The organism is Nonomuraea typhae, assembly GCF_009760925.1.
GTDB lineage: Bacteria > Actinomycetota > Actinomycetes > Streptosporangiales > Streptosporangiaceae > Nonomuraea > Nonomuraea typhae.
Genome location: NZ_VRLV01000008.1, coordinates 56,538 through 169,047 on the forward strand (window position 1 = coordinate 56,538; position 112,510 = coordinate 169,047).

Genomic DNA, 112,510 nt, shown 5'->3' on the forward strand with positions numbered 1-112,510 from the left:
CGCTGGGCGCCGCGTGCGCCGCCGACAGCACGCGCATCAGCACGTCCTCCGGCACCGGCGCTCCGGTGAACTGGCCGCGCACGTCGCGGCGGCGGTGGACGACGTCGTAGAACTGGCTGCTCACAGATCCCCCGGGGGCTAGGTCACTCGTAGCGGGTGACGAAGGCGATCATGTCGCCTCGGCACCGCCGTACGATATGGCACAGGGGCCGCCCCGCCTCGTCCGCGACGAGGCCCTCGCGCACCAGCATGGCGGTGCCCGGCTCGGCGGCCAGCAGTTCCTGGTCGTCCAGGTCGGCGAGCTCGGCCGAGATGGCGTGCCAGGCGTAGTGGAAGTCCTTGAGCGCGCCCAGCACCCCGGCGCGGGGGTCGAAGGGCAGCGCGTCGCGCAGATGGTAGCGGCTGAGGATGGCCGGCACGCCGCCCGTGCGCAGCAGCGTCGTGATCTCGTGAACCTCGGCCACGCCCAGGTGCCGCTCGGCCACCGGGTGCCGCACGGAGGCGGTGGCCACGAGTTCCTCGCCGTCGCCGAACGCCTCGGCCAGTTCCAGCAGGTCGGCGGGGCGGTGGCGGCGGGTGGCCGGGTCGATGCCGACCTCCACCCGGCGGGCCTGGCGACGCACGAAGCTGCCGAGCCCGTGCCGGGTCTCCACCAGGCCGGCCCGCCGCAGCTCGACCATCGCCTGCCGGGCGGTGAGCCGGTGCACGCCGTGTTCGGCGGCCAGGGCGTCCTCTGTCGGCAGCCGCTCGCCCGGCGGCAGCTCGCCGGACTCGATGAGACGGCTGAGCTCGCGGGCGATGGCGCGGTATCGGGCTTCACGGGGCACGCGGACACTGTACGGCGGGCGTTCACGCACCAGCCACGCGCCACTTGTATATATGACCTGTGCCCCTACTCAACCTGCGCCACGTCCTGCGCCCCGGCGTGCTCCTCCGCTCCGCCCAGCCCACCGGCCTGACCCAGGAAGAGGCCGCCCACCTCGGCGGCTTCCTCCGCCTCGTCGTCGACCTGCGCTCCGAGCGCGAATGCTCGCCCGGCGACTGGGCCCTGCTCGACGTCCCCGTCAAGCGCATGGGCGGCAAGGGCTCGCCCAGCGACCTCTACCGGCTGCCCGACGACTTCACCCTCGGCGCCCTCTATGTGACGATGCTGGAGCACCAGGCCGCCTGGTTCGCCGAAGTGATCATCGAGATCGCCGGCAACCTGCCCGCGCTCGTGCACTGCGCCGCGGGCAAGGACCGGACCGGGATCGTGGTGGCGCTCATCCTCGATCTGGTCGGCGCCGACGAGGAGACGATCGTCCGCGACTACGCCCTGACGCAGAAGGACCTGCCCCGGATCCTGGAGATGCTGGAGGTGCCCGGCATTCCCCACGCCCTGCTCGAGGCGCCCGAGGAGGCCATGCGCACCTTCCTGGCCGAGCTGGCCGCCCGCGGCGGCGCCCAGGTCGTCCTCGCCCCGCACGGCCTCACCCCCGCCCACGTCGAACTCCTGCGCGCGGGCCTGCTGACTGCCGTGAGTTAGCATCGGGCCATGCCCTTGACCGAGGCGGACATCGACCGGTTCGAGGCGTTCCGGCCGAGGCTGGACGCCCTCGCCTATCGCCTCCTCGGCTCCGCCGGGGAGGCCGAGGACGCCGTGCAGGAGGCGTTCCTGCGCTGGCAGGCCGCCGACGTCGGCCGCATCGAGGTGCCCGAGGCGTGGCTGACCAAGGTCCTCACCAACCTGTGCCTCAACCAGCTCACCTCCGCGCGGGCCCGCCGCGAGACCTACGTGGGCGAATGGCTGCCCGAGCCCCTGCTCGCCGGGGACCCCATGCTCGGCCCCGCCGACACCGCCGAGCAGCGCGAATCGGTCTCCTACGCGGTCCTCACCCTGATGGAGCGCCTCACCCCCAACGAGCGGGCGGTGTACGTGCTGCGGGAGGCATTCGACTACCCGCACCGGGAGATCGCCGAGATCCTCGACATCACCGAAGCCTCCAGCCAGCAGATCTTCCACCGCGCCGGAAAGCACCTCGCGAACGGCAGGGCCCGCACCGAGATCGACGCCGCCGCGGCCCGGCGCATCGTCGAGGAGTTCCTGGCCGCCGCCACCGGCGGCGAGATCGGGCCGCTCGTGCGCCTGCTCACCGACGACGCCACCACGATCGGCGACGGCGGCGGCAAGATCCCGGCGCGTACCACGGCGGTCGAGGGCGCCGTCAAGGTCGCGCGGTTCCTGCGCGGCCTGCTCAAGCCGAGCCAGGCCAAGCGCGACCTGGTCGGCGGCAGCGCCCAGGTCTACGCGTGGACCGCCAACGGCGACCCCGCCGTGGTGGCCGTCGTGGACGGCCGGGTCATCGGGATCATGTGCCTGGAGATGACCGCCGAGGGCATCACCGCGTTCCGCACCCAGGTCAACCCCGACAAGCTCGAACGCGCGACCGCGCTCTGGGCCACCACCGACCACGGGGAGCCCCTGGGCCACGCCTTCTGACAACGATGTGAGCCACTTCACAGCACACTCCTGTCAGGGTACGGCGGGCCGCCCGGTTCAAAGGGCGAGCCCGCACCCGACAAGGAGCCCGCCATGAAGCACCGCATCATCGTTCTCGGCGCCGGATACAGCGGAGCCTTCGCCGCCGGCCGTCTCGCCCGGCGGCTGCGCCGCGAAGACGTGGCCATCACCCTGGTCAACGTCGCCCCCGACTTCGTGGAACGCGTCCGCAACCACCAGCTGGCGACGGGCCAGAACCTGAGGCGCCGGCCGTTCGCCGAGATGTTCGCCGGCACCGGCGTCGAGCTCAGGCTTGCGAAGGTCACCGGCGTCGACGTGGACCGCAAGACCGTCACCGTCGCCGACGTGAACGGCTCCGGCTCCGCGGAACTGGCCTACGACACGCTGGTGTACGCCCTGGGCAGCGCCTGGAACACCCAGGGGGTCCCGGGGACCGCCGAGCACGCCCACGAGATCGCCGGCCGTACCGGAGCGCTGCGGTTGCGCAAGCGGCTTGCCTCCCTCGAAGCGGGGCAGCGCGTGGTCGTCGTCGGCGGCGGCCTCACCGGCCTGGAGGCGGCGACCGAGATCGCCGAGGCGCGCCCGGACCTCGGCGTCGCCCTCGTGGCCCGCGGCGGTCTCGGCGACTGGCTCTCGCCCAAGGGGCGCGCGCAGCTGCGCAAGGTCTTCGCCAAGCTCGGCATCACCGCGCACGAGCACACCGCCGTCACCGAGGTCGCGGCCGATCACGTCACCACCGCCGAGGGCGCGGACATCCCGGCCGCGGTCACCTTGTGGACCGCCGGCTTCGCCGCCGACCGGATCGCGGGAGCGACCACGCTGGAGATCGCCGGCACCGGGCAGATCGTGGTGGACAGGACCATGCGGTCGGTCTCGCACCCGGACGTGTACGCCGTGGGCGACGCGGCCATGGCGATGGGGCCGGGAAACAAGCCGCTGCGGATGTCCTGCGCCACGGGCATTCCGGTCGCCTGGCAGGCCGCCGACTCGATCGTCGCGCGCCTGACCGGGGGGAAGCTGCCGAACGCTCCCATCCGCTATGTCAACCAGTGCATATCGCTGGGCCGTACGGAGGGCCTGATCCAGGTCGTGACCGCCGACGACCGCGCCAAGCCCGCGGCCCTGACCGGCCGGCCGGCCGCCCTCTACAAGGAGCTGGTCTGCAAGGCCGCCGCCTGGGGCGTGGCCAACCCGATGTTCGGCCTGCCGGCCCGGCGCCGCCCGGTCGTCCGCCGGCGGGCCGAGGCGCTGGTGTAGCACCCTTCAGCAGTGACGCATCACGCGGGCGAGATCCTCCTCGCTCAGCGGTGGCCGGGGCAGCGGATGCGCCGCGGGGGCGCGCAGGCCGTCCAGGATGAGGGCGAGGTGGCGGCGCCAGGCGTCGGGGCTGACCTCGGCCGTCGCCTCGATCGTGCGCGTGATGGCCCAGGTGACGAAGGCCATGTCGGCCAGGACGAAGTCGGGCCGCAGCGCGCCGGCGGCCTGGGCCCTGGCCACGATCTCGGTCATGAGCCGGTGGCCACGTGCGTAGTCCTGGGGCGGCCGCCGGGCGGCGAGGTCGTTGAAGCCCCGGTCGGCGGCCTGGAGGATGCAGCCCTGCTCGACGAAGTGCGTGAATCCCGCCCACGGGTCGTCCATGGCCAGCGCGACCTCGCAGATGGCGGCAACGGCCTCGACCCGGTCGGCGAAGGCGGCCTCGACCAGGTCGGCACGGCTGGGGAAGCGGTTGTAGAGGGTCCCGATGCTGACTCCGGCCGCTCGGGCGATCTCCTCCAGCGGCACGTCCAGCCCGCGCCGCGCGAACAGCCCGCGGGCCGCCTGGACCAGGAGCTCGCGGTTGCGTTGGGCGTCTTTGCGCATGCGTCCATGGTAGCTAAGTTGACGGCACCCTCAACTTCTGTCTAACTTGAGACCACTCTCAAGTTAGGGGTTTCGTTCATGAAGATCATCATTCTCGGCGCAGGCCCGGGACTGGGCATGTCGATGGCCCACCGGTTCGGCCGCGAGGGCTTCGCGGTCGCGCTGGTCTCCCGCACCGGCGTACGGCACGGCGCCTACCGGGCCGAGCTGTCCCGGGCCGGCATCGAGGCCGGCGCCCACGTGGCCGACGTCACCGACAGGAAGGCCCTCGAAACGGCGCTGGCCGAGATCGGCGACGCCGACGTCGTCTACTACGGCCCGGCCGCCGAAGTCCGCATGGCGCCGCTGGTGGGCGCGGAACCCGGCGAGCTGACCCGCGTGCTGGAGGCGACGATCGAGCCCGCGGCCACCGTGGCCGCGGCCGTGCTCCCCCGGATGCTCGAACGCCGCCACGGCACCCTGCTGTTCGCCGGCGGCCTGAGCGGCCGCTACCCGATGCCCATGCTGGGCACCCTGGCCCCCGCCTCGGCCGCCCTCCGGATGTACGTGCTGACCCTGGCCGAGTCCCTCAAGGAACACGGCATCCACGCCGCGACCCTCACGATCGGCGGCCTCATCGAACGCGGCGACATCCACACGGCCAACCCCCACCTGGTCATGGAGGGCGGCACCCTGAACCCGGACGACATCGCGGACACGGCCTGGGACCTCTACCGTGCCCGCGAAAGCCACGAAGCCGAGTTCATCGCCCCGGCCATCCGCGAGATGCTGCGCCAGCCGAACCTGCCGGCCTCGTAGCACCCGCCCTGGTTGCGCAGGATCACTCGGGCCTCTACGCGGTGCGCAACCCCAGGAAGCCGTCCCGCCTGGAGCGGGAGATCGTCCTGCGCCGCTGAGCCGTCGTCTAGGGTGAGCGTCAAACGATCATAAAACCGGACGGGTGAGGCTTTCATGGACAGGTTGAAAGGCCAGCGGGCCATCGTCACCGGCGGCGCCAACGGCATCGGGCGGGCCATCGCCGTGGCCTTCGCACGTGAGGGCTGTGCGGTGTTCTTCACCGCCCTGCGCGACGAGGAAGCGGCCCTGTCCACCCTCGCCGAGCTGCGCGGCCACGGGGTGCAGGCGGACTACCTGCTGCTGGACGGCGCGGACCCGGACGGCGTCCCCAGGCTGATGGAGGCGGCCACGCGGGCGCTGGGCACGGCCGACGTCCTGGTGAACAACGCCGCCACGATAACCAGGAGCAGGTACTTCGACATCACCCCGGAGGAGTACGAGCGGGTGATGGCGGTGAACCTGCGCTTCCCGTTCTTCGCCACCCAGTCCTTCGCCGCCCGGCTGAGGGCCGAGAACCTCCCGGGAAGCGTCATCAACGTCAGCTCGATCAGCGCCTTCAAGGCCGTCAGCGCCATGGCCCACTACCAGAGCAGCAAGGCCGGGCTGTCGATGCTGACCAAGAGCGCGGCCTACGAGCTGGCGCCCTACGGCATCCGGGTCAACACGATCTCCCCCGGGCTGACGGCCACCAAGGCCAACGCCGCGCAGTGGCGCGACGACCCCGAGCTGTGGCGGGAGCGCGGCAAGGACATCCCGCTGGGCCGCCCGGGCACGCCGGACGACTTCACGGGGGCCGCGGTCTTCCTGGCCTCGCCCGAGTCGTCCTGGATGACCGGCGGCGACCTGGTCGTCGACGGCGGCGACTCGGCGGTCTAGGATCTCCCCCTCGCCCTCGGGCCAGCCCAACGCCAGCCCCGCCACCGGGAACACGTAGTGCGGCAGGCCGAGCAGATCGCTGACCTCCTGGGCCCGGTCCCGGATCCCGCTGACCGGGCGGCAGCCCAGCCCCGCCGTCTCGGCCGCCGTCACCAGCGTGGCCAGGGTCACCGCGGCGTCGACCCACTCCTGCTCGGCCACCAGCGCGTTCAGCTCCGCCCTGACCGCTCCGGGCCAGGTGCTCCGCGCCGGTCATCCCCGTCGGCGCGGCGGGGACGTCGCCGAACCGCACCGCCAGGGCGTCGTCGAGTCGCGTCACGTGATCATTCTGACCCATGCGTGAAGTAGGCGGCGCTCTCGGCGTCCGCCGGGTAGTACGACTCGATCGCGATCTCGTCCAGGGTGATGTCCAGCGGTGTGCCGAAGGTCGTGATGGTCGAGAACAGCCGCAGCTCCCGCCCGCCGAAGCGGAAGATCATCGGTATCACGACCTCGGCGGCGACCGAGCGCCCGGCGTCGCCGGAGCCAGGGCCTGAGCCGGAGCCGGAACCGGGGCCGGGGGCCAGCAGTTCCTCGTACAGTGCGCCTAGCTCGGCGTCGGGCGCGGTGTCGAGCTGACGGGCGATCCGGGTGCGCAGCACCGTGCGCACGTCGGCCAGATTGACGATGCGCGGCGCGAGCCCACGCGGGTCCAGCCCCAGCCGCACCATGTTGACCGGCGGGCGCAGCAGCTCGGGGGCGACCTCGGCGAGGAACGGATCGAGGGCGCGGTTGTGCATCACGATGTTCCAGCGGCGGTCGAGGACCACCGCCGGATACGGCTCGTGCGCGCGCAGCACCCTCTCGACCGCCTCCCAGGCCGCCGACAGCCCGTCCCCGTGGAGCGGGCGCTCGGTGTAGCGGGGTGCGAACCCGGCGGCCAGCAGCAGCCGGTTGCGCTCACGCAGCGGCACGTCGAGCTGACGGGCGAGCCGCAGCACCATGTCGGCGCTCGGGTTGGACTTGCCGGTCTCCACCAGGCTGACGTGCCGCGCCGAGACGTCGGCGGCGATCGCGAGGTCGAGCTGGCTGAGCCGCCGGCGCTGCCGCCACTGCCGCAACTGCTCCCCGACCGTGCTCACGATCCCCGATGCTACCCGTCTGCCGGAAAAGCGCTATGAAATGCCATTTCATCGACAATGCGCACCGGCCCCGGCAACACTGCCCGCATGACTACCGACAACATGAGCATCGTCCAGCAGGCAATGGCGGCACTGGTTCAGACGGGCGACGTCGACGCGCTCGCGCCGCTGCTGACGGAGGACTTCGTCCATCACCGGCCGGACGCCTCCGCGACCAAGGCGGAGTGGCTCGACGCCGTGCGCGCCGCGCTCAAGCACATCGACGGCATGCAGGTCGAGGTCCAGCACGTGCTGGCCAGCGGCGACCACGTCGTGATGCACTCGCGCCGCCGGCTGCCCGGCGCCGAGCCGGGGATCGTCGTCGTGGACGTCTGGCGGTTCGACAACGGGCGGATCGCCGAGGCGTGGGAGATCATCGAGCCGGTGTCCCGGGCGGCCGAGCACCTGTCGTGGTGGGACATCCCCTGACATATCCGGGCTCGTCTCCCAGCTCGCATCCCGGCTCATTTCCCGGCTCATTTCCCGGCCCGTATCCCGGCTCATTTCCCGGCATCGTCGATCGGCCATGACGTGCGCCTGCTCGATCCGGGCCGGGATCTCCGGTCCGGTCAGCCGGCAGCGCGCCCGAGGTTGTCCAGGCACTCGGTGACGAGCTCCTCGGCGGTGCCGAGCGTCGTGCCCAGCTCCTCCCGCGACTCCCCCAGCGCCCCGAACAGCCCATGGACCCGGGCCGCGAAGTCGCGCGGAGCGGCGGGCAGCGACGCGGACTCCGCGACCGCGTTCTTCTCGTTGATCAACCAGCGCCCGGCGTGCGCGTGCAGCGCGTGGGCCAGCACGCCGAAAGCCTGGAACAGGCAGCCCGCGACGTAGGCGGCGTCCTGCCGGGTGACGCTCTTGCGGGCGATGGCCAGGGCGAACGGCGCGTGCCCGCGAGCCCGTTCGATCAGCGCGGCACGCAGCGCCGGAGGGTAGCCCAGGTCCGCCCGCAAGGCGGTCAGCTCGCCCGAGGGGTCGGCCAGCACCCGTCCCAGCGCCAGTTCCCCGGCATAGATGTGCGAGTAGAACCCCAGCGGATGCCCGTTCTGGTAGCCGACCTCGACCCGCCCGCGCGTGCAGTCGGCCCAGATCTCCCGCACCCGCCCCAGGTCGCGGTAGATCCAGTCGACCGCGAGCCCCTCGACGGTGAGCCAGGCGCCGCCGTCCACCCACGGCCCCCACGCGCCGGGCTCGGTCACCGGGGTCTCCCGGCCGGCGATCCTGGTGGCCAGTTCGGCGAGTGCGCGCGTGTCCAGCGGCGGCCGGTAGTACACCCCGAGGTCCACGTCCGAACCCGGCAGCGCCGTACCCCGGGCACGGCTGCCACCGAGCGTGACCCCCACGACGCCGTCCACCTGAACGAGCTGCTCGGCAAGATCCTCGATCATGCGTACCGAGCTTACTAGGACCGGACAAAAGGTATCCTCCTACCGGTGATCTTGCTTCGCCCCTCGGCCGCCGCCGACGTGGCGGCCCTCAAGGGCCGTCGCGTGATCGCGGCCATGGTGTGCGTGCAACTGGCCGCCGCGCTGGGCTACTACGCGGTGATGGCTCACCTGGTCACCCATCTGCGCGACGACGTCGGCCTGCTGGCGGGCACGATCGCGCTGGTGCTCGGGCTGCGGGTGGCGGTGCAGTACGGGTTGTTCCTGCCGTTCGGCTGGCTGGTGGACCGGATCGGGCCCGGCCTGGCCGGGTCCGCGGCCTGCGTGCTCAGGGTGGCCGCGTTCACGCTGCTCGGGCTGGCCGACGGGCTGGGCGGGTTCGTGACGGGCGCCGTGCTGCTCGCGGTCGGCGGGGCGTTGTTCCATCCGGCGGCCCAGTCCCTGCTCGCCGCGCTGCCGGATCGGGCGCGGCCCGGCGGGTTCGGCACGTACGTGGTGGCCGGGCAGGTCGCCGCCGTGGCGGGTCCCCCGGTCGGGCTGATGCTGCTGTCGGGCGGGTTCGTGCTGGTGGCGTCCGCGTCGGCGGCGGCGTGGGCGGTGTCGGCGGTGTTGTTCTGGCTCCTGCGCCGCCTGGGCGGCGCCCGTCCCGAGGGCCCGAGGCTCCTGCCGGGGGTGGCCGAGGTGCTGCGCGACCGGGCGTTCCTGCGCTTCGCCGTCGTCACCGCGCCGGGCACCTTGCTGGCCGGCCAGGTCGTGTCCGTGGTGCCGCTGACCGTCGGCGACGCCGCTCTGATCACGGTGTTCTTCTGTACGGTGGCCGTCGCGACGGCCGGTGTGCAGCCGCTGGTGGCCAGGCGGGCAACCCGGCCCTGGGTGATGCGGGCCGGGATGCTCTGCTTCGCCGCCGGCTACCTCCTTCTGGCCGCCGTCCCGGCCGCCCCCGGGGTGCTGGTGGCGGCGGCGGTGCTGAACGGGCTCGGCAACGGGCTGACGACGCCGGCGGCCTTCCAGACGATCGTGCGGTACGCCCCCGAAGGGCGGATCGGCGTCTACAACGGCTTGTACGCCTTCATGTCAGGGCTTGCCGCCTTCTTCGCCGGCCTGGCCGTCGGGCAGCTGTTCGACGCGGGCGCGGTGCCCGCCGCGCTGCTGGGGCTGGCCGCGCTGGGGGCGCTGTCGGCCGCCGCTACTCCGGGCGGACCCAGATGTCGCGCTCGTGCATCAGCTCGATCTGCCGGTTGATGACCTCCTTGCGGTACTCCGTATGGTTGTACGGCTTGCGCGAAAGGTAGAGGTTCTTCGGGTAGATCGGCCGGTCGTAGATGACCCGGTACTGCTCGGTCTTGAGATCCTTGATCCAGTTGTCCCACTGGGCGTTGGCCCGGAAGTGGCGCAGGGCGGCGACGTCGATGGTGCCCGCCACCCACGAGGAGCCGCCGCTGTAGTCATGGCGCCCGACGATCTGCCCCTTGTAGTCGACGATCATCGACTGGCCGCCGAAGGTGTCGATCGGGATCTCGGAGTGCTCGTCGAGGAAGTAGGTGCCGACGTTGCAGGCGATGAGGTAGGCGTTGTTGTCCAGCGCCCTGGCCCGGTTCTGGACCTCGTACAGGCCGTTGCCCACGTGCGGGTGCGGGTACGGCCCGCGGTAGATGATCTCGGCGCCGTTCATCGCCAGGCCGCGGGCGTTCTCCGGGTAGGATGCCTCGTTGGCCATCAGGATGCCGATCCGGCCGATCTCGGTGTCGGCCACCGGATAGAAGGCGTCGAGGCATTCGCCGTACAGCTCGATCCAGCGGTCCCAGACGTCGTGCGGGGTGACTGAGTGCTCGACCGGCAGCAGCGGGACCGTCTTGTAGTGCTTGAGGATGATCTCGCCCCGCCGGTCGATGACGAAGCCGATGTTGAAGAACCGGCCGGGGAACTCGGGGTGGCGGGCCTTGGCCTGCGCGATCAGGAAGCTGTCCCATGTCACGGCCAGTTCGGCGAGCTTCTCGGTCTCCGGTCCCGGCACGTCGATCGCGCAGGTGGCGGCGAAGTCCTCATGGTCGAGGTCGAGGACCTCGTCGTTGAAGCCCTGCAGCGCGCCCTCGGGGATGGCGATCAGCCGGACCGGCAGGTCGAGGCTGGACAGCCAGGACGCCGCCTTGATCAGGTGTCCGATGTGGTCAATGTTGTGCTGGATGTCGGCGCGGCGGGTGATCCCGCGCATGGTCGGGATCAGCCCGACTGCTTGGTACGGCTCGATCACTGGGGTCCTCCGTGATAGATGGAGCCGGCAGCGTCAGCGTACGCCCGAAGGCGGGCGGCGCCGCGGGGACGGCGCCGCCCGTGGATCTCAGCTCCCGAAGGCCCAGGCGAAGACGTGCGCCGTGGCCGCGCCCGTGGGTCTGGCCAAGGTCAGGCTCTTGACCTGCTTGGCCGCGTCCAGCGGGATCGGCGTGGCGGCGAAGACGTAGACGTTGATGTTCTGCCGCCCGCCGCCCCCGTCCAGCCGGTACGGCGTGCGGAGCACGATCTCGTTGCCGAAGCGCGGCGGGTAGGCGTCGCGGGCCAGCGCCCAGTCGCTGAAGCCGACCGTTTCCTCCTGTGTCGTCCCGTCGGTGTAGGTGACGGTGACCTTGGTCTGGATGTCACCCGAGGCGCCCGAGCCGAGCAGGGCGAGGGCCTTGGCGCCCGCGGGGGCCGTCAGGTCCACGGTCTGCCCGCCGGCCAGGACGTTGTCCCACTCGCCGGGTTTGCGGTTGGGCCAGGCGAAGCCGTACCCCTTCCAGGTCACGGTGGCGCCGGGCCGCGCGCCCGCGGTGGCGAGCGCCTGGGCGGAGTAGCTCCAGCCGCCGCCGTCGAAGTTGGCCAGGCCGGCCTCGTTGTCGTCGCCGATGCCGGAGTTGTTCTGGTGCCACTCGATGGTGCCGCGCTTGGCCACGTTCAGCCTGACGGCCGCCGGCACGCCCGCGACCTCGACGGGCACGGTGACGAACCCGGTCGGCAGGCCGGCCCCTGCTGTGACGGTGATCTGGACCTTCGCCTGGCCGTTCGCCGGCACCTCGAGCGTGCCGCTCGAAGGGGTGACCGTGACGCCCGCGGGGGGCTTGGCGGTCCAGGACGCGCTGCCGCCCTTGCCGACCGCTTGGACGGTGAGCGTGGTGGTGATCGTGTCGCCCGGTTCGACGGAGACGCCGCCGGGTTCGAGTCCGGCCAGGTACGGCTTCATGCCCGCCTGGAAGCTCGGCGGCACGTCGGTGGCGCCGAATTCGGGGTTGGGCTGGGCGCCGAGGGTGAAGTCGAGCCGGCCGGCGAACCCCTCGGGCAGCCACGCCTTGGCCGAGGCGGCGCCGTTGACCTTCAGCGCCTGCACGTAGCGGTTGGTTTCCGAGGCGCCGGGGGCGTTGATGGTGATCGTCTTGCCGTTGGCGCGGGTGACGACGATCTTCTCGAAGGCGGGGCTGTTGAGGATCAGCTCCGACCGACCCGGTATCGCCGGATAAATCCCCATCGAGGCCCAGACGTACCAGGCGCCCATCGCACCCAGGTCGTCGTTGCCGGTCAGGCCGTCCGGCGTGGGCTTGAACAACTCCTTGCGGGTCCGCGCCACCAGATCCTGCGTCTTGTCCGGCCGGCCGGCGAACACGTACAGCCACGGGCTCAGCAGCGACGGCTCGTTGCCCAGGTAGGCGTAGGGCTTGTTGGGCCCGGCGTTGAGCTCGGTGAAGAAGGTGTCCAGGCGTGCGAGGGCCTTGTCGTCGCCGCCCATCGCGTCGAACAGGCCGCGCGGGTTGTGCGGCACCATCCAGTGGTACTGGGCGCCGTTCCCCTCGACGTACATCGAGGAACTGGCCGGGTTGAAGTTCGGGGTGAACGAGCCGTCGCCGAAGCGCGGCTGGATCCAGCCGTTGGCCGGGTTGTAGGTGTTCTGCCACGACTGCGCGCGAGTCATGAAGTCGTCGCGGGTCGCGGTGTCGCCCAGGCGCCCGGCGAGCTGGGCGATGCCGAAGTCGGCCGTCGCGTACTCCAGCGTCGTCGAGGGATCGACCGGGACGTAGCCGTTCTTCAGGTACGAGGCGTTGCCCGGCCGTTCGGTGTAGCCGGTGCCCGGGTCCTCGCCGATCCGCTTGGCGCCCTTGACCATCGAGGCCAGCGCGCCTCTGGCGTCGAAGTCCCGTGCCCCCATGGCGTACATGCTGGCGATGATCGAGTGGTACGGGTCGCCGTTCATCACGCCGGTGATCGTGTTCTGGTGCGACCAGCGGTCCCACACGTCGCCGACGGAGCGGGCGTCGTCGTACATCGACTGGGCGATGTCACTGGCCACGTCGGGCGCCACCAGCGCGATGAGCTGCATCTGGCCGCGGTAGACGTCCCATCCCGAGAAGGTCGCGTAGTGGTGGCGGCCGCGTTTGACCTGGTGGGTCCGGTAGTCGAAGCCCGTGTAGACGCCGTCCACGTCGTCGAAGACGTACGGCTGGAGCAGTGCGTGATACAGGTTGCTGTAGAACGTGCGTTTCTGGGTGTCGTCGCCGCCGGTCACCTTGATCTGGCCGAGACGGTCGTTCCACGTCTTCCTGGCGTTCGCGGCGATCCGGTCGAAGCCCTGGGAACCTACCTCGGCCCGCAGGTTCTTCTTGGCGCCGTCCACGCTCACGTACGACAGGCCCACGCGCATCTGCACGGGGGTCTGCGGGTCGAACTGCAGGTAGGCCCCGATGCCCGGGCCCTTGACGATCACGTCCTGGGGTACGGCTCGCGCCTGCCGGTCCGGTGCCGGGGTCGGGGCCGGGCTCGGGGCGCCCTTCGACGGATTTATCGCGACATTTGCTAACCCGTGGGGCTTGATGCTGGGCGGGATCTTCGCATCCGATCGGCCCTTCACCTGGACGTCACCGGGCACCACCGAGTCGTCGCGCCAGGTGCCGTACGCGCGGATCGGCCGGTCGAAGGTGGCGTGGAAGTAGACGTAATACCGGCTCTCCGCCCCGCAGAACCCGCCGGTCTTGGCCCACCCGCTGACGGTGTTCCCGCTGATCTTCGCCTCCGCGTCGTCGACGCCGTTGACGGACCCGGTGACGTTGAGCAGCAGGGTCAGCGGCTTGCCCGCCGGGCCGGTGAACCGGCCCACGCCCGCCCTGGTGGTGGCGGTGGTCTCGGCCTTGACCCCGGTGTCGAGGGTGACGCCGTAGGAGCCGGGCGCGGCGCTCTCGTTCTCGTGCTTGAAGGTCTGGACGTAGTCGTCGAAGTGGGTGGCGGGCGAGCGGCCGATGGCGCCGGAGATCGGGATCACCGGGAAGTCCTGCGCGCCGGTGCAGCCCGGCCCCGAGATGTGGGTGAGGGACAGGCCGCGCAGGCGGTTGTCCTCGTACTTGTAGCCGCCGCCGGAGCGGCGGACGGTGTCGGGACTCCACTGGATCATGCCGAACGGCAGCGCCGCGCCGGGGAAGTTCATCCCGGCGCCGCCGCCGTGTCCGAAGTCGGGGCCGCCATCCTGTGTGCCCATGAACGGGTTGACGTAGGAGGCCAGGTCAGGCGGGGCGGCGTAGGCGGGGGTCGTGGGGAGTAAGAGGGCGGCGGATAAGGCCACCGCCCATGCTGAACGGGACAAGGCTCCTCCAGGAGGGGCTCGCGTTGACCGCGGACCCACCCGTGCCGGCGGTGGCGGGTCCGCCCGTAGACAACGTTGTCATCCTGGGACCAGGAAACGTTCCGAAGCTGAGCCTGTCAAGACGTCTGACTGTCAATGTGGCGATATTTGGCGCGATATGGTCACGTCGGGGGTAAACGAATCACCACCCGCGCAATCGGAAGGCAGAATCCGGCTATGCCAGACACCCCTCACGTGGACCTCCAGACCAACCGTCCACACTCGGCCCGGGTCTACGACTACATCATGGGCGGCAAGGACAACTTCGCCGCCGACCGCGAGACCGCGGCCAAGGTGCTGGCCGACTGGCCGGGCCTGCGCACCTCGATGCTGGCCAACCGCGGTTGCATGCATCGCATGGCCCGCTACCTCACCGGCCTGGGGGTGAAGCAGTTCATCGACGTCGGCACCGGCATCCCCTCCTCGCCGAACCTCCACGAGGTGGTCCAGGAGAGCGTGCCCGAGGCGCGGATCGTCTACATCGACAACGACCTCATCGTGCTGACCCACGCGCGCGCCCTGCTGACCGGCACGCCCGCCGGGCGCATCGCCTACATCCAGGCCGACATGCGCACCCCGGAAGTCCTCCTCGGCGACCCCTCACTGCACGAGGTCATCGACCTCTCGCAGCCCGTCGCGCTGACCGTGATCGCGATGCTCCAGTTCGTGGAGGACGCCCAGGGCCTGGTGGAGTCGCTGCTCGAACCCCTCGCCCCCGGCAGCTACCTCGCCATCACCATCCCGACGAACGAACTCGCCCCCGAATCCGAGCAACTGGCCCGCGAGTACACCAACCGCGGCATCCCCATGTACCTGCGCACCCGCGCCGAGGTGGAACGCCTGTTCACCGGGCTGGAACTCCTGGACCCGGGCGTCGTCCCGATGCCCCGCTGGCACCCCGCCCCCGGCGACCAGCCGCTTCCCGACAGCGCCACCAACATGTACGCCGCGGTCGGCCGGAAACCATGAGCTTCGCCGTCGGCGACGGTTACGCGTACTACCGGGGCCCGTCGGCGGACACGGCCCCGCATGCGCACGCCGCCTTCCAGGTGGCCATCGCCGAACACGGCGAGGTCACCATGGAGGACGCCGGCGGGACCCGGCACCGGGCCGCCGCCCTGATCGTGGCCCCCATGGTCCGCCATCGCCTGCTGGCCGCGCCGTACCTGGTCACGTACTACATCGAGCCGCACTGCGTGTTCGCCGACAGGTTGCGGACGTACACAGGGGGCATCCACGCGGCCACGGAACTGCGGGGGCTGCGGCAGGAGGACCTCCGCCCGGCCGGCGCCCGCCCCTCAGGCGAGCTCGACGAGCGCCTGGTCGCGGCGATGCGCCTGCTGACCGGCGAGAACGTCCCGATGCCCGCGCTCGCCGCCCGGGTCGGGCTGTCGCCGCAGCGCCTGCGCGCGCTGGCCCGGCACGAGCTGGGCATGCCGCTCACCCGCTGGCGCATCTGGCAGCGCCTGTCCCGCGCGACCGGCGCGCTGCGTGACGGGAGGTCTCCCGCCGACGCGGCGATCGCCGGCGGTTTCGCCGACCAGGCGCACTTCCACCGGCAGATGCGCGAGATGATCGGGCTCACGCCCTCGGCCGTGCTGCGGATCGTGCGCCCGTCAGCCGCGCCGGGCGACGTAGATCGAGATCGAGCCGTTGACCGTTGAGACGGCCTCCGCCTCCCGCACGCCCTCGAACCCGGCCTCGTGGATCAGCGTGGGCAGCACCCCGTCGGCGTTGGGCTGGGTGTCGGCCTTGCCGTCCGCCCACTGCACGATCCGGAACGCCAGCCGCATGAGCGGGGTCCGCTGCCGCCCGAAGTCGGCGATGACCAGCTTCCCGCCGGGCCGCAACACCTCGGCCATCGAGGCCAGCACCGCCCGCTTCATCGCCATCGAGCACTGGTGCAGCACCAGGCTGGACACGACCGTGTCCACAGAACCGGGTTCCACGACGTCCGTCAGCGCATCCCCCAGGCCCATCCGGAACTCCGGCCACACCCCGGCCGCCCCCGCCTTGCGCCGCGCCACCGCCAGCACGTCGGGGTCGGGGTCCACGCCGATGACGCGCGCCCGCGGTTCGGTACGGCGCAGCAGCACGGCCATCGTGCCGGTGCCACAGCCGACGTCGAGGATCACGTCACCGGGGCGTGCCGCCACGTGCATGGCGGCCAGGCTCCGCCACAGGCGCTCGCGGGTCAGGGCGATCAAGGGGTCGTAGAACCGGGTGAGGGAAGCGCGTCCCGCCGCGGGAGTGAACGTTGTCTGGGTCACGCGGGCAGTCTCGCCGCGGCCGCGCCGTACCGTCTTGAACGAAGCGCTCGTCCTTCAACGGAGCGCTCGCCCTCGGACGGAGCGCTCGTCACGACGGGGAGAAGTGCGCGGCGTTCTCGCGCGCCCACTGCGCGAAGGTTCGGGCGGGGCGGCCGAGCAGGCTCTGGGTGGTCTCCCCGATCGCAGCGGGTCCTTGAGAGGCGGCCGCCCAGAGGGAGAGCAGGGAGCCGGCCACGGTGGCGGGCATGTATCGGCTCATCTGCCGCTCGGCTTCGGCGTGGGTGATGGCGCCGACATGGATGTCGCGGCCGATCGCGCGCGACAGGACCGCGAGCTGCTCGCGGAAGGTGAGCGCCTCAGGGCCGGTGAGCGTGACGGCGCGGCCCTTGAGCCGGGTGCCGGTCAGCGCGTCGAACGCGAGGTCGGCGAGGTCGTCGGAGTGGATGGGCGCGATGGAGGCGTCGGGGTAGGCGAGCTCGATCGGCAGGTTCCGCCCGATGAGGTACGCCCAGCCGAGCGCGTTGGTGGCGAAGGCGTCAGGACGCAGGAACGTGCAGGTCAGGTCACTGTCCATAAGAGCGCGCTCAACGAGCAGGCTTTGGGCGGCCAGCGGGTCGGTCTCCGCGCCGGGGGCGAGCACCGAGGAGGACGACAGCAGGACGACGTGCTCGACGCCGGCGTGCTGGGCGGCCTTGACGAAGGCGTCGATGCCTTCGGGCTCGGGATAGAGGAACACCTGGCGGACGCCGTCGAGCGCGGCTTCGGATGGCCGATGAAGGTCCAGCTCGGTGACGGCGACTCCGTCGGGAACGGTCAGCTGGGCGGGGTCGGCGCTGGCTGCGCGGACGGGCAGGCCGGCGGCGTGCAGGCGATGGATGACGGCCTGGCCGACCTTGCCGCGGGCTCCGGTGATGAGGTTGAACATATATGCATGCTGTCATGCATATATTTGCCCGTCAACACATGTGTTCATGGGAGTACACTTCAGGGGTGACCATGAGCGATGACGAGTTGCTGGACGCCGTCGGACCCGCCTTCTCCAAGCTGCGCCGCACCGCGCTGCTGGAGGTGGAGAACCCCATCTCGGCCAAGGACCTCAGCCGGACCCTCGTACTCAACCTCGTGGTGGAGCACAGCTCGCAGGCCGAGGTCACCGTGGGGATGGTGGCCGAGGTCATGGGCGTGGACCCCTCGGTGGCCAGCCGGATGGTCTCCGACAACATCAAGGCCGGATACCTGCGCCGCGCCGCGTCCCAGGAGGACGGCCGGCGCACCGTCCTGGAGCTCACCGCCGAGGGCGGCGACCTCATGCGCCGCTTCCGGCGCCATCAGCGGGAGGCGTTCGAGTACATCACCGCCGACTGGACCCGGCAGGAACGGCTGGAGTTCGCCCGCCTCATGCTCAAGTACGTGAGCTCGCTGGCCGCACTGCGCGATTAGTCTGCCTCGGGTGGACGAGAACCTCCTGAAGGCCGCGCGGGCCGGCGACGGCGACGCCTTCGCCCGGCTGGTCGGGCCCCTGCGCGCGGAGCTGCGGGCGCACTGCTATCGCATGCTCGGCTCCCTGCACGACGCCGAGGACGCCGTCCAGGAGACCTTCGACCGGGCCTGGCGCAACCTCGGCCGCTTCGAGGACCGCGGTTCCCTCCGGCCCTGGCTGTACAAGATCGCGACGAACCGGTCGCTGACGCTCATCGAGCGGCGGGGGCGGCGCGAACTGCCCACCGATCTGGGGGCCGCGGAGAAGGCGTGGCTCGAGCCGTACCCCGACGCCTGGATGAGCCCCGAGGCCAGCGCGGTGGAACGCGAGAGCGTGGAGCTGGCCTTCGTCGCCGCCCTGCAGCACCTGTCCGCGTTGCAGCGGGCCGTCCTGCTCATGCGTGAGGTGTACGGCTTCGCCGCCGGCGAGACCGCCGACCTGCTGGAGACCACGGTGCCGGCGGTCAACAGCGCACTCCAGCGAGCCAGGAAGACGATGACCCGCATCGGGCCACGCCCGGCATCGGGGCCCGAGCACAGAGAACTGGCCCAGCGCTACCTCGCCGCCTGGGAGGCCGGTGACGTCGAGGCGATCGTGGCCATGCTGGCCGAGGACGCGAAGTTCTCCATGCCGCCGCTCCCCACCTGGTACCAGGGCCGCGACGCCATCCGCGCTTTCCTGGCGGACGGGCCCCTCAGGAGGCGCTGGCGGTTCCTGCCCGCGGCGGCCAACGGGCAGATCGCGTTCGGCACCTACGTGTGGGACGACGAGCGCGCCCGGTTCGTCTTCGGCGGCCTGGACCTGCTGGCCGTACACGACGGGCAGATCTCCGAGGTGGTCTCCTTCCTCCAAGCCGATCCGAAAATCTTCGCCCTGCCCGATGAGCTGACGCCCGGCACGGGGTTGTAGAGACATGAACACCAACGAAGAGCAGATCCGCACCCTGATCGAGCGCTGGGCCGAGGCCGTGCACGCCGGCGACCTGGAAGGCGTGCTGGCCGCCCATGCGCAGGACATCGTGATGTTCGACGTCCCGCCGCCCTACGAGGGGGTGCGTGGCCTCGACGCCTACCGGGCGACCTGGCCCGGCTTCTTCGAGTGGCAGGCCCAGGGAGCCTTGTTCGCCATCGAGTCGCTGGACGTCACCGCCGGCCAGGACGTCGCCTTCGCCCACGCCCTCCTGCGCTGCGGCACCGAGGCCGACTTCGCCACCCAACCGGACAACCGCCTGCGCCTCACCCTCGGCCTGCGCCGGGAGCACGGCCACTGGGTCATCACCCACGAACACCACTCCTTCCCCCACGTCCCCTCGTGAGACACACCCACGAGATCGAGGTGCACTCCGACGTCGTGGTCAAGCGCTACCGGCAGTGGGACCACGACCAGCCCGCGCGGGAGTGGCGCTGGCAGAGACGCTGGCGCGGCCCGGCACGCCGGTGTTCGGCACCGGTGACGGGAACCTGGCCAACTACCTGTGGGACGGGACCCGCGTCGGCGTCGTGGACTGTAGGGCCCGATTCGGCTGATGTCGTCCGTCACCGCCCAAGGTAATGATCAGAAGAGGGCTTGGAAAGGCGTGGTCATCCCAGCAGTGCCCGCCAGACTCCCCGCACGCTCGCGGCCATGTCGATGCGCGGATCGCTGAGCCACTGAAGCTGCACCCCGTCGGCGGCGGCCAGAAGTGCGGTGGCCAGGAGGGCGGGGTCCCGTCCGGGGTGGACCCGCCCGGCGCGCTGCTCGGCCTCGACGTAGTCCACGATCACCCGCCGGATCCAGGCGAACCGCGTCTTGAAGTACGCGTGCGCCGGGTGCCCCGGATCGGTGGAGGCGGCGGCGAGCGTCACGTAGAGCCGCACGCGCGGGGCGTCGGCCGCGTTGGCCGCCATGGCCAGGGCCAGGAACTCCCCCGGGTCGCGAACCGCGTCCGGCGCGTTGAACCGCTGCTCGGCCGCGTTGTCGTTGGCCCGCAGGACCTCGGTGAGCAGGTGGTCCTTCGACTCGAAGTAGTGCATCAATCCGGTGAGGCTGATGTTGCTCTCCTCGGCGATGGCCCGGAGCGTGGTGTTGCGCTCACCCTCACGTCCGAAGATCTCCAGCGTGACCCGGAGGATCTCCTCCCGCTTGGCCACTCCCTTCGGATAGCTGCCTTTCACGCCGTCACCCTACTCTTGCCAGTAAAAACCGAACACCGTACTGTTTCCGTCGTGACCGAGAACCTGAGCCTGGACGACAAGGCGGCCCTGACCTCCGGCGCGAGCTGGTGGCACACGGTGGCGCTGCCGGAAGCCGGCATCCCCGCGATCCACATGTCCGACGGCCCCCACGGCCTGCGCACCCAGGACGATCAGGCGGCCGACCACCTCGGGCTCAACCAGAGCGCCCCCGCCACCTGCTTCCCGCCCGCCGTCACCCTGGCCTCCACCTGGGACACCGCGCTGGCCGAGCGCGTCGGCGCCGCGCTGGGCCGCGAGGCCAGGGCCCACGGCGTGCACGTGCTGCTCGGCCCCGGCGTCAACATCAAGCGCAGCCCGCTGTGCGGCCGCAACTTCGAGTACTTCTCCGAAGACCCCCTGCTCAGCGGCGTCCTCGGCGTCTCCTGGGTCAACGGCCTGCAGGGGCAGGGCGTCGGCGCCTCGGTCAAGCACTACGCCGCCAACAACCAGGAGACCCGGCGCATGACGGTCAGCGCCGACGTCGACCTCCGCACTCTGCGCGAGATCTACCTCCCGGCGTTCCGCCGCGTGATCACCCAGGCCGACCCGTGGACCGTCATGTGCTCCTACAACCGCCTCAACGGCGTCCACGCCTCGCAGAACCACTGGCTGCTGACCGAGGTGCTGCGCGGCGAGTGGGGATACACCGGCCTGGTGGTCTCCGACTGGGGCGCCGTCGTCGATCGGGTGAAGGCCCTGGCGGCGGGCCTGGACCTGGAAATGCCCTCCTCCCAGGGAGCCGGCCCGGCGCGCGTCGCCGCCGCGGTCCGCGCCGGGGACCTCGACGAGCAGGCCCTGGAGCGCAGCGTGGCCCGCATCGTCGGCCTCGCCCGCAAGGCCACCACGGACCCCGCCGCCACCTACGACCGGGACGAGCATCACGCGCTGGCCCGCGAGGTCGCCGCCCGCGGCGCCGTCCTGCTCAAGAACGACGGCGACCTGCTCCCGCTCGACGCGACCGCGCCCCAGCGCATCGCGGTGCTCGGCGAGTTCGCCCGTACCCCCCGCTACCAGGGCGCCGGCAGCTCCACCGTGAACCCCACCCGCCTGGACGACGCGCTGTCGGCCATCGTCGCCGCCGCGCCGTCCGCGACCGTGACGTTCGCGCCCGGCTTCGGCGTGGACGACCCGCACGCCGACGCCGCCGCCCTGCGCGAGGAGGCGGTACGGCAGGCGGTCGCGGCCGACGTGGTCCTGCTCTTCCTCGGCCTGCCGCCGAGCTACGAGTCGGAAGGCTACGACCGCGAGCACCTGGAACTGCCCGCCGAGCAGACCGCCCTGCTGGCCGAGGTGCTGGCCGCCAACCCCCGCGTCGCGGTGATCCTGGCCAACGGCGGCGTGGTCCGCCTGTCCGGCTGGATCCACGAGGCGCCCGCCGTACTGGAAGGCTGGCTCGGCGGCCAGGCGGGCGGATCGGCCACCGCCGACCTGCTGTTCGGCGTGGCCAACCCCTCCGGCAAGCTCACCGAGACGATCCCGGTACGGCTGGCCGACACCCCCGCCCACCTCACCTGGCCGGGCGACAACGACCACGCCGTCTACGGCGAGGGCCTGTTCGTGGGCTACCGCTACTACGACGCGCGCGAGATGGACGTCACGTTCCCCTTCGGCCACGGCCTGTCCTACACCCGCTTCGCCTACTCCGGCCTCCGCACGGCCGCCGGCCCCGACGGCGTGGACGTCACCGTCACGATCGCCAACACCGGCTCCCGGACCGGCCACGAGGTCGTCCAGGTCTATCTCGGCGCCCCCGGCTCACGCGTACGGCGGGCCGTACGCGAACTCAAGGGCTTCGCCGCCGTCCGGCTCGAGCCCGGCCAGAGCCGCGCCGTCACCATCCGCATCCCCCGCGACGACCTCGCCTACTTCGACCTGGCCACCGGCTCGTGGCTGGTCGAAGAGCTCGACTACCACGTCGAGGCCGGCGCCTCCAGCCGTGACATCCGCCTGTCCGCCACCGTGCGCGTCACCGGCGACCCCCGCGAGCCCGCGCTGAGCGCCGATGCCACCTTGGCCGAATGGCTCGACCATCCCGTCGGCGGCCCCCTCATCACCGACCTGCTCGCCCGGGTCCGCGACCTCGTCGGAGACGTCTATCCCGAGCCGGGCAGCGCCCGCGAGCGCGGAATCACCTCGATGCGGCTCAGCCAGCTCGTGCAGCTACCCGGCGTGCCCGTCAGCCAGCAGGACCTGGAGGAGCTGATGGCACGCCTGGACGCCCGTGCCTAGCCCAGAGCCGAGGCGGCGCCTTCTCCAGCGGGGGCGGCCGGGGCCCTGCCGGAGCGGAGCATGAACGCCAGCGCGACGCCGAGGGCGGTCACGACGGCGACGATGATGAACTGCTGGTCCAGGGCGGAGACGAAGCTCTGCGACTGCACCCGCTGGTAGGTCGCGAACTGGGCGGCGAGCTCGGGCGTCCCGGGCGGGCCGAACTCCGGGAGCGGGGTGCCGACGGGCATCAGTCCGATGCGGTCGGCCACGGTCTGGGCCTGCATGTTGGTCAGGAGCGCGGTGAGGGCGGCGACGCCCAAGGCGCCTGCCGTCCGCTGAACGACGTTGTTGAAGGCGCTGGCGGCGCCGACCTTGTCGGGGGGCACGGCCGAGGTGCCGCCGGTCATCACGGGCATCATCGCCAGGCCCAGCCCGACCGATCTGAGCGCCAGGAGCCACATGATGGTTTCGCGAGGGGTGTCGAGGGTGATCTGGTCCAGCAAGTAGGTGCCGTAGGCCAGGATGGTCAGGCCGATGACGGCCGGCCAGCGGGGGCCGATGCGGTCATAGAGACGTCCGGCGATGGGCATCATGATGGCCAGCGCGATGGCTTCCGGCAGCAGGACGAGGCCCGATTCGAAGGCGCCCAGGCCCTGGTGGTCCTGCAGAAGCTGCGGGATGTAGAAGAGCACGGAGAAAAGGCCGATCGACAGCACCGCCATCAGGAGCAGCGAATTGGTGAACGGCCAATAGCGGAAGATGCGCAGATCGAGCATGGGATGGTCGATTTCCAGCTCGATCACGATGAACAGGGCCAGGCTGATGCCGCTGACGATGAACAGCATGCGGATCGTGTAGGAGTCCCAGCCCCAGTCCGGGCCCTCCGTCACGGCCAGCAACAGGGTGAACAGACAGGTGCCGATGGTGAGGAAGCCGAACACGTCGAATGGGCCGGCCTCCCGGCCGGGCAGGCGGGGCAGGGTGCCGATGGCGGCGAAGACGCCCAGGATGCCCACGGGCACGTTGACGTAGAAGATCAGCCGCCAGTCGACGTATTCGACCAGATAGCCGCCCAACGTCGGGCCGACGCCGGGGGCGAAGACGACGCCGAGGCCGTACATGCCCATCGCCATGCCGATCTTCTCGCGGGGCACGATCATGTACAGGATCGAGACCGTGACCACGGGCAGGATGCCGCCCGCCACGGCCTGGAGAATTCTGAAGGCGACCAGGACGTTCAGGTTTCCCGCCAGGCCGCACAGCGCCGAGCCGATGGCGAACCCGATCAGGCACAGAATGTAGAGGCGTTTCGCGCCGATCTTGTCCGACAGCCAACTGCTGGCCGGGGTCACCACGCCCAGCGTCAGCGTGTAGGCGGTGGCCACCCACTGGACGTCGTCGAGGGTGACGCCGAATTCCTTCTGAATGGTCGGGATCGCCACGTTGACAATGGTCGTGTCGAGTACCGACATGAACATGCCGACGATCAGAACCGCCAGCGGCACCGCCCAATTCTGTTGCGGCTGCGTGGGGACCATGCGGAATCAGGGCCTTCTGATCTTGACCTCGACGTTCATTCCCGGTACCAGGTGCAGGCCCTTCTGATCGGCGACGCTGATTTTGACCGGGACCACCTGGGTGACTTTCTGGAAATTGCCGGTGGTGTTGTCCTGTGGAAACAGCGAGAATTGGCCGGCCGTACCGCCTTGAATCTCTTTCACCGTGCCGTTGAGCGGGGTGTCCGAGTAGGCGTCCACGGTGATTTCCACCTGCGCGCCCATGGTGACGCCGGCGATGTCCGTCTCCTCGACGCGGGCGGTGACGTAAACGGCGGACAGGTCGTAGGCGATGGCCAATTGGGCCCCGGTGGCGACGAAGACGCCGTTGCGGCCGTTGTTCACCGCGACGGTTCCGTTGGCGGGGGCCGGGATGGCCATCTGGGGCTGGGCGAACGCGCCCTGGATCTGGATGCGGCCCAGCGACTGCCCCTTCACCATCTTGGTGCCCTCGGTGACCTGCCAGCCGATCACGGTGCCGGTGGCCGGGGCGTTGACGGACAGGCTGTCGCCGTCGATCTGGGCGTTGTCCGTGGAGACCCACTTCCTGCTCTCCAGCCACATGGTCACGGACACGATGCCGACGGCCAGGACGGCGACCACGCCGATGATGATCAAGGCGATCCGGGTGGAGCGTTTGATGCGGCGTTTGCGCGGAATGACGGGTTCGGCCTCGACCACTGCCGTCGAAGCTTCCGTCATGGCGCCCCCTTCCTCAAATCCCTCCCGGCCGCTGGATTCGGACGATACTACGTATCCCCCCAATAGGATCTGCGGCCTGCATCTTTTTCCGAAAACTGATCAACTTCAAACAGAACCATGAAAACGACTCACCACTCGGACCGGGTTAATCGGGCATAATCCGAACTGTTCGCAGTCGACTGGGGGTTGTCCCGACTCATGACCAGGGTGAGATTTCGTGCGGTCTCCCTCCGTGAGGTGTGGCCGCCGCGAATGTCCAAAGCCGCCGCATCGATAACCGTTCTGGCTGTGGTGGCGGCAGCCGGGAACACGACGTTCGTCATGACGCTGGACGCCGCGGCCAGCACGGTCTCCGCGGTCGGCGCGCTGTCGGCGAACCGGGAAGGCAGCCTCGGATTCCTCAAGGGCGGCAAGCTCATCCGGGTGAACGTCAAGGTGGGCGAGGAGGTCAGCGCGGGTCAGGTGCTCGCCGTCCTCGACAGTTACGACCTGCGCCGGACGCTGGGCGAGCAGCGGGCCGACCTGGCCGGGGCGCGGGCCGACTGGGCGCAGACCAAGTTCGGCACGACGGTGCCGGGGGCCCGCCGTACCCTGGCCCAGGCCCGCAGGATCCTGGCGGCGACCGAGAGCCAGGGCGGCGCGCTGCTGACCGCCGACAACGTGGCGATCCGCAACACCCTGCGCGAGTACACCGTCGACGAAGAGGAACTGTGGAAGGCCCGGGACCGCCTCGCCCACGTGATAAGCGACTGCGAACTGGCCAGGGAACAGGCTCTGAAGCAGGCCGAGCAGCAGAGCACCGACCCGGAGAAGCCCGACCAGGACGACCAGGACGACCAGGACGACCAGAACGGCCAGGACAGCCAGGGAAGCCAGGCGAACCAGGCGTGCGCCCAGATCCCCACCTACCAGACGCAGGTCTCCCAAGCCCGGCAGAAGGTGTCCGTGGACCGGTCGGCGGTCAACAACGCGCTGGCCAAGCACTACGCCGACCGGGCGGCCAACCAGACCGCGAACGAGAACGTACGGCAGAGCGTGGTGAGCGCCTTCAACACCCTGGACGCCGCCACGGCGGATCGCCCATGGCTGCTGCGCCAGCTCAAGGCCACGATCCGCGCCACCCGCCAGGCCGTGCGCTCGGCCAGGCACGACGTCAGGGACGCCACGCTGCGGGCGCCGTTCTCCGGGACCGTCTCGGCCGTCAACGGGACCGTGGGCGAGATCCTTGCGCCCAGCAACGACACCACGGTGCTCGCGCCGGGCACCGACGCGCCGATCCCCGGCGTCGAGCTGACGACGACGCCGTTCATCGTGCTCAGCGACACCGAGACGCTCCGGCTCGTCCTGTCCTACCAGGAGTCCGACGCCGTCAAGATCGCGCCGGGGCAGACGGCGGACGTCACCTTCCCGGCCTTTCCCGGGCTGGTCGTGCCCGGCACCGTCCTGGCGGTCGGGCCCAACGCCAACGCCAGCGCCGACGTCAGCAACTACTACGTCACCGTCGTGCTCCAGCGCACCGATCCCAGGCTCAGGCCCGGGATCACCGCCGAGGCCGCCATCAAGACCGGTTAGGGGCGGCCCGGCCGCGCGCTCTGTAGGGTCTCAGGCGTGACTGATCGTCGGTTTGAGCTGATCTGTGAAGTTGAGCCGCCCACCCGGCCGGACCTGAAGCGGGTGCGCCACCAGATCGGCGTCATGAGCCCGATAGCCGACTCGTTCCTGATCCCCGACAACCACATCGGCCGCGCGACGGTCTCCTCCGTCGCGGTCGCCCACGAGGTCCAGGCGATGGGCGCCTCCGGCATCGCGTGCCTGAACTCCCGCGACCGCAACCTGCTGGGATTCCGCCGCGACCTGCTCACGGCCGCTGCCTACGGCGTGGACAGATTCCTGTTCGTCTACGGCGACAAGCCCAGCGCGGGCGGCAGGACCAGCGAGCTGACCGTCCGCGCCATGATCGAGCAGGCGCGCGGCGCCGCCGACGACCCGGCCTTCGCCGGCAGCCCGCCGTTCCGGGTCGGGGTGACGTCCGGGCTGCGGTCCCTTCCCGCCTGGAAGCGGGCGGCCGACTTCGTGTTCCTCCAGGTGAGCTACGACCTGGAGAGCCTGCTGCGGTGGCGGGAGACGATCGACGTGGACGTCCCGGTGTACGCCGGGGTGATGGTGCTGGCCAGCGCGGGCATGGCCAGGAACCTGGCGGCCGCGATCCCCGACATCGCCATCCCGGACGACCTCGTGGCCGCGGTGGAGCGGGATCGGGACGCGGGTGTGGAGGCGGCCTGCGCCCAGGTTCTGGCCCTTCGCGACAGCGGCGCCTTCGACGGCGTGCACCTGGTGCCGGTCAGCCGCTATCGGCAGGTCGCCGCCAGGCTCGAACAGCAGCTCTGACGTGCGGCATAATACCTCAATTCGGTAGCACTATCGAACACGTGTTCATATAATAGAAGACATGGAACTGAACCCGAGGGGTTTGCCCGATCTTTGGCGTCCGCCGGTCGTGGAGTACGCGGAGAAGCTGGTCCCGGAGGCGTGTTACCTGCTCGCCTGGGGTGACGACCTCGACGGCGAGCGATGGGGTTACCTGCTGCGCCGCCCGCGGCATCACGATGGCCAGGCGCGATGGGTGCGCTGGGAGGCGATCCGCCCCGTGGCGGGCGAGGACTACGACGGCGTCCCGCTGTGCGATCCCGTCCTGGTGTGAACACTTAAATCGGCATCGGCGAAGAAAGGGCGTGTACCCAAGGACCGAGAGGCAGGCGCAGACCGCGGACGCCGTGCTCATCGAACAGTCCCGCCACGAGCCCGAGCGGTTCGGCGCCATTTTCGACCGCTACTACCGCGCCGAGGTCCGGCAGTACCGGGCGCCGGCGAGGGCGGGCGCCGGCGGCCTCATGGGGGACTACGCCGACCGGGTCGCCGGGGCCGTGGACGCGGGGGCCCGCGTGTCCCGGCTCGCCGCGGCGCTCGCCGAGATCGCCGACGGCGACCGGGACCATGGCCGCGGCCAGGGAGGCCCTTCTGTCCCGGGCCGCCCGCCGCAGGAGAAGGTGGGCGGGCCGGGCGCTGGCCGTGGCGGCCGCCGCCGTGGTCATCACCGTCGCGGCCGCCGTGACCCAGGGAGAACGCCCCGCCGGCGCCCAGGCGACGCTGGAAAGGATCGCGGCAGCCGTACAGGACAGGGAGTTCACCGCGCCCCGCCCCGACCAGTGGATCTACACCGACGTCCGCGCCGAGGACCGGTCCGAGTACATCGGCGAGGGCACGCGGATCACCCGCCAGACGCCGCTGACGGAGCCGGCCCAGCCCTTCTGGACCCGGGCCGACGGCAAGCGGGTGGGCTACCTCGTGGGGGGCAAGCTGCAGACCAACGACCCCGGTGGGCGGACGCCGGAGAACACCTACGCCCTGCTGGCCGCGCTGCCCACCGATCCCGAGCGGCTGCTGGCCCGCTACCGCGAGATCTACCGGGCCGAGGGCGGCGACGACTGGCTCTTCCAGCGCATCGCGGTGACCCTGGGCCAGAACCTCGTGCCGCCGGAGCACGAAGCCGCGATCTTCCGTGCGCTGGCCAAGATCTCAGGGGTGAGGGTGGACGAGAGCGCGACCGGTCCCGACGGCTGGCGTTGTCGGTCTCCCTGGTGGTCGAGGGCTGGCGCAACGTCGAGATCCTGTCGTCGACCGGGCCGGGCAGCGGCCGTGATCACTCCTCCCAGCGGTGCACCCGCACCCAGCCCGAGGCGTGACCGGTGGCCAGCAGGCCGTCCGGGCTCATGACCAGGCGGCGGTAACCGCCGCCGCCCGGCAGGAAGGGGGCGTCGTCGCGGCTGTTCAGGTTGAGCTGCAGGACCTGGCCCTTGCGCATGTGCAGCAGCCGCCCGCCCGGCGTGCACACCAGGCTCATCGCCTCGGGGAAGATCTGGCTCCACACGTCGCCGCCGCCCGAGCGCGGCATGATCGGCACCCCCCGCTCGACGTCGAAGACGCCGGCCCAGCGGGCGGTCATGCAGCCGAGCATGGCTCCGTCGGGTGACAGGGCGATCTGCAGGGCCATCCCGGCCACCTGGTGCAGCTCGATCGGCCGCCCCCTGGGCGCCGGGGGCTCGCCGGGGCGCAGGTGGTAGATCTGCACGTGGCGACCGCCGCTCACCGGCCCGCGGGCGGCGGCCAGCGTGCTCTCGTCGGCCGAGATCGAGGCGGCGACGGCCTTGAAGGACAGCAGGTCCGCGCCCGTGGCGGCCGAGCGGAGCGTGAAGGACGTGGCCCACGACAGCAGCGCGTAGGAGCCGGTGCTGGCGAAGTAGAGGTCGCCCGGGTAGGTGATGCCGCCCAGGTCGACGGACCGGTCCGGGTACTCGGCGCGCAGCCGGAACCCGTCGCGCACCACGACCGGGCCGCCGCCGGGCGAGGCCGCCACGCGCACGCCGTAGCGCGGGGGCATCCAGGTGGCCGCCGCGATCGGCGGCAGTTCCGCGCCGTCGTCCAGCCGCCAGCGGCGGATGGGACCGTCCGCCGCGGCGGCCAGCAGGGTACGGCGGGGCCCGAAACACAGGCTGCCGACCGGCCCGCCGAGCCTGGCGGCCAGCACCTCCGCCCCCAGCCGCCCGGGCGCCGGCGGCGACGCGGACCGGCGCACCGCCGCGTAGGCGCCGATCAGGGCGGCGGCGAACGCGGCGGCGTTGGCGGCGGCGGTCTCCTGCGAGCCGCCCGCGTCGGCCACCTGCTTGTGCTCGTCGGCCCGGTCGCTGATGCCCCGGATGACGAGCGCGTTCGTCTCGCCCAGATGCGCGCCCAACGCGACGCCCGCGCCCTCCATCTCGACCGCCACCGCGTCCTCGAACCGCTCGTCCAGCAGGGCCGCGAGCGGGCCGCGGCGACTGGCCAGCAGCGTGTCACCGGAGGCGATCGGCTTGTGGTGCACCCGGGGCGCCGCGCCCGGCCACTCGACCTCGAGGTCGTAGGTGAGCGACAGCAGCCGGTGCGCCGCGTCCCAGGTGCGGGGCCGGGACTTGAACGCCTCGGCGGTCTCCTTGCCGCCGCCGTAGGCGTGGACCCGGGTGGCCACGACGACGTCACCCAGCCCGATGCTCTCCTTCAGCGCCCCGGCCACGCCCACCAGCAGGACCAGGCCGGGGCGGAACTCCGCGATCGCCCGCTCGGTGATGACCGCGGCCTCCCGGGTGCCCTCGCCGGTGACGCCGAGCGCCACCGTGACACCCGGTGGGGCACCCGGCAACTCGCCGACGCTGAAGACCGTGCCGGATGCGGGCACGTGCCGGCGCACGTCGCGCAGCCTGCGGCGGACCGCGTCGGCCTCCAGGGGCAGCGCCGTCAGCACGACGACCAGGTCGTTACGGCCGCCGTCCGCATCCTGCCACCACGCTTGCCGCGACACGACCCCAGTATCAGCGAGCCGGGGTCTCGTCGTCGTACAAACGGGTGACGATCGTCCCGTCGCGGGTCACGTAGCCGTTGATGATGCCGGGCGTGCTGTGCGGCGTGGCCAGCGTGCCCTTGGGATCCAGCGCGATCGCCCCGCCGGTGGCGCCCAGCGCCGGAATCTTCTCGTTGACCACCGTGGACGCGGCCCGCTCGACCGGCATGCGGGCGTAGTCGACGAGCGCCGAGACGTCGTGGGCGGCGACGCCGCGGATGAACACCTCGCCGGTGCCGGTGCAGGAGATCGCCACGGTCTTGCTGTTGGCGTAGGTGCCCGCGCCGATGATCGGGGAGTCGCCGACCCGGCCCACGAGCTTGTTCGTCAGCCCGCCGGTGGAGGTGGCCGCGGCGAGCTGCCGGTCCCGGTCCACGGCGACCGCGCCCACGGTGCCGCCGGTGTCGGCCGCCTGCCCGCCCTTGGCCCGGATGAGGGCGTCCCACCGGCGCTGGGTGAAGAAGTAGTCCTGGGTGGTGTACGGCACGCCGTTCTGTAAGGCGAAGGTGTCGGCGCCCCGGCCGGCCATGAGCACGTGCTTCGAGCGCTCCATCACGAGCCTGGCCAGCGAGATCGGGTTGCGCGTGTTGTGCACGCCCGCGACCGCGCCGGAGCGCAGGTCGCGGCCGTCCATGATGCTCGCGTCGAGCTCGTGTTCCGCGTCGGTGTTGAAGACGGCGCCCTTGCCGGCGTTGAAGTTCGGGTCGTCCTCCAGGACGCGGACGGCCTGCTCGACCGCGTCCAGGCTGGACCCGCCGCCGCGGATGACCGTGTAGCCGGCCCGCAGCGCCTTCTCCAGCGCGGCGCGGTACGCCTTCTCCTGTTCGGGGGTGATGCTGCCGCGGGGCAGGGATCCTGCGCCGCCGTGCACGGCCAGCACCACCTCGCGCACCGCTCCCGAGCCGGTCGGAGCGCTGGGTACGGCGAAGCCGGTGATGGCGCCGAGCAGCGCGGTCAGCGCCACCAGGCGCAGGGCGTGGGGTCGTGAGACTGCCATGGAATGCGACCTCCCTAGGTTTACTGACCCACCGAGCATGCGGGGTCAGGGAAGTTGTCGAAAGAGCACCGCCCGGACCGGGGCCCCGTTCTACGCTCGGTACGAAGGCGCACACGGCGGGTCCGGGAGGCAGGCAGTGGCGAAGGCTCGACCGCCGGCCCGCGCCGGGCGCCCCTGGGGCGGCCTGCCGCCGGACTGCCCGCCCCCGCTCGAGGATCTGATCGTCTGGCTGCGCGCGCTCATGCGCGACAACGGGGTCGTGCTCGCCGACCTGAGGGGCTACTCCGCCTCGTTCGTCTCCAGGCAGCTGAACGGCGGGCAACTGCCCGACCTGCTTCTGGCCGAGGCGATCGTGCGCCGGTGCTGCGCGGTGCGGGACGTCGATCGGATGCTGCACGCGGTGCGGGAACTCCATGCCGAAGCCGGGGCCGCGGTCGCGAAGCGGCAGCGGCAGCGGCAGCGGCAGCGGCAGCGGCGCAGGATCGGCGACGAGGACGTGCCGGCCGTCGCCCAGCGGCAGCTGGCGATCCTGCGGGAGCAGAACGACGGCCTGCGCTTCATGCAGGATCTGCTGACCCGGATGAGCGGCCTCATCGCGCAGCGGCTGGCCCAGGTCACCCTGGAGCGCGACCGGCTGGCCGAGGCGCAGGCGCGGATCTCCCGGCGGGCGGCTCGCATCAGGAAGGAGATCCGGCTGGTCGGGCGGCTGGCCGGGCGCTGGCGCCTGGTCCTGGTCGTGCTGGGCGAGGAGCCGCTCGAGAGCCCCTCTCCGCCGCCGCGGCACTGGCCGGAGGAGGCTCTGCTCGCCGACACCGGGCGGGTGCTGGAGCGGGTCGACGCCCAGCTGGGAACGTTCCATCTCGAGCGGGCTCCCGCCGGGGCGCTGCCCGGCCTGCTGGTCAGGGCCCTGCTGTGGCGGGCACGGGTCGGCGTGCTGGGGGTGTTGCTGCTGGCCACCGCGTCGGCCGTGGTGCCCGCCGGACCCGCCGATGCCGACGCGGAGCTGGCCAGGGTGTTCGGCCGGGACGCGCTGCCGTTCGTGCTGGTGGGCGACCGGGACGGCGGCCGAGTCGCGCTCGAGCGGGACGTGTCCGACGACGGCGTCGCGGTGGTCACCTCGGCGGGCCGGACGGGCGTCTGGGAGCTGGTGCGCGGGGGGCGGGACCCGGCCGGTGGGGAGATCCGGGCGGCGGGCAAGGTGTTTCGCTGCCTGGGCGTGCGAGGCGGTGACAAGACGGCCGCGGGCGCGGTGGTGGAACAAGGCGACTGCGACGGGCATCCGCACCAGCAGTGGCGGCTGTCGGCGCTGCACGGGGCGGTGCGGGTGGTCAACGCGCACAGCGGCCTGTGCCTGGCGGACGGCGGGGCCGTGGTGCAGGCGCCGTGCGACGAGGCCGACGCGGCGCAGCGGTGGCGGGTGGCCGCGGCGGGCCGGGTCCGGCCCGTGGACATCAGCGGGCAGTCGTACTCGCTGGACGGCCCGCAGCCGCTGCCGGAGGAGTTCGCCGCGGGCGGCCGGGACAAGCCGTGCGAACCGGGGCCCGGCGGCCGTCCCTACGAACTGCCGCCGGGGGTGGAGTGGAAGCCACGCGCCTCCACCGAGCCGTGGAAGGGGGAATGGCTGCCCCAGGAGGCGGGGCAGGCATTCGGCCCGGCGCTGTTCAAGGGAACGGGCGAACAAGTGGGCCGGGCGTCGCTGGTGCAGGTTCTCCATCCTGACGGCGAGAGCCTGTACTACTTCGCCCGGGCCACCGCCAAGGTGAGCGTGGACCGGCTCCGGCTGGCGCTGCAGTGGACGCCCCGCTACGAAGGCGGCCCGGGCGGCTGGCACACCTGCGCCCTGGACATCGCGGGCCGCCCGCTGGCCCAGACGCTCGCGCTGCCCCGGACCCCGCCCGGCTTCACGAAGGGCGCCGGCCAGGTGATCAAGTTCCGGGTGTGCCTCACCTACACGCCGGAGATGAAGTCGCTCACCGGGCGCTACACGGTGTGCACGGGCCGCTGGTGACCCGGGCTCAGGTGCAGGTGCGCTTGATGACCTCGGTCTTCTCGTTGGGGCCCGTCTGCTCGCTGTTGGCGGCCTTCTCGTAGTCGCCCGCGACGGAGAGGGCGGCCTCCTTCAGCTCTCCGTCCGGCAGCTTGGCCGCCGCGGCGGTGAGCCCGGCCGCGGCCGTGCTGTACGCCTTCTTGGCCTCCTCCGCGTCGACGGATTCCGGGTCGCTCTGGATCTTCAGCATCGTCTCCGTGGCGCCGGCGATGGCGGTGTTGATCTCGGTGCACGCGGCCTTGACGTCGGCCCCGGCGTCCCCTCCGGAGGAGCAGGCGCCGAGCGTGGCGATGGCCGCCGCAGCGGTCAGGGCGAGTGCGAAGCGGCGAAGAAGCGGTGCGGCCGTCATGGTGAAACCTTCCGAACGAGCGTTGTTGCCCGCTCAGGCTTGCTCGCCGGGATTGACAGCGCGTTGACAGGCCGCAAACGTCCTCAGCGCGACAGGCAAGTGCATCCCCGGGGGTCTGGACGCGAGCGCCGGCCCGATCTAGCGTCCGTGTCATGTGCGATTTGAACACCCACGAAACGCACGATCTCCTGGCGTCTCTTCGCGAGCTCGACAGCTTGGCCGAGCAGGTGGCCACGCACGCCTCGAGCGTCGAGAAGACGGCGTACATGGACCACGAGGGGCTGGCCGCCCTGCTCACCACACTGCGGGACCGTGCGGAGAGCACCCGCGCATGGGTGACGGCCAAGCCCGCCGAACACGCCGCCCACCATCACTCCTGATCGGCTCGCCTGCCGAGCTCCTCGATCAGGGCGCGCTGCTCGGGGATCAGTCCCCGGGCAAGCGTCGCCGTGGGCACGTGCTCCCCTTCCGCGGTGACCGACTCGGCCATGCGCACGCCGCTGCCCAGGTGCCTGGCCAGCAGCGAGGCCCACATGGTGTCGAAGGCGGCGCCCGATCGGCGCCGCAGCTCGGTGATCTGCACCGATGACAGCATGCCCGCCATCGCGTGCCCGGATCGGGGTGGCGTGGACGGTACGGCGGCGCCCCAGGAACGCAGCCAGGAGCTCATCAGCTCGACGTCCGCCCGCTCTTTCTTGATCAGATCCCGGGCCACCCGCCGGACATAGGCGTCGCCGGACTTCTTCTCCGCCAGTTCGGCGACCTCGATGGTCTGCAGGTGATGCGGGATCATCTGCTGGGAGAAGGCGAGATCGGCGGGGTTGTACCCGGCGCCCGCGGCCACGGGTGCGCCTGCCGCCTGCCCGCACGCGGCGGTGAAGGCCAGGCACAGGGCGACGATCGGGAGTTTCGCCGTCATGATCGATCCCTTCGGAGCAGTCACGATCGGATACGCAGCCGCTCCGGGCCGGGTTCAGGCGGCGGTGTGCGCGAGGAGGGCGGGGACGACCAGATCCCACTGGGCCTCCGGGAAGACCTCGTGGCCGGTGGCCGGCATCGCGACGAAACGGGCGCCGGGGATCTCGGCGGCCAGCGCCTGACCGTGCTCGACGGGGAAGAGCGGGTCCTCGGCGCCGTGGAAGACGAGGGCGGGCACGGCGATCCGGCCGAGGCGGTGCCGCCACGGCTGCCCGGGGTCGATGAGGAACGGGTTGGAGAGCTGGGCGGCGATGTCGGCGGCCCGGTCGACGACGCGTCCGGCGTTGGCTCGCCGTACCTCTTCCGCGAAGGGGCGGGAGGCCGCGGCGAAGGGCCGCTCACTGGCGACCAGGTAGGCGATGACCGCGTCCCGGTCGGTCCAGTCGGGCGCGGGCGCCTCCTCGGTGAAGAAGTCCTGCAGCGCGGGGCTCATGCCGGGCAGGTCCGGGTTCTCGTGGCCGGGGCCGCCGGGGCTGGAGGAGGCCAGGGTGAGGGAGGCCGTCCGCTCGGGGTGGTCGAGCGCGACGAGCTGGGCGACGGCGGAGCCCTGGGACATGCCGACGAGGTGGGCGGTGCGCACGCCCAGGGCGTCGAGGACGCCGACGGCGTCGGCGACCAGGTCGCGCAGGGTGTAGCCGGGCGAGCCGGCGGGGTAGGTCGTCGAACGGCCGGCGTCGCGGCTGTCGTAGCGGATGACGCGGCGGCCACCGGCCACCAGGCGGCGGACGAACGCGTCGTCCCAGGCCAGCAAGGATTCTCCGGCGCCGTGGATGAGCAGGATCGCGGGGTCGGCGGGGTCGCCGAAGTCCTCCACCCACAGGCTGACGCCGTTGACTTCCATCTCGGACCTCCAAGGTTCGTTACATGTAACGCATAACCTAGCAGAGGTTTTCGTTACATGTCACCAACCCGGCTCTGGGTATCCTCGGAACGTGACGCAGGACGAGGTTGACGGGCTGGTGCCCCGCTGGCAGGAGGCCGGCATGCCGGCGGCCCTCATCGCCAGCCTGGAGATCAGCAAGCGCATGTCCCGCGTGCACATGGTGTTCGACCAGGCGATGAAGGCGGAGCTGGCCGAGCTCGGCCTCACCACCGCCGAGTTCGACGTCCTGGCCGCGCTGGCCCGCAGCGCTCCCCCGCACCGGCTGAAGCCGAGCGAGCTGTCCCGCTCGCTGTTCCTGACCTCCGGCGGCACGAGCAACGTCCTGCAGCGGCTGGCCGCGGCGGGTTATGTCGAGCGGGCGGACAACCCCGGCGACGCCCGCAGCCGATGGGTCCAGCTCACTGCCGAGGGACTCCGCGTGGCGAACCTGGCACTCGACGGGGCCGGCCGGGCGCATGCCGAGGCGATGGCCGGCGTCCCCGAGCCGACTCTGCGCCGGGCCGCCGACGCCCTGCGCGAGCTCACGCTGGCGCTCGGCCGCCGGGGCCGCTGATCTCCCGAGGGATTAGGCTAGGCTTGCCTAACTCAATCCCTCTGGAGGAGCCCATGACGTCCCCGCGCATCGTCGACCGCGACCACTACCAGGAGCGGATCGCCGAGGTGAGAGCGGGGACGACCGCCCGCAAGGTGGCCTACCCGATCACGATCAGGGAGGTCGAGGTCCTGCGCACCTCGATGGTCGGCAGCGGCCTGCTCAGGGTGACCTTCGGCGGCCCGGGCACCGCGGGCTTCGCCGCCCACTCCCCCGACGAGCACGTCAGGGTCGTCCTGCCCGGCCCGGACGGGATCCTGCGCCTGCCCGAGCAGGACGGGCTCATGCTGCGCTGGCCCCGTCCGTTCCCCACCACGCGCAAGTACACGGTCCGCCGCTACGACCCGGCCACCGGCGAGCTCGACCTCGACTTCGCGCTGCACGGCAAGGGCGTCGCGGCCGACTGGGCCAGGGCGGCGGCGCCCGGCATGACCCTGCACGTCGCGGGACCGCCCGGCGGGCTGATCGTGCCGCCCGCCTACGACCGGTACCTGCTGGCCGGCGACCTCACCGCGCTGCCCGCGATCGCCCGCTGGCTCGAGGAACTGCCCAGGACCGCCGCCGGCTGGGCGTTCGTCGAGGTGGCCGACGCCACGCAGAGGATCGAGCTGGCGGCGCCGGAGAACGTCGTGGTCCGGTGGCCGGCGCCGGGCGAGCTGGCGGGAGCCGTACAGGAGGTGGCGGTGCCCGAGGGTGAGCGGGTGTACGTCTGGCTGGCCGGGGAGGCGGGGGACCTGAAGCCGCTGCGCCGGTGGGTGCGGGACGAGCTGAAGCTGGATCCGGACGACTACGACATCACGGGCTACTGGAAGCGCGGCGTCGCGGACTTCGACGACGACCACTAAGGTAAGGCTAACCTAATTAGCCTAGCCTTGAGGGAACACCCATGTCTGCTGGCCGGAAACTCGGCACCGCCCTGTTGCTCGCGCTCACCGTTGCCGCCACCGGATGCGCCTCGACCACCGGGAAGCAGGCGCCCGTCGCCACCCGGGCCTTCAAGACGGCCGACGGCGAGGTCACCATTCCGGCCAAGCCGCAGCGGGTGGTCGCGACCGGCTACGCCGTACCCGCCTTGATCGAGGCCGGGGCGCCGCTCGCGGGCATCTCCTCGTGGAAGCGCGGGCTGCCGATGATGGACGCCAAGGCCCGCGCCGCCTACGACAAGCTGCCGAAGGTGGCCGGTGAGACGGCGGCCGAGACCAACTACGAGGCGATCGCCAAGGCCAAGCCCGACCTCATCGTCATCGGCGTGCCCGCGCCGGTGCTGGCCGACATCGACCTCAAGCGGCTGCGCTCCATCGCGCCGGTCGTGACGATCGGGCCGACGCTGCCGTCGGCCTGGCGCGAGCTGTCCCAGCGGCAGGCCGACGCCGCCGGCGCGCTGGCGGGCTTCGACACCGTCAAGGCCGCCTACGACGCCAAGGCGACGGAGCTGAAGAAGAAGTACGAGAAGGCGCTGCCGCCGCTCAAGCTCGCCCATGTCGGCGCATACGGGCAGGTGGACAAGGGCTCCTTCCACCGCGAGTTCAACGGCTCGTGGGGCACCAACATCGCCAACGACATCGGCGCCAACTACTACGGCCAGGTCAAGGAGAAGGGCGGCGGCAGCAAGGACGTCAGCGAGTACCCCTCCATCGAGGAACTGCCCGCCGCGCTGACCGAGGCCGACGCCGTCACCTACTCCGTCGCCGCCGACGGCAAGCCGCTGCCCGCCGTCCAGTACGTCCTCGACTCCCCGCTGTGGAAGCAGCTTCCGGCGGTGAAGGCGGGCAAGACCTACCCGATCCGCTACACCGAGGCCGCGACCTACGGGCAGGCGCTGCTCGCCCTCGACGCGCTCGACACCTCGCTGGCGCCGCTGGTCAAGCCGTGACGCGGGCCGCCCGGAGCCTCGTGCTCGCCGCCGGGCTGGCCGTACTCGCCGTCGTGACCGTCGTCAGCGTCGGCGTCGGCGCGCGCGGCGTCGCGCCCGCCGAGGTGGTGCGCGCGCTCGTCGCCTTCGACGGCTCCGGCGACCACACGATCGTCCGGGACATCCGCCTTCCCCGCGCCGTGCTCGGGGTGGGCGTCGGCGCCGCGCTCGGGGTGGCCGGCGCGCTGATCCAGACGCTGTCGCGCAACCCGCTGGCCGAACCGGGCATCCTCGGCGTCACCGCGGGCGCCGGGTTCGCGATGACCATCGGCGCCACGCTCGGCCTGGCCGTCGCGCCCGGCGCCGAACTCGTGCTCGCCGCGCTCGGCGCGGCCCTGGCCGCGTTGCTGGTGTACTCGGTGGGGCGCTCCTCGCCGCTGCGCCTCGTGCTCACCGGCGTCGCGCTGAGCGCGGTGCTCGCGGGCCTCTCGCTGGGCCTGCGGCTCATGATGCCGGACGTCTTCGACCGCTTCCGCTTCTGGGCGATCGGTTCGCTGGCCGGTCGCGAAAAGGACCCGCTCGTGCTGCCCCTGGTGCTGATCGGCCTCGCGGTCGCCGCCGCGCTGCTGCTGAGCCGCTCGCTCAACGCGGTCGCGCTCGGCGACAACGTTGCCCGCGCGCTCGGCGCCAACGTCCATCGGGTACGGCTGGCCGCGCTGGCCTGCATCACCGTGCTGGCCGGCGCCGCCACCGCCGTGGCCGGGCCCATCCTGTTCGCCGGGCTGATCGTGCCGCATGTCGCGCGCCCCTTGGCCAGGAGCTCGGTTCCCTGGCTCACGGCCTACGCGGCGGTGTTCGGGCCGATCCTGCTGCTCGTCTCCGACATGGGCTCGCGGGTGCTGCTGCCGACGGGCGAGGTGCCGGTGGCGATCGTCACCGCCTTCCTCGGCGGGCCGGTGCTCATCTGGGCCGTGCGGCGGTATGGCGCGGGGTCGTTGTGATCCGGTCGATGCGCGTGGAGCGGCGGACGCTGCTGCTGTCCGCGGCGCTGGCCGCCGCGATCCTCGCGCTCGGGCTGCTCGGGCTGAGCTTCGGGGCCTCGTGGGCGACGCCGGGCGAGGTCGTGGCGGCGCTCGGCGGCTGGGGCGAGTCCGTCGTCGTGGTGCGCGACTGGCGGCTGCCGCGGGTGCTGGCGGGCCTGGTCTTCGGCCTGGCCCTCGGCGTGGCCGGGGCGATCTTCCAGAACCTCACCCGCAACCCCATGGGCAGCCCGGACGTGATCGGGCTCGACGCCGGCGCCTACACCGGCGCGCTGGTCGCGATCACCCTGCTGTCCGGCAGCTCGGTGCAGCTCGCCACCGGCTCGGTGCTCGGCGGGCTGGCCGTGGCCGCCCTCATCTACCTGCTGTCGGCGGGCGGCGGCCGGACCGGGCTGCGGCTCGTGGTGATCGGCATCGCGGTCAGCGCGATCGTGACCGCGCTGAACTCGTGGATCGTGCTGCGCGCCGAACTCGAGGTCGCGATGGCGGCGGCGGGCTGGCACGCCGGCTCGCTCAACGGCGTCGACTGGGAGGACCTGCCCCTTCCCTTCGCGATCATCGCGGTGCTGCTGGTCGTGATGGCGGGCTCGGCGCACGCCATGCACCAGGCCGCGCTGGGCGAGGCCGTGGCCGCCACCACCGGGGTGTCACTGCGCCGGCTGCGGCTGGTGATGGTCTTGGTCGGCGTCGGGTGCACGGCGACCGTGACCTCGGTGGCCGGGCCGATCGCGTTCATCGCGCTGGCCGCCCCGCAGATCGGGCGCCGCCTGGCCGGCGCCCCCGGCGTCCCGCTGCTGCCCGCCGCGCTCACCGGGGCGCTGCTGCTGCAGGGCGCGGACCTGGTCGCGCAGATGCTGCTCGCACCCGAATCCCTGCCGGTCGGTGTCGTCACCACCGCGATCGGCGGCTGCTATCTGATCTGGCTGCTGGCCAAGGAGGTGAGGCGACGGTGACCGAGATCCGGCTGCGCGCCCAGGACCTGGAGTTGCGCTACGCCGACCGGGTGGTCTCCACCCGGCTGAGCCTGGACGTCCCCGACGGCGCGTTCACCGCGATCGTGGGGGCCAACGCGTGCGGGAAGTCGACCCTGCTGCGCGCGCTCGTGCGGCTGCTGCGGCCGGCCGAGGGCCGGGTGCTTCTCGACGAGAAGGACGTCGGCGCCTACGCGGCCAAGGCCCTCGCCCGCTCGCTGGGGTTCCTGCCGCAGGATCCGCTGGCGCCGGAGGACATCCGGGTCCGGCAGCTCGTCGCCCGCGGCCGGTTTCCGCACCAGCCGCTGCTGTCGCTCTGGTCGGCGGAGGACGAGAGCGCGGTGGCCTCGGCGATGGAGATCGCCGGGGTCGGCGAACTCGCCGATCGGCCGGTCAACCAGCTGTCCGGAGGGCAGCGGCAGCGGGTGTGGGTGGCCATGGTGCTCGCCCAGCGGACACCGTACCTGCTGCTGGACGAGCCGACCTCGTTCCTGGACCTCGCCCACCAGTACCGGCTGCTGGCGCTGCTCGCGCGGCTGCGGGACGAAGGGCGCACCGTCATCGCCGTGCTGCACGACATCAACCAGGCGTGCCGGTTCGCCGACCACCTGATCGCGATGAAGGACGGCAGGATCGTGGCCGAGGGCGCGGCGGCGGACGTCGTGGACGCCGCGCTGGTCAAGGAGGTCTTCGACCTGCCGTCCCTGGTGGTGCCGGATCCGGTGACCGGGACGCCTATGGTCGTGCCGACACTTTCATGAGGCGGGCGCACTCCCGGGCGTAGCGGGTGGACCTACGGCCGGTGGCGGCCGCCGTCACCTGGGGGATGTCGGCCTTCCCTCCCGTCCACGCGGCCACTTCGGCGGCGAAGGCGACCGCGTCGGAGTGGGTGGCGTTCGGGCGCTCGCCGGGGCCGGGCAGCAGGAGGGGGAGCATGCCGGTCAGGATGCGCCAGACCTCCAGGTGCGCCCCCTCACGGGCGGCCCTTTCCAGTACGGCCAGCACCGGGCGGACCGGGAACCCCGCGCGCCGGACCAGCAGGGCGAGCTGGCGGCCTACCGCCTCGGCAGGGAGGTCGCCGCCGGCCGCCATGCGCAGCAGCGGGAGCGCGCCGGAGTCCTCCACGGTCAGTTGGTAGGCCAGGAGCAGCGCGCTCGCCTCACCGGCGGGGCCGTCGGTCAGACCGAGGGCCTCGATGGCGGACGGGCGGACATACGAGTAGAGCCGCCGCGGAAGGTAGCTGACGGCGACGACCTCGCGATGCGAGGGCAGCATGGCGGGCCACCAGCTCATGGACGTGTCCGATCCGTCCGTGTGCCACGGCGGCTCGCGGAACGCCTCGTCGATGTACCTGTCGCCCGTCGGCCCGGCCCGGAGCACCGGGCGCAGGACGATCTGGCTGACGTGCTCGGGCTCGCGCTCCTCGAAGGAGTATTCCGCGGCGCCCTCCGCATAGGCCCACGTGACGCCGGTCTCGGGGTCGGGCGGTCCGCCGCCGGTCAGCCAGGCCGCCGTCCGGGCGGCGGCCGGCGTCCCCAGGCGGGACACCCGCTCGGCCACGTCGGGGCGCGCGCCGCGGGGCAGGCGGAGCAGCGCCTGGCTCAGGTCGGCCGGGAGCGGCTCCACTCCGGCGGCCGCGCAGGTGCCCAGGCGCTCGGCCAGGGTCTCCGGGGCGAGGTGGCCGCTGGTCAGCGTCGGGGTCGCCAGCAGCACCGGCGGCAGCCGATCCCGGCGTAACGCGTTGTAGATCTCGCTGTACCTGCTCCGCAGGAGGTCGTCCAAGGGAGAGCTGGCGCGACGCTGCGGGAGCAAGACGCCGCAGCCCGGAGTCGTCACCTCCTTGGCCATGGCCGTCCGCCACAGGCGGGGGATGCCCCATATGTCGTACATGCGCAGGTGCTCGGCGGTGACGGCGTCGGTCAGCCCGGCCACGGCGGCGGGCAGCGACGCCCGATCCGTCCAGGCCGTCTGGACGAAGGCGGCCAGCCACTGCTCGTACTCGATCCAGCCCTGGGGATCCGGCACCAGTTCCGGGGCGGGGAACGGCTCGGGCCGCGGCGGAGCGGGCAACGTGCCCGGGACGAACGCCTCCTGCTCGGCGGCCTCCCCGCCGACGGCCGCGGCCACCCGGATGCCCAGGTCGGCCGGCAGCCAGGGCACGGCGTCGGCGATCGGGCCGGGGTCGAGGACGCCGGCGTGCTTGAGCACGATGTCGCTCGCGCGCCGCTGGATGTCGTAGGAGGTGTGGGCGAACGCCGTGACCAGCGCGGGGACCAGGTCGCCCGCCTGCGGCGGCGCCTGCCGTACCTCCTCCTCGAGCCAGGTCAGGCCCGCGCGGGCCAGTTTGGCCTCGGCGCAGAAGGTGAGCGCGCCGATGGCCTCCACGGCGTCGGCGCGATCGTGCGGTCCGGTACGGCGGAGCTGTGTCAGCGCCGCCTCGGCCACGGCGCCGGGGGCGGCGGGCAGCAGGCGCAGGTAGTCGCGGGCGCGGGCGGCCGACTCGGCGGGCTCAGGGTCCAGCATGTCGTGCAGGCGGACGAAGAAGCGCAGGTCGGTGGCGTCGCCCCCGCGCAGGAACCGGCTCACGCACCCGTTCAGGAGCATCTCGCGCGAGGAACGGCTGCCGGCGGCCAGCTTGGTGAGCGCCCCGATCCAGCGGGTCGGCCGGGAGGTCATCTCCTCGTCGCGCAGGAGGCGGCCCGCGCCCTGGGCCACGAAGATCCGGGGCGCCAGATGGCCGAGGAGTGGGTCGTCCTTCATCACCCCGGCCGCGAGCCAGGCGAGCACCAGCGGGTCGTGCTCGGGCGGCGTGGCGCCGGTGTCGCGGAGCAGGGCGAGGGCCAGGGGCACGCCGGGGTCCTCGGCGCCGCGGATCCTCCCGGCCAGCCGTACGGCCAGCTCGGCCTGCCATGCGGCGGGGCGGCCGGTGATCACGCGGGTGATGGCGTCGGGGCTCTGCGGGTGGGCCCGGCGGGGGTTGAGCTCGCGCCTGGCCAGCCACGCGGCCACGCCCGCCGGGCCGGGGATGGTGGCGGCGCCGGCGATGCGGAGCGGCGCGGCGAAGTCGGTGAACGGGCCGCCGGTCGTGACCACGCCGGTGCTGCCGCGCGTCCAGGCGGGCAGGTCGCCGGCCAGGTTCCGGGAGGCGGCCCGTATCTCCTTGAGCAGCCCGGGCAGCCGCTCCGCCACCTCGGCCCGCTCGGCGTCCGTCAGCGTGCGCAGGCGGCCGGTCAGCGCCCTGGGCCTGAGGCCGAGGACATGGTCACGTATCTCGTGCCACGCGTCTGTCGTCATGGCCGGGAACATAGCGATCATGCCCGACAAATCCCCCCGCACGGGCGTTGAAGGGCCTGCCCCGCGGGGCATTTTTTCGCGGGTACGGCACGCCGCCCGGCCAACTGGCATACGATTCACGGCATTTGCCGGATCAATGACGGGGAGTCGGCAATGCGGTTAGTTCTGGTCATGATGATGCTCGCCGCCTTATGGACGGGCGGGGACGACGAGAAACGGGAAGCCGCAGTGGGCCGCGTGGCCCTGATCGGCGTTCCCGGCCTGCACTGGGAGGACGTCGACGCCCGGCGCACCCCGAACCTGTGGCAGCTGGCCCGCAGGAGCGGGCTCGGATCCCTGTCGGTCAAGGCCGTCGGCACCACCGCCTGCCCCTTCGACGGCTGGCTGACCGTCTCCTCTGGCGTCCGGTCGGCCTACCCGGGCCGTTGCGGGCTGGCTCCGGAGCCCGTGACGTCCGGGGACGGGGCGACGATCGACCTGGCCGCCGTCCACGCCCTGCGCGACGGCAAACGCGCCGGCACGCTGGGCGGCGCCGTACGGGATGCGGGCATGTGCACGACGGCGGTCGGCCGGGGCGCGGCGCTCGCGCTCGCCGACCGCACCGGCCGGGTGGACGTCTACGCCGACACGCCCGCGCGGCTCGGCGACTGGTCACGCTGCCCGGTGCTGGCCGTGGACGTGGACGCGCTGATCCGCCCCTACCTGGGCCCCGACGGGACCATGGCCAGAGTGCCCGAGGCGATCACCCCGGAGCGGCGGCGGGCCGCGGTGCGCGAGGCCGACGCCCAGGTGGGCGCCGCCCTGGCCAAGCTGCCCGCGGGCACCCAGGTGCTGCTGGCCGGAATCGGCGACCACGGCAGCGTGCCCCACCTGCGGGTGCTCATGTGGACCGGATCACCGGGCACGGTCCTCGGCTCCAACTCGACCAGGCGCGACAACATCGCGATCCTGCCCGACCTCACGCCCCAGGTGCTGACCGCCGCCGGCGTCCCGGTGCCGCCGGCCGCGGTCGGCAACCCGTTCGTCGTCGGGCGGACCGCCCTCACCGGCGACGCGGTGAACGAGCTGCGCGGCTCCGACGCGGCCGCGACCACCGTCCGCAACACCTCCGGTGTGTTCTTCTCGGCGTACGCGGTCCTTCAGGTGTCCTTCTACGTGCTGGCGTACTTCCTGCTGGCGCGGCGCCGGCGGCTGCGCTTCGTCAGGACCGGCGCGCTCGGGCTGGCCGCGGTGCCCGTCTCCACCTACCTGGTCAACCTGCTGCCCTGGCAGCACGCCGGCGTGCCGCTGCTCGCGCTGATCCCGGGGGTCGTGGCGATCGCGGCGCTGATTCTGCTGGTCGCGGCCGGAGGGCCGTGGCGGCGGCACCCGCTCGGGCCGCCCGCCGTCCTGGCCGTCATCACCGGGGCCACGCTGCTGGCCGACATGCTGTCGGGCACGCCGCTGCAGTTCAACAGCCTGATGGGCTACACGGCCGTGGTCGGCGGGCGGTATTACGGGCTGGCCAACATCCCGTTCGCCCTGTTCGCCACCTCCGTGCTGCTGGCCACCGCGATCGCCGCCGACCACCTCGTGCGCAGCGGGCGGCAGCGCCTGGCCGTCGCGCTGATCGCCGGGCTCGGCCTGATGGCCATGCTGCTGACCGGCACCCCCGGCATCGGCAGTGACTTCGGCGGCGTGATCGCGTTCGTGCCGGGCATCGCGGTGACCGCGCTGCTCGTGGCCGGCCGGCGGGTCTCGGTGCTGAAGGTGCTGCTGTTCTGCGGCCTCGGCGGGGTCATCGTGAGCGCCATCGCGGTCCTCGACTCCCTCCGGCCGCCCCAGTCGCAGACCCACCTGGGGCGTTTCGTCGGCCAGGTGCTCGACGGGACGTTCATGCCGCTGATCGGGCGCAAGATCGGCGCCATGCTGCACACGCTGCTGTCGCCCAACCTCATGCCCGTCGTGATCGTCGGCCTGGCTCTGCTCGTCTTCGCGCTGCTCCGGCCGGACCTGGTGAGCGCGGGCGCGGTGCCCGAGGCGTTCGCCCGCGCGCCCATGCTGCGTGCCGGGCTCATCGGGGCGCTGGTCAGCGCCGGGGTGGGGATGCTGGTCAACGACTCGGGTACGGCGGTGCTGTCCATGGCCGTGGCGCTGGCCGTACCTCTGGTGCTTTATGTGGGAGCCAGGGTCAGCACTTGACCCATTGGTTCACGAAATATCCCGGAGATTGGACCATATTCACGGGCCAAATCCCGCTTAACCTATCAGCATGATCTCGATGCCGACCCTGGCGCTCTTCACGGTCACCGCGCTGGCCCTGGTCATCATCCCGGGCCCGAACCACCTCTACATCGCCGCCCGCGGCCTGGCCCAGGGGCGTTCGGCCGCGCTGGCCAGCGCGTTCGGCGTGGAGGCGGGCACGCTGGTGCACATCCTGGCCGCCGCGGCCGGGCTGTCGTACGTGATCAGCCAGTCGGCGACGCTCTTCGGCATCGTCAAGTGGGCCGGCGTCGCCTACCTCGTCTACCTGGGCGTCCGCGCGTTCACCGCCAAGGAGGCCGAGCAGGCCGGCGCGCCGAAGCCGCAGCCGCTGCGGAAGATCTTCCTCGAAGGCATGGTCGTCAACGTGCTGAACCCCAAGGTGACGCTGTTCTTCCTGGCGCTGCTGCCGCAGTTCGTGGACCAGCGCGCCGGCTCGCCCGCGCTGCAGATCGTGGTGTTCGGGGTGACGCTGCTGGTCCTGGGCCTGCTCTCCGACATGGTCTACGCCTTCACCGCCGGGGCGCTGGGCAGGCGGCTGGCGGCCGGGGCGCGGGCGCTGCGGTACTTCTCCGGCGTCGTCTACCTGGGCCTGGGCCTGGTCACCGCGCTGGCCGGGAGAAGATAGGCCGCATGGCACCAAGGAAGCAGCGGGAGATCTTCGACGCCACGCTGCGGCTGCTGGCCACCAAGGGATTCGACGGGCTGACCGTCGAGGGCGTGGCCGAGGAGTCGGGCGTCAACAAGACGACGATCTACCGCTGGTGGCCGTCGAAGCCGGCACTGCTGGCCGCGGCGCTGGTGGAGGCGCCGGTCCTGGATCTCGAGATCCCGGACACCGGGTCGCTGCGCGGGGACCTCGAGGAGCTGGTCACCGCCTTCGGCCGCCTGCTCACCGAGCCGCCCGCGCGGGACGTGGCCGTGGCCGCGCTGGGTGCGGCGGTCCACCACGCCGAGATCGACGCCGGCCGCTTCTTCGCCGACCGACTCGCCCGCGAGCGCGCCATCTTCGAGCGAGCGGTACGGCGCGGCGAACTGCCCGAGTCCGCCGACCCGATGCTGATCGTCGACCTGCTGGCCGGGGCGGTGTGGATCCGCGGCGTGTTCCGCGGGATGGAGCTGAAGCCCGGGTTCGCCGCCGAGGTCGTGGGAGCCGTGCTGGACGGCGTCAGGTAGCCTCGCCCAATGCCGACGGGATCCGGTCGAGCACCGGATGCGGCACCAGCCCGTAGGCGTAGAAGTCCACCGCGCACGCCCCCGCCGCCTTGGCCCCTCTGGCCTTGGCCACGAGGCGGTCGGTGGAGTCGCTGTCCGGGTACCCGGGCCGCAGGATGGCCCGGACCTCGCGATCCTTGCCCACCGAGCGCAGGTAGGCGCCGACGTCGTCGGCCACCCGCGCGGCGTCGCGGGCGTAGGCCAGGACGCCGAAGGCGGGCACCAGGTCACCCAGCGCGACCAGGTCCACGCCGAGCTGCCAGGCGTCGTGGGCGGCCAGGCCGGGCGTGGGCAGGCCGTCGCGGTAGCCCTTGACCGAGCCGGTGTAGTCGATGAAGACCAGTTTGGAGCCCTCCTCCGCGACCGCGGAGGCCACCTCGGAGACCAGCGTGGTGACCGTCTCCGAGCGGGCGCGGGCGTAGGCGACGACGTCGGGACCGGCGTAGGCGGTCAGCGCGGCCCTGGTCACCTCGCCCTGGGCGGCGGGGTCGCCGTCGAAGACGCCGCCGACGATCCTGGCGCACTCCTCGCGGGCGACCTCCGCGTTGACGCCGAGGTCGGTGGCCCGGCGCATGCAGTAGTCGCAGAAGCACAGGCCGAACAGATAGTTGTCCATGGGGCCCAGCGGCACGAAGGAGCGTTCCGCGCGCAACGGCCGAAAGTGCAGCGACTCGGCCACCACGCTGTCCACGCCGAGCCTGGCCACCGATCGGGCCAGTGCCACGGCGTACTCGCGCACGTCGGGGTGGGCCGGGCACAGGTCGCTCGGCGAGCCGCGGTCGCCGAAGCAGTCGCGCACGGTCACGTCGGGGTGCCGGGTGCCGAGCGTGAGGTTGCGCAGGAAGACGGTCCAGCCGTGCAGCTTCAGGCCGCGTTTCGCGCACGCCTCCCGCAGGCCGTCGAAGGCGTCGAGGTGACCGGGTACCGGCGTCAGGCGCAGGCCGGAGAACACATCGCCGGGCGGGACGAAGTGGGCGCCGTCGTGACGGAGGGTCAGCCTGGACAGGCCGTGCGGGGTGACGTCCCGGGAGCCGTGGTGCACGGCGCCCACGGTGACGCCGGCCGCGCCGTACCCGGTGATGCGGTCGAGCACCCGCTCGACGCCCTCGCCGCGCAGGTCTTCGACGAAGACGTATACCGAACTGTCCACCCTGCCCTGTCTCCTCCGGTCAGCAGGTCGCCGCCCGCTTGTCTCGTCTCCGTCGAGGCGGGCGGCGGTTCCTCACGTGACCTTACGCGCTCTTGTGGGCCACGAAGTCGATCTCGACCAGGATGTCCATCAGGTCGGAGCCCACGGTGGTGCGCACCGGGTAGGGCTCGTTGAAGTACGACTTGTACACCTCGTTGTAGGCGGCGAAGTCGCGCTTGAGGTGCTGCAGGTGCACGGTGGCCTTGACCACGTCGTCGAAGCCGAGGCCGTGCGCGGCCAGGATGGCGCCGAGGTTCTGCATCGTCCGGTGCGTCTGGGCGGCCACGTCGTCACCCACGACCTCCCCGGTGACCGGGTCGAGGGGCCCGGCGCCCGAGGTGTAGACGAAGTCGCCGACCACGAGGCCCTGGGAGTACGCGCCGATGGGTGCGGCGCCTTCGGTGGTCCTGAGTTCCTTCTTCACAAGATCTCCTAGAAATGGGTAGTTAGCGTGCCTACCTGGCGGTAGTCAGAGTCGACCACGGGCAGCGTGCGCCACTTGTCGAAGGCGGTGCAGGGGTGCGAGATGCCGAAGGCGAGCATGTCGCCGGGGCGCAGGCCGTCGCCGTGCACGACCGTGTGCTGGTCCTGCATCTTGACGACGGTCAGGCCGGCGCGCTTCGGGATCGGCAGGCCCTCGTCGTAGGGGGCGTCGCGCTTGCCCATGCCGACGATGGCCAGGCCGGGCTCGGGGACCGACAGCACGTGCGCCCAGATCTCGAAGGCGGGCCGCAACTCGCCGTCCATGCGGTTGAAGGGGGTGCGCTCGCGGTAGAAGCCGTCGTCGTGGGAGACGTAGGCGCCGCTGCGCAGCACGACGGTGGCCTGGACGGCAACCAGGTCGCGGCCGATGACGTCGAACCACTGGCTGCCGCCGACGGTCAGGATCGGGTTCTTGACCCGGAGGTATTCGACGGCTTCCTGGAGCTGCGCCAGATATTTCCGGACTTCGGCGGCGGATGTCAGCGCGCCTTCGTACCCGGCCACCCCGGCGAGCGTCACGCCCTCCGATGCCGCGATGTATCCGGTCAAGTCCAGCAGTTCGTCCACGCTCCGGCACCCCGCGCGGCCCCCCGGGTGCCCCAGCTCGGCCAGCACCCGGAACCCCCGCTCCGGCGCGTGCGCCCGCAGGATGTCCACGCCGTCCCGGGAGTCGGCGAAGCACAGGAACTCGAACTCCGGATCCCGCTCCAGCTCCGCCGCGATCCACCGCAGCCCGGCCGGGTCCACGATCTGGTTGGCCAGAAGGATGCGCTTCGCGCCGAACCCGCGCACCGCCCGCGCCTGCCGGGAGGTGGCCACGGTCAGCCCCCACGCGCCCGCCTCCAGTTGCATGGCGGCGATCTCGGGTGACATGTGCGTCTTGGCGTGCGGCGCGAGCTCCAGCCCGTGATCACGCGCGAACGCCGCCATCGTGGCGACGTTGTGCTTCAGCGCCTCCTGCCGCACGAGCATCAGCGGCAGCTCGGACTCCGTGAGAATGTTCTGCACCACGCCCCCCAATTCAGCCTGGTCGACCCTATCAACGTGAGCGCAGCGCGCGGCCGGGGGTGGCGCCGGTCAGCTTCCCCCCGGCCAGCGCCTGCACGCCGGAGACGAACACGTCGTCCACCCCTGAGGCCAGCGTCCGCGGCGCGGAGTAGGTGGCCTCGTCGTTCACCCGCGCCGGATCCAGCACGACGAGGTCGGCGGCGAAGCCCGGGCGCACCAGCCCGCGGTCGGCCAGGCCGAAGCGGCGAGCCGGGTGGGCGGCCAGGTGCACCGCCGCCTCCTGCCAGGTCCAGTCGCCGAGCTCGCGCACGTGCCGGCCGAGGAAGCGGGCGAAGGCGCCCCACCCGCGCGGATGCGGATGCCCGCCCACGTAGATGCCGTCGGAGCCGCCGGTGTGCGCGGGGTGGCGCAGCATCCGGCGCACCGACTCCTCCCCCTCCGGCCCCTCGTCGGGCCGCGCGGTCACGCATCCGGCCTCGAGCCGCGTGTCGATGAGCAACTGCCGGCAGAACGCGGCGGGCGGCAGACCGGCCCGCGCCGCCGCCTCGACCATGGTCAGCCCCTCCGCCCAGGACGAGCCGGGGGCGTGTGAGATCGTCAGCCGCGGCCAGGTGCCCTCCAGCGACTCCCACCAGTCGTCGAGATCGGCCGAGCCGAGCATCTCCACCGCCCGGTCCACCTCCGCGGCGGGCACCGAGGGCGGCAGCACGACCATCGCCAGGATCGTGCTGCCCCGCAGGTAGGGATAGGTGTCGAAGGTGAGGTCCACGTCGTCGGCGAGCGCCCGCTCCACGAGCGGCAGCAGCACCTCCGCGGGCCCGTGCAGGTGCGAGACGTGCATCGCCGCACCCGACAGCGCGGCGATCTCGCCGACCTCCGCCATGCCCAGCCCGGCCTTCGCGCCGTAGGCCCGCATATGGGTGACGTACGGCAGGCCGCCCAGCGGGCCGCACAGCGTGGCCAGTTCGGCGGCCGAGGCGTGCCGCCCCGGCAGGTACTCCAGGCCGCTCGACAGCCCGACTGCCCCCTCGCTCAGCCCACGCTCCACCCTGGCCAGCATCGCGGCCAGATCCTCCGGCCCCGCCGCGCTCGGCGAGGGCCCCATGACGTCGTAGCGGATCGTCCCGTGCGGCAGCAGGTACGCCGTGTTGAGCGCGGCCGCCCGGTCGTAGCCGGCCAGCAGGTCCGCCACGCTCAGCGGGCCCCCGTGCGGCAGCCGGCCGTTGACCGCGGTGAAGTACCGCGTGGCGTAGGCGACCGTCTCGGCCGACCCCGGCGCGAACGACAGCCCGTCCTGACCCAGCACGAACGTGGTCACGCCCTGCCGCAACGCCGCGAGCTGCACCGCCGGGTCGAAGACGACGGCGTCACCATGGGCGTGGCAGTCGATGAACCCCGGCGCGACCAGCCGCCCCGCCGCCTCCACGACCTGCGCCGCCTGCGCGCCGTCCAGCCGTCCGACCGCGGCCACGCGGTCCCCCTCGATCGCCACGTCGGCCCGGTACGGCGGGGCGCCCGTGCCGTCGAGCACCCGGCCACCGCTGATGATCACGTCGAAAGCCACGCAAGGATTAAACCGGATTTGGCAGGCTGAGTGCCGTTCTCATACCGTCGGGCGACTTCAAAGAAGGGACACCTGTGCGCCGTCTGACCGCCATCACCGTGGCCGCGCTGCTCGCCGCCGGCTGCTCGGGGCAGGCCGCCGCCCCGCCGCCTCCTCAGAAGAAGGCGGCGGAGATCGGGGTGCCGTTCGGCAGCCACCGCCTGCCGTACACACAGGGGGTTCTGCGCCCGAAGGGCGATGCGGACGGGCAGGTGCGCGACTTCTACGCGAAGTGGAAGGCGGCTTTCGTCACCGCGAAGTGCGGGTCGCGGCAGGTGATCTCGCCCGACGCCGACCATCCGTACGTGGGTGAGGCCCAGGGGTACGGGCTGGTCATCGCGGCGACGATGGGCGATCGGCCGCTCTTTGACGACATCCTGAAATATGTCGAAGCGCACCCTTCGGTGAACAACCCGCTCCTGCTCGCCGCCGAGCAGGACAAGAACTGCAAGAGCGTCAACGGCTCCGACTCGGCCACCGACGGCGACCTCGACGTGGCCTACGGCCTGCTCATGGCCGGCCGGCAGTGGGGCGGCGACTACCGGGACAAGGCGGCCGAGCGGATCGCCGCGATCAAGGAGTCGGAGGTCCACCCCGAGACCAAGCTGATGAAACTGGGCGACTGGGCCACCCAGGACGAGCCGCTGGCCACGGTCTCGCGGACCTCCGACTGGATGATCGGCCACTTCCGCGCCTTCGAGAAGATCGACCCCGAATGGGCGGCGATCCGGCAGGCGCACCAGAAGCTCATCGCCGCGATCCCCGGCGAGACCGGCCTGCTGCCCGACTTCGTGAAGGACGGCAAGCCGGTCAAGGGCGAGGTGCTGGAGAGCGAGCACGACGGCGACTACAACTGGAACGCCCTGCGCGACCCGTGGCGCATCGGCGCCGACGCGGTGACCAGCGGCGACCCCGCCTCCGTCGCCGCCGCCCGCAAGATGAGCGCCTGGATCGAAAGGACCGGCTCGCCCGAGAAGATCGCCGCCGGTTACACCCTGAGCGGCAAGCCGCTGGAGGAGGGACCCGAGCCGGCGTTCGTCGCGCCGTTCGCGGTGGCCGCGCTGGTCCGGCCCGGCGGGCAGGAGTGGCTGGACAAGCTGTGGACCTACCTCACCGCACGGGAGTTCGGCAAGAAGGACTACTTCGCGGCCACCGTGCAACTCCAGTCGATGATCGTCGTCTCCGGCAACCACTGGGTGCCCTAGTCGCCCCTGCTCACCTGCGCACAGCTCGCGGAGGTGCTGATCGGATGCCTGGCCAGCACCTCGCGCGCCTGTGACCTGGCCAGGTTCCAGCCGTTCCACGGGTCGGGGGCGTCCAGGCCGTTGCCCTTCACCACGTCCCGCAGCACGCAACTGCGCTGGGGCTCCGGCAGCCGGTCCAGCGCGGGGACCGCCTCGGCGCCCAGGTCGCCCATGTACTCGGAGTCCATCTCCGCCACCCCGCGCACCGCCACCTGCGTCTCGGCCACCCGCAGATCCGGGTTGACCACGGCGAAGGCGCCCATGCCCAGGGCCGTGACCAGCACGACCGTCCGCGGCAACCAGCCCGGGCCGCGTCCCGCCAGCCGGAGCGCCCCGGCCAGCAGCACCAGCGCGAACACCGCGCCCAGCCACCACACCGTCGCCTGCACCGTGATCCGCAGCCGCGACAGCCCGTACACCTCGGTGTAGAGGTCCATGCGGTGCAGCGCCGAGGCCAGGATCACCAGCGTCAGCGCGCACAACACGCCGAGCTGCCCCGCCAGCACCCACCGCTCCCGCCGCCCGGTGCGCAGCACGCCGCCGGCCACCGCCACGATGCCCAGCACGATCATGCTGACCAGCACGAGCTGGAAGAACCCCTCCCTGGCGTACTCCGCGTACGTCAGCCCGGCCGTGTTGCGCACCGTCGCCGCCCCGCCGAACAGGAACCTGATCTGCACCGCCACGAACGCGCCGAACAGCAGGTTCAGCGCGGTCAGCGGCACGAGCCAGACCGACGTGGCGACCTTGAACTTGGCGCCCGGCCCCACCGGGTCACGCACCGGCCGCAACGCCACCAGCACCAGCGCCGACAGCAACGCCCCGAACACCACGAACAGCACCAGGCGCGCCGGGATCGACTCCATCCAGTCGGGGGTCGCGGTCAACTGCTCCAGGTATCCGGCGAAAACGCGGTCCGCCGAGGCGAACAACAACCCGAACACCGCCACCAGCACCCCCGCGATGCCCACGCCGACCAGCGTCGGCATGACCCGCCGCCGGGACGCCAGCCCCTTGAGCGGCCCGGCCAGCAACCACGGCACCGGCCCCAGGGCCAGCAGCACCGAGATGCCGCCCCTGATCACGCCCAGCCACCCGGTGCCCGCGCCGGACACCGCCAGCGCGATCAGCCCCGCCCCAGCCGTCACCAGCACGAACACCAGCCAGTCTGCGTCACGGGTGACCGCGCTCGACATCAGCCAGTACCCGGCCACGCCGAACGCCAGCGTCCACGGCGTCGCCCGCCGCAGCACCGCGGGCAGCGCCGCCGCGCCCACCACCAGCGCGACCAGCACCAGCCCGAGCCCCGGCCGCGCGTCCGGCAGCGCGACCGCGGCGAACACCCCCGCCCCCGCCGCCGCGGGCAGCAGCCAGCGCGGCGTCTCGGGCAGCTCGGGGCGCGGAAGCAGCGGCGGCGGCTGGTAGGGGGGCTGGTTCGGCGGCTGGTTGCCCGGCCCCGGCGGGCGCGCGGGCACGTTCTTGTACGGCTGCCGCCCCGCCGTGTCGGCGGCGATGACGGCCCCCACGGCGCCGCCCGAAGCCGTGGCCAGCACCAGCGTCACCAGCGCCGCCACACCACCGAACGCCACCCCCATGACCACGGCCCCGAACAGGCCGACCAGGAAGCCCGCCAGAAGGCCCAGGAAGACGCCCCAGAGCAGTCTGGTCAGCTGGTTGGCCGGTGGCCGTGGTTGCGTCCGGCCCGCGACGGGCAGCCCGGAGGCTGCCGTGCCGGTGGCTGCCGTGCCGGTGGCTGCCGTGCCGGTGGCTGCCGTGCCGGTGGCTGCCGTGCCGGTGGCTGCCGTGCCGGGGGTGGTGGCTTCCGGCACGGTGGCCGATGCGGTCACCGGCACGAGCGCCGGGGCGGAGGCGGGGACGGCGGATCCAGGCACGGCATCGGACGCCACCGCCGGCACAGAGCCCGCCGGAGCCGCACCCGCCGGGACGGCCCCAGCCACCCCAGACCCGTCCGTCCTCGCCCCGGCTGCCACCACACCGGCCGCCTCCGACCCGGCTGCCACCACACCGGCTACCTCCGGCCCCGCGGCGCCGGTCTGCAGCGTGGCCACCGGTTCTGCCACTCGTGCGGGCTCTGGCCGTGGGGCCGGTTCCTCCAGGTAGGTCTCCTGTCCGGTCTCCACCGGTGTTTCCGCCATCGTGGTCCTCCCCGGTAAGTCGACGACCATCCGGCACCCGGTGCCGTCGCCGATGTGGATGGAGCCCCCGTGGAGCTCGACGATCTCCTTGACGATGGCCAGCCCGAGCCCCGAGCCCCCGGCGTCGGCCGCCCGGCCGGAGTCCAGCCGGGAGAAGCGTTCGAAGACCCGTGCCCTGGCCTCGGCCGGGATGCCCGGCCCCTGGTCGGCCACGACGATGCGGACCCCGGAGCCCTGCCCCTCGCCCGCGATGGTGACCAAGGCGCCCGGCGGGCTGTGCCGTACCGCGTTGTCGAGCAGGTTGGCCAGCACCTGGGCCAGCAGGTCGGGGTCGGCGCGCACCACGAGACCGGGGTGGACGCGGGGGTCGAGCCGCACGTCCTCGCGGGCCAGCCCGGCCTCGCGCACCGCCTGCTCGAACAGCGGCGCCAGCTCGATCGCCTCCGGCTCGATGAGCCGCGCGCCGGAGTCGAGGCGGGACAGGTCCAGGAGCTGGGTGACCAGGCGGCCGAGCCGTTCGGTCTGGGCGAGCGCGGTGCTCATCGTGACGGGGTCGGGGGTGGAGACGCCGTCGACGACGTTCTCGAGTACGGCCCGCAGCCCGGTGATCGGGGTGCGCAGCTCGTGGCTCACGTTGGCGATCAGCTCGCGGCGCTGGCGGTCCACCTCGGCCAGGTCGGCGGCCATCGCGTTGAACGCCCTGGCCAGCTCGCCCACTTCGTCCCGGGAGGTGGCGCGGACGCGGAGCGTGTAGTGGCCCTTGGCGACCGTCTGGGCGGCCGAGGCCATCTCGCGCAGCGGCTTGGTCATGCCTCTGGCCAGCCACTGCACCATGATCAGCGCGAGGACGGCGGCGACGGCGATGCGCACCTCGCGGGAGAACCCGGAGTTGATGCCGACCTCGTTGACCACGAAGGCCACGCCCACGGCCAGCACGATCACCAGGCCCAGCTTGACCTTGATGCGGCCCAGGAAGTCGAGCGGCCTCATCGGCGCACCAGGGCGTAGCCGACGCCGTGCACGGTCCGCACGACGTCCGGGCCGAGCTTGCGGCGCAGCGCCCGTACGTGGCTGTCCACGGTCCGGGTGGCGGCCGCCTCCGAGAAGCCCCACACGTCCGACAGCAGCCGGTCGCGCTCGAACACCTGCCCGGGCCGCTCGGCCAGCCGCCGCAGCAGGTCGAACTCGGTCCTGGTGAGCTGCGCCTCCTGGCCGCCGACGAAGACGCGGCGGGCGGCGGTGTCGATCTCCACCTCGCCGACGCGGATCACGGTGTCCTCGGCCGCGAGCTGGCCGGCCCGTTCCACGCGGCGCAGCAGCGCGTGGATCCTGGCCACGAGCTCGCGCATGCTGAACGGCTTGGTGATGTAGTCGTCCGCCCCGACGCCCAGCCCCACGAGCACGTCGGTCTCCTCGGCGAGCGCGGTCAGCATGAGCACCGGTACGGGGCGCGCCGCCTGCATCCGGCGGCACACCTCCAGGCCGTCCAGGCCGGGCAGCAGGCGGTCGAGGATCACCAGGTCGGGTTCGGCTCTGCCGTACGACGCCAGTGCGGTCTCGCCGTCCCCTGCCACCTGGACGTCGAATCCCTCCGCGGCCAGCCGGTCGCGTACCGCCCGGGCGATCGTCTCGTCGTCTTCGACTACCAGAACCCTTTTCACGCCTCGAAGCCTAGAAGGGGACTGTGCAGACGACACCCCGCAATTTGTGGACATCCCGTGCAGACTGGTGCGCGTGAACGTCGCCGCATATCTCGCCCGCATCGGCCGCCCCGATCTCCTGGACGTCCCGCCCAGCGCTGACCACCTCCGCGAGCTGCACGCCGCCCACGTCGAACGCGTCGCCTACGAAGCGCTGGAGATCTGGCTGGGCCGCCCCACCAGCGTGGATCCGGAAGAGTCCGCCGCCCGCATCATCGGCGGCAGGGGCGGCTACTGCTACCACCTCAACGGCGCCTTCTCCGCCCTGGCCATCGCCCTCGGCTACGACGTGACCCGCCACGTGGGCGGCGTCCAGAACCGCGGCAGCGCTCCCGGCATCACCGCCAACCACCTGGTCCTGACCGTGCGGCTGCCCGACGGCGACTGGCTGGTGGACCTGGGGCTCGGCGACGCCCTGCACGAGCCGCTCCCCTTGGTCGAGGGCACCTACCGCCAGGGCCCCTTCGAGTACGGCCTGCGTCCCTCGGAGGTGGCGCCCGGAGGCTGGCGTCTGGACCACGACCCGCGCGGCTCGTTCGCGGGCATGGACTTCGGCCCGGCCCCGGCAGAGATGTCCGCCTTCACCGAGAAGCATCATGAGCTGTCCACGTCCCCCGATTCCGGATTTGTCAGGACAGCCACCATTCAGCGGCGTGACGCGGCGGGCGTGGACACGTTGCGCGGGCTGGTGCTGTCCAGGATCGGCGAACACGAGAGCCGGATGACCGTCACCGGGCAGGACGACTACTTCGCCGTGCTGGCCGACGTCTTCGGGCTTCCCATGACGGACGTCAGCCCCCGAGAGCGGGAGAAGTTGTGGCGCAAGCTGTCCGAAGCCCACGAGCGCTGGCTGACGGGCACAACCGGCTAGCACCCCGTCGGAAGGTTGGCCCCCCAACCCGCCTCACCAGCCACGATCCCGGGTAGGCACGTGGATGTCCCACCCCGCGCATGGCTATGCCCGGAGATATCCCGCTATCGTGCATTTCGACATGGAGAAGGCATGAAGCTAGCCGGGCGCTACCGGCTGCTGAACCCCTTGGGCGAGGGCCGCGTACGGCTGGCCTTCGACGAGGTGGCGCACCGCGACGTCGCCGTCAGGGACATCCGCACGCTCCCGGCCGACGAAGCCCGGCGCGCCCTGGGGCTCCGCCACCCCTCCATCGTCCCCCTCCTCGACCTGGTGGAAGAGGACGACGGCCCATGGCTGGTGACGGAGTTCGTCTCCGGCTCCTCCCTGGAGCGCACCGTCGCCACCCAGCGGCCCCTCCCCGAACTCCAGGCGGCCCGCGCCGGACTCTGCCTCGTCGAAGCGCTGGCCGCCGCCCACAACACCGGAATCGTCCACGGCAACCTCAATCCCGGCAAGGTCCTCCTCACGGCCACCGGCCGCGCCGTCCTGACCGGCTTCGGCCTCCCCCACTCCGGCCTCCTCCCACCGGCCGACCTGTGGTCACTGGCCGCCACCCTCCACTTCGCCGTCGAAGGCCGCCCGCCGGGCCCCAACCCCGCCGAGGGCCCGGAACCTCTGCGCGCCCTGATCCGCGCCATGCTCGACCCCACCGGCCCACCATCCCTGGACACCATCACCACCACCCTGACCCGCCTCGCCCTCAACCACCCCATCACCACCACCCACCCTTTGCCCGGAACCCCCCGGAACCCGGCATCTCCGCCTCCGGGCGCCTCTGCGCCCGGAAAGCCCGTGCCGGAGGCGGGGGGCGGACCCGGGGACATGGGCGCCGCGAGCTCGCCGGGTGCCGCGGGAGCGCCCAATGCCGCGGACGTACCCGGTGCCGCGGGCACACCCGGCGTCGCGGGCACACCCGGTACGGACGTACCTGGTTCCGCGGACGTACCTGGCGCCTGGGACGCACCCACTGCCGCAGGCGAGGAGACACGACCCGGTGTCCCCGGCGGAAGGCTGCCAGGCGTGGGCACGGGCGGCTGGGTGCCGCCCGGGGCCGCGAGTGGGTGGGTTGCGCCGGGAGCCGCCGGCGACGGAGTTGTGCCCGGGGTGATCGGCGCCGAGCCCGCGGCCATGGGCGCCGACCCCGGCTTCGACGTGGGCCCAGGTGAGCCCGGCCTCGACATGGGCCCGGGTGAACCTGCGACCGGCCTGGGCATGGGCGAAGGGGTCGCCGGAGCGGTCATCGGTGAACCGGTGGCCCCGGCCGCGCCTCCAGATCTGGCGACCTCAGGAGACCAGCCACACATGTGGACGCCCGAGGCACCGCCGGAAGGCGCCCCGGGCACGCCCGGGCCACTGGCCTCGGACACATACGGGCAACCGGAGGACACCTCGGGTGCGCCCGGCCCCGCTCCTGCCAAGTCCCGTGGGCTCCTGGGTTCGGCCGGTGCCGGGCTGCGCAAGATGTTCGGCCGGCACCGTGAAACGCCCACCCCCTCACCCGGTGCCGACACTCCCCCGGCCCAGCCCTTCCCAGCTCCCCCCGGCCAGCCCTTCCCAGCCCCACCTGGCCAGCCCTTCCCGGCTCCCCCTGGCCAGCCCTTCCCAGCTCCACCGGCCAGCGAAGCGTTCCCGGGGTACCCGGCCGCACCCCACCCCGGCGGCCCGGCAGCGCCCTTCGCAGGCCACCCGGCCATGCCCGCTCCCGCCGATCCGGCCACGGCCGTGCCCTTCCCGAGCAACCCGGCCATGGCCTTCCCGAGCACCCCGGCCACACCCCTGCCCGGAAACCCGGCCACGCCCCCGCCTGGCCACCAGGCCACGCCTCACCCCGCCGAGCCGGCCGTACCCCCGCCCATGAGCCCGCGTCCGCACGACCACACGCCACCCGGCGGCTCAGCCGTACCCTTCCCCACGCCCGGCGAGCCGGCCGTGGACCAGACGCCCCCCAGCGGCTCCGCCATCCCCTACCCCACGGACCCGACCCCGCCCGGCGGCACCGCCGTACCCCCGGCCCCGGCGCCCCCCATGCCAGACGACGGCTACCCGACGCCCCCCGCCGGCCCCACGCCGTACCCGGGTCCGCCTGCAGCCACCCCCTACCCTCCGCCCCAGGGCAGGCGCGGACGCAGGCATGCCACGCCTCCTCCCGTCCAGGTCGCGGAGCCCGGTCCGGTGGATCGGCCGCTGGAGCACGTCATCGGCAACAACGGCCCCCTGGCGCCGGTCCAGGTGGCGGCGATCGGCCTGGCCGTACTCGACCAGCTCGTCGCCCTGCATGCCAGGGGCGAGCACCACGGCGACATCCGCCCGGGCAACATCCTGCTCTCCCCGTCCGGCCAGGCGATCCTGGTCCCCCCGCTGATGCCGAACGGGATCTCGGCCTACACCGCTCCCGAAGGCGCCACGGGCCCGGCGGCTGACCTGTGGTCTCTGGGGGCGACGTTGTTCGCGGCGGTCGAGGGGTTGCCTCCGGCGCCGGGTGCGCCGTTGACGCGGGCGGGCGCGCTGGCTCCGGTGTTGTATGCGTTGTTGTCCGGTGATCCGGCGGCGCGGCCGGCTCCAGGTCCGTTGCGGCAGGAGTTCCTGGCCATCTCGCAGGGCTGACCGGCACACGACATATCGTGAAAGGAACCGTGGGGCTATCCCCAGACGTTCAGTGAGAGACGCACAATATGGGAGAGGCGGGGCGCGCGCTCCGCGTTCGGAGGAAGTTGAGGATGTCGCCAGTCAAGAAGTACGCCATCGGCGCGGGTGCCGCCGTCCTACTCTCGTTGATCTTCTTCGGCGCCGGATGGATCACGTTGCTGGTCATCCTCGGCGTCGTCGGCGCCCCGGTGGCCGCTTGGTTCATGCTTGACGAGTCGCAGCGCCAGCGCCTCAAGCGGGTCCGCAGGCGCGGCATCGGCCACTAGGGGCAGCCGGGCGGGGGCCGCGGTCAGGCCCTCGCCAGCTCCGCGTGCACGCGCTGGGTCACCCGGCGCTCGACGTAGAAGGACAGGAACGGCACCGTGCCGCCGAGCATGATGCCGAGCATGTACGGCCAGCTCCAGCGTGCCTTCATGCCGAGGTTCATGACGGCCAGCAGGTAGACCATGTAGAGGAATCCGTGCACCTGGGCGATCACGAGGCCGGGCCACCAGGTGACCTTGATCACGTAGTTGAGCACCATGCCGACGCAGAGCACGAGCAGCATGACGCCCACCATGTAGGCGAGCACCCGGAAGGGCTTGAGGGCGGACTCCACGTGTCTTCCTAACTTTCCAGAACCATCTCAGGGGATTGCCGGGCACGTTCCCGGCCACCGCGTACGGCGTCGCGCACGAAGTGGAACCACATGAACACGGCGAACCCCGCGAAGATCCACCAGTTGGCGGCGTAGGCCAGGTTGCGCCAGGTGAAGGTGCCGCCGACGACGGGCGGGGAGACCTTCACCTGCGTGAGGGCCCCGGACGGCGGCTGGGCGACGACGAAGCCGTTGCGGATCCGCTCACCCTTCCAGAGGTTGATCAGTTCGCCGGTGGACACGGTCTGCACCTGCCCGGCGGGCAGTCCTTCGGCCCGCCGCTGCACGCTGTCGGTGCCCTGCGGGGGGCGCAGCCGTCCGGACACCTGCACCTTTCCGGTGGGTACGGCGGCGGCCGCGGCGTCGGCCGTGGCCACCCAGCCCCTGACGACGGGCATGAGGGTGCCGTCGGTGAGCCGGAGCGGGGTCAGCACCCAGTAGCCCTGGTCGCGGGCGACGTTGCCGCCGGGCGTGTCCACGCTGGGTTTGCGGTCGGCGACGAGGAGCTGCCGGTCGGCCGCGTATTCGCCTTCGGCGGTGACCTTCCTGCCGACGGCGGCGTTCTCGAATCCGGCGCCGACCTTGGCCAGGGTGGCGACGGACACGGGGGCCGGGTCGGTGGCGGCGTGCGGTTTGCCGGAGTCCTGGAAGATGCCGAGTTGCCAGCGGCCGAGGAGGATGAAGGCGACGAGGACCCCGATCGTCAGCAGGTGCAGCCCGATGAGGCGCGGGGAGAGCAGGGTCCGGAGCATGCTTCCAAGCTATCCGCCCGGCGGGGTGGTCCTCGCATCAGGGGCAGCCCTACCAGTCCTGGCAAAAGGTGCAAACAGCCCACTCGTTGCGGCTAAAGTGCTGGGCATGTCAGACCAGCACATCGATCCGGCCGGCAATACGCAGCAGTTCCGCGCGTTCGCCCAGCAGAACGAGCACGAGGCCAAGCCCAAGCGCTCGGCCGCCCTCCCGATCATCGCGGGCGTGGTCGTGCTCGCGATCATCGCCGTCGTAGCGTACCTCCTCCTGAGGTAGACACCGTTCAGTCAAGCGCCGATGGCCCCGCCCCGCTCTCGGCGCTTTTCGTATGTCCGCTCAATCCCGGCTCCGCCGTACCGACCACGGCAGGCCCTGGCCGGCCTGGACCGCCACATCGGCGAACGCGCGCAGCAGCACGCCGTCCTCCGCGGTCCGCCACATCAGCCCGAACTCGTGGGGCGGCGCATCCGGAACCCGCACATACGCCACATCGGCCCGGACGTAGTACGTCAGGACCTCCTCCCCCACCAGGGCGACGGCCTCGCCGTTCGCGATCTGCACCAGGCCGTGCAGGAAGGTCGTGCTCTGCGGCACCCTGCGCAGGACCGCCCCGCCGGGCGTCAGCGGCGGCACGTGACGGTCGGTCAGATAGCCCGGGGTGTCGGCCGTGACCAGGAACGACTCGTCCGCCAGCTCGTCCAATGAGACCGTCTCCCGGCCGGCCAGCGGATGGCGGGCCGACAACGCCACGTAGGCCGGCTGCGACAGGATCACCGGACCGGCGACCAGGTCGTTCTCCCGCACGGGAAAGCGCCCCAGCAGCACCTCCACACCGCGCTCGCGCAACGGCCGGAACACCTCGTCCACCTGGATCTCCCGCAGGGACACGGTGCTGCCCGGATAGCGGTCGGTGAAGCTCTTCACCACCTGCGTCAGCGTCACCCCGGCGGCGACGCCCACATATCCCACGCGAATGCGCCCGGTGAAGGTGCCGGCCACCTCGATCGCGCAGTCGATGCCGTCCTTGATCTGGCGATAGGCGGGGGCCAGATCGTCGTACAGCTGCCGGCCGAGCGGAGTGAGCGCCACCCGCCGGCTGGTGCGGTCGAACAACGCGCCCCCGATCCGCCGCTCGAAGCGCTGGATCAGCTGGCTCACACGGGCCCGGGTGATGTGCATGAGGTTGGCGGCGCGGCCGAAGTGGAGTTCATCTGCGACGGTCAGGAACGCTTCCAGTTCCTTGATGTCCATCTCGCCTCCCAGAAGATCGGTGCAGGCGGCTTACCGAACGTTGCTCAGTTCGGCGTTGTTCCCCCCGCGGGATTGCCCGATTCTGGGCACTGCCCCGGCGTGCCGCAAACCGCCGCGAGGTCTCCCCTTTCGTGCACACCCCCTGCTTGGAGGCTGTTTTCTGTGGTTCGGCCACGCATCGTGATCGTGGGCGGCGGCTTCGCCGGATACCAGGCGGCCCGGCGCGCGTCACGGCACGCGCGGGGCGAAGTCGACGTCGCGCTGATCAATCCGACCGACTTCTCGCTGTATCAGCCCCTGCTGCCCGAGGTGGCGGCGGGCATCCTGGAGCCGCGGCGCATCGCGGTTCCCATCACCTCGACGTTGCCGCGGGTGAAGCTCCTGCTCGGCACCGTCGGGGGCATCGACACCGGCCAGCGCCTCGTGCGCTACGTGGACGCCGAGAACAGGCCCGCGGAAATCGACTACGACCGGCTGGTCATCACGGTCGGCGCCGTCAGCAAGGTGCTGCCCATCAAGGGCGCCGCCGAGTTCGGGCACGGCTTCAAGGGCCTGCCGGAGGCGTTGTACCTGCGCGACCACATCGTGCGCCAGGTCGAACTGGCCGCGCACGCCCCGCCCGGCGAACGGCGCGCCCGGCTCACGTTCGTGGTGGTCGGCGCCGGCTACACCGGGACCGAGGTGGCCACCGCCGGGCACCTGTTCACCAGGGCGCTGGCCCGCTATCACCGTTCGCTGCGCGACGAGCCGATCCGCTGGATCCTGCTGCACCTCGGCCAGAGCGTGCTGCCGGGGCTGCGGCCGAGCATCCAGCGCACCGCCGAGCGCGTGTTGCGGCGGCGCGGGGTGGACCTGCGGCTGGGCGTGTCCGTGCGCGAGCAGACCCGCGAGGGCGTGCACCTGACGGACGACACGTACGTGCCGGCCAGGACCGTCGTGTGGACCACCGGCGTCGCGCCCGACCCCGTCGCGGCCTGCTTCGGGCTGCCGATGGTGGGAGGCCGCATCGAGGTGGACGAGTACCTCGCGGTCAAGGGCCACGACCACGTGCTCGCCGTCGGGGACATCGCCGCCGTGCCGGACCTCACGCGGCCCGGCGAGTACACGGGCATGACCGGCCAGCACGCCGAGCGCCAGGGCAAGCTCGCCGGCCGCAACGTCGCCGCCTCGCTCGGGTACGGCACGGCCAAGCCGTACAAGCACCGCAACCTCGGCTTCGTCGTGGACCTGGGCGGCTGGAAGGCGGCGGCCGACCCGCTGGGCGTGCCGCTGTCCGGGGTGGTCGCCAAGGCGGTGACCCGCGGCTACCACCTGATGTCGGTGCCGTCGGGCCGGGTGCGGATCGCCGCCGACTGGCTGCTGGACGCCTTCCTGCCGCGCCAGGAGGTCCAGCTCGGGCTGATCCGCTCCGGCCAGGTGCCGCTGGCCAGCGCCGGCCCCGAACTCCCCCATCTCGCCTACGAGGAGCCCGACAGTGAAACGTGAGACCTTGCGCAGAGTCGTGAGAGGCAGGCTCTGGCCTCCCGGCGAGGAGGCGTTCGAGGTGTCGAGCCGGCCGGGGAACACCGCGGTGCGCCGGCCGGTGGAGGCGGCCGACGTCACGGCCTCGCGGGCGGTGGCGCTGCGGGAGCCGTACACCTTCCTGGCGCCAGGAGAGCGGGCGTTTCCCGACAAGACGACGGCCAGACCGCGCGGGATCAAGCGGGAGCGCGATCCGCGCGGCGTCATCCGGGCCGGTTTCCCGGTGTCACGATGAAGGCTCTCGACGAGCGGCTCGGCGGCGGGCGCTTCCTGACCAAGGCGATGCGCAAGGTCTTCCCCGACCACTGGACCTACCTGCTGGGGGAGATCGCCCTCTACTCCTTCGCGGTCGTGCTGGTGTCGGGGGTGTTCCTGACCTTCTTCTTCAAGCCGACCATGACGGAGGTGGTCTACGACGGGGCCTACGCGCCGTTGCGCGGGCTGCGGATGAGCACGGCCTACGCCTCGACGCTGGAGATCAGCTTCGAGGTGCGGGGCGGGCTGCTCATGCGGCAGATCCACCACTGGGGCACGCTGATCTTCATCGGGGCGATCTGCATGCACCTGCTGCGCAACTTCTTCACCGGCGCCTTCCGCAAGCCGCGCGAGCTGAACTGGCTGATCGGGGTGCTGCTGTTCGTGCTGGTGATGGCCAACGGACTGCTCGGATACTCGTTGCCCGACGACGCGCTCTCGGGGGCCGCGTTGCGGATCACGCATTCCATCACGCTGTCGTTGCCGCTGGTCGGGACCTATCTGGCGATGTTCCTGTTCGGCGGGGAGTTCCCGGGGCAGGACGTCGTCCCGCGATTCTTCAGCCTGCACGTGCTGCTGCTGCCCGGGCTGCTGGCGGTGCTGATCCCGCTGCACGGCATGGTGCTGACCTGCCGGCAGACGCACACGCAGTTCAAGGCCAAGGGGCTGAGCGAGCGGACGGTGCGCGGGGTGCCGTTCTTCCCGGCCTTCGTGGCCAAGACGACCGCGTTCTTCCTGTGGGTGTTCGCGGGGATCGCGCTTCTGGCCGCGCTCTTCCAGATCAACCCCATCTGGCTGTACGGCCCGGCCCGGCCGACCGTCATCGCCGCCGGGTCCCAGCCGGACTGGTACATGGGCTTCCTGGAGGGGGCGCTACGGCTGATGCCCGGGTGGGAGGTGACCGTGTTCGGGCAGACGCTCACGCTGAGCCTGCTCATTCCGGCGCTGGTCGCCCCCGGGCTGCTGTTCACCGGGCTGGCGCTCTACCCGTTCCTGGAGCGGCGCTTCACCAAGGACCACGAGGTGCGCAACCTCCTGGACCGGCCCAGGGACGTGCCGGTCAGGACCGGGATCGGGGTGGCGGGCATCGTCTATTACGGCGTGCTGTGGCTGGCCGGGGGCAACGACGTGATCGCGATGACCTTCGACGTCAAGCTCTACACGACCACCTGGATCTTCCGCGTGGCGGTGTTCGCGGCGCCGGCGCTGGCCTTCGAGATCACGCGGCGGATCTGCCTGGCCCTGCGGCAGGGGGAGGCGGAGGCGCCTGAATCGGGTGTCGTCGTACGGACACCGGAAGGGAGGTATATCGACAGCGCGCATCGATGAGTGAGTGTGACCCGGTTCACCGGAGCAATCCTCTGGACCGGGTCCGGCTCGTTGATTACATTGGACTTTGTGTCCAATAAGACTGTGTCCGATCTGGGTCGCTTCCGTGAGCTGCAGCGGCTCGCCTACCAGGGGGCCGAGCACGTCGCGTCGCGGCTCGAGCCCGGGGTGACCGAGCGGATGGCCGCCACCGCGCTGCGAAAGTGGCTGGAGCGGCATGGGGTGGACGACTGGTTCCATGTCCCGTTCGCGTGGTTCGGCTCGCGGACGGCGTTCCGGAATTTCCGTGTTCCCACTCAGTTCTTGCCGACTTCTCGGGAACTGGAGGAGGGGATGCCGTTCGTCCTGGATTGCGCGCCGGTTCGGGAGGGGTTTGTCGCCGATATCGGGTTTTCTGGGTGTCTGGGGGATAACTCGGCGTGGGGGCGGCTGGATCGGGATCTTGCCGGGTATCGGGGGCGGATACTGGAGTTGGTGCGGGAGCGGCGGACTTTTCGCGATATTTACGTAGAAGTGGACCGGCTCATCGCCGAGCAAGGGCATCGGAACCGGCATAAGGTTTATCCCGGGCGGGTGATCGGGCATCAGGTTGCCCGAATTCGCCTGGGCGGGCCGCGGTTTGTGGTTTTTCAGTCCTTCGGATTCCGGACCCTGCGTACCATCGGCCGCGAACTCATCAAGGAACGCCTGGAAGGCCGCTCACCCCTGTGGGCCGGCGGGAAGGCCAGCGACCACCCGCCCACCCCGGGACTCTGGGCAGTCGAGCCGCACCTCGGCACCTACGGTGACGCGATCGGCGCCAAGTTCGAGGAACTGCTGGTCGTGACCGAGGACGACGCCCACTGGCTGGATGACGACCTTCCCCACGTCCGCCGCTGGGAGTCCGCATGACCACCACCCCCATCAAGCCGCGCCGGGTCAGGTTCTCGTGGGAGGAGACGCCACTGCACTGGGTGCCCGGCGACCCCTTCACCACCCACCTGATCAACGTGCTGCACATGCTGCTCCCGGCCGGCGAGCGCTGGTTCGTGCACGTGTTCAAGCAGGCGCTGCCGTACATCACCGATCCTCGGCTGAAAGACGAGGTCAAGGGGTTCATGGGGCAGGAGGGCACGCACGCGGTCGCGCACCAGCGCGTGCTGGAGCACATGAAGGAGCAGGGGCTCGACCCCACCCCGTACGTGGAGAACATCGAGTGGCTCTTCGAGCGGCTGCTCGGCGACCACACGATGCCGCCGAGGGCGCGGCGGGTGTTCTGGCTGAAGGAGCGGGTGGCGCTGATCGCCGCGATCGAGCACTACACCGCGGTGCTCGGGCAGTGGATCCTCGACGCGCGGCCGCTCGACGACGCCCGGGCCGACGCGGTCATGATGGATCTGCTGCGCTGGCACGGCGCCGAGGAGGTCGAGCACCGCAGCGTGGCCTTCGACCTGTTCGCGCACCTCGACGGCTCCTACGCGCGGCGGGCGCGGACCATGCTGGTCACCGGGCCGATGATCGTCGTGCTGCTCAAGCGCGGGGCCGCGTTCCTGATGGCGAACGATCCGATCGTGCGCGGGCGGATGACGGCCAAATGGTCGCATTTCTTTTACCGGGCGGGGCAGGGGCGCGTGCCCTCCCTGCGCAGCATGGCGTTGGCCGTACCGCGTTATCTCCGTCCGGGGTTCCATCCCAGCCAGGAAGGCGATCTTCAGCAGGCGCTCGACTACATCGCGATCTCTCCGGCGCACGCCGAGTTCGAAAGCTACAGGAGGTCCAGTGAGTAAGCCGGGAATCGTGATCATCGGCTCGGGCTTCGCCGGGATCGGGATGGCGATCAAGCTCAAGGAGGCCGGGTACCACGACTTCGTCATCCTCGAGAAGGCCGCCGACCTGGGCGGGACCTGGCGGGACAACACTTATCCGGGGTGCGCGTGCGATGTGCCGTCGCCTATGTACTCGTACTCGTTCGAGCTGAATCCCGGGTGGTCGCGGATGTTCTCCCCGCAGGAGGAAATTTGGGCGTATATGCGGGGTTGCGTGGATAAATACGGTGTCGGGCCGCATTTCCGGTACGGCCGGCAGGTTGTGGGGCTGGAGTACGACGACGTCGCCAGGGAGTGGACGGTCACCACCGAGGACGGCGCAACGATCCGGGCCAACGCCGTGATCTCCGGTATCGGCGCCCTCCACATCCCGAAATTTCCTGAAATACCGGGGCAGGAAGCCTTCGCCGGCCCTTCCTTCCACTCCAGCACCTGGGACCACTCCGTCGACCTGACCGGCAAGCGCGTCGCGGTCATCGGCACCGGCGCTTCGGCCATCCAGTTCGTCCCCCAAATCGCCCCCAAAGTCGGAAATTTACTGCTTTTCCAGCGCACACCACCCTGGATCCAGGCAAAGCCCGACTTCGCGCTGCCCGCCGGGGCCCGCAGACTCCTCGCCCTGCCCGGCGCCGCCCGCCTCCTGCGCAACACGATCTACTGGGGCCTCGAGACCCGCGCCCTGGGCTTCGCCGTGGACCCGCGCCTGATGAGGTTCCACGAGAACATGGCCCGCCGACACCTGGAACGCCAGGTCCCCGACCCGGAACTGCGCGCCAAACTGACCCCCGGCTACACCATCGGCTGCAAGCGCATCCTGATCTCCAGCGACTACTATCCCGCCCTGACCAGGCCGAACGTCAACCTGATCACCGACGCCATCACCGAGATCCGGGAACACTCGATCGTCGACGCGACCGGCGCGGAACACGACGTGGACGTGATCATCTACGGCACCGGCTTCAAGGTCACCGACTCCCTGCAGGAACAACGCATCGTCGGCCGGGCCGGCCGCAAGATCCAGGACGCCTGGCAGGAGGGCATCGAAACCTACTACGGCATCACGACCGCGGGCTTCCCGAACCTGTTCTTCCTGCTCGGCCCCAACACCGGCCTCGGCCACAACTCCGTCGTTTTCATGATCGAATCCCAGGTCCGCTACGTCATGAACTGCCTGCGCCTGCTGTCGAAGACCCAGGCCAAGGCCATCGACGTCAAACCCGGCCGCCAGCGCGACTTCCAGGACCGCCTGCACCACCGCCTCGACCCCCTCGTCTGGAACTCCGGCGGCTGCCAGTCCTGGTACCTCGACGAGCACGGCGTCAACCGCACGATCTGGCCCGGCTTCACGTTCGAATACTGGGCCCGCACCCTCCGCGTGGACCCCCGCGCATACGAACTCATCTACTAAAACTGTCGGTCACGATCTTTAGAGTCATGCCTCATGACGACTGGGGCATGGGAGGCGGTCCGCAAGGCCGTCGACGCCTACGACATGCACGCGGTGGCCGAGGTGGCCGCCGGACTCGGCGACGCCGAGCGCCGCGAGGTGGCCAGGGAGCTCGCCGGTTACCTGCCGACGGCCCGCGCGCAGGGCGAAGACGACCTCGAGCGCCAGTATGACCGGTGGCAGGACCTGCAAGACCTGGCCGCGGAAAGCGACACCCCAGTCCACGACCTCACCGCACACCAGCCCACGGGCGTGCTCCCCGCCCGCTGGCTCGAACCCATGCGCGTCGCCGGCGCCGCCACGATCCCCGGCGCCGCCGCGGCCGCCGCCTGGCTCAGCCGCCGCGAGCTCCGCCGCCCGTCCACACGCTGGGGATGGGCGAGCATGCCGGTGGACGACACCCCGCTGCTCCTGGACGTTCTGGCCACCCGCCCCGCCGCGTGGCAGGCCGATCTCGCGGTACGGCTGGCGCTGCGCCTGCGCGAGACCCGGCCGGTGGCCGACAACCACGTGCGCCTCGTGCTGGAGTTGCTGCGCCGTACCCAAGCCGAACCCCCCGCGCACGACCCGCTCACCCTCGCCTGGGTGGCGGCCTCCGTCCCGTCGTCCGCGTTGCTGGCCAAGGACCCGCTGCTGGCCGTCATGGTCACGCGCCTGTTCGAGTCCGAGGGCGTGGGCAGGCTGGTGCGCGACAGCCACGACTGGCCGAAAGCCCTGCACAAACTCACGGCCCGTTCCCTAACCGGCGCGCCAAGGGTGCCCAGGAGGGCCCTGCTGAAAGGCTGCGTGGCCCGCTTCCTCCGCGGCGGCCAAGCCGCCGACCTGCGCTTCTTCGTCCGCCTCCACGACCTGCTCGACCCGATGGACGGCGAAGTGGCCGACTACGCCCACGACTACCTCAGACTCCTCCCCTCCGCCCCAGGCCCCGTGGCCGAACTCGCCCTCAAACAGATCCGCCGGCTGGGCGACCGAGTCGAGGGCCAGGACGCCCGAGAAGCGGTGGAAGGACTCCTCTTCCGCCAGGAGAGCAAACTCGTGCGCGCCGGTCTGGCCTGGCTCGACCGCCTCCTCCGCGACCGCGCCCACGACCTCGATCCCTACGCCCCCGCCCTCGCCACGGCCCTGACCTCCGATTCCGCAGTGGTCCGCGAGCGAGCGGTACGGCTGGCCGCCAAACACGCCGGCCGCTTCGGCCTTTCGGGCACCCGCACCATCCGCGACACGATCGCCCTCCTCCCGGCCGCCCAGGCCGAAACGCTGGCCACCGCCTTCGACACACCCCCCGCCCCCGAACCACCCCCCTTCACCCCCCAGCCCCTCCCCCGGGTCCCGGAAACCCGCGCCTTCCCCAGCCCGCCCGCCACCCCCGAGGACCTCGCCGCCCTCAACCCGGCACCCCGCGACTGGACCACGGGAGAGCGGTGGCTGGCCGCCTTCGTCCACCTGGCCACGCGCGACCGCACCGGACTGAGGGACGCGCTCAAGCCGCTGGCCGACGGGTTCGGCGCCGACGCGTTCGCCACCTACCCATGGCACGACCTCGGCACGTGGACCACCGCCCTGGCCAGAGAACTATCCGACCCCGGCACCGAGGCCCGCGCCAGAGCGGGCGGTCTGGGCGTGCCCGGGGCTGGGAGTGGAGGCGTGGGCCGGATCCGAGGTGGGGGCGGAGGCGGGGGTGGGGGCGGAGGCCGCGGGCTGACCCGGGATCTGGCCGAACTCGGTGCTGAGCCCCGCGCCCTGACCGCAAGACTGGCCGGAGCCCGCGCCTTGAACGCGACCTTGGCCGCCGTTCGCGGCGAGCCCCCTGCGGGCGGCCCTCCACCCACCAGCCCTACACCCGGCAGCCATACACCATGCAGCCCTACACCCAGCAGCCCTTGGCCCGGCGGCCCTCCACCCGGCAGCCCTACGCTAGGTGCCCCTCCACCCGGCAGCCCTACACCCGGCACGCCCAGCGGACCTACACCCGCCAGGCTTACACCCGGCATGCCCAGCGGCCCCATCCCGGGCGGACTTGACATGCGTGGTGCACTGGGCGAGCGTCTGGCCCGTTCGCCCGCCGGCGCTCTGGGCGGCTATCTGCCGCTGGCCAGGTTCGCGGAGGTGTATGAGGCGCTGGTGACCGGTCGGCTTCCGCCGTACCTGCTGAGCACGCCGACGCGTGCGGACGGCGGGATCGACGCGGAGGCCCTGGTGGAGCGGCTGGAGGGGTACGAACGCGCGGGCGTCGCGGCGCTCCCCCTTGACCTGCGGCAGGCGATGCTCCGGCTGCGGCGGACCGTCCCTGCCGGGGTCGCCGCGCGTGCCCGGCGGCTGACCTGCGAGGCCGCCCGCTGGCTCACCGATCGACCCGATGATCCCCGGATCACCCTTGCCTGGAAGGCGACCCACTCCTCGGTGGAGGTCGAACCGGAGGTCGTCGCGGGACCTGATTACACGGAGTTGCTGGGCGATCTGATGCGACCGCAAGCGGATGCCGAGCCGTTCGAGCCTTTGCTGTCGGCGCTGGCCGGACACCGCGAGCTGGTGGCGGCCCACTATCTCGCCACCCTGTCCACCTACTGGGGAGACGGCCCGCTGACGGAACCCCAGCTACGCCGGCTGGCCCTGGCCGACGGTCCCACCGGCCCCGCGACCGGGATGCTCCTGGCCTGGCTGCTCCTCCACGGCGACCCCATGCTCAGAACACCCTTCCTCTGGCTGTCCGCCACAGCCGCCCTCCCCAGCGAGGAGATCGGCAAGCAGCTGGCTGCCCTCCTCGACCTCGAACACCGCACCGGCCTGCCCGCCGCCCTGGACCGCCTCCGCGAACTAGCCGAACTCGGAGCACACCAGGAGGTATGGCAGGTGATGTCCAGCCTCTTGACGGCCTACCTCCCCGGCCCCGGCGGCAAGGCCACCACCCTCCACACCCGCCTGGTCACGTTCGCCGCCGACGCCGCCACCTGGGCCGGAGCCCACGGCGCACACCCGGCCATCGCCGAACTGGCCACCCGCACCCGAACCAGCGAACTGGTCCGCCAAGCCCGCCGCCTCCACACCCACCTCACCACCTGACCTCCCGACCCCAGGCAGACAGACAGCGGCGGGGATAGGACACCGGCCGCGGGTCGTGACCAGGAGAAGGTGGAAGGCCACCGGCCGAGGATGGGCAAGGGCTCAGCGGCAGGCCACAGCATGGCGCGCCGCGCGACATCGGCCGAGCGCAGGCGGGGCCGGAAGGACGCGGCGCGAAGCAGGGCGGCGCGAAGCAGGGCCGCTAGGACGCGGGCGGGGTCGGGAGGTGGCCGGGGTGGGGCTCGCCGGTCGGGCCGCTGGTTGGGCTCCGGCGGCCCGATCGCCGGCGGGGTGGCCCGTTGCGCTCGCGTTACTGGGTGAGGCGCTGGAGTTGCCCTTCGTGGACGTCGCTTACCCATTCCCAGCCGGGCTTGGCCGACGGGCCGATCCGTGGGTCGGCGGGGGCTTGGCCGGTTCGCAATGCGAGTACGTACGCCCGGTCCTGGTCGATGCGTGCCCGTGCCTGGCCGGATCCGCCGACGGAACCGTGGCCGGGGATGACGACGTCGACGTCGCCCGCCACCTCCTCGAACAGCCGCAGTGCGGTGAAGTAGTCCCCGATCGGGTCCGTGGCGTGGTCCAGGTCGAACATCGGGACCAGGACATCGGACAGCATGTCGCCGGCGACGAGCACTCCGCGTTCCTCGATCAGCAGCGCGGCGTGGCCCGGGGCATGCGCCTGATGCTCGATGATGCGGACCTGAGGGCCGTCCCAGGGAATGTGCGCGGTTTCTGCGGGCAGGCCGGTGATGAGGCCGAGCAGGTCCAGCGGTACCTGTCCGGCGACTTCCGTCTCGAGCAGGTGGTCGGCGATGCGGGCCTTCGCATCCGGCTCCGACAGCTGGTCTCGGACCGAGGCCGCGCAGCGTGCCGTGCCGTAACGGGGCGCCTCGCCGAGCCGGGGGTGCCAGAGCAGGTGATCCCAGTCCGGATGCGTGGAAAACCCCGCCACGACGGGCCGGCCCAGCTCGCGAAGGTCGTTGGCGAGGCAGTCGAGCTCGGAGCCGGTCACCCCGGGGTCGATGAGCAACACACCGGCCCGGCCCTGCACCACAACGGCGTTGCTCTGCACGAACTCGCTCTCGTGAACCAGCACGCCCTCCGCGACCTGCCTCAGCATGAGCTCGCCTCCTTCGCGTCCTGGACGGCGTAACGGTGCATCGTGACGACGCCTTGCTTGAACGATCGCTGCTCGAGCAGTCGAGGTCGATCGGCACATCGTAGTCGTCGGACAGCGGCCTGCCGAAGCCGAGGATCGCGGGATGGGTGAAGAGCAGCCGTTCGTCGAGCAGCCCAGCCCGGAGCAGTTGTGTGGCGAGCGCCGCGCCGCCCAAGCGGCACCCTCCTGGACAACGCCGCCCAAGCGACCACCCCATGGGCGACACCGCCCACGCCGCATGGCCTGGGCGGTGTGGCGCGAGGCTACCTGGTGGGGTGTACCACCAGGGCGCTTCCGCCTCCCCTTCGGGAGGGTTCGGCGACGGCCTGGATGCGGCCCCTGCCGAGGAACTCGAGACCGGTGGCCGCCCCGATCTCGGGGTTGAGGGCGAAGGTGTGCCCGCGGGCCTCCAGCTCCGCCCGGTACTCGTCCAGGAAGCCCTGCTCGGCCTGCGTCTGGGCGGTGTTCCGCTGGGTGGCGCGTGGGGCGGCGAGGGCGTCGGGGAGGTTCATGCCCAGGTCGTAGCGGTTGATCAGGATCTGCAGGACCGTGGTGATGATGGTGGACCCGCCGGGTGAGCCCACGGCCAGGACTGGCTTGCCGTGCTTCAGGACGAGGGTGGGGGCCATGGAGGAGCGGGAGCGCTTGCCGGGGCCGGGCAGGTTCGGGTCGCCGGGGGCGGGGCCGAAGGTGAAGTCGGTGAGTTCGTTGTTGAGCATGACGCCGCGCCCGGGCACGACGATGCCGTTGCCTCCGGTCGACTCGATGGTGAGGTTGTAGGCGACCACGTTGCCCCAGCGGTCGGCGACCGTGAGGTGGGTGGTTTCCGGGCCTTCGCCGGTGACCTCGGGGGCGGTGCCGGTGGGTTGCGGGCAGCCGGTGTAGTCGCCGTCGGGTGAGCCGGGCGCCGCGGGGTGGGGCATGGCGCGGTCGCCGACCAGGCAGGAGCGCTCCTTGGCGAAGGCGTCCGACAGGAGTTCGCGCAGCGGCACGCCGGGGATGTCGCCGACGTATTTGCCCCGGTCGGCGAAGGCCAGGCGGGACGCCTCCAGGTATTCGTGGAGGCCGACGGTGGGCAGCGCCTCCAGGATGTTCAGGGCCTCGCCGACCGTGGATCCGCCGGAGGACGGCGGGGCCATGCCGTACACCTGAAGGCCCTTGTAGTCGACGCGGGTGGGTTCGCGCAGCACCGTGCGGTAGTCGCGCAGGTCGGACAGTTCCATGAGGCCGGGGCGGACGTTGCGGGTGGAGCCGGGGGTGACGGGCGGGTTCTTGACCGTGGTGACGATCTCGCGGCCGAGTTGTCCGCCGTACAGCCAGCCGGGGCCGCGCCGGCCGAGTTCGCGGTAGGTGTCGGCGAGTTCGGGGTTGCGGAAGGTCGAGCCGACGGGCGGCGGGGCGCCGTTGGGGAGGTAGAGCTTGGCGGTGGAGGTGATGTCCTTGAAGCGGGCGGCGTTGGCGGCCGTCTGGTCGTGGAAGGTCTGGTCGACGACGAAGCCCTTGTCGGCGACGTCGATGGCGGGGCGGAGCGCTTCCTTGAGGCTGGTGGTGCCGAAGCGGCGCAGGGCCGTCTCCCATTGGGCGACCGCGCCGGGGATTCCGGCGGACAGGCCGCTGGTGACCGCTTCGTCGAACGGGATGCCTTCGAGCGAGGTCGAGGTCATGGCCCGGGGGGCGGTCTCGCGGCCGTCGATCGTGTGGACTCTGCCGCGGCGGGCGTCGTAGTAGACCATGAAGCCGCCTCCGGCCAGCCCGGAGGAGTACGGCTCGGTGACGCCCAGCACCGCGCCCGCGGCGACGGCCGCGTCCATGGCGTTGCCGCCTTTTCTCAGTACGGCCAGCGCCGCTTTGCTGGCGTCGTGGTCGACGGTGGCGACGGCGCCGCCGTACCCCTCGGCGACCGGGACCTTCTGCTGAGGCACGGCCGACGCGGGCGGGGCGGTGGTGAGCGTGACGAGGACTGCTGCTGCGGGAACGATCACTCGGCGCATGGTTCCCACGATGGCGCAGGTACGCCGCCGGTGGTAGGGCCCCCTGCGACATCGGGTGGATGCGCTGGTCAAAGCGGTGAAATAGCGTAGGACCGTGAAGTCCAGGCTTGACCCTTATCTGGCCCTTGTCATGGCCGTCGCCCAGGTGGTGATCGGCCAGGGCGCGGAGTACGGCCAGCCGTTGCGGAAGGACCTGGACGCGTTCGCCTACGCGCTGCTGCTGGCCGGTCCGGCGTTGCTGCTGGTACGGCGGCGCTTTCCCGTCATCACCACGGCGCTGACCCTGGTCGCGACCGCGGTGTACGTCGTCGCCGGCTACCCCTACGGCCCGATCTTCTTCACGCCCGTCTTGATGCTCTTCTGGCTGGTGGTCGAGGGGAAACGGGTGGCCGCCTGGCTGATGGCCGTGGGGATGCTGGTCTTCTTCGAGGTGTACGCGTGGGTGATCGGGACGCGGACGCTCTTTCACGCCGCGGCGATCACCACGTTCATCATGCTGTTCATGGTCGCGGCCGAGCTGGTCAGGATCCTGCGTGAGCGCCGTGCCGAGCGGGTGCGCGCCGAGGAGGAGGAGGCCAGGCGGCAGGCCAGCGAGGAGCGCCTGACGATGGCCCAGGAACTGCACGACGTGCTGGCGCACAACATCTCGCTCATCCACGTGCAGGCCTCGACCGCGCTGCATCTCATCGACGATCAGCCGGAGCAGGCCAGGACGGCGCTGGCCACGATCAAGAGCGCCTCGAAGGAGGTGCTGGGCGAGATGCGCTCGGTGCTGAGCGTGCTGCGCGAGGGCGCCCCGCGGGCCCCGACCGCGGGCCTGGATCATCTGGACGGCCTGCTCGAGCGCTCCGGCGTGGACGTGACGTTGAAGCGCGTGGGCTCGCGGCCGCTGCCGCCGCAGGTGGAGCGGGCGGCGTACCGGATCGTCCAGGAATCGCTCACGAACGTCACGCGCCACGCCCCCGGCGCGAAGGTCACGGTCCGGCTGGAGTACGGCGAGGCCGAGCTGAGCGTCCTCGTCACGGACACGGGCGGCACCGCGCACGCGCCGCTGTCGGAGGCGGGCAGCGGCAACGGGATTCCCGGCATGCGCGAACGGGCCGCCGCGCTGGGTGGTTCGCTGGTGGCCGGGCCGGTCGCCGGCGGCTTCGAGGTCCTGGCCAGGCTCCCCCTACCCGAGGAGAACGCATGATCAAGTTGTTGCTGGCCGACGATCAGGCGCTGGTGCGCGCGGGGTTCAAGGCGCTGCTGGACGCCCAGCCGGACATGAGCGTGGTCGCGGAGGCCGCCGACGGCGAGCAGGCGCTGCGGCTGGCCGCCCAGCACGAGCCGGACGTGGTGCTCATGGACATCCGCATGCCGGGCACCGACGGCCTGACCGCGACCCGGCGCATGCCGCCCGGCCCGAAGATCATTATTTTGACCACGTTCGAGCTGGACGAGTACGTCTTCGAGGCGCTGCGCGGCGGCGCCAGCGGCTTCCTGGTGAAGGACACGGAACCGGCGGAGCTGATCCAGGCGGTGCGGGTGGTGGCGGCGGGCGAGGCGCTGCTGTCGCCGAGCGTGACCCGGCGGCTGATCGCCGAGTACGCCTCCCGGGCCAAGGAGCCGGTGGCGACCGAGGGCCTGGACCAGCTGACCGACCGGGAGCGCGAGGTCCTGGGGCTGGTGGGCACGGGCATGACGAACGATGAGATCGCGGCCAAGCTGTTCATGTCCCCGGCGACGGCCAAGACGCATGTGAGCCGGGCGATGATGAAGCTGCACGCGAGGGATCGGGCCCAGCTCGTGGTGATCGCGTACGAGTCGGGGTTGGTACGGCCCGGCTGGCTCTGACCGGGTTGCCGCACGCAACCCGGCACCACACCCGATCCGGCGCCACACCCGATCCGGCGCCACACCCGATCCGGCACCACACCCAACCCGGCACCACACCCGATCCGGCACCACACCCAACCCGGCACCACACCCAACCCGGCACCGAGGCGTCACCCCGTCAGGAAGGCCAGGGTCTCGGTGGTCTGGGGCGGGAGGAGGTGCCCGGCGTCGGGGAGCAGCCGGACGGTGGCGTTCGGGAGGTGGGCCAGCCGGCGGGCGGTTTCGCGGGAGTCGAGGAAGGCGTCGTGGGCGCCGATCACGACGAGGAGCGGCATGGTGAGCCGTCCCAGGTCGGCCACGATCGGCACCTTCTCCCGACGCGGCCGGAAATATCGATCAATAGCCACCTTGTGCCGGAAATATCCGGACTCGGGCGGGAGCGACACCGGCCCCAGCAAGATCCGCCGCGCCACCCGCTGACCGGGCCGCCCGAAAGGCAGGAACGGCAGGGCCAGCAGCAGCTTGCCGTACCTCTGCCGCCCGATCCCGCTGGGACAGGTCAGCACCATGCGCTCCACCCGCGACGGCGCGGCCACCGCGAACTCCAGCCCGAGCCACCCGCCCAGCGAGGTCCCCACGACGGACACCCGCCCGAGCCCGAGCCCGTCCAGCACCTCCCCCAGCCACGGCCCGTAGACGCCCGAGGCCAGCGGCGGCCGGGAGGGAGCGCTGAGCCCGGGCTCCCCGATCATGTCCACGGCCACCACCCGGAACCGCCGGGCCCAGGCACCCGCCGGACCCGCCCACATGGCCGCGTTGGCCGCCGACCCGTGCAGCAGGACCAGCGGCGGCGCGTCCGGCGGCCCGCTGACGACGGCGAACGTCTCGCCCTGGGACGTGGGCACCCGCACCTCCTCGTACGGCACCGGCCAGTCGCGCAGCAGTTCCCGGTAGCCGTCCTCGACGAGCCGGGCCCCTTCGGCCGAGCGGTAGTTCATGTCAGCGCCTCCACCACCCGCAACGCGTCGGCGGTCCGTCCCGGACTGCCCAGAATGATGATCTTGAGGCTGGCCCGCTCCTCGTTGTAGCTCATCTCCAGCCGCAGCCCGGAGGCGCTGCCCATCAGGGCGGAGCTGAGCCGATCGAGATCGGGCCGGCTGATGGCGTCCACCTGCACGATCGTGGAGACCTCGACGTAGCGGTCCTGCCGTGGCCGCGAGGCCAGCGGCGCCCCGGTGAACGCCTCGAGGTCTTCGCGCGAGATCCGGTAGGTCTTGCCGACCTTGACCGCCTTCAGCCGCCCGTCGCGCACGTAGCCGCGCACGGTCTTGACGTGGAGATCGAGCAGGTCCGCGACCTGGCTCACCGTGTAATCCATTCCCCATCACTCCCTTACAAGGGGAAGTATAGGGAAATACCCCAGGAGTTGTACGCCAGGGCGCGACCACGGTGCGATTCACCTGCTCACGAACAGGCCGACGCTTGGAGGCACGACACCAAGGAGGAGAGTGACATGCAGGCACACTTCTGGCCCGTCTTTCCGGCCTTCTGGTTGATGTTCTGGGTGGCCGTGGCCGGCCTGGCCGTCTGGGCCCGGCGCACCGGCCGGTGGGGTCCGCCCCGCCGTACCCAGACCGTGAGCCCGAGCCCCACGGCGGGCGCGGAGCAGATCCTCGCCGAGCGGTACGCCCGCGGGGAGATCGGCGACGACGAGTACATGGAACGCATGTCGGTGCTCCGCAGCTAAACGCTCCATAGAGTGAAACAAGTGTTACTGGTCGCGTCCGGCAACCGACGTTACGTTGCGTGCGTGGGCCCGGGCGCGCTGTTCGTCAGCGGCCTCGCCGCCGGCCTGGTGGCGGGGACCGCTTCCTGTACGGCGGTGCAGGGCGGCCTCCTGTTCGGCCTCACCGGCGACAGGAGGGTGACGCAGTTCCTGGCCGGGCGGCTGACCGCCTACATGCTCGCCGGAGCGCTGCTCGGCTGGCTCGGCGCCGCCGTACGGCTGCCGCCGCAGGCACGGGCGGGGCTGCTGGTCGCGGCCGGGATCGTGGTGATCACCTTCGCCGTCCGGCTGATCCGGCGCAAGCCGGCCTGCGCGCCGCCCCGGACAGGGCGGAAGACGGCCGCGCCGCTGATGGGCGCGGCCACGATCCTGCTGCCGTGCGGGGTCACGATCGGCATCGAGATGGTCGCCGTGTCCACGGGCTCCATTCTGGACGGCATGGCGGTGATGACCGGGTTCGTGGTGGGCAGTTCACCGGCGTTCGCGCTGCTCGGCTACCTCCTGCGCAGGCTCTCCCACACCCGGCTGGCCGTCGCGGGCGGGGCGCTCGCGGTCGCGGCCGGGCTCTGGACGATCGGCTCCGGCCTCAGCCTCGGCGCGAGCGCGGGCTGGTTGCCCGACGTGCGGCGGGTCGCGCCGGCCATGACCGAGCGGGGCGAGCAGAAGGTGGAGGTCTGGGCGATGCGCGATGGCTATCGCCCGGGGATGGTCGAGGCCCGCGCGCACGTGCCGGTGCAGATCACCTTCCATCTGGTCGATCAGGGATGCACGCGCACGGTCACCATCGACGGCCGCGATCTCGCCCTTCCCGCCACGGTACGGCTGCCGCCGCAGCCTGCGGGCACCCTGCGATACGTCTGCTCCATGGGGATGTACACGGGATTCATACGCTTCTCCTAGCAGACCAGCTCGGCGATTACATTCCGCTATCACGCGCTCACGTGTCACGCTGAGTGTCATGTCGTACTGGCAAGGAGAGGTGGCCGCGGCGGCTGTTCCGGCGCCGCGCACCGGAGACGAGCCTGAGCTGATCGCCGCAGCCCAGGCCGGTGACGCGCAGGCGGCACACCGCCTGGGCAAGCTGTACGCCCAGCGCGGCGACCGCTCCGCGGCGCGCCACTGGTGGGAGCGGGCCGCGGCCGGGGGCAACATCGACAGCGCCTACAACCTGGGCATCTGGCACGAGAAGCACGGCAGCCTGGAGGAGGCCGTCCGGTGGTACGAACTGGCCGCCGGAACCGGTGACGCCGAGGCCGCACTCAACCTCGCCACCCTGCTGCTGGAGCAGCGCGGTGACCTGCCGGGGGCCAGGACCTGGTACGAGAAGGCGGCGCGGGCCGGATCCCGCCCGGCCGCCCGCAGGCTGGCGCTGCTCTGCGAGGACGCGGGCGAGCTGGCCGTCGCCCGCGACTGGCACCGCCGGGCCGCCGCCGACGGCGACGTGGCCTCCGCGCACGACCTGGGCTTCCTGGCCTATTCGGCGGGCGAGGAAGAGGAGACCGTGCAGTGGTGGGAGTTCTCCGCCCGGGGCGGCCACGCCGAGGCGGCCTACCATCTGGGCCTGTTCCTGCAGGCCAGCCGGGATCCCGAGGGCGCCGAGGCGTACTACAGGCTGGCCGCCAAGAGTGAGCATCCCGGCGCCTCCTCGCAGCTCGGCGGCATCGCGCTCTCGCGGCGTGACCTGCGCACGGCGCGGGCCTGGTTCGAGCGGGCCGCCAACGCCGGGCGGCTGGAGGACCAGCGCATGGCGGGCTTCGTCTGCGTGGAACTGAGCGACTCCCAGGCGGCCAGCCACTGGTTCGGCCGGGCGGCGGCCAGTGGCGACGCCGAGTCGGCGTTCAACTTCGGCCTGCTGCTGATCGCCGAGTTCGGCGACCTGGCCGGGGGCCAGCACTGGTTCCGCCAGGCGGCGCTGGCCGGGCACCATCGGGCCGCGATGGAGCTGGGCGGGTTGTTGTCGGCCGCCGGGCACAACCGCGAGGCCGAGCAGTGGCTGGCCGAGCCGCCGCAGCCGACCTGGGACCGGCTGGCCGAGCCGGAGTTGCACGCGCGCGCCGAACTGGCCGCCGCGGCGACCGGGCGGCGCAGCGGCGTGGCGCTGAGCGTGCCCGAGCTGACCGAGGTGCTCGGCACCTGGGACCTGGTCACGCGTCCCCTGCGCGACCACGCGGACGTGGTGGTCTGGCTGGTGGAGCGCAGCGGGCTGCACGCGGGCGCCATCGACCACCTGGCCTCGGTCCGCGGCACGTTGCTGCGTCCCGGCTCCGCGCCCTGGCCCAGCCCGCACGAGGTGGGCCAGGTGCTGGCCACCGCCCGCGAGCTGCGGACCCGGCTAGGAGTTCGCTGAGTCCTGGCTGAGGTGGAAACGGTGCCCCTCGTTGTCGAGGAAGACCGCCGACCAGCCCCACGCCTCCTCCACGGGCGGGGCGAGGAACTCCACGCCCCGGCCGGCCAGCTCCGCGTGGGCCTGGACGATGTCGCCGGCCGCGAACAACACGTAGTTCGGCTGGTCCCGGCTGAGCACGGGCCAGTCGGGACCGGCCTTGTAGAGGACCAGGCGCACACCGCCGCCGGGCGGGGTCACCTCGATCCAGCGGGCGTCGGGGCCGTAAGGCTGGTCGGTGGTGACCTCGAAGCCGACCTTCTTGGTCCAGAAATCGACCGCGGCGGCCTGGTCCTGGACGTAGAGCGTGACCTGGTTGACCTTGATCGTCACTATGTCCTCCTTGGTTATATCCGCAATGGATATAACCACTCTGGTGTTATGGTGTCAAACATGCTCACCACTGCCGGGTTCCATGTGCTCCTGGCACTGGCCAGCGAGCCCGCCCACGGCTACGCGATCATGCGATTCGTCGAGCACGTCAGCGGTGGAGCGGTCAAACTGGGTCCGGGCACGCTCTACCGGACCATCAGCCGGCTACTGGCCGACGGCCTGGTGGAGGAGACGGACGAAGGCCACCCCGAAGCCCCCCACGACGCCAGGCGGCGCTACTACCGGCTGACCCAGGCGGGCGAGGCGGCGGCCCGTGCCGAGGCCGCACTCATGGCCAGGATGGTCACGGCCGCACGAGAGGCTGGGTTGGTCACATGACAACGCTGAGACCACAGGGGCTGAGCCCGCACCTGTTCGTCATCGACGCCGAGCGCGCGATCGCGTTCTACCGGGAGGCGTTCGGCGCCGTCGAGGTCTTCCGCAACACGCTGCCCAACGGCGTGATCCTGTTCGTCGAGCTCCAACTGGGCGACGGCCGGCTGCTGGTGAGCGAGGAGACGCCGGAGCTGGGCGCCCTGGCCCCGCCGACGCTGGGCGGCAGTCCGGTGCTCATCCTCCTGGAGGTGGACGACCCCTCCGAGGTCGAACGGCAGGCGCTGGCCGCCGGCGGCGCCTCGGAGATGCCGGTCCAGGAGATGTTCTGGGGCGAGAAGTACGGGGTGGTCCGCGACCCCTTCGGCCACCGCTGGGCGGTGACCACGGCCCGCGAGCAACTCACCCCGGACGACATCGTGGACCAGACCCCGGACAACCCGGTCTGACGTCTTTCTATCAAGTGATTGACATCCCGCCGAGCGGCCGCCTACCTTTCTATCAATTGATAGAAAGGTGGGCCGGATGTCGGTCAAGCGCGCCAAACCGGGTCCGCGAGCGGAGGAGCGCCGCGAGAGGCTGGTCGCCGCGGGCTACCGCGCCATGGTCCGCTCCGGCCTCGAAGGGGCCCGCACGCGCGACATCGCCGCCGAGGCCGGGATCACCATCGCCACCCTGCACTACTACTTCCCGACCAAGGACGACCTGGTCCGGGCCGTGCTGGAGCACACGATCCGGCAGCAGATGCTGGCCCCGCTGGGGCTGGACACCGACTGGGACGACGGGCTGGCCGCGCTGCGGACGATGCTCACCGGGCTCATACGTCACGCCGACGCAGAACCCGGGCACTTCCGCCTGCTCAACGAGATGATCTGGGCCTCCCGCGAGGACCCCGCGCTGCGCGAGATGATCGGCGCCTGGCACACCGACTGGCACGCCACCGTCACGGGCTGGCTGCGCGGTGCCCAGGACGACGGACGCGTCCGCGCCGACCTGGACCCCGCGACCACGGCAACGCTGATCATCTACGTCGTGCTCGGCGTGGTGACCCGCCCGCCCCTCCCCGACGGCGCCGAGGACCGCCTCGGCGACGAGCTCCACCGGTTGCTCGCGACTTTCGAGGAGTGACCCCATGCCCGAGGTAGTGATCGTCGGCGGCAGCCTGGTGGGCTTGTCCGCCGCCCTGTTCCTGCGGACGCACGGCGTGGACGTGCTACTGGTCGAGCGGCACGCCGGCACCTCCATTCACCCCCGCACCCCCGGCTACAACGCCAGGACGATGGAGCTGTTCCGCGCGGCGGGCGTGGAGGAGGCCGTGCGCGCGGCCGGGGCCTGGCAGCTGACCGGCACCGGACTGCTCTGGGCCGAGACCCTGACCGGCCCCAACCACCACTGGCTGGCCCTGCCGAACACCGGCTCCCCGCAGGATGACCTCAGCCCGTGCGCGGACGCGATCCTGTCCCAGGACGTGCTCGAGCCCGTGCTGCGCAAGCACGCCGAAGCCCTGGGCGCCGACCTGCGCTTCGGCACCGAAATGGCAAGCTTCGAGCACCACTCCGGCGGCGTCACCGTGACCCTGCTCGACCGGGAAACCGGCGTGCGCACCACCACCGAGGCCGCGTACCTGATCGCCGCCGACGGCGCGGGCAGCGGCATCCGCGCCGCGCTGGGCATCGGAAGGAGCGGCGTCGGCGTGCTGGAGCACGTGGCGGGCATCATGGTCAGAGCCGACATCCGGCAGGAACTCGGCGACCGGAGCTTCGCCATCGCCCAGGTGGACAACCCCGGCTTCACCGGCATGGCCCGCGTCGTCGGCGACAAACTGGCGCTGAACGTGACCTACGACCCCGGCGAAGGCGTCGCGCAGTTCACCCCTGACCGATGCGTGGAGCTGGCCAGAGCCGCCACGGGCCTCCCCGGCCTGGACGTCGAGCCACTGGACGTCTTGCCCTGGGCCAACACCGCCGCCGTGGCCGACGCCTTCTCCGTCGGCCGCGTCTTCCTCGCCGGGGACGCCGCCCACGTGATGCCGCCCGCCGGGGCCTACGGCGCGAACACCGGCATCCAGGACGCCGCCAACCTCGCCTGGAAGCTCGCCTACGTCCTGCGCGGCTGGGCCGGGCCCGGCCTTCTCGCCACCTACGACACCGAGCGGCGGCCGGTCGCCCAGCTGACCATGGAGCAGGCGCTGGCCACGGGCCGCGACTGGTTCGGCGCCGACCTGCCCGCCGAGGCCCACGCGATCGAACTGCTCGACGTAGCGGTCGTGAAGTTCGGCTATCGGTACGGCGAAGGCCGGCCGTACGAGGATCCCCGGCACCCCAGCGGCACCCCCGGCAGCCGGGCCCCGCACGTGTGGGTGGCGCCCGGCGTCTCCACGGTGGACCTGTGGGCCCGCGGCCTCACCCTGCTGACCGGCCCCGAGGGCACGGCCTGGGCCGAGGCCGCGAGACGCCTGGGCCCCCCGCTCACCGCGCATCAGATACCGGCCGGAGCCGACGCGGTGCTGGTCAGGCCGGACGGCTTCATCGCCTGGCGAGCGGATGGCGCCGAACCCGACCCCGAAGCGGCCCTGGACGCAGCCTGCCGGAACCTCCTGGCCAGGGACTGACCACGGAGCCAGGGCAACGAGGCGCACGTAACGGCGGCAGGCCACGCGCGGCCTGCCGGCCGTTCCCCTGGAATGCCCCCAGCCCCGTGCGGGGGGTGGGGGCAGGTCGGCTCCGCCGTAAAAAAGGCTGTTACGCGGCGAGGACCTCGGCGACGGAGACGGAGGGGATGCCGAGGGCGGCGCCGACCGGCTCGTTGGTCAGGCGGCCGGCGTGGGTGTTCAGGCCGAGCGCGAGCGCGGGGTCGGACTGCAGCGCCTCCTTCCAGCCCAGGTTGGCCAGCTTGACCGCGTACGGGAGGGTGGCGTTGGTCAGGGCGTAGGTGGAGGTGTTGGCCACCGAGCCGGGCATGTTCGCCACGCAGTAGAACACCGAGTTGTGGACCGTGTAGGTCGGCTCGGCGTGGGTGGTCGGGCGGGAGTCCTCGAAGCAGCCGCCCTGGTCGATGGCGATGTCCACGAGCACGGAGCCCGGCTTCATGCGGGAGACCAGTTCGTTGGAGACCAGCGTCGGGGCCTTGGCGCCCGGGATGAGGACGGCGCCGATGACCAGGTCGGCCTGCAGGACCTCGCGCTCGATGGCGTAGGAGGTGGACACCAGGGTCTTGAGGCGGCCCTGGTAGATGGCGTCGATGAAGCGCAGGCGGTCGATGTTGGTGTCGAGGACGGTGACGTCCGCGCCCATGCCGACGGCGATCTGGGCGGCGTTCAGGCCGGAGACGCCGCCGCCGATGACCACGACCTTCGCCGGGGCGACGCCGGGCACACCGCCGGGGAGCACGCCGCGCCCGCCGTTGAAGCGCATGAGGTTGTAGGCGCCGACCTGCGGAGCCAGGCGGCCCGCGACCTCGGACATCGGGGCGAGCAGCGGCAGGGCGTTGCCCACCTGGACGGTCTCGTAGGCGATGCCGGTGACCTTGTTGTCCAGCAGGGCCTGCGCGCACTCCTTGCCCGCGGCCAGGTGCAGGTAGGTGAAGAGCACCTGGCCCTCACGCATGCGGTGGTACTCCTCGGCGATGGGCTCCTTGACCTTGAGCACCATGTCCGCCTCGCCCCACACGGCGTCGGCGGTGTCGAGGATCTTGGCGCCCGCGCCCAGGTACTCCTCGTCGGTGATGGACGAGCCGAGCCCGGCGCCACGCTGGACGAAAACCTCGTGGCCGCCCCGGGTGAGCTCGTGGACTCCCGCGGGAGTGGCGGCGACGCGGTACTCGTGGTTCTTGACCTCGGCTGGGACGCCGATCTTCATGGACGGATCCTTTCGGGGAGCTCCGGCACGCCTTTGTGCCGGATGGAGGGTGTCAGAGGCGTTTCCACGCCTCGGTGAGGACGGAGCGCAGGATCGACTCGATCTCGTCGAACTCCTTCTCACCCGCGATCAGCGGCGGGGAGAGCTGGATGACGGGATCACCGCGGTCGTCGGCGCGGCAGTAGAGGCCGGCGTCGAAGAGCGCGTGGGAGAGGAACCCGCGAATGAGCCGCTCGGACTCGTCGGCGTTGAACGTCTCCTTCGTGGCCTTGTCCTTGACCAGCTCGATGCCCCAGAAGTACCCGGACCCGCGCACGTCACCGACGATGGGCAGGTCCTTGAGGCTTTCCAGCTTGCCGCGGAAGACGGGCTCGTTGCGGGTGACGTGGCCGAGGAGGTCCTCGCGTTCGAAGATGTCGAGGTTGGCCAGGGCGACGGCGGCGCTGACGGGGTGGCCGCCGAAGGTGTAGCCGTGGGCGAACATGTTGTCGCCGCCCTTGAAGGGCTCGAAGAGCCGCTCGTGCACGATCGCGGCGCCGATCGGCGAGTAGCCGCTGGTCATGCCCTTGGCGCAGGTGATGATGTCGGGCACGTAGTCGAACTTCTGGCCGCCGAACATCGTGCCGAGACGGCCGAAGGCGCAGATGACCTCGTCGGAGACGAGCAGCACGTCGTACTCGTCGCAGATCTCGCGCAGGCGCTGGAAGTAGCCGGGCGGGGGCGGGAAACAGCCTCCGGCGTTCTGGACCGGCTCGGCGAAGACGGCGGCCACGGTGTCCGGGCCCTCCATCTCGATCGCCTGGGCGACCCGGTCGGCGGCCCAGCGGCCGTACTCCTCGGGGCTCATGCCCGGGACGCCGGTGATCTCGTCGGCCCGGTAGTGGTTCGTGTTCGGCACGCGCACCGAGCCGGGCACCAGGGGCTCGAACATCTGCTTGAAGGCCGGGATGCCGGTGATCGACAGAGCGCCCTGCGGGGTGCCGTGGTAGGCGATCTGGCGGCTGATGACCTTGTGCTTGAGCGGCTTGCCGACCAGCTTGTAGTACTGCTTGGCCAGCTTCCACGCGGTCTCGACCGCCTCGCCGCCACCGGTGGTGAAGAAGACGCGGTTCAGCTCGCCCGGCGTGTGCTCGGCCAGGCGGGCGGCCAGTTCGGCGGCCTTGGGGTGGGCGTAGGACCACAGGGGGAAGAAGGCCAGCTCCTGTGCCTGCTTGGCGGCGGCCTCGGCCAGCTCGCTGCGCCCGTGCCCGGCCTGCACGACGAAGAGGCCGGCCAGGCCGTCGAGGTAGCGTTTGCCGTGGATGTCGTAGATGTAGGACCCCTCACCACGCACGATGGTGGGGATCTCGTTCTGCTGGTAGGCGCTGTGCCTGGTGAAGTGCAACCACAGGTGGTCCTGCGCGGCCTTGAGGACGTCGGATTCCGGCTGCGTCATGGTTATCGTCCCTCGTGTCAGAGCTCCCAACAGTCTGCCCTTCCACCAGGGGGATTGCCAAGTGAAAGCGTCGCATCAATATGCAAGAAATCCGAGATCCGCAGAACGCATATGTAACGGCAACGAAATCCGCAGGTAGATTAGGTCAGCGGTTTTCACCTTGTGGAACCTTCTGTGATCCAATGAGCTGTACCTGTTAGTTAGACCGACCCGGGGGACCGTCGCGTGACTCCTGACCAGATCGAAAGCGTCATCGCCGCCGCGATGCCGCAGGCCGTCGAGGAACTCAAGCGCCTCGCCGCCATCCCCTCCGTGGCCTTTCCCGGGCACCCCGTCGAGCCGGTGCACGCCGCGGCGGCCGTGACCGAGGAACTGCTGCGCTCCGCCGGGCTCTCGCACGTCCAGCAGATCGCCGTCGAGGGCAGCTTCCCCGCGGTGTACGGCGAGGCCCCCGCGCCGCCCGGCATGCCCACCGTGCTGCTGTACGCCCACTACGACGTGCAGCCCGCGGGAGACCCCGCGGCCTGGCGCACCCCGCCCTTCGAGCCCACGCTCATCGACGGCCAGCTATTCGGCCGGGGCACCGCCGACGACAAGTCCGGCATCATCAGCCACGTCCTGGCCCTGCGCGCCTTCCAGGGCAGGTTCCCGGTCGGCATCAAGGTCATCATCGAGGGCCAGGAGGAGTACGCCGGCGAGCGCCTGGAGGCGTTCGTCGAGCGCAACCCCGACCTGCTGCGCGCCGACGCCATCGTGGTGGCCGACACCGGCAACCCGAAGATCGGCGACCCGGCGGTGACCACCTCACTGCGCGGCATGGCCGCGTTCACCGTCGAGGTCCGCACCCTCAGGGAGGCCGTGCACAGCGGCTCGTTCGGCGGCGCCGCCCCCGACGCGCTGGCCGCCCTGATGCGCATGCTGACCGCGCTGCACGACGAGAACGGCGACATCCGCGTGCCCGGCCTGCCGCGGGGCACCTTCCTCGGCCAGGGCCCGTCGGAGGAGGAGTTCCGCAACACCGCGGGCGTCCTCGACGGCGTCGGCCTGGTCGGCTCCGGCACGCTGGCCGACCGCCTCTGGTCCTCCTACGCGATCACCGTGACCGGGCTGGACGTGCCCACGGTCTCCGGCGCGATCAACGCGGTCCAGCCGGCGGCCAGGGCCCGCGTCACGGTCCGCGTCCCTCCGGCCGGCGACCCGAAGACCACGGTCGACGCGATCGTGGACTTCCTGCGCCAGGTCACGCCGTGGGGCGCCCAGGTGAGCTTCTCCGACGTCACGGTCGGCTCGGGCTTCCAGGCCGACTCCGGCGGCAAGGCCCGGGCCGCCCTGAACCGCGCCATGGACCGCGCCTTCGGCCGGCCGCCGCGCGACGTCGGCGCCGGCGGCTCGATTCCGCTGGTGAACACGCTGCTCAAGCAGTACCCGGCCGCCGAGATCCTGCTGTTCGGCGCCGAGGACGAGGACGCCGCCATCCACGCGCCCAACGAGCGCGTGGACCTGGAGGAGCTGCGCCGTACCGCCACGACGGAGGCGCTGTTCCTGCACGAGCTGAGCCTGCCGTCCGCGCTGGGCGTCTAGAGCCGTTCCGAGGGCCCGTCTCCTTGCGGGGACGGGCCCTTCGTCACGCCAGCGCCTTGTTGACCGCGGCCACATAGCGGTAGAAGTCCCGGGTGCGGTGCGCGGGGTCCTCGACCCAGGCGCGGGCCAGCTTGCCGCCGGCGAAGAACCGCTCCCGCTGCCCCCTGCTGATCTCCAGCTGGACGCCCATCCCGCGCCGGTTGCGGTTGGCGATGTTGCTCGGGCTGTCGCCGCCGATCTTGTCGGGCACCTCCTCCGCGACGGTGAACCCGGCCGCGCGCAGCGCCTTGGTCACCTTGGCGATCAGCTTGGCGTCCCGGCCGCCGACGTAGGTGGTCGCGTCGTCGCCCGACGCCCCGTGCCAGGAGACGGTGTGGTCCACCGCGCCGACCAGCTTCAGGGCCCGGGGCTCGTCGAAGCGGGTGGCGGTGATGTGCAGCGTGCTGTTGCCCTCCGGCTTGAGGCCGGAGAAGGAGTAGTAGGCGTACTTCGACCCGGCGGCGTGGTCGGCCAGCTGGGTGGAGGGCGACTCGATCGCGCCCCCGTGGATGGCGATGTGCGCCACCTTGGCGCCGCGCGGGAACCGCTGGTCGCGCCGGTAGTCCTGGCCCTCGGTCTCGTGGGCGGCCAGCTCGGCGTAGTTCCGGTAGGTGTCGGCCGCCTGGGCCGCCTGCGTGGTGGCCGCCAGGGTGAGGGTCGCGGCGGCCAGGACGGACAGGACTTTCTTCACGTCACACCTCTCGAAGATCAACGTTCCCAGAGCACGGCGGAACCGGCCAGCGCCGCCCGGTGGTAGGGGGGCAGGTCGTCGCCGGTCCAGAAGACTTCCATCTGCGGGGCGTCGTCGTCCATGGCGGCCAGCTCCGCCTGCCCTTCGGCCGCGAGATCCCAGGCGCGCACCCCGGGCTCGACCTCGGCCAGGTACACCCGCCGCCCCTGGCCGGCGCCGGAGCGCCAGGCCCGCCGTACCACGACCAGGCCATCGTGGAGGGACAGGGCGTCGACGACGAGATCGTCGGTGAGGTCGCCGTCCTCGTCCAGGCCGGGCGGGCGGGGCGTGAACACGTGGCCCGTGGGCGGCGTCGCCTCGGCGACCGTCACCTGGTCGGCGCCGGTGGGCGGCTGGTCGTCGCCGAGCGCGGTGACGATGTCCCGCAGCAGCCGCATCTCGCCCTCGGTCAGGGAGACGCCCAGCTCGGCCGCCGCGGCGGTGACGAGGTCGGGCAGCGCGTCGAACTCGCCCGAGCCCAGCAGGGAGCGCGCGTGCGCCAGGAGGTCGTCGGGCAGCTGGCCGGCCAGGCGGACCAGCATGCGGTGCAGCCCGCCGTACACCCGCCACGCCTCGTCGTCGAGGTCGGCCCAGTCGGCAGTCACGTCACTCCTCCTCCATCACGATGATCTTATAGTTCTCCGGCGCGGCCGGGATGACCCCCCGATCGACCATGTCCGCCGCGGTGCGCTCGGCCTCCTCGCGGATGCGCGCGATCAGCTCGGGATCGTTGACCAGGCGCGTGCGCGAGTGCGGCGGCAGGACCGCCTCCTGGTCCTCGGCGAAGGAGGAGAAGATCGAGATGTCGCGCGCGTGCATGCCGGTGAGCTGGTAGACGACCAGGACCTTGCGGTCGCTGGCCGGGTTCTCCGACATGAACCTGATGGCCACCTCCAGCAGCCGGCTCACGCTCAGGAACTCGCGCGCCTTGCCGTGCGGGAAGAGCGCCGAGCCGTAGATCGGCGAGTACACCGGCGTGATCCAGTCGCCGCGGAACGCCTGCACCGGCCGGTCCGCGCCGCCGAGCGCGGGAAGTTGCAGCATGGCGTCGTGCACCATGTCCGCGTGCCAGCGCATCTCGTCCAGCAGGCGCGGGGTGACCTCGCCGAGCGCGCCGGTGATCTCCTTCCACGCCGCCTTCTGGTCGGCGCGGGCCTGCCTGGCCTCTCCCGCCGCCTGCTTCGCCTCGTCGGTACGGCCGGCCGCCCGGTGTTCGTCCATCCGGGACTTCGCCTCGTCGAAGCGGTGGGCGGCGTCGATCCAGTTCTGTGCCAGGGGCCGCAGCGGCGAGCCCGAGTCCAGGTGCCCGGCGCCCTCGTGCAGCACGGGCCGCAACGCCAGCGGGAGCGGCAGCGCCTTGGTCCCGGCCGCGAGGTTGCCCAGATAGTCGTCGACGAGCTTCTTGACCCGCTTGTCCATGAGGGTGTGGACCGTGCCATCGGAGAGCCCGCCGGTGAACAGCTGGCTGCGGGTCACGTTGTTGATCAGGTAGTGGCTGTGCCGGGTGTAGACGGTCAGCGCCATGACGTGGGCGCGGGAGAGGTTGTCGCTCAGCGCCCGCACCTGGGCGGGGTCGTCCGGGTCGATGTCGTTGCGGCGCAGCCAGTCGGCCAGCGCGGGATCGCTCACCCGCCCCGACTCCAGCTGCGGCCACAGGTGGTCGGCCGTGGAGCGCACCTTGTGGTGCTGGGTCTCGCTGAACCCGGCCGGGTCCAGGGCGTTGTCCAGGTAGCGCGCCTCGTGCGGGAACATGCCCTCGGGCAGGACCTCCCTGCGCAGCGTGCCGAGGTCCAGGCCCGGCAGGTTCCGGTACAGGTCCACCGCCGTGGTCCTGGCGCTCGGCTGCAGCCGCATGCCGCCCACGTCGGCGATCTGGGCGCCGCGCAGGATCTCGAAGAGCGAGTGGTCCAGGCCGGGCAACATCCAGCCCATGAGCGCGCCCAGGAACCGCTCGTTCATGCCCGGGCCCAGGTCGAGGAACTTGGCAGCGGTCAGCATCCGGGTCGTCGTGGCCGAGACGCCGTCGATCACCTGGAAGCCGGAGCGGGCGGCGCTCCTGGCCCAGCGGCTGTCGGCGCCGTCGTGGTAGGCGATGCCCTCCCGCCACGGCAGCGGGGTGTCGGCGCGCAGCGGGCCGTCGGTGACGGACTCCACGAAACGCCGCTCGAACCTGCCCAGCGGGGCGCCGCGCGTGTCGTAGTCGCCCGGGGTGGTGATCAGGCCCAGCCGCTGCTGCTCGGCCGGGGTGCGGTCGCGGCGGCTGGCCTGGCTCTGGATGACCTCGGCCAGGTCGCGGAAGGCACGCTCGGACAGCATGACCACGTTGCCGGTGCCGAACGGGTCCCTGGCGAACCGGAACGGGTCGTTGTCGAACGTGCCCAGGATCCTTCTGTTGACCCGCGTGTCGAGCTGGCGCTCGGCGTGACGCAGCTCCGGCACCGACAGGCGGACCGCCTCGGCCTCCGCCCAGCGGTTGCCGTCGATGATGTCCAGGATCAGCTTGCCGAAGATGCCCGGGTTGCTGTGGTTGAAGTAGGCGGCGTTGTAGAAGGACGTCATCAGCTCGCGCAGGTTGCCGTGGGCGAGCAGCTGGTCCACGGTGACGCCGGAGCCCACCTGGCCGGCGCTGGTGTGGGCGTCGTCCTGGAAGAAGGCGCTCTCCACGCGCTGCCGGAAGGCCGCGGGTGACTCGCCCTCGTGGCGCGGGGTCAGCGTCATGAGAACGTCACGCAGCTTGCCCACCGCCGCGCGGGCGGCGTCCACGGTGTGGGGGTCGTTGAAGTAGTAGGCGCCCAGGCGCTGCTCGAAGCGGGTGGCCTCGGCGGACCAGCGGGGGTCGTTGAAGAAGCGCTCGAAGTCGAACGGGACGCGGGCGGTGTTCTGCCCGGTCTCCGGCGTGTGGGCGGCGGCCTGCGTCTCACCGTCCTGGACCCGGCTCCCGGGCGCCTCGGGGCGCTGCTCCCCTGCGTCCGGCCGCTGGTCCGCCGCGTCGGGCCGCTGGTCCGGCGCGTCGGGCCGCTGGTCTCCTGCGTCGGGCTTCCGGTCCCCCGCTTCTGGGCGCGGACCGTCCCCGTCGGGGCGCGGACCGGGCCCGTCGGAACGCGGCGCGGGGCCATCCGGACGCGGACCTGGGGCATCCAGACGAGGGCCAGGGGTGTCGGCGCGGGGCCCGGGGGTGTCGGGGCGGGGGCCGCCGTGGTTGAGGAGCTGGTCGATGCGGTTGACCGGTTCCGGGGCACGGGTGCTCAGCGCTCGCGTCGCGGGTGGCGGCTCGGCGCCCCTTCCCGGCTGCTCCGGTACGGCCCGCGGCACGCTGGCCGGCCCGGCCGGAGGGGGGTCGGCAACCGGGGAGGTGCGCCCGGGCACCCCCGGGTCCACGACGGGGCCGGGCCGCTGGGGCGCGTCGGGCAGGGCGGCGAGATTGACCCCCCGCCCGCCGGCACCGTCGCCCGGCTCACGGCGGTCAGGCGGCTGAGCGGGACGTTCCGGCGATTCGCCGGAACGTTCCGGCCCCAGAGGGGAACGTTCCGGCGGCTGCGGGGGACGTTCCGGATCCCGCGCCCCGGAAGGCCCCTCGGGCACATGACCGGGGCCGGGCTCCGGCCCGAGGCCGGACGGCGGAGCGGACCCGGGGGAAAGGTGCGGCCCGGCCAGGTGCTGCCCGTCGGCGCCCAGCGCGCTGGAGGTGATGCCCTTGGCCAGCGCGTCCCAGGTGAAGTTCCCCTCGGCCAGGAGCGTTCCGGCCGTCGTGAGCCCGCCGGTGAGCGCGTACTGCGCGGCCTGGCCGTAGATCGAGCTGCTCGCGGCCGCCAGCAGCTTCTCCGCCGTGGACATCTCGGCCCGCGACAGCCCGGCCCGCAGTGCGGGGGTGGCCATGCGGGTCATGACGCCCGAGAGCAGGCCCATCATCGCGCCCATCGCGCCGCCGCTGAGCGCGGAGATGGCGAGTTGCCGCCCGTCGAGGTCGTCGCGCCGCCCGCCGTTCACGATCTGCACGCCTTGGGCGGCGGCGTCCATCCCGGCCACGATCCCGGCGAAGACGCCGATGTTGAGCGCGGTGCGTTTGGCGATCTGGGCGACGGTCAGCCGGGCCAGTTGCAGGCGGACGGGGATGAGGGCGAGGCTGGCGCCGCCGCTGATCATGGCGGTGGCGAGCAGGTAGCCGATCTGGATGATGAGCAGCCAGACCGTGGCCTCGATCATGTACTTGGCGTACTGGATCTGCACGCCGACGTTGTTCAGCGCCATGGCAGTCTGGACGAGCTGGACGACGAGCGCGGCCACCTTGCCGCGGCCGACCTTGGCGACGTGACGGGCGAAGGCCAGGTGGGCCTCGCCGTCCCAGTTCTGCCCGATCTTGCTGCGGCTGTCGGGCAGGTCGGCGCCGGTGCCCTCGACGAGGGCGTGGGCGGCGAGGATGCAGGCGTCGGCCAGCCGGAAGCAGCCGTCCTCGTCGCCTTCCGGCCAGTCCATCCCGACGACCCAGCCGATGTACGGCTTGGCCCAGTCCGGGGTGGCGAACCCGTCGAAGCTCATCGGGCGTCAGGGGCCTTCCGCACGTTCGTAGTTCGCGGCGTTGGCGCGCAGGTTGCCTGCCGTGGTGTCGAGCTCGTCGAGGTAGCCCTTGAACAGCTCGAAGATCTTGTCCTCGATGGCGGGGAGCTGTTTCTCCAGCTCGGCGCCGTACTGGTCGCTGCCCAGCGTGCGCCGGTCGCGTTCGAAGGCGGCGCGCAGGGTGTCGCGGACCTCGGTGACGTGGTCGATGGCACGTTCCACGATGAAGGCTTCGGCGCGCAGCGCCCCGCTCTGGACCGTGTAGCCGCGCGAGGTCATTCGACCGCCTCCACGGGCTGCGGGAGGAAGGCGGCGAGGCTGACGTCGGCGCCGAAGACCTCTTCCAGGGGCAGGTCGTCGGGGATGAGCGGGCCGATCAGCTCCTTGGTGCGTTCGGCGACCTCGCCCGCGGCCTGCGCGATCAGCGTGGTGATCGCGTCCGAGAGTTCCGACGGCGAGAGCTTCTGGTAGACCCTCGGGTTGAGGTCGATGGAGCGTACCCGGCCGTTCGGCCCCACGACGATGGAGATCATCCCGTCGCTGGACCTGACCGTCGACTCCAGTTCGTGGAGCCGGCCGTACGTCTCGAGGATCGCGGCGAGCTGCTTGTTGTGCTGCTCCGCGAGCTCCTCGATCGCCACTCTGAAGGCATCCGTCACACAGGATACTTTCGTCCCTCTAGACACTCTTTGACGAGAAGAATACGGAACTATGACTCGATTGTTGAAGGATGTTAATCTTGCGGAACTCTGCTAGGATCCGCGGCTTTTGTGACTGATGAGGGCTGGGTGTCCTCCTACGTTTGGGGGACTGTCATGGGCTCGCGGCCTCGGCATGATGACCTCATGCGCACCATCGAGTCCCGGGCGTCCCGCCTCACCTTCACGGTGACGTGCGGCGCGCTGTTCGTCCTGGCGTACGGCTGGCTGGTGCTGACCGGCCACACCGAGATCGTTCCGTCCTCCGGATCCGGCGCTCCCCCGATCACCCTGTGGTCGGCCTTCGTGCCCGCGCTGGCCGCGATCGCGCTGGCGATGCTCGTCCCGCCCAGGACCGAGCCGCCGCTGCCCCTTCAGGATCTGCCCCGCGAGCGGCTGGTCAAGGAGAGCCGGATCCTGGTGGGCGCCGCCGTACTCATGGCCATCGCCGCGCCGTTCGCACGCGACCTCCTCTACTACGGCGCGAAGATCCTCTTTCTGCTCGTCATCCCGCTGGTCGCCTTCCGGGTGATCAGAGGGTCACAGCCGAAGGCGCGGTCGATCCCGAAGCCGGTGACGTGGCTGGCGCCGTTGCCCGCGGTGGTCGCGTGGTTCGTGCTGTCGCAGCTCGGCCCGCTGGCGCCCCCGATGCCCAGCGGGCTGCCCGACATGGTCACCCTCGTCGTGCTCTCCCTGCTCACGCTGCTGACGGCCAGCGTGCTGGAGGAGTTCTTCTACCGGGCGTGGCTGCAGACCCGCCTGGAGGTGCTGTACGGCAGGTGGCCGGCGATCATGGCCTCGTCGTTGCTGTTTGCGGCCATGCACACCACCCGGATCAAGCCCGAGGACCCCCTGCTCGGCATCGCCACGATCATCGCCTTCCAGGGCGTGTTCGGGCTGCTGACCGGCTACCTCTGGTCCAGGTACCGCAACCTGTGGGTGCCCGTGTTCATCCACGTGGTGACGAACCTGGTGTTCGTTCAGATGCTGCTCAACCTGCTGTGACGACCGGTCCCGGGCTGTCCCCCAACCGCCCGGGACCGGCCGGGTCATCATCCGCCGATGAACATCTCGGCGAGCGCCTCCTGGTCGAGCACCGAGGGGGCGAGCCGGTAGGCCGGCGGCTCCTCGTCGAGCAGGTTGCGGACGAAGTAGTCGAAGATCTTCCTGAACAGGTAGTGCTCGAAGCCCAGGTAGAGGTGCTCGGTGCCGGGGATGATCAGCAGCTCGAAGTCCTTGTCGTGGGCGATGAGCCGGTCGACGAAGCGCAGCGTCTGCTCGGGCAGGACCTTGGTGTCGATGCCGCCCTGGATGAGCAGGATCTTGCCCTGCAGGCGGTTGGCGTGCTCGGCGTTGGACGACAGCGCGTAGTCCACCTCGCCCACCGGCCCGTCGAACATCTCCGCCCAGCCCTGCAGGTAGGTCAGCGAGTCGTGGTTGCCGGAGCGCGAGACGCCGACCTTGTAGAACTCGGGGTGGTCGAGCATCGCCCGCGCGGTCTGGTAGCCGCCGCCGGAGACGCCGGTGATGCCCACCTTGTCGATGTCCATCCACGGCCTGCTGCGGGCCAGTTCCTTGATCGCGGCGACGTGGTCCTCCATGGCGCCGGCGCTTCGGTAGTTGAGGTAGGAGTGGTCGTGGAATGCCTTGTCGCGGCCGGGGGTGCCGCGGCCGTCCATGGCGACCACGACGAAGCCCAGCGCCGCGTACGCCTCGGCCTCGTAGCCGAACGCGCCCGGGTCGAAGGTCGGGACCACGCGCGGGACCTGCGGTCCGGGATACACCGAGTCGATGACCGGGTAGCACCTGTCCGGGTCGAAGTCGTGCGGCTTGTAGAGCAGGCCGTAGACATCGGTGATGCCGTCGGCGGCCTTGGCCCGGAAGCGCTCGGGGGCGCTCCAGCCGGTGGCCTGCAGGGCGGAGATGTCGGCCCGCTCCAGCTCGACGCGGACATCCCCGTCCCAGCTCCGCACGGTGATCACCGGCGGGGTGCCGGTCGTGGAGGCGTTGTCCACGAAGAAGCGGCCGTCGGGTGAGGCGGCCACCGCGTGGTCGAGGGCGTCGTCGGTGATCCGGGTGAACCCGCCGCCGTCCAGGCCGGCTTTGCACACCGAGCGGCGGTAGGGGTCGTCGCCGATCAGGCCGTTCGCCAGGAAATAGACGGTACGGCCGGCCTCGTCCACGTGCAGGATCTCCTGGACCGTCCAGCGGCCGGAGGTGACCCGGTTACGAAGCTCCCCGGTCTTGGTGTCGTACAGGTACAGGTGGCCCCAGCCATCGCGCTGGGAGTACCACAGCACCTCCGCCCCGCCGTTGAGCACCTTGACGATGGGGAAGGAGTTGAGCCGGATCTGGGTGGGATCCACCCGGGTGGGGCCACTCTCGCTCACCAGCGTCGTCACCTCGCCGGTGACCGGATCCATCCGACGCAGGCTCAGGGTGCGCAGGTCACGGGGCTGGCTCAGGTAGTAGACGGCCGAGCTGTCCTCCGCCCACCACACCCAGCGCAGCACGACCGGTGAGACGACGGTCATCAGCTCCGGCTCGGCCTGCGCCTTGACCACCTGGCCGCCGGCCACGTCGACCACGGTGATCTCGGCCAGCGGGATGTTCTCCTCGCCGGGCAAGGCCAGCCGCTGCGGGTGCAGCTTGGGCCGGCTGCCGTCGCGGGGCCAGTCCTCGACCAGGTGTGCCAGGCCGATGCCCGACTGGTCGGAGCGATGGGTCACGACCTTGGTGCCGTCGGGCGACCAGAGGGCGCAGATCGGATTCTCCGACAGCCCGGCGACCTTCACGAAGTTGTCGTACTGGAAGTAGTCGGGGCTCACGCCGTACTCGTGGTCGGCGTCGCCGTCGGTGGTCAGCGTCCGGGTGTGGTTGTCGGCGATGCGGCGCAGCCCGAGGTTGGGCCCGTCGCGGAAAACGGTGTGCTGCCCGTCGGGCGAGACGGCCTCGATCGGGTCGACCGCCGGCGGGGCCGGCGTCTCGGTCACTTCGTAGGTGTCCAGGGACACCTGCCAGTTCTTGTCGAAGGCGGCGAAATAGACGGCGTCGCCGGCCAGCGCGATGAAGAAGAAGGGCAGTTTGACCGCGCTCACCTCATGGCCGGACGCCGCCTCCAGGGCCTTGGCCAGCCGTTCGTGGTCGAAGGCGGGACGGCGGGTGCCCGCCTCCGGGTCCACGACGAGGAACTGCCGCCGGGTCGCGGTGTCCGACTTGTACCAGAACCGGGCCCCGTCCTCGAGCCAGTTGGGCCGGACCCTGCCGGTGAAGACGAGCTTGCGCCGGTTGTGCATCAGCAGCATTTCGGCGGTCTTGTACCGGGAGTCGCTGATCGCCATAGGAATCTCCTTCCGCCGGCCGGGCCGGCCGTGCGATGTGTACAGCGTTCACTATACGCACGATGTGCGCAAAGCGCACGCTGTTCCTATTGCGAATGTTGTACGCATCGAAGATTCCCGTGATCCATATTCAGAAGCATGCTTGTAAAAAACAAGTACCCATGGTTGGGTAGGCACCGACGAGAGGAGCGCAACCATGAGCGAGCGCCTGCCCCAGGGCGACCTGCGGCTGATCGAGCACGAGGTGGCGGCCAGGCTGCTGGCCTCGAAGGAACTGACCCGGATGGCCTACGTCGCATCCGACGGGACGCCCCGGGTGTTCCCGATGATGTTCCACTGGACCGGCGAGGAGGTGGTCATGGCCACGTTCGGCGGCGCCGCGAAGATCGCGGCCCTGCGCGCCAGGCCCGACGTCGCGCTGACCATCGACGCCCAGGGCCCGCCGCCCGAGGTTCTGCTGATCCGCGGCCCGGCCGAGGTCGTCGAGGTGGCCGGCATCGTCCACGAGTACCGCCTGGCCCACCATCGCTACTTCGGCGAGGAGCAGGGCGAGCAGGTCGTCGCCGCCGTGGACCGGCCCGGGGTCACGATGGCCAGGATCGCCGTCCGCCCGACGTGGGCAGGCGTCCTCGACTTCCAGTCACGCATGCCCGGCCCGCTGCGCCACCTGGAAGGCTGACTCAGAGCACGTACAGCAGCAGCCCCGTGAGGATGAGGCTCAGCCCGACGAGTTCGGCGGTCCTGGGCTGCCGGGCCGCCTCCTCTCGCGAGGAGTGGACCAGGGCGGCACCCACGATCAGGGCGGCCAGCAGGTGCAGGCCGTACCAGACGGGGACGGGCACCCTCCCCAGGAAGGTCCCGGTCAGCAGATCGTCGGCGGCGCCGAAGCCGGCGAGACCGCCCAGCGAGACGAGCCCCAGAGCCAGGAAGGTGATCCGGGAACGGCCGATCAGCACCCAGCAGACGGCCAGGAGGCCGAGCAGGATCGCGGCGGTGTGGTGCAGTTGCCGGATGAACAACCCCCCGCGTACGTCATAGCTGAGGGTGATCATCGAGGCGAAGCCGGCCGGCATGAAGGTTCCCCGCAGCGGCTCGTACGCGCCGTCGTAGACCACCGTCCCCCCGCTCGGCTCGAAGAAGAACGCCAGGAAGCCACCGGTGAGCAGGACGACCACGAAGCAGTAGAGCAACATCTCGCCGACCAACTGCCGTAAGCGTTCCATTCGCCACATTTCACCATGGATGACATCCCCATGCCCTGGACACGGGTATGCTCATTTTTGTACTGACTGGTCAGTTCAAGAGGTGAGTAGCAGTGATCGTCGCCGATGGGTTGTCGCTCGAGGGGGTGTACCCGGAGGTCTCCTTCGAGGCCGGCAAGGGTTCCCTCACCGTGGTCACGGGCCCGGCGGGCAGTGGGCGGACGAGTCTGCTGCTCACGCTGGCCGGCCGGATGAAGCCCACCACGGGCACGCTGACCGTCGCCGGGCACACCAGCCCGCGGGCCATCCGCAAGGCGGCGGCGCTGGCCCTGGTCGACGGGGTCACCGACTTCGACCGGGCGCTCACCGTCAAAGAGCACCTGCGGGAGCGGCGCCGCCGGCCGTACATGAGCGCGCTCGAGACCGCCGGGCTGACGGCGAGCGAGCACGCGCGCGCCGGGGAGCTGGACCGCGAGCAGCGGGTACGGCTCGGCCTGGCCCTGGCCCTGCTGGACGAGCCGCAGGTCATCGTGGCCGACAACATCGACCTCGGGCTGCCCGACGACCGGTGCGCGGTCATGTGGGACCTGCTCAGGCAGCTCACCGCGGAGGGCAACACCGTGGTGGCCGCCGCGGTCGAGGCTCCCGCCGGGATCGGGAACCTGGTGGAGCTGGCATGAAGGCGATGTTGCGATCCCGGCTGACCAGGGCCGCGCTGGCCGCCGTGGTGGTGCTGCCGCTGTTGTACGCGGGGCTGTACCTGTGGTCGTTCTGGGACCCGCAGGGGAACCTGGACCGGCTGCCCGTCGCGCTGGTCATGGAGGACCAGCCGGCCACGGCCGACGGCAAGACCGTGGAGGCGGGCAAGGAACTGGCCGAGGAGCTGAGCGACCGGGAGGTGTTCAGCTGGCGCCGGACCACCGCGCAGGAGGCGGCGGACGGCGTCAACGACGGCAGCTTCTACCTGGCGCTGACCATCCCCAGGGACTTCAGCGCCCGGCTCACCTCGCCCTCCGACGACAAGGTCACGCCGACGCCCGCGCAGCTCGGGCTGCGCGTGGACACGGGCCGCAGCTACATCGTCGGCACGATCTCCGACGCGGTCTTCAACGAGGTCCGGGCGGCGGCCGGCCGTACGGCCATCCGTGACTACTTCGACAAGGTCTTCGTCTCGATCGGCGACATCCACGACAAGACCACCGAGGCGGCCGACGGCGCGGGCGAGCTGCACGACGGCACGGTGAAGGCCGGCGACGGCGTCTCCCAGCTCAACAACGGCCTCGGCACCGCGGAGAACGGCGCCAAGCAGCTCACCGTCGGCCTCGGCACCGCCAACTCGGCCACCGCGAAGCTCCAGGGCGGCGTGGTCAAGCTGCGGAACGGCGTCGGCAAGCTGCAGGGCGGCACCGTCAAACTCCAGGACGGCTCGCAGAAGGTGACCCAGGGCATCGGCCAGGCCCGCAAGGCGATGGGTCAGCTGAAGACCGGGCTCGACCAGCTCGGCGACGGCGCGGGCAAGCTCGCGGACGGCAACCGCCAGGCGCACGAGCAGGTCGCCGCCCAGAGCGGCACGGTGAACCAGCTCGCCGACAAGTACGTACCGGTGCTCACCCAGTACGGCCCGGTGGTGGCCGACGCGGCGAACGCGGTGGCCGAGGCCGCCGACCGGCTCGCGGGCGGCCTGGACGGGCTGGCCCAGCGGACCAGCGGCAACGCGCAGGAGACCGCCTCCCAGGCACGGGCGGCGCTCGACCTGCTGGACGGCGACGCCGACCCGCGGCTGCGCAGCCTCCTGCGCGGCACGGCCAACGCGGCCGAGCGCACGGCCGCGCAGGCGGACCAGCTCCAGGAGCGCCTCGGCGGCACCTCGAACCTGGCCGAGCAGGCGCGCGAGCTGGCCAGGAGCGCCCGCAAGGTCGCCGCGCTGGCGCCGGAGCTGGGCCCCAAGCTGGACCAGATCCGCGACCAGGTCAACGCGCTGGAGGCGGGCCTGGGCAAGCTGGCCGACGGCGCCGCCAAGCTGCAGTCCGGGGCGGCCAAGGCCGGCGAGGGCGTCACCAAGGCCGAGGCCGGCGCGGTCAAGCTGGAGAACGGCTCCCAGCAGGTCACCGCCGGCATCACCAAGCTCGGAGGCGGCATCGGCCGGCTCGACGGCGGCCTGGGCCAGCTCAACGGCGGGCTCGGCAAGCTCGGCGGCGGCCTGGTCAAGCTCGGCGACGGCGCGGGCCAGCTCCAGTCGGGCGTCGGCAAGCTGCACGACGGCGCCGGCAAGGTGGACGCGGGCATGACGAAGCTGACCAAGGGCTCGCAGGACCTGGCCGACGGCCTGAACGAGGGCGCCGGAAAGATCCCCGACTACGACAAGCAGCAGCGCGAGGCCCGCACCGACGTGATGAGCGATCCGGTACGGCTGGCCAAGACGGTCGACAACGAGGTGCCGAACTACGGCACCGGTTTCGCCCCGTTCTTCCTGCCCCTGGCGCTGTGGGTGGGCGCGATGATCGCGTTCATGGTGCTGAAGCCGCTCAACCAGCGGCGCCTGGCCAGCGCCTCCGGCCCGCTGCGGATCGTGTTCGCGGGCTGGCTGCCCGCGGCCGCGCTGGGGGTGGCCCAGGTGGGCGTGCTGCTGGCCGTACTGAAGTTCGCGCTCGGACTGGAGGCGGCGCACTGGGCCGGTGTGGCCGGGCTGCTGCTGCTGACGGCGGCGGCGTTCATGGCGATCGTGCAGGCGGTGAACGCGCTGCTCGGCGCGCCGGGCCGGGTGGCGGCGCTGGCGCTGCTGATGCTGCAGCTCACCTCGGCCGCGGGCACGTATCCGATCGAGACCTCGCCGGGCTTCTTCCAGACGATCTCGCCGTGGCTGCCGATGAGCTGGGTGGTGTCGGCGCTGCGCCGGTTGATCAGCGGTGGCGATCTGACCGTGGTGTGGCAGGCTTGCGGGGTGCTCTCCGCCTTCCTCGCCCTCGGGCTGGCGCTGACCGCGCTGGCCGTGGAGCGCAGCCGCATGTGGTCCATGAAGCGCCTGCACCCGGAGTTGTCGCTGTGAGTCGCGCCGGGACCCGGATGAAGGTGTTCGGCGCGGCGATCGAGCTGATCGCCGAGCAGGGGTATTCCGCCACGACGGTGGAGGCGATCGCCGAGCGGGCCGGGGTGGCCAAGGGCACGGTCTTCTACAACTTCGGCAGCAAGGAGGCGCTGTTCGGCGCCCTGCTGGAGTTCTCGATCGGCAAGCTGGCCGACGCGCTGGCCGAGTCCGCCAAGGGTGAGACGGCGCTGGCCCGGCTGGACGCGGTGGTCCTGGGCCAGCTCCGCTTCTTCGAGCAGTACGGCCCGTTCGCCCGGGTGCTGCTGGCCGAGATGTGGCGCACGGCCTGGCAGGAGGCGGTGGCGCAGCTGCGCGAGAGCGCGCTGGGCGTCTACGCCGGGGTGCTGCGCGAGGCTGCGGCCGGCGGCGAGGTCCGGGCCGACCTCGACGTGGACACCGCGGCCACGGCGATCTTCGGGATGGTGCTGACGGTCTCGATCGAGCGGCGCGTCATGCACCCGGAGCGCCCGATCGAGGAGACGCACGCGACGCTGGTGGAGCTGCTCCACGGACGGGTCCGCTAACCGGGACGTGTAATATCCCGGTTATGCGGATCGGCGAAGGGGTCGAGTGGGGGCTGCACTGCTGCCTCACGCTCGCGTGGCTCGGCGAGGAGCCGGTGTCCACGGCGAAGTTCGCGACGTTGTTCGAGCTGCCGCCCGCCTACCTGAAGAAACGCCTCCAGGCGCTGGTCAGGGCGGGCGTCCTCACCTCGATGCCCGGGGCCAGGGGCGGCTTCCTGCTGGCCAGGCCGCCCGAGCGGATCACGCTCATGGACGTGGTGAGCGCGCTGGAGGGTCCCGACGAGCTGTTCCGCTGCACCGAGATCCGGCAGAACGGAGTCGATCCCGCGCCGGAGTTCGCCCGGCCGTGCGGGGTGGCCACCGCCATGCGCCGGGCCGAGCTGGCCTGGCGGCGGGAGCTGGCCGCGCAGACCGTGGCCGACCTGGTGGCCACGGCCCCGCCGGGCGCCGCCGCCCGGATGCGCCTGCGCTATGCCCGCCTGACGACCTAGGGCGTTTTTCGTGAGGAGAATAGGGACATTGAACATCCCGATAAGAAGCTGGGTGCTGGCGCTGGGCACGTTCGCGGTCGGCACCGACGCCTTCGTCGTGGCCGGGTTCCTGCCCGAGATGGCCGCCGCCCTGCACGTGTCCGAGGCGGCCGCCGGGCAGTCGGTGACCGCCTTCGCACTCGCCTACGCCGCCGGCTCGCCGATCATGGCCACGCTGACCGCCCGCCTGCCGCGCCGCCCGCTCCTCGTCACCGCGCTCGTCGTCCTGGGCCTGGCCAACCTGGGCTCGGCGCTCGCGCCCACCCTGCCCGTCCTGATCGCCACCCGCGTGCTGGCCGCACTCGGCGCCGCCGCCTACACGCCCAACGCCGGAGCCGTGGCCGCGTCCCTGACCACGCCCCAGGCCAGGGCCCGCGCGCTCAGCGTCGTCGTCGGCGGACTCACCCTGGCCACCGCGCTCGGCGTGCCGCTGGGCAACCTCGCCGCCCAGCAGCTCAGCTGGCGCGGCGCGCTCACCCTGGTCGCCGTGCTCAGCCTCGCCGTCGCACCCGCGGTCCACGCCGTGCTGCCCGAGGTGCCGGGCAACCCGGCCGTCCCGCTGCGCACCCGGCTGGCCGCCCTGCGCCACCCCGCCGTCCTGCGCGTGCTGCCCCTGACCGTGCTGGGCATGGGCGCCGCCTACACGGCCTACGCCTACAGCGTGCCCGCCCTGGAGGGCGTCGGGGTGCGGGCGATCGGGCTGATGCTCTTCCTGTACGGCGCGGGCGCGGTGGCCGGCAACCTGCTCTCCGGGTACGCGACCGACCGGTGGGGCGCCGGGCACGTGCTGACCGCCGGATACACCGTGATGGCGCTGGCCATGGGCGCCCTGGCCTGGATCGCCGCGTCCGGCGCCGCCGTACCGGTGCTGGTGGGTGTGCTCGGCGCGGCGTGGGGCGCGAGCAGTTGGTGCCAGACGCCCGCCCAGCAACACCGCCTGATCACCGCCGCCCCGGCCGAGGCCGCCCTGGTGGTCTCCCTGAACTCCTCCGCGATCTACGCCGGCATCGGGCTCGGCACCGTCCTCGGCGGCCTGGTCCTCGCCTCGGGCGTGGCCTTCCTGTACGGCGCCGCCGCGCTGCTGGCCACGGCCTCCCTTGCCGGCGCGCTCTTGACCATGCGCGTGGCTGCAACTCCGGCGGGCTCTCGTTCGTCGGATAGATAGCGGACACGGGGAGGCTGCGGTGTACCCACAGACTCAGCGCCGGAAGCGCCGGTTAGCACCGTTCATCATCGCGATCATCCTTGCCGGGGGCCTCATCGTGGGGCTGCGCGTGTTCTTCGGCGGGATGGGAGCCGACAATCCCGAGGAACCCTCTCAGAAGCTCGCCTGCGGCGACGCCGGCACCAAGCTGGCCGTGCTGGCCTCGTCGGAGAAGGCCGAGCTGCTCAGAAAGATCGCCGCCACCTACAACGGGCGTGAGGTGGACGGGCGCTGCGCCGACGTGGTCGTCACCACGAAGCCCAGCGGCAGCGCCCTGGTCGCGCTGGCCACGCGGTGGGACGAACGCGTGGACGGCCCGCGTCCCGACGTGTGGTCACCGGCCAGCAGCAGCTGGCTCACGCTGCTGCGCCAGCGCACCGCGGCCGCCGACAAGCCCTCGCCGGTCGCCGAGGAGAACCCGTCGGTGGCCAGGACGCCGCTGGTCATCGCGATGCCCCGGCCCATGGCCGAAGCCCTGGGCTGGCCGGGCAAGAAGCTCGGCTGGTCGGACGTCCTCGACCTGTCCGGGCAGGGCTGGGCCAAGTACGGGCACCCGGAATGGGGCACCTTCCGGCTCGGCAAGACGAACCCGAACTTCTCCACCTCCGGCCTGAACGCCACCGTGGGGGCCTACTTCGCCGCCACCGGCCTGTCGGGCGACCTCACCGAGAAGAACGTGGCCGACGCCAAGACCCGGCGGTTCGTGCAGACGATGGAGCGTTCGATCGTGCACTACGGCGACACGACGCTGACGTTCCTGTCGAACCTGCAACGCGCCGACGACGCCGGGGCCGGGCTGACCTACATCTCCGCAGTGACCGTCGAGGAGAAGTCCGTCTGGGACTACAACCAGGGCAACCCGACCGGCGACCCGAAGACGCTGGGCAAGCACGCCAAGCCCAAGGTGCCGCTGGTGGCCATCTATCCCAAGGAGGGCACGCTCTTCTCCGACAACCCCTTCGCCCTGCTGAAGGGCGCCGATCCGGTCAAGACCCGGCTCGCCGCCGACTTCCTGGCGTACCTGCAGGAGCCGCGGCAGCAGGCGCAGTTCGCCGACTACGCCTTCCGCGGCCACGACGGCACCCCCGGCAAGCTGATCACCGAGGCCAACGGCCTGCTGCCACGGCAGCCGGAGACCACGCTCAAGCCGCCCGCGCCGAACGTGCTGGACAAGGTGCTGCTGAGCTGGGCCGAACTCCGCAAGCCGGCCAACGTGCTGCTGGTCATCGACACCTCGGGCTCGATGGGCTCCCCGGTGCCCGAGACCGGCAAGACCAAGCTGGAGCTGGCCCAGCAGGCGGCGGTCAACGCCCTGCCCCAGTTCGGCGCCGCGGACCGGATCGGGCTCTGGATGTTCTCCCTGCACCGCGACGGGCTGAAGGACCACCTGCCGCTCACCGGGGTCGCGCCCATGACCGCCGAGCACCGCGGCGAGCTCAAGGAACGCATCGAGAGTCTGTCCCCCGAGGGCGGCACCGGGTTGTACGACACCGCGCTCGCCGCCCACCGGACGGTGCTCGGCAACCTGGACCGCGCGGCGATCAACGCGGTGGTCTTCCTCACCGACGGCCAGAACGAGGACCCTCAGAGCATCTCGCTGGCGAACCTGCTGCCCGAGCTGAAGGCCGAGCAGGGCGCCGACACCGTCCGCCTGTTCACCATCGCCTACGGCGAGGACGCGGACCTGACGGTGCTCAAGCAGATCTCCGAGGCGACCGACGCGGCCGCCTACGACTCCCGCAAACCTGGAAGTATCGACCAGGTCTTCACGGCGGTGGTAAGCAATTTCTGATGCCCCGATTCTTCGACGAACTCCGTGATCCGTGGGGTGTGCTCCTGGGAGTGACCGCGGGCGGCGCCGCATGGGCGGTGAACGTGCATCCGGCCGGGGCGGTCTTCGTCGGGGTGACGGTCTGGCTGGCCAAGGCCGGGGTGGCCGGGCTGCAGGCGGCGGCGGAGCCGTACCCCGAGATCGGCGGCGACGAGGCGGGCTGGCTGCGTCGCGCCGAGGCGGCGGTGCGGCGCTTCGCCCAGGTCGGCGCGGCGATGGCGGACGGGCCGCTGGCCGAGCGGGTCGCGGCGATGCGGCCGCAGGTGAGCGACGCGCTGGAGACGCTGCGGCGGCTGGCCGGGCACGCCTCGGTCGTGGCCGGGGCGCTCGACGGCATCGACGTGGCGTTCCTGCGCGAGGAGGCGGAACGGCTGAAGCGGCCCCGGACCGCCGAGGTCGCCGAGGAGTTGTCCAGGTCGCAGGCGGCGGTCGGCGCGCAACTGGAGGTGTACGAGCGGCTGCGCGGCACGCGCGAACGGCTGCTGGCCCGGCTCGAGTCCGGCACGCTCGGCATCGAAGGGCTCACCGCCCGCGTCGTGGAGCTGTCGGCGCTGGCGGCGACCGGCGCGCTCGAGCCCACCCAGGCCCTGGACGAGCTGGCCGGTGAGCTCGACGGCATCCGGCTGGGCCTGCACGAGACCGAAGAGATCACCCGCAGAGCCTTGGAGACCTGATGCTGAAGGTGGTCAAGAGAGCCTGGCGCTACCTGGTCGCCGCCCTGTCCGGACGCCTGGACGAGCTGGCCGACCCGCGCGTGGAGATCGAGCAGGCCATTCAGGAGGCCAAGGAACACCATCGGCGCCTCACCCAGCAGGCCGCCGCCGTCATCGGCAACGAGCGCGAGATCGAGCTCAAGTACGGCAGGGCGGTCGAACAGGCCGAGCGGCTGCAGGCCAGTGCCCGGCAGGCGTTGCGGCTGGCCGGGCAGGATCCCGCCAAGGCGCGGGAGTACGAGGAGTCGGCCCAGGTGTTCGCCACGCGGCTGGTGGCGGCCGAGGCGGTGCTGCGTGACCTGCAGGCGGCGCATCAGCGAGCCCGGCAGGCGTCGGCGCAGGCCAGGGCGGCGGTGGAGAACAACGCCATGGCCCTGCGGCAGAAGGCGGCCGAGCGGATGCGGCTGCTGAACCAGCTCGACCAGGCCAAGATGCAGGAGCGGCTCAACCACATCTTGAATGACATGTCCGGCTTGGCGCCGCGGGGTGCGGCGCCGACGCTGGAGCAGGTACGGGACAAGATCGAGAAGCGGTACGCGCGGGCGCTGGGTGAGGGCGAGGTGGCTTCCGGGTCGGTCGAGGCCAGGATGATCGAGGTGGAGCGGGCGACCGTGGACGCCGAGGCCGCGGCCCGGTTGGAGGCGATCCGGGCCGGCCTGAATGACCCGGATGACCCGTCCGGCTCGCCCGATCCGTCCGGCGAGCAGCGCCGGGGCGGCCGCGAGCTTCCCGGCTGACCGGCCGGGCGGTTTGCCCGGCCGGTCCTGGGGTGCCGCGATCTAGCGGACGGGCAGGTCGTAGTAGCGGCGCACGCTGGAGCCGAGGCGGCCCACGTCGGCGCCGTAGACGTGCAGGGAGACGCCGACCTCGGAACTGGTGTTCTCGACCTTGTGAATGTCGCCGGGCGGGGCGAACCCGCTGACCTCGCCCGGGTAGTTGGCCGCCCGCCCGATCTCCACAAGATGGTCGCCCATGTCCCGGTAGAGGGTCTCGTACTCCACCCCGCTGAGGATGCCGAACGTGCACCAGGAGACGTGGTCGTGAACGCGGGTCTCCTGCCCGGGCCGCCAGACGACGGCGACGATCGAGAACTCCTCCTGCGTGTGCAGCGGGAAGGAGTGGTAGGTGTCCGGCTTCCCCGCCCGCTCCTCGTCGGTGAGGATGTCCAGGCCGGGAAGGTTGACCCGGAGGAAGTCGGCGACGGCGAAGGCGGCGTCCCGGGGCGACAGGTCCTTGGCCACGATGTCTCCGATGCCGGACACGAGGTGATCGAGTCCCGGCCTGGCCAACGCGATATTCATGGTTTCCCCCTAGGGAATAGAGCTATTCCGCCTTCCCCTTCTACGGTGCTCTAATGAGATTCATAGGTCCAACAGAAGTATTTGGGGATATCCATAGACATGCTTGATGTATCCAGGCTGCGGGTGCTCGTCGCAGTGGCCCGCCGCGGCTCGGTCACGGCCGCCGCCAAAGAGCTGCACTACTCCCAGCCCTCCATCAGCCACCACCTGGCCCGCCTGGAAGCCGAGACGGGTGCCCAGCTGATCCAGCGGGTAGGCCGCGGCATCCGCCTGACGGAAGCGGGCCACCTGCTGGCCGACCGCGCCGCCGACATCCTCGCCCGCCTGGACGCCACCGCCGAGGAACTCGCCGCCCACGTCGGTCTCCGCTCCGGCAAGGTACGGCTGGCCGCCTTCCCCTCCGCCCTGGGCACCTTCGTCCCCCAGGCGGCCAGAACCCTGGCAACCGACCACCCCGGCCTCCAGCTCACCCTGACCGAAACCGAACCCCCCGAAGCCCTGCGCCTGCTTCGCGCCGGCCGAGTAGACGTGGCCGTGATGTTCCGCTACGACGACACCGCCCCCGAGGACAACGGCGTCCACATGCTCCACCTGCTGGACGACCCCAGCTACCTGGTCTCCCCCGGCCCCGCGGGCCCCCTGACCGACCACGCCGACGCCCAGTGGATAGCCGGCTGCGACCGCTGCCGCAGCCACCTGCTCGACATGTGCGCGAAGGCCGGCTTCGACCCCCGCATCTCCTTCACCAGCGACGACATCGTGGCAGTCCAGGCCCTGGTGGCAGCAGGCATGGGCCTGACCGTCCTCCCGGGCCTGGCCCTGCGCGCCCACCGCAACCCGGCCGTGGAGGCAACCGAGATCCCCGGCTCGACCCGCCACGTCTACGCCGCCACCTTCGGCGACCCGCCCTACCCCCCACCCACCAAGGCCCTCCTCACCGCCCTCACCACCGCCACCTGACCCCCATCACCGGCGTGGGGCTGGTGTACGGCCGGCCGGACACCAGGAGGGCCGCCCTACAGACGGTGCCACGCGAAGCGAAGGCCACCCGGCCGCACCACCCGGCCGCACCACCACCCGGCCGCACCACCACCCGGCCGCACCACCCGGCCCGCCGTACCTTGACCGGAGTGCGGTCACCCCACCCCGGCGACCATGCCCGAACACTCCGTGGGGACGTGGTGAAATCTGTGGCGATCGGAGGCAGGGGCTGCCTACTCTCGGGATATGCCGGATATATCAACTCTTGCGGTCTTCTGCGCGGCCACCATGGCCATCCTGATTGTGCCCGGGCCTGCTGTTGTCTTCATCGTCACCAGGAGCGTGACCCAAGGCCGGGCTGCCGGGATCGTGTCGGTGCTCGGGGTGCATGCCGGGTCACTGGTGCACGTGGCGGCCGCCGCGCTCGGGCTTACCGCGCTGCTGGCGGCCTCGGCCACGGCGTTCACCATAGTGAAGTTCGCCGGGGTCGCCTATCTGCTCTATCTCGGGATCAGGAAGCTGCTGTCCAAGCCTGTGCCCGAGGAGGAGATGACGATCAAGGAGCAGTCCCGCCGGCGGATGTTCGGGGAGGGGTTCGTGGTGAACGTGCTCAACCCGAAGACCGCCATCTTCTTCCTGGCCTTCCTGCCCAACTTCGTCAACCCGGCCGCGGGCCCGGTCGCGCCGCAGATCATGCTGCTGGGCGCCATCTGGGTGGTGCTGGGCCTGGCCTCCGACGGGACGTTCGCGCTGGCGTCGTCCGCGCTGGCCGGGCGGCTGCGCCGTTCGCTCAAGGCCCGGCGGCGGCTGGACGTCGGCAGCGGCGTCATCTACATCGGGCTGGCCGCGGTGCTCACAGGCGAGAAGGCGTAGTCAAACCCGTCGCCGTTCTGTAGGTGCGGGCCAGCAGGTGCGCGCGGAGGGTGGGCAGGGAGGTGTAGTGGTGGCCCTGCATGCCCTCCGCCAGCGCGCCGGCCACGTTGGCGGGGCGGGCGTCCACGAACATGACCCGCTCGGCCGGCAGCCCGAACTCCTCCAGGCACCACAGGTACGCCTCGGGTGAGGGCTTGGCGTGACCGATCCGGCAGGAGAGGCCGAGTACGTCGAAGAGGTCAAACACTTCGCCGTGATGAGTCGCGAAATATCCCGCCAAATCTGCGGGGATGTTGGACAACAAACCCATCCGAAGCCCGCGACCGGCGAGTGTCCTGATATATCCGAGCACGTCGGTGTCCACCCGGCGCCAGCTCGCCACGTCCAGGGCCACCAGCGCGTCCACGTCCGCGAAGGTACGGCCCAGCCGCTCCCCCACAGCGTGCCAGTACTCCGCCCCGGTCAGCTCGCCCAGGTCGTAGCCGCCACGCGCATCCCAGTAGGCGTTCCAGAACACCGACCCCCGAGCCCCGGCCGCCGCCTCGATGGCGGCGCGGTCCTCGGGTGTCTGCCCCGGCGCGATGACCCCGAACAAGTCGAACAGCAGCGCGTCCACTCTTCCCCCGACATAGCTGACCAGATCGGGGGGCCATGGCACTCTACAGAGGCCCGGAGTGGATCACGTTCACCGCCACGCCCGTTCGGCCGTCTCCCGGGCCCACCGGTAGTCGGCCTTGCCCGCGGGTGACCGTACGATCTCCTCCACGAACGCGTACGTCCGCGGCACCTTGTAGCTCGACAGCCGCTCCCTGCAGTGCGTGTCCAGGTCGCCGGAGCCCAGCGAGACGCCGGGCCTGGGTTCGACGACGGCGGCCACCCGGCTGCCCCAGCGCTCGTCCGGGATGCCGGTGACCACCGCGTCGAAGACCGACGGGTGGCCTTTGAGCACCGCCTCCACCTCCTCGGGGAAGACCTTCTCGCCGCCGGTGTTGATGCACTGCGAGCCGCGGCCGAACACGTTGACCGTGCCGTCGGCGTCCACGGTGGCCAGGTCGCCGGTGAGCAGCCAGCGGGTGCCGTCGGCGTCGGTGACGAAGGTGCGGGCGGTCTTCTCGGGGTCGTTGTAGTAGCCGAACGCGACCCGGCCGGACTTCGCGACGGTGCCGAGCTGCCCTTCGGCCACCGGCTTGAGGTTCTCGTCGAGGACGACCAGGTTGGCCGTGGCGTTCGGCTGGTAGCGCAGGCCCTTCTCGGGCGAGGACCCGGCCACGCCGGAGGCGGTGTAGCCGGACTCGGTCGAGCCGAAGTTGTCGAGGATCATCACGTTCGGCAGCAGTTCCTGTAACCGGTCGCGGACCGCGCCGGTCAGGATGGCGCCCGTCGAGCTGATCACGAACAGCGAGGACAGGTCGTAGGAGCCGTTCTCCAGCGCCTCGGTCAGCGGCCTGGCCATGGCGTCGCCGGTGATGTTCATGGTGAAGACGCGCTCCCGCTCGACCGTCCGCCACACGTCGCCGGCGTCGAAGCGGCGCACGTAGGCGATGGTCGCCCCCATCCACCAGGCGATGAACGTGGCCATCTGCGCCGCCCCGTGCATGAGCGGCGGCGCCGCCATCATCACCATCGGCCCGGCTTTGACGGCCTCGTCGACGACCTCCTGCGGGGTCGCGCGCGGCTCGCCGTACGGATTGCCGCCCCCGAACGCCATGAACAGGTCCTCGACGTGCCACATCGCGCCCTTCGGCAGGCCCGTGGTGCCGCCGGTGTAGATGATGTAGACGTCCTGGCCGCTGCGCTCGGGGAAGCCGCGCGTGTCCGGCTGGCCCGCCAGCGCCAGCTCGTACGGCACGGCCGCGGCCGACCGCCCGCCCACGGAGACGAGGTGTCGCAGCTTGGCCGCCTGAGGCGCCACGGCCGCGACCCGTGACTCGAACTCCACGTCGTAGATCAGCGCCACGATGTCGGAGTCGTTGTACAGGTACAGCAGCTCGGCCTCGACGTAGCGGTAGTTGACGTTGACCGGCACCGCCCGGAGTTTGAGCGTGGCCAGGAGGCCGGCGACGTACTCGATGCCGTTGTACAGGTGGAGGCCGACGTGCTGGCCGGGGCCGACGCCGAGCCCTTCCAGGTAGTGGGCCAGCCGGTTGGCTTCGGCGTCGAGTTCGGCGTAGGTGCGGCGTTCGTCGCCGCAGACGACGGCGACCCGCCGGCCGATCCGGTCGGCCAGCGCTTCGAACAGGTCCGCGTGGTTGAACTCCATCAGGGCTTCTCCCGTCCGACGACCCACATCGCGAAGAACTGGGCTCCCCCGCCATAGGCGTGACCGAGCGCCAGCCGGGCGCCGTCCACCTGGTGTTCTCCCGCCATCCCCCGGACCTGCTGCGCAGCCTCGGCGAACCTGATCAGCCCGGAGGCGCCGATCGGGTTGGACGACAGGACGCCGCCCGAGGCGTTCCACGGGATGTCGCCGTCGAGCGCGGTGGCGCCCGATTCGGTGAGCTTCCATCCCTCGCCCTCGGCGGCGAAGCCGAGGTTCTCCAGCCACATGGGCTCGTACCAGGAGAACGGCACGTAGGTCTCGGCGACGTCGATGTCCCGGCGCGGGTCGGTGATGCCGGCC

At 71.6% G+C, this 112,510-nt stretch carries 109 protein-coding genes and 2 pseudogenes (2 of these 111 only partly in view); 64 read left to right on the forward strand and 47 right to left on the reverse strand.

Annotation, left to right across the window (positions count from 1 at the left end):
- Positions 1-124: the start of a 5,6-dimethylbenzimidazole synthase gene (gene bluB / locus FVE25_RS28950; RefSeq protein ID WP_157250265.1), read on the reverse strand. The gene continues 527 nt to the left of window position 1, outside the view; 124 of the gene's 651 nt are visible here — the first part of the coding sequence; the start codon lies at positions 122-124; its stop codon lies beyond the left edge, outside the window.
- Between the two features lie 19 nt (positions 125-143).
- On the reverse strand, positions 144-827 hold the full coding sequence (locus FVE25_RS55480; RefSeq protein WP_157250266.1) for a GntR family transcriptional regulator: 684 nt from the start codon (positions 825-827) through the stop codon (positions 144-146).
- A gap of 59 nt (positions 828-886) precedes the next feature.
- On the opposite strand from FVE25_RS55480, the gene FVE25_RS28960 reads away from it, so the two are divergent.
- The 3 genes from FVE25_RS28960 (at position 887) to FVE25_RS28970 (ending at position 3,757) form a co-directional block, all read left to right on the forward strand.
- Entirely contained in the window at positions 887-1,525 is a 639-nt protein-coding gene (locus FVE25_RS28960; RefSeq protein ID WP_157250267.1) for a tyrosine-protein phosphatase, read from the forward strand.
- Positions 1,526-1,534: 9 nt separating this feature from the next.
- Positions 1,535-2,479: an RNA polymerase sigma factor SigJ gene (gene sigJ, locus FVE25_RS28965; protein WP_157250268.1), complete on the forward strand. Its 945-nt coding sequence runs from the start codon at positions 1,535-1,537 to the stop codon at positions 2,477-2,479.
- Positions 2,480-2,572: 93 nt separating this feature from the next.
- On the forward strand, positions 2,573-3,757 hold the full coding sequence (locus FVE25_RS28970) for an NAD(P)/FAD-dependent oxidoreductase (RefSeq protein ID WP_157250269.1): 1,185 nt from the start codon (positions 2,573-2,575) through the stop codon (positions 3,755-3,757).
- A gap of 6 nt (positions 3,758-3,763) precedes the next feature.
- Here FVE25_RS28970 and FVE25_RS28975 read toward each other — a convergent pair whose 3' ends face one another.
- On the reverse strand, positions 3,764-4,360 hold the full coding sequence (locus FVE25_RS28975; protein ID WP_157250270.1) for a TetR/AcrR family transcriptional regulator: 597 nt from the start codon (positions 4,358-4,360) through the stop codon (positions 3,764-3,766).
- Between the two features lie 78 nt (positions 4,361-4,438).
- On the opposite strand from FVE25_RS28975, the gene FVE25_RS28980 reads away from it, so the two are divergent.
- On the forward strand, positions 4,439-5,158 hold the full coding sequence (locus FVE25_RS28980; RefSeq protein WP_157250271.1) for an SDR family NAD(P)-dependent oxidoreductase: 720 nt from the start codon (positions 4,439-4,441) through the stop codon (positions 5,156-5,158).
- 153 nt (positions 5,159-5,311) lie between these two features.
- On the forward strand, positions 5,312-6,073 hold the full coding sequence (locus FVE25_RS28985) for an SDR family NAD(P)-dependent oxidoreductase (RefSeq protein ID WP_157250272.1): 762 nt from the start codon (positions 5,312-5,314) through the stop codon (positions 6,071-6,073).
- Positions 6,074-6,154: 81 nt separating this feature from the next.
- Here the strand turns inward: FVE25_RS28985 and FVE25_RS57090 are convergent.
- Positions 6,155-6,274, reverse strand: a pseudogene (locus FVE25_RS57090) (hypothetical protein); the annotation flags it as partial.
- Here FVE25_RS57090 and FVE25_RS28995 point away from each other — a divergent pair.
- Positions 6,231-6,416 carry a hypothetical protein gene (locus FVE25_RS28995; protein ID WP_157250273.1) on the forward strand — a complete coding sequence of 62 codons (186 nt, stop codon included), beginning with the start codon at positions 6,231-6,233 and terminating at the stop codon, positions 6,414-6,416. The pseudogene FVE25_RS57090 and the gene FVE25_RS28995 overlap by 44 nt on opposite strands.
- Here FVE25_RS28995 and FVE25_RS29000 read toward each other — a convergent pair.
- The gene (locus FVE25_RS29000; RefSeq protein WP_157250274.1) at positions 6,397-7,194 is read right to left on the reverse strand and encodes a helix-turn-helix transcriptional regulator; all 798 of its coding nucleotides are present in this window, start codon (positions 7,192-7,194) and stop codon (positions 6,397-6,399) included. The two genes, FVE25_RS28995 and FVE25_RS29000, sit on opposite strands and share 20 nt — an antisense overlap.
- An 87-nt stretch (positions 7,195-7,281) precedes the next feature.
- On the opposite strand from FVE25_RS29000, the gene FVE25_RS29005 reads away from it, so the two are divergent.
- Complete coding sequence (locus tag FVE25_RS29005; protein ID WP_157250275.1) at positions 7,282-7,662, forward strand: nuclear transport factor 2 family protein; 381 nt, start codon at positions 7,282-7,284, stop codon at positions 7,660-7,662.
- 140 nt (positions 7,663-7,802) lie between these two features.
- Here FVE25_RS29005 and FVE25_RS29010 read toward each other — a convergent pair whose 3' ends face one another.
- Positions 7,803-8,618 carry a nucleotidyltransferase domain-containing protein gene (locus FVE25_RS29010; protein ID WP_157250276.1) on the reverse strand — a complete coding sequence of 272 codons (816 nt, stop codon included), beginning with the start codon at positions 8,616-8,618 and terminating at the stop codon, positions 7,803-7,805.
- Positions 8,619-8,663: 45 nt separating this feature from the next.
- On the opposite strand from FVE25_RS29010, the gene FVE25_RS29015 reads away from it, so the two are divergent.
- On the forward strand, positions 8,664-9,857 hold the full coding sequence (locus FVE25_RS29015) for an MFS transporter (RefSeq protein WP_157250277.1): 1,194 nt from the start codon (positions 8,664-8,666) through the stop codon (positions 9,855-9,857).
- On the opposite strand, the gene FVE25_RS29020 is transcribed toward FVE25_RS29015, so the two are convergent.
- Both FVE25_RS29020 and FVE25_RS29025 read right to left on the reverse strand, forming a co-directional pair.
- The gene (locus tag FVE25_RS29020) at positions 9,802-10,866 is read right to left on the reverse strand and encodes a nitrilase-related carbon-nitrogen hydrolase (RefSeq protein WP_157250278.1); all 1,065 of its coding nucleotides are present in this window, start codon (positions 10,864-10,866) and stop codon (positions 9,802-9,804) included. The two genes, FVE25_RS29015 and FVE25_RS29020, sit on opposite strands and share 56 nt — an antisense overlap.
- Before the next feature lie 87 nt (positions 10,867-10,953).
- Positions 10,954-14,211: a GH92 family glycosyl hydrolase gene (locus FVE25_RS29025; RefSeq protein WP_246267590.1), complete on the reverse strand. Its 3,258-nt coding sequence runs from the start codon at positions 14,209-14,211 to the stop codon at positions 10,954-10,956.
- Positions 14,212-14,427: 216 nt separating this feature from the next.
- Between FVE25_RS29025 and FVE25_RS29030 the strand changes: the two genes are divergently transcribed.
- Positions 14,428-15,219 (forward strand): SAM-dependent methyltransferase, encoded by a 792-nt coding sequence (locus FVE25_RS29030; protein ID WP_157250279.1) that lies wholly within the window; start codon positions 14,428-14,430, stop codon positions 15,217-15,219.
- Complete coding sequence (locus FVE25_RS29035; protein WP_157250280.1) at positions 15,216-15,914, forward strand: AraC family transcriptional regulator; 699 nt, start codon at positions 15,216-15,218, stop codon at positions 15,912-15,914. Before FVE25_RS29030 ends, FVE25_RS29035 begins: the two co-directional genes overlap by 4 nt.
- On the opposite strand, the gene FVE25_RS29040 is transcribed toward FVE25_RS29035, so the two are convergent.
- Both FVE25_RS29040 and FVE25_RS29045 read right to left on the reverse strand, forming a co-directional pair.
- Positions 15,867-16,520, reverse strand: a complete 654-nt coding sequence (locus tag FVE25_RS29040) for a class I SAM-dependent methyltransferase (protein WP_157250281.1) — start codon at positions 16,518-16,520, stop codon at positions 15,867-15,869. The two genes, FVE25_RS29035 and FVE25_RS29040, sit on opposite strands and share 48 nt — an antisense overlap.
- An 88-nt stretch (positions 16,521-16,608) precedes the next feature.
- Positions 16,609-17,445: an NAD(P)H-binding protein gene (locus tag FVE25_RS29045; protein WP_157250282.1), complete on the reverse strand. Its 837-nt coding sequence runs from the start codon at positions 17,443-17,445 to the stop codon at positions 16,609-16,611.
- A gap of 71 nt (positions 17,446-17,516) precedes the next feature.
- Between FVE25_RS29045 and FVE25_RS29050 the strand changes: the two genes are divergently transcribed.
- The 4 genes from FVE25_RS29050 to FVE25_RS56435 all read left to right on the forward strand — a co-directional run bounded on the left by FVE25_RS29050 (position 17,517) and on the right by FVE25_RS56435 (position 19,526).
- Positions 17,517-17,960 carry a MarR family winged helix-turn-helix transcriptional regulator gene (locus FVE25_RS29050; RefSeq protein ID WP_157250587.1) on the forward strand — a complete coding sequence of 148 codons (444 nt, stop codon included), beginning with the start codon at positions 17,517-17,519 and terminating at the stop codon, positions 17,958-17,960.
- 10 nt (positions 17,961-17,970) lie between these two features.
- A complete protein-coding gene (locus FVE25_RS29055; protein WP_246267593.1) occupies positions 17,971-18,909 on the forward strand; it encodes a sigma-70 family RNA polymerase sigma factor in 939 nt (312 codons plus the stop codon).
- A gap of 4 nt (positions 18,910-18,913) precedes the next feature.
- Positions 18,914-19,315: a YybH family protein gene (locus tag FVE25_RS29060; protein ID WP_157250283.1), complete on the forward strand. Its 402-nt coding sequence runs from the start codon at positions 18,914-18,916 to the stop codon at positions 19,313-19,315.
- Between the two features lie 82 nt (positions 19,316-19,397).
- The gene (locus FVE25_RS56435) at positions 19,398-19,526 is read left to right on the forward strand and encodes a hypothetical protein (RefSeq protein ID WP_281367907.1); all 129 of its coding nucleotides are present in this window, start codon (positions 19,398-19,400) and stop codon (positions 19,524-19,526) included.
- 54 nt (positions 19,527-19,580) lie between these two features.
- On the opposite strand, the gene FVE25_RS29065 is transcribed toward FVE25_RS56435, so the two are convergent.
- The gene (locus FVE25_RS29065) at positions 19,581-20,153 is read right to left on the reverse strand and encodes a TetR/AcrR family transcriptional regulator (protein ID WP_157250284.1); all 573 of its coding nucleotides are present in this window, start codon (positions 20,151-20,153) and stop codon (positions 19,581-19,583) included.
- Between the two features lie 51 nt (positions 20,154-20,204).
- Between FVE25_RS29065 and FVE25_RS29070 the strand changes: the two genes are divergently transcribed.
- Entirely contained in the window at positions 20,205-22,442 is a 2,238-nt protein-coding gene (locus FVE25_RS29070) for a glycoside hydrolase family 3 C-terminal domain-containing protein (protein ID WP_157250285.1), read from the forward strand.
- On the opposite strand, the gene FVE25_RS29075 is transcribed toward FVE25_RS29070, so the two are convergent.
- Positions 22,439-23,929: an MDR family MFS transporter gene (locus FVE25_RS29075; protein WP_219825694.1), complete on the reverse strand. Its 1,491-nt coding sequence runs from the start codon at positions 23,927-23,929 to the stop codon at positions 22,439-22,441. The two genes, FVE25_RS29070 and FVE25_RS29075, sit on opposite strands and share 4 nt — an antisense overlap.
- A gap of 39 nt (positions 23,930-23,968) precedes the next feature.
- Positions 23,969-24,682, reverse strand: a complete 714-nt coding sequence (locus FVE25_RS29080; RefSeq protein WP_219825695.1) for an HlyD family secretion protein — start codon at positions 24,680-24,682, stop codon at positions 23,969-23,971.
- Between the two features lie 288 nt (positions 24,683-24,970).
- Between FVE25_RS29080 and FVE25_RS29085 the strand changes: the two genes are divergently transcribed.
- From FVE25_RS29085 to FVE25_RS29100, 4 genes are all read left to right on the forward strand, one after another.
- Positions 24,971-26,254: an HlyD family secretion protein gene (locus FVE25_RS29085; RefSeq protein ID WP_181019747.1), complete on the forward strand. Its 1,284-nt coding sequence runs from the start codon at positions 24,971-24,973 to the stop codon at positions 26,252-26,254.
- Between the two features lie 36 nt (positions 26,255-26,290).
- Positions 26,291-27,070 (forward strand): methylenetetrahydrofolate reductase, encoded by a 780-nt coding sequence (locus FVE25_RS29090; protein ID WP_246267595.1) that lies wholly within the window; start codon positions 26,291-26,293, stop codon positions 27,068-27,070.
- A gap of 61 nt (positions 27,071-27,131) precedes the next feature.
- Positions 27,132-27,383 carry a hypothetical protein gene (locus FVE25_RS29095; protein ID WP_157250288.1) on the forward strand — a complete coding sequence of 84 codons (252 nt, stop codon included), beginning with the start codon at positions 27,132-27,134 and terminating at the stop codon, positions 27,381-27,383.
- Between the two features lie 293 nt (positions 27,384-27,676).
- Positions 27,677-28,456 carry a CU044_5270 family protein gene (locus FVE25_RS29100; protein WP_157250289.1) on the forward strand — a complete coding sequence of 260 codons (780 nt, stop codon included), beginning with the start codon at positions 27,677-27,679 and terminating at the stop codon, positions 28,454-28,456.
- Here FVE25_RS29100 and FVE25_RS29105 read toward each other — a convergent pair.
- Positions 28,383-30,074, reverse strand: coding sequence for a 5'-methylthioadenosine/S-adenosylhomocysteine nucleosidase (locus FVE25_RS29105; protein WP_157250290.1), 1,692 nt, complete (start codon positions 30,072-30,074; stop codon positions 28,383-28,385). The two genes, FVE25_RS29100 and FVE25_RS29105, sit on opposite strands and share 74 nt — an antisense overlap.
- Positions 30,075-30,084: 10 nt before the next feature.
- Positions 30,085-31,110 carry an isoaspartyl peptidase/L-asparaginase family protein gene (locus FVE25_RS29110; protein ID WP_181019748.1) on the reverse strand — a complete coding sequence of 342 codons (1,026 nt, stop codon included), beginning with the start codon at positions 31,108-31,110 and terminating at the stop codon, positions 30,085-30,087.
- A 136-nt stretch (positions 31,111-31,246) separates the two neighbouring features.
- Between FVE25_RS29110 and FVE25_RS53980 the strand changes: the two genes are divergently transcribed.
- A complete protein-coding gene (locus tag FVE25_RS53980; RefSeq protein ID WP_219825696.1) occupies positions 31,247-33,118 on the forward strand; it encodes an RICIN domain-containing protein in 1,872 nt (623 codons plus the stop codon).
- Between the two features lie 7 nt (positions 33,119-33,125).
- On the opposite strand, the gene FVE25_RS29120 is transcribed toward FVE25_RS53980, so the two are convergent.
- Positions 33,126-33,506, reverse strand: coding sequence for a hypothetical protein (locus FVE25_RS29120; protein WP_157250292.1), 381 nt, complete (start codon positions 33,504-33,506; stop codon positions 33,126-33,128).
- A 152-nt stretch (positions 33,507-33,658) separates the two neighbouring features.
- On the opposite strand from FVE25_RS29120, the gene FVE25_RS29125 reads away from it, so the two are divergent.
- Positions 33,659-33,886 (forward strand): hypothetical protein, encoded by a 228-nt coding sequence (locus tag FVE25_RS29125; RefSeq protein ID WP_157250293.1) that lies wholly within the window; start codon positions 33,659-33,661, stop codon positions 33,884-33,886.
- On the opposite strand, the gene FVE25_RS29130 is transcribed toward FVE25_RS29125, so the two are convergent.
- The gene (locus FVE25_RS29130) at positions 33,877-34,425 is read right to left on the reverse strand and encodes a DUF305 domain-containing protein (RefSeq protein ID WP_157250294.1); all 549 of its coding nucleotides are present in this window, start codon (positions 34,423-34,425) and stop codon (positions 33,877-33,879) included. The two genes, FVE25_RS29125 and FVE25_RS29130, sit on opposite strands and share 10 nt — an antisense overlap.
- A 54-nt stretch (positions 34,426-34,479) precedes the next feature.
- Positions 34,480-35,325 (reverse strand): alpha/beta fold hydrolase, encoded by an 846-nt coding sequence (locus FVE25_RS29135; protein WP_157250295.1) that lies wholly within the window; start codon positions 35,323-35,325, stop codon positions 34,480-34,482.
- A 91-nt stretch (positions 35,326-35,416) separates the two neighbouring features.
- Between FVE25_RS29135 and FVE25_RS29140 the strand changes: the two genes are divergently transcribed.
- From FVE25_RS29140 to FVE25_RS29165, 6 genes are read left to right on the forward strand one after another with little or no spacing between them, the layout of a single operon-like run.
- Entirely contained in the window at positions 35,417-35,920 is a 504-nt protein-coding gene (locus tag FVE25_RS29140) for a MarR family winged helix-turn-helix transcriptional regulator (protein WP_157250296.1), read from the forward strand.
- A gap of 53 nt (positions 35,921-35,973) precedes the next feature.
- Positions 35,974-36,804: a siderophore-interacting protein gene (locus FVE25_RS29145; RefSeq protein WP_157250297.1), complete on the forward strand. Its 831-nt coding sequence runs from the start codon at positions 35,974-35,976 to the stop codon at positions 36,802-36,804.
- A 41-nt stretch (positions 36,805-36,845) separates the two neighbouring features.
- Positions 36,846-37,832 carry an ABC transporter substrate-binding protein gene (locus FVE25_RS29150; protein WP_157250298.1) on the forward strand — a complete coding sequence of 329 codons (987 nt, stop codon included), beginning with the start codon at positions 36,846-36,848 and terminating at the stop codon, positions 37,830-37,832.
- The gene (locus tag FVE25_RS29155) at positions 37,829-38,812 is read left to right on the forward strand and encodes a FecCD family ABC transporter permease (protein ID WP_157250299.1); all 984 of its coding nucleotides are present in this window, start codon (positions 37,829-37,831) and stop codon (positions 38,810-38,812) included. The genes FVE25_RS29150 and FVE25_RS29155 overlap by 4 nt, the downstream gene beginning before the upstream one ends.
- A gap of 8 nt (positions 38,813-38,820) precedes the next feature.
- Complete coding sequence (locus FVE25_RS29160; protein WP_157250300.1) at positions 38,821-39,804, forward strand: FecCD family ABC transporter permease; 984 nt, start codon at positions 38,821-38,823, stop codon at positions 39,802-39,804.
- The gene (locus FVE25_RS29165; RefSeq protein ID WP_157250301.1) at positions 39,801-40,583 is read left to right on the forward strand and encodes an ABC transporter ATP-binding protein; all 783 of its coding nucleotides are present in this window, start codon (positions 39,801-39,803) and stop codon (positions 40,581-40,583) included. The genes FVE25_RS29160 and FVE25_RS29165 overlap by 4 nt, the downstream gene beginning before the upstream one ends.
- Here the strand turns inward: FVE25_RS29165 and FVE25_RS29170 are convergent.
- Complete coding sequence (locus tag FVE25_RS29170; protein ID WP_157250302.1) at positions 40,558-43,116, reverse strand: hypothetical protein; 2,559 nt, start codon at positions 43,114-43,116, stop codon at positions 40,558-40,560. The two genes, FVE25_RS29165 and FVE25_RS29170, sit on opposite strands and share 26 nt — an antisense overlap.
- 153 nt (positions 43,117-43,269) lie before the next feature.
- Between FVE25_RS29170 and FVE25_RS29175 the strand changes: the two genes are divergently transcribed.
- From FVE25_RS29175 to FVE25_RS29185, 3 genes are all read left to right on the forward strand, one after another.
- A complete protein-coding gene (locus tag FVE25_RS29175; protein ID WP_157250303.1) occupies positions 43,270-45,297 on the forward strand; it encodes a hypothetical protein in 2,028 nt (675 codons plus the stop codon).
- Positions 45,298-45,367: 70 nt separating this feature from the next.
- On the forward strand, positions 45,368-45,985 hold the full coding sequence (locus FVE25_RS29180; protein WP_157250304.1) for a LysE family translocator: 618 nt from the start codon (positions 45,368-45,370) through the stop codon (positions 45,983-45,985).
- Positions 45,986-45,990: 5 nt separating this feature from the next.
- Positions 45,991-46,533 (forward strand): TetR/AcrR family transcriptional regulator, encoded by a 543-nt coding sequence (locus FVE25_RS29185; RefSeq protein ID WP_157250305.1) that lies wholly within the window; start codon positions 45,991-45,993, stop codon positions 46,531-46,533.
- On the opposite strand, the gene FVE25_RS29190 is transcribed toward FVE25_RS29185, so the two are convergent.
- From FVE25_RS29190 to FVE25_RS29205, 4 genes are all read right to left on the reverse strand, one after another.
- Complete coding sequence (locus FVE25_RS29190; RefSeq protein WP_157250306.1) at positions 46,526-47,722, reverse strand: hypothetical protein; 1,197 nt, start codon at positions 47,720-47,722, stop codon at positions 46,526-46,528. The genes FVE25_RS29185 and FVE25_RS29190 overlap by 8 nt on opposite strands.
- An 82-nt stretch (positions 47,723-47,804) precedes the next feature.
- Positions 47,805-48,185 (reverse strand): RidA family protein, encoded by a 381-nt coding sequence (locus tag FVE25_RS29195; RefSeq protein ID WP_157250307.1) that lies wholly within the window; start codon positions 48,183-48,185, stop codon positions 47,805-47,807.
- Between the two features lie 8 nt (positions 48,186-48,193).
- Complete coding sequence (locus FVE25_RS29200) at positions 48,194-49,255, reverse strand: alanine racemase (RefSeq protein WP_246267604.1); 1,062 nt, start codon at positions 49,253-49,255, stop codon at positions 48,194-48,196.
- Between the two features lie 28 nt (positions 49,256-49,283).
- Positions 49,284-50,816 (reverse strand): N-acyl-D-amino-acid deacylase family protein, encoded by a 1,533-nt coding sequence (locus FVE25_RS29205; protein ID WP_157250308.1) that lies wholly within the window; start codon positions 50,814-50,816, stop codon positions 49,284-49,286.
- A gap of 74 nt (positions 50,817-50,890) precedes the next feature.
- Between FVE25_RS29205 and FVE25_RS29210 the strand changes: the two genes are divergently transcribed.
- A complete protein-coding gene (locus tag FVE25_RS29210; protein WP_246267609.1) occupies positions 50,891-52,060 on the forward strand; it encodes a family 8 glycosyl hydrolase in 1,170 nt (389 codons plus the stop codon).
- On the opposite strand, the gene FVE25_RS29215 is transcribed toward FVE25_RS29210, so the two are convergent.
- Together FVE25_RS29215 and FVE25_RS29220 are read right to left on the reverse strand one after the other, a co-directional pair.
- Positions 52,057-55,245: a DUF4153 domain-containing protein gene (locus FVE25_RS29215; protein ID WP_157250309.1), complete on the reverse strand. Its 3,189-nt coding sequence runs from the start codon at positions 55,243-55,245 to the stop codon at positions 52,057-52,059. The genes FVE25_RS29210 and FVE25_RS29215 overlap by 4 nt on opposite strands.
- Entirely contained in the window at positions 55,242-55,916 is a 675-nt protein-coding gene (locus FVE25_RS29220; RefSeq protein ID WP_246267612.1) for a response regulator transcription factor, read from the reverse strand. The genes FVE25_RS29215 and FVE25_RS29220 overlap by 4 nt, the downstream gene beginning before the upstream one ends.
- Before the next feature lie 73 nt (positions 55,917-55,989).
- Here FVE25_RS29220 and FVE25_RS29225 point away from each other — a divergent pair, with 73 nt between their 5' ends.
- From FVE25_RS29225 to FVE25_RS29235, 3 genes are all read left to right on the forward strand, one after another.
- The gene (locus FVE25_RS29225; protein ID WP_219825697.1) at positions 55,990-56,826 is read left to right on the forward strand and encodes an arylamine N-acetyltransferase family protein; all 837 of its coding nucleotides are present in this window, start codon (positions 55,990-55,992) and stop codon (positions 56,824-56,826) included.
- 132 nt (positions 56,827-56,958) lie between these two features.
- Complete coding sequence (locus FVE25_RS56440) at positions 56,959-59,472, forward strand: protein kinase domain-containing protein (RefSeq protein WP_157250311.1); 2,514 nt, start codon at positions 56,959-56,961, stop codon at positions 59,470-59,472.
- Between the two features lie 113 nt (positions 59,473-59,585).
- Complete coding sequence (locus tag FVE25_RS29235) at positions 59,586-59,780, forward strand: hypothetical protein (RefSeq protein WP_157250312.1); 195 nt, start codon at positions 59,586-59,588, stop codon at positions 59,778-59,780.
- Between the two features lie 23 nt (positions 59,781-59,803).
- Here FVE25_RS29235 and FVE25_RS29240 read toward each other — a convergent pair whose 3' ends face one another.
- Positions 59,804-60,112 (reverse strand): DUF3817 domain-containing protein, encoded by a 309-nt coding sequence (locus tag FVE25_RS29240; RefSeq protein WP_157250313.1) that lies wholly within the window; start codon positions 60,110-60,112, stop codon positions 59,804-59,806.
- 8 nt (positions 60,113-60,120) lie between these two features.
- Positions 60,121-60,903, reverse strand: a complete 783-nt coding sequence (locus FVE25_RS29245) for an SURF1 family protein (protein WP_181019749.1) — start codon at positions 60,901-60,903, stop codon at positions 60,121-60,123.
- A gap of 106 nt (positions 60,904-61,009) precedes the next feature.
- On the opposite strand from FVE25_RS29245, the gene FVE25_RS53985 reads away from it, so the two are divergent.
- On the forward strand, positions 61,010-61,177 hold the full coding sequence (locus tag FVE25_RS53985; RefSeq protein ID WP_181019750.1) for a hypothetical protein: 168 nt from the start codon (positions 61,010-61,012) through the stop codon (positions 61,175-61,177).
- A 60-nt stretch (positions 61,178-61,237) separates the two neighbouring features.
- Here the strand turns inward: FVE25_RS53985 and FVE25_RS29250 are convergent, their stop codons facing one another.
- A complete protein-coding gene (locus FVE25_RS29250; protein WP_157250314.1) occupies positions 61,238-62,152 on the reverse strand; it encodes a LysR family transcriptional regulator in 915 nt (304 codons plus the stop codon).
- A gap of 162 nt (positions 62,153-62,314) precedes the next feature.
- Here FVE25_RS29250 and FVE25_RS29255 point away from each other — a divergent pair, with 162 nt between their 5' ends.
- The 7 genes from FVE25_RS29255 to FVE25_RS29285 all read left to right on the forward strand — a co-directional run bounded on the left by FVE25_RS29255 (position 62,315) and on the right by FVE25_RS29285 (position 71,569).
- Positions 62,315-63,637 (forward strand): NAD(P)/FAD-dependent oxidoreductase, encoded by a 1,323-nt coding sequence (locus FVE25_RS29255; RefSeq protein WP_219825698.1) that lies wholly within the window; start codon positions 62,315-62,317, stop codon positions 63,635-63,637.
- On the forward strand, positions 63,627-63,908 hold the full coding sequence (locus tag FVE25_RS29260) for a hypothetical protein (RefSeq protein ID WP_157250315.1): 282 nt from the start codon (positions 63,627-63,629) through the stop codon (positions 63,906-63,908). The genes FVE25_RS29255 and FVE25_RS29260 overlap by 11 nt, the downstream gene beginning before the upstream one ends.
- Positions 63,905-65,257, forward strand: coding sequence for a cytochrome bc1 complex cytochrome b subunit (gene qcrB / locus FVE25_RS29265; RefSeq protein ID WP_157250316.1), 1,353 nt, complete (start codon positions 63,905-63,907; stop codon positions 65,255-65,257). The genes FVE25_RS29260 and qcrB overlap by 4 nt, the downstream gene beginning before the upstream one ends.
- 84 nt (positions 65,258-65,341) lie before the next feature.
- Entirely contained in the window at positions 65,342-66,148 is an 807-nt protein-coding gene (locus FVE25_RS29270) for a M24 family metallopeptidase (protein ID WP_246267614.1), read from the forward strand.
- Positions 66,145-67,023: a metal-dependent hydrolase gene (locus tag FVE25_RS29275; protein ID WP_157250317.1), complete on the forward strand. Its 879-nt coding sequence runs from the start codon at positions 66,145-66,147 to the stop codon at positions 67,021-67,023. The genes FVE25_RS29270 and FVE25_RS29275 overlap by 4 nt, the downstream gene beginning before the upstream one ends.
- Complete coding sequence (locus FVE25_RS29280) at positions 67,016-68,470, forward strand: flavin-containing monooxygenase (RefSeq protein ID WP_157250318.1); 1,455 nt, start codon at positions 67,016-67,018, stop codon at positions 68,468-68,470. Before FVE25_RS29275 ends, FVE25_RS29280 begins: the two co-directional genes overlap by 8 nt.
- A gap of 33 nt (positions 68,471-68,503) precedes the next feature.
- On the forward strand, positions 68,504-71,569 hold the full coding sequence (locus FVE25_RS29285; protein WP_157250319.1) for a hypothetical protein: 3,066 nt from the start codon (positions 68,504-68,506) through the stop codon (positions 71,567-71,569).
- A 310-nt stretch (positions 71,570-71,879) separates the two neighbouring features.
- On the opposite strand, the gene FVE25_RS29290 is transcribed toward FVE25_RS29285, so the two are convergent.
- From FVE25_RS29290 to ggt, 3 genes and pseudogenes are all read right to left on the reverse strand, one after another.
- On the reverse strand, positions 71,880-72,689 hold the full coding sequence (locus FVE25_RS29290) for an MBL fold metallo-hydrolase (protein ID WP_157250320.1): 810 nt from the start codon (positions 72,687-72,689) through the stop codon (positions 71,880-71,882).
- A 121-nt stretch (positions 72,690-72,810) separates the two neighbouring features.
- A pseudogene (locus FVE25_RS57095) lies at positions 72,811-72,945 on the reverse strand (dihydrofolate reductase family protein); the annotation flags it as partial.
- Positions 72,946-72,991: 46 nt separating this feature from the next.
- Positions 72,992-74,719 carry a gamma-glutamyltransferase gene (gene ggt / locus FVE25_RS29300; protein WP_157250321.1) on the reverse strand — a complete coding sequence of 576 codons (1,728 nt, stop codon included), beginning with the start codon at positions 74,717-74,719 and terminating at the stop codon, positions 72,992-72,994.
- Between the two features lie 94 nt (positions 74,720-74,813).
- Between ggt and FVE25_RS29305 the strand changes: the two genes are divergently transcribed.
- Positions 74,814-75,911, forward strand: coding sequence for a sensor histidine kinase (locus FVE25_RS29305; protein ID WP_246267616.1), 1,098 nt, complete (start codon positions 74,814-74,816; stop codon positions 75,909-75,911).
- Complete coding sequence (locus tag FVE25_RS29310; protein WP_157250322.1) at positions 75,908-76,555, forward strand: response regulator transcription factor; 648 nt, start codon at positions 75,908-75,910, stop codon at positions 76,553-76,555. The genes FVE25_RS29305 and FVE25_RS29310 overlap by 4 nt, the downstream gene beginning before the upstream one ends.
- Positions 76,556-76,707: 152 nt before the next feature.
- Here the strand turns inward: FVE25_RS29310 and FVE25_RS29315 are convergent, their stop codons facing one another.
- Together FVE25_RS29315 and FVE25_RS29320 are read right to left on the reverse strand one after the other, a co-directional pair.
- A complete protein-coding gene (locus FVE25_RS29315) occupies positions 76,708-77,535 on the reverse strand; it encodes an alpha/beta fold hydrolase (RefSeq protein ID WP_157250323.1) in 828 nt (275 codons plus the stop codon).
- Positions 77,532-77,903 (reverse strand): helix-turn-helix domain-containing protein, encoded by a 372-nt coding sequence (locus FVE25_RS29320; RefSeq protein WP_246267617.1) that lies wholly within the window; start codon positions 77,901-77,903, stop codon positions 77,532-77,534. Before FVE25_RS29320 ends, FVE25_RS29315 begins: the two co-directional genes overlap by 4 nt.
- Positions 77,904-78,050: 147 nt before the next feature.
- Between FVE25_RS29320 and FVE25_RS29325 the strand changes: the two genes are divergently transcribed.
- The 3 genes from FVE25_RS29325 (at position 78,051) to FVE25_RS29335 (ending at position 80,670) form a co-directional block, all read left to right on the forward strand.
- Complete coding sequence (locus tag FVE25_RS29325; protein ID WP_157250325.1) at positions 78,051-78,284, forward strand: SHOCT domain-containing protein; 234 nt, start codon at positions 78,051-78,053, stop codon at positions 78,282-78,284.
- 63 nt (positions 78,285-78,347) lie between these two features.
- Positions 78,348-79,223: a sulfite exporter TauE/SafE family protein gene (locus FVE25_RS29330; protein ID WP_157250326.1), complete on the forward strand. Its 876-nt coding sequence runs from the start codon at positions 78,348-78,350 to the stop codon at positions 79,221-79,223.
- 58 nt (positions 79,224-79,281) lie between these two features.
- Positions 79,282-80,670 carry a tetratricopeptide repeat protein gene (locus tag FVE25_RS29335; RefSeq protein ID WP_157250327.1) on the forward strand — a complete coding sequence of 463 codons (1,389 nt, stop codon included), beginning with the start codon at positions 79,282-79,284 and terminating at the stop codon, positions 80,668-80,670.
- Here the strand turns inward: FVE25_RS29335 and FVE25_RS29340 are convergent.
- Positions 80,656-81,039: a VOC family protein gene (locus FVE25_RS29340; protein WP_157250328.1), complete on the reverse strand. Its 384-nt coding sequence runs from the start codon at positions 81,037-81,039 to the stop codon at positions 80,656-80,658. The genes FVE25_RS29335 and FVE25_RS29340 overlap by 15 nt on opposite strands.
- Positions 81,040-81,099: 60 nt before the next feature.
- On the opposite strand from FVE25_RS29340, the gene FVE25_RS29345 reads away from it, so the two are divergent.
- From FVE25_RS29345 to FVE25_RS29360, 4 genes are all read left to right on the forward strand, one after another.
- Positions 81,100-81,417 carry a PadR family transcriptional regulator gene (locus tag FVE25_RS29345; protein ID WP_219825699.1) on the forward strand — a complete coding sequence of 106 codons (318 nt, stop codon included), beginning with the start codon at positions 81,100-81,102 and terminating at the stop codon, positions 81,415-81,417.
- Positions 81,414-81,860, forward strand: coding sequence for a VOC family protein (locus FVE25_RS29350; RefSeq protein WP_157250330.1), 447 nt, complete (start codon positions 81,414-81,416; stop codon positions 81,858-81,860). Before FVE25_RS29345 ends, FVE25_RS29350 begins: the two co-directional genes overlap by 4 nt.
- 76 nt (positions 81,861-81,936) lie before the next feature.
- On the forward strand, positions 81,937-82,539 hold the full coding sequence (locus FVE25_RS29355) for a TetR/AcrR family transcriptional regulator (protein ID WP_157250331.1): 603 nt from the start codon (positions 81,937-81,939) through the stop codon (positions 82,537-82,539).
- A 4-nt stretch (positions 82,540-82,543) separates the two neighbouring features.
- Positions 82,544-84,022 (forward strand): FAD-dependent monooxygenase, encoded by a 1,479-nt coding sequence (locus tag FVE25_RS29360; protein ID WP_157250332.1) that lies wholly within the window; start codon positions 82,544-82,546, stop codon positions 84,020-84,022.
- A 130-nt stretch (positions 84,023-84,152) separates the two neighbouring features.
- Here FVE25_RS29360 and ald read toward each other — a convergent pair whose 3' ends face one another.
- Together ald and FVE25_RS29370 are read right to left on the reverse strand one after the other, a co-directional pair.
- Positions 84,153-85,268, reverse strand: a complete 1,116-nt coding sequence (gene ald / locus FVE25_RS29365) for an alanine dehydrogenase (RefSeq protein ID WP_157250333.1) — start codon at positions 85,266-85,268, stop codon at positions 84,153-84,155.
- 52 nt (positions 85,269-85,320) lie between these two features.
- On the reverse strand, positions 85,321-86,703 hold the full coding sequence (locus FVE25_RS29370) for an aspartate aminotransferase family protein (protein ID WP_157250334.1): 1,383 nt from the start codon (positions 86,701-86,703) through the stop codon (positions 85,321-85,323).
- 225 nt (positions 86,704-86,928) lie between these two features.
- Between FVE25_RS29370 and FVE25_RS29375 the strand changes: the two genes are divergently transcribed.
- Positions 86,929-88,284 carry a dipeptidase gene (locus tag FVE25_RS29375; RefSeq protein ID WP_157250335.1) on the forward strand — a complete coding sequence of 452 codons (1,356 nt, stop codon included), beginning with the start codon at positions 86,929-86,931 and terminating at the stop codon, positions 88,282-88,284.
- Positions 88,285-88,327: 43 nt separating this feature from the next.
- Here FVE25_RS29375 and FVE25_RS29380 read toward each other — a convergent pair whose 3' ends face one another.
- From FVE25_RS29380 to FVE25_RS29400, 5 genes are read right to left on the reverse strand one after another with little or no spacing between them, the layout of a single operon-like run.
- A complete protein-coding gene (locus FVE25_RS29380; RefSeq protein WP_157250336.1) occupies positions 88,328-89,014 on the reverse strand; it encodes a poly-gamma-glutamate hydrolase family protein in 687 nt (228 codons plus the stop codon).
- Positions 89,015-89,031: 17 nt separating this feature from the next.
- A complete protein-coding gene (locus FVE25_RS29385; protein ID WP_157250337.1) occupies positions 89,032-89,658 on the reverse strand; it encodes a hypothetical protein in 627 nt (208 codons plus the stop codon).
- A gap of 1 nt (position 89,659) precedes the next feature.
- Entirely contained in the window at positions 89,660-93,589 is a 3,930-nt protein-coding gene (locus tag FVE25_RS29390) for a WXG100-like domain-containing protein (RefSeq protein ID WP_157250338.1), read from the reverse strand.
- A 6-nt stretch (positions 93,590-93,595) separates the two neighbouring features.
- A complete protein-coding gene (locus FVE25_RS29395; protein WP_157250339.1) occupies positions 93,596-93,886 on the reverse strand; it encodes a hypothetical protein in 291 nt (96 codons plus the stop codon).
- Positions 93,883-94,266: a YbaB/EbfC family nucleoid-associated protein gene (locus FVE25_RS29400; protein WP_157250340.1), complete on the reverse strand. Its 384-nt coding sequence runs from the start codon at positions 94,264-94,266 to the stop codon at positions 93,883-93,885. The genes FVE25_RS29395 and FVE25_RS29400 overlap by 4 nt, the downstream gene beginning before the upstream one ends.
- A 186-nt stretch (positions 94,267-94,452) precedes the next feature.
- On the opposite strand from FVE25_RS29400, the gene FVE25_RS29405 reads away from it, so the two are divergent.
- The gene (locus FVE25_RS29405) at positions 94,453-95,310 is read left to right on the forward strand and encodes a CPBP family intramembrane glutamic endopeptidase (protein ID WP_157250341.1); all 858 of its coding nucleotides are present in this window, start codon (positions 94,453-94,455) and stop codon (positions 95,308-95,310) included.
- 47 nt (positions 95,311-95,357) lie between these two features.
- Here the strand turns inward: FVE25_RS29405 and FVE25_RS29410 are convergent, their stop codons facing one another.
- Positions 95,358-97,646 (reverse strand): S9 family peptidase, encoded by a 2,289-nt coding sequence (locus tag FVE25_RS29410; RefSeq protein ID WP_157250342.1) that lies wholly within the window; start codon positions 97,644-97,646, stop codon positions 95,358-95,360.
- A 196-nt stretch (positions 97,647-97,842) separates the two neighbouring features.
- On the opposite strand from FVE25_RS29410, the gene FVE25_RS29415 reads away from it, so the two are divergent.
- Positions 97,843-98,325, forward strand: a complete 483-nt coding sequence (locus FVE25_RS29415; protein ID WP_157250343.1) for a pyridoxamine 5'-phosphate oxidase family protein — start codon at positions 97,843-97,845, stop codon at positions 98,323-98,325.
- Between the two features lies 1 nt (position 98,326).
- Here FVE25_RS29415 and FVE25_RS29420 read toward each other — a convergent pair whose 3' ends face one another.
- Positions 98,327-98,869 (reverse strand): hypothetical protein, encoded by a 543-nt coding sequence (locus FVE25_RS29420; RefSeq protein WP_157250344.1) that lies wholly within the window; start codon positions 98,867-98,869, stop codon positions 98,327-98,329.
- A 92-nt stretch (positions 98,870-98,961) separates the two neighbouring features.
- On the opposite strand from FVE25_RS29420, the gene FVE25_RS29425 reads away from it, so the two are divergent.
- Genes FVE25_RS29425 through FVE25_RS29460 form a run of 8 tightly spaced genes read left to right on the forward strand, consistent with a single transcriptional unit; the run spans position 98,962 to position 107,472 of the window.
- Positions 98,962-99,528 carry an ABC transporter ATP-binding protein gene (locus FVE25_RS29425; RefSeq protein ID WP_157250345.1) on the forward strand — a complete coding sequence of 189 codons (567 nt, stop codon included), beginning with the start codon at positions 98,962-98,964 and terminating at the stop codon, positions 99,526-99,528.
- Positions 99,525-101,894, forward strand: a complete 2,370-nt coding sequence (locus FVE25_RS29430; RefSeq protein WP_157250346.1) for a YhgE/Pip domain-containing protein — start codon at positions 99,525-99,527, stop codon at positions 101,892-101,894. The genes FVE25_RS29425 and FVE25_RS29430 overlap by 4 nt, the downstream gene beginning before the upstream one ends.
- Positions 101,891-102,457, forward strand: coding sequence for a TetR/AcrR family transcriptional regulator (locus FVE25_RS29435; protein ID WP_246267619.1), 567 nt, complete (start codon positions 101,891-101,893; stop codon positions 102,455-102,457). The genes FVE25_RS29430 and FVE25_RS29435 overlap by 4 nt, the downstream gene beginning before the upstream one ends.
- 23 nt (positions 102,458-102,480) lie before the next feature.
- Positions 102,481-102,948, forward strand: coding sequence for an RrF2 family transcriptional regulator (locus FVE25_RS29440; RefSeq protein ID WP_157250347.1), 468 nt, complete (start codon positions 102,481-102,483; stop codon positions 102,946-102,948).
- A 28-nt stretch (positions 102,949-102,976) separates the two neighbouring features.
- Entirely contained in the window at positions 102,977-104,152 is a 1,176-nt protein-coding gene (locus FVE25_RS29445; RefSeq protein ID WP_219825700.1) for an MFS transporter, read from the forward strand.
- A 19-nt stretch (positions 104,153-104,171) separates the two neighbouring features.
- Complete coding sequence (locus FVE25_RS29450) at positions 104,172-105,983, forward strand: substrate-binding and VWA domain-containing protein (RefSeq protein WP_157250348.1); 1,812 nt, start codon at positions 104,172-104,174, stop codon at positions 105,981-105,983.
- Positions 105,983-106,696 carry a hypothetical protein gene (locus FVE25_RS29455; protein ID WP_157250349.1) on the forward strand — a complete coding sequence of 238 codons (714 nt, stop codon included), beginning with the start codon at positions 105,983-105,985 and terminating at the stop codon, positions 106,694-106,696. Before FVE25_RS29450 ends, FVE25_RS29455 begins: the two co-directional genes overlap by 1 nt.
- Positions 106,696-107,472, forward strand: coding sequence for a PspA/IM30 family protein (locus FVE25_RS29460; protein ID WP_157250350.1), 777 nt, complete (start codon positions 106,696-106,698; stop codon positions 107,470-107,472). Before FVE25_RS29455 ends, FVE25_RS29460 begins: the two co-directional genes overlap by 1 nt.
- Before the next feature lie 42 nt (positions 107,473-107,514).
- Here the strand turns inward: FVE25_RS29460 and FVE25_RS29465 are convergent, their stop codons facing one another.
- Positions 107,515-108,036 (reverse strand): cysteine dioxygenase family protein, encoded by a 522-nt coding sequence (locus FVE25_RS29465; protein WP_157250351.1) that lies wholly within the window; start codon positions 108,034-108,036, stop codon positions 107,515-107,517.
- 99 nt (positions 108,037-108,135) lie between these two features.
- Between FVE25_RS29465 and FVE25_RS29470 the strand changes: the two genes are divergently transcribed.
- Both FVE25_RS29470 and FVE25_RS29475 read left to right on the forward strand, forming a co-directional pair.
- Positions 108,136-108,996: a LysR family transcriptional regulator gene (locus FVE25_RS29470; RefSeq protein WP_157250352.1), complete on the forward strand. Its 861-nt coding sequence runs from the start codon at positions 108,136-108,138 to the stop codon at positions 108,994-108,996.
- A 309-nt stretch (positions 108,997-109,305) separates the two neighbouring features.
- Positions 109,306-109,890 carry a LysE family translocator gene (locus FVE25_RS29475; protein ID WP_246267621.1) on the forward strand — a complete coding sequence of 195 codons (585 nt, stop codon included), beginning with the start codon at positions 109,306-109,308 and terminating at the stop codon, positions 109,888-109,890.
- Here the strand turns inward: FVE25_RS29475 and FVE25_RS29480 are convergent.
- The 3 genes from FVE25_RS29480 to FVE25_RS29490 form a co-directional block, all read right to left on the reverse strand.
- Positions 109,871-110,506 carry an HAD family hydrolase gene (locus tag FVE25_RS29480; protein WP_157250354.1) on the reverse strand — a complete coding sequence of 212 codons (636 nt, stop codon included), beginning with the start codon at positions 110,504-110,506 and terminating at the stop codon, positions 109,871-109,873. The two genes, FVE25_RS29475 and FVE25_RS29480, sit on opposite strands and share 20 nt — an antisense overlap.
- 69 nt (positions 110,507-110,575) lie before the next feature.
- The gene (locus FVE25_RS29485) at positions 110,576-112,150 is read right to left on the reverse strand and encodes an acyl-CoA synthetase (RefSeq protein ID WP_157250355.1); all 1,575 of its coding nucleotides are present in this window, start codon (positions 112,148-112,150) and stop codon (positions 110,576-110,578) included.
- On the reverse strand, positions 112,150-112,510 hold the final stretch of the coding sequence (locus FVE25_RS29490; protein WP_157250601.1) for a thiolase domain-containing protein. 788 nt of this gene lie beyond the right edge of the window; the window shows 361 of its 1,149 coding nt (coding positions 789-1,149); its start codon lies beyond the right edge, outside the window — the gene reads right to left on this strand; it ends in the stop codon at positions 112,150-112,152. Before FVE25_RS29490 ends, FVE25_RS29485 begins: the two co-directional genes overlap by 1 nt.

Excerpts from the sequence above, each read along its gene's own strand:
- sigJ (WP_157250268.1), top strand. The coding sequence starts at position 1,535 with ATGCCCTTGACCGAGGCGGACATCGACCGGTTCGAGGCGTTCCGGCCG.
- FVE25_RS28970 (WP_157250269.1), top strand. The coding sequence starts at position 2,573 with ATGAAGCACCGCATCATCGTTCTCGGCGCCGGATACAGCGGAGCCTTC.
- FVE25_RS28975 (WP_157250270.1), bottom strand. The coding sequence starts at position 4,360 with ATGCGCAAAGACGCCCAACGCAACCGCGAGCTCCTGGTCCAGGCGGCC.
- FVE25_RS28980 (WP_157250271.1), top strand. The coding sequence starts at position 4,439 with ATGAAGATCATCATTCTCGGCGCAGGCCCGGGACTGGGCATGTCGATG.
- FVE25_RS28985 (WP_157250272.1), top strand. The coding sequence starts at position 5,312 with ATGGACAGGTTGAAAGGCCAGCGGGCCATCGTCACCGGCGGCGCCAAC.
- FVE25_RS29005 (WP_157250275.1), top strand. The coding sequence starts at position 7,282 with ATGACTACCGACAACATGAGCATCGTCCAGCAGGCAATGGCGGCACTG.
- FVE25_RS29010 (WP_157250276.1), bottom strand. The coding sequence starts at position 8,618 with ATGATCGAGGATCTTGCCGAGCAGCTCGTTCAGGTGGACGGCGTCGTG.
- FVE25_RS29030 (WP_157250279.1), top strand. The coding sequence starts at position 14,428 with ATGCCAGACACCCCTCACGTGGACCTCCAGACCAACCGTCCACACTCG.
- FVE25_RS29035 (WP_157250280.1), top strand. The coding sequence starts at position 15,216 with ATGAGCTTCGCCGTCGGCGACGGTTACGCGTACTACCGGGGCCCGTCG.
- FVE25_RS29045 (WP_157250282.1), bottom strand. The coding sequence starts at position 17,445 with ATGTTCAACCTCATCACCGGAGCCCGCGGCAAGGTCGGCCAGGCCGTC.
- FVE25_RS29050 (WP_157250587.1), top strand. The coding sequence starts at position 17,517 with ATGAGCGATGACGAGTTGCTGGACGCCGTCGGACCCGCCTTCTCCAAG.
- FVE25_RS29060 (WP_157250283.1), top strand. The coding sequence starts at position 18,914 with ATGAACACCAACGAAGAGCAGATCCGCACCCTGATCGAGCGCTGGGCC.
- FVE25_RS29080 (WP_219825695.1), bottom strand. The coding sequence starts at position 24,682 with ATGACGGAAGCTTCGACGGCAGTGGTCGAGGCCGAACCCGTCATTCCG.
- FVE25_RS29095 (WP_157250288.1), top strand. The coding sequence starts at position 27,132 with ATGGAACTGAACCCGAGGGGTTTGCCCGATCTTTGGCGTCCGCCGGTC.
- FVE25_RS29100 (WP_157250289.1), top strand. The coding sequence starts at position 27,677 with ATGGCCGCGGCCAGGGAGGCCCTTCTGTCCCGGGCCGCCCGCCGCAGG.
- FVE25_RS29110 (WP_181019748.1), bottom strand. The coding sequence starts at position 31,110 with ATGGCAGTCTCACGACCCCACGCCCTGCGCCTGGTGGCGCTGACCGCG.
- FVE25_RS29120 (WP_157250292.1), bottom strand. The coding sequence starts at position 33,506 with ATGACGGCCGCACCGCTTCTTCGCCGCTTCGCACTCGCCCTGACCGCT.
- FVE25_RS29125 (WP_157250293.1), top strand. The coding sequence starts at position 33,659 with ATGTGCGATTTGAACACCCACGAAACGCACGATCTCCTGGCGTCTCTT.
- FVE25_RS29130 (WP_157250294.1), bottom strand. The coding sequence starts at position 34,425 with ATGACGGCGAAACTCCCGATCGTCGCCCTGTGCCTGGCCTTCACCGCC.
- FVE25_RS29135 (WP_157250295.1), bottom strand. The coding sequence starts at position 35,325 with ATGGAAGTCAACGGCGTCAGCCTGTGGGTGGAGGACTTCGGCGACCCC.
- FVE25_RS29145 (WP_157250297.1), top strand. The coding sequence starts at position 35,974 with ATGACGTCCCCGCGCATCGTCGACCGCGACCACTACCAGGAGCGGATC.
- FVE25_RS29150 (WP_157250298.1), top strand. The coding sequence starts at position 36,846 with ATGTCTGCTGGCCGGAAACTCGGCACCGCCCTGTTGCTCGCGCTCACC.
- FVE25_RS29160 (WP_157250300.1), top strand. The coding sequence starts at position 38,821 with ATGCGCGTGGAGCGGCGGACGCTGCTGCTGTCCGCGGCGCTGGCCGCC.
- FVE25_RS29170 (WP_157250302.1), bottom strand. The coding sequence starts at position 43,116 with ATGACGACAGACGCGTGGCACGAGATACGTGACCATGTCCTCGGCCTC.
- FVE25_RS29175 (WP_157250303.1), top strand. The coding sequence starts at position 43,270 with ATGCGGTTAGTTCTGGTCATGATGATGCTCGCCGCCTTATGGACGGGC.
- FVE25_RS29180 (WP_157250304.1), top strand. The coding sequence starts at position 45,368 with ATGATCTCGATGCCGACCCTGGCGCTCTTCACGGTCACCGCGCTGGCC.
- FVE25_RS29185 (WP_157250305.1), top strand. The coding sequence starts at position 45,991 with ATGGCACCAAGGAAGCAGCGGGAGATCTTCGACGCCACGCTGCGGCTG.
- FVE25_RS29215 (WP_157250309.1), bottom strand. The coding sequence starts at position 55,245 with ATGAGGCCGCTCGACTTCCTGGGCCGCATCAAGGTCAAGCTGGGCCTG.
- FVE25_RS56440 (WP_157250311.1), top strand. The coding sequence starts at position 56,959 with ATGAAGCTAGCCGGGCGCTACCGGCTGCTGAACCCCTTGGGCGAGGGC.
- FVE25_RS29235 (WP_157250312.1), top strand. The coding sequence starts at position 59,586 with ATGTCGCCAGTCAAGAAGTACGCCATCGGCGCGGGTGCCGCCGTCCTA.
- FVE25_RS29245 (WP_181019749.1), bottom strand. The coding sequence starts at position 60,903 with ATGCTCCGGACCCTGCTCTCCCCGCGCCTCATCGGGCTGCACCTGCTG.
- FVE25_RS53985 (WP_181019750.1), top strand. The coding sequence starts at position 61,010 with ATGTCAGACCAGCACATCGATCCGGCCGGCAATACGCAGCAGTTCCGC.
- FVE25_RS29250 (WP_157250314.1), bottom strand. The coding sequence starts at position 62,152 with ATGGACATCAAGGAACTGGAAGCGTTCCTGACCGTCGCAGATGAACTC.
- qcrB (WP_157250316.1), top strand. The coding sequence starts at position 63,905 with ATGAAGGCTCTCGACGAGCGGCTCGGCGGCGGGCGCTTCCTGACCAAG.
- FVE25_RS29275 (WP_157250317.1), top strand. The coding sequence starts at position 66,145 with ATGACCACCACCCCCATCAAGCCGCGCCGGGTCAGGTTCTCGTGGGAG.
- FVE25_RS29285 (WP_157250319.1), top strand. The coding sequence starts at position 68,504 with ATGACGACTGGGGCATGGGAGGCGGTCCGCAAGGCCGTCGACGCCTAC.
- FVE25_RS29290 (WP_157250320.1), bottom strand. The coding sequence starts at position 72,689 with ATGCTGAGGCAGGTCGCGGAGGGCGTGCTGGTTCACGAGAGCGAGTTC.
- ggt (WP_157250321.1), bottom strand. The coding sequence starts at position 74,719 with ATGCGCCGAGTGATCGTTCCCGCAGCAGCAGTCCTCGTCACGCTCACC.
- FVE25_RS29310 (WP_157250322.1), top strand. The coding sequence starts at position 75,908 with ATGATCAAGTTGTTGCTGGCCGACGATCAGGCGCTGGTGCGCGCGGGG.
- FVE25_RS29315 (WP_157250323.1), bottom strand. The coding sequence starts at position 77,535 with ATGAACTACCGCTCGGCCGAAGGGGCCCGGCTCGTCGAGGACGGCTAC.
- FVE25_RS29325 (WP_157250325.1), top strand. The coding sequence starts at position 78,051 with ATGCAGGCACACTTCTGGCCCGTCTTTCCGGCCTTCTGGTTGATGTTC.
- FVE25_RS29335 (WP_157250327.1), top strand. The coding sequence starts at position 79,282 with ATGTCGTACTGGCAAGGAGAGGTGGCCGCGGCGGCTGTTCCGGCGCCG.
- FVE25_RS29345 (WP_219825699.1), top strand. The coding sequence starts at position 81,100 with ATGCTCACCACTGCCGGGTTCCATGTGCTCCTGGCACTGGCCAGCGAG.
- FVE25_RS29350 (WP_157250330.1), top strand. The coding sequence starts at position 81,414 with ATGACAACGCTGAGACCACAGGGGCTGAGCCCGCACCTGTTCGTCATC.
- FVE25_RS29355 (WP_157250331.1), top strand. The coding sequence starts at position 81,937 with ATGTCGGTCAAGCGCGCCAAACCGGGTCCGCGAGCGGAGGAGCGCCGC.
- FVE25_RS29360 (WP_157250332.1), top strand. The coding sequence starts at position 82,544 with ATGCCCGAGGTAGTGATCGTCGGCGGCAGCCTGGTGGGCTTGTCCGCC.
- ald (WP_157250333.1), bottom strand. The coding sequence starts at position 85,268 with ATGAAGATCGGCGTCCCAGCCGAGGTCAAGAACCACGAGTACCGCGTC.
- FVE25_RS29370 (WP_157250334.1), bottom strand. The coding sequence starts at position 86,703 with ATGACGCAGCCGGAATCCGACGTCCTCAAGGCCGCGCAGGACCACCTG.
- FVE25_RS29390 (WP_157250338.1), bottom strand. The coding sequence starts at position 93,589 with ATGAGCTTCGACGGGTTCGCCACCCCGGACTGGGCCAAGCCGTACATC.
- FVE25_RS29395 (WP_157250339.1), bottom strand. The coding sequence starts at position 93,886 with ATGACCTCGCGCGGCTACACGGTCCAGAGCGGGGCGCTGCGCGCCGAA.
- FVE25_RS29405 (WP_157250341.1), top strand. The coding sequence starts at position 94,453 with ATGCGCACCATCGAGTCCCGGGCGTCCCGCCTCACCTTCACGGTGACG.
- FVE25_RS29410 (WP_157250342.1), bottom strand. The coding sequence starts at position 97,646 with ATGGCGATCAGCGACTCCCGGTACAAGACCGCCGAAATGCTGCTGATG.
- FVE25_RS29415 (WP_157250343.1), top strand. The coding sequence starts at position 97,843 with ATGAGCGAGCGCCTGCCCCAGGGCGACCTGCGGCTGATCGAGCACGAG.
- FVE25_RS29420 (WP_157250344.1), bottom strand. The coding sequence starts at position 98,869 with ATGGAACGCTTACGGCAGTTGGTCGGCGAGATGTTGCTCTACTGCTTC.
- FVE25_RS29430 (WP_157250346.1), top strand. The coding sequence starts at position 99,525 with ATGAAGGCGATGTTGCGATCCCGGCTGACCAGGGCCGCGCTGGCCGCC.
- FVE25_RS29440 (WP_157250347.1), top strand. The coding sequence starts at position 102,481 with ATGCGGATCGGCGAAGGGGTCGAGTGGGGGCTGCACTGCTGCCTCACG.
- FVE25_RS29455 (WP_157250349.1), top strand. The coding sequence starts at position 105,983 with ATGCCCCGATTCTTCGACGAACTCCGTGATCCGTGGGGTGTGCTCCTG.
- FVE25_RS29460 (WP_157250350.1), top strand. The coding sequence starts at position 106,696 with ATGCTGAAGGTGGTCAAGAGAGCCTGGCGCTACCTGGTCGCCGCCCTG.
- FVE25_RS29465 (WP_157250351.1), bottom strand. The coding sequence starts at position 108,036 with ATGAATATCGCGTTGGCCAGGCCGGGACTCGATCACCTCGTGTCCGGC.
- FVE25_RS29470 (WP_157250352.1), top strand. The coding sequence starts at position 108,136 with ATGCTTGATGTATCCAGGCTGCGGGTGCTCGTCGCAGTGGCCCGCCGC.
- FVE25_RS29475 (WP_246267621.1), top strand. The coding sequence starts at position 109,306 with ATGGCCATCCTGATTGTGCCCGGGCCTGCTGTTGTCTTCATCGTCACC.
- FVE25_RS29485 (WP_157250355.1), bottom strand. The coding sequence starts at position 112,150 with ATGGAGTTCAACCACGCGGACCTGTTCGAAGCGCTGGCCGACCGGATC.